Origin of the sequence: Aeromicrobium sp. Root495 (assembly GCF_001426755.1) — a bacterium.
In the GTDB taxonomy this organism is placed as follows: domain Bacteria; phylum Actinomycetota; class Actinomycetes; order Propionibacteriales; family Nocardioidaceae; genus Aeromicrobium.
The window spans coordinates 724,734-837,883 of record NZ_LMFJ01000001.1 but is presented as its reverse complement, the minus strand read 5'-3'; the positions used below and the strand labels follow the sequence as shown (position 1 = coordinate 837,883).

Below are 113,150 nucleotides of genomic sequence, written 5' to 3'. Positions count from 1 at the left end.
CCTGCGCCGCGGCGGCACTCCATGGGCTCGCAGCACGCCATGGGGCGCGGTCCTCATACTCCGGCCGACGTCGACGCGGTGCTCATCGGCCTGGTCGACCGCGTCACCCGGCGCATGCGGGCCGCCGACCGCACGGGCGCCACCGTCACCGTCGGGCTGCGGTTCGCCGACTTCAGCCGGTCCACCACGTCGCACACCCTCCCCCGTCCAACGGCGCACACCAGCACGATCCTGTCCACGGCCCAGGCGCTGCTGCGTCGGCGGGTCGACGACGTCGAGCAGCGCGGCCTCACGCTCGTGTCGGTCTCCGTCGGCGGGCTCGACCGGCAGCCGGCCCAGCTGGCGCTCCCGCTCGAGGCCGACTCCGGGCCCGAGCTCGACGACGCCGTCGACGCGGTGCGGGAGAAGTTCGGCAAGAAGGCGCTCCAGCGCGCCGTCCAGGTCAACCGCCCCGACCACCTCGAGGCCATCCACCTCGGCGAGTAGCCCGCCCGGCTCGGACCAACGATGAGGGGTTGTGGTCGTCCCGGCGGCCGCGAGCCCTCATCCTTCGTCCTGGCCTGACCAACGACGAGGGATCAAGGTCGCCTCAGCGACCACAAACACTCATCCTTCGTGGGGTTGACCAACGACGAGGGATCCGGGTCGCCCCACCGACCTCAAGCCCTCATCGTTCGTCCCCCGCCGACCAACGACGAGGGATCAAGGTCGCCTCAGCGACCACAAACCCTCATCGTTCGTCCCCCACCCGGGCCGGGTGGGCCTTGGCTCAGCGGCCGAGCGCAGCGTTCAGCCGGGTACGGACCGCATCGGGGACGAGGCCGGAGGCGTCGGCGCCGCCCTTCACGATCTCCTTGACCAGGCTCGACGAGACGAACGAGAGCCCCGGGCTGGTGGCCAGGAAGACGGTGTCCACCTTCGTCATGTGGTCGTTCATGTGCGCCATGGGCAGCTCGTAGTCGAAGTCCGACGCCGCGCGCAGACCCTTCACGATGCCGGTGATCCCGTGGTCGGTGCAGTAGTCCACGAGCAGGCCGTGGAACGAGTCGACCTTCACGTTGGGCAGGTGCGACGTGACCTCGGCGATGAGCTCGAGCCGCTCCGGGATGGGGAACAGGCCCTGCTTCTTCTCGTTGACCAGCACGGCCACGACCACCTCGTCGAACAGGCGGGCGGCGCGCTCGACGATGTCGAGGTGACCGTTGGTCATCGGGTCGAAGGAACCGGGACACACGACACGTGTGGGCTCAGCCATGGGCCTGACCGTACCAAAGCGTCGTCTCCCCGTAGGCCTTGTGCCGCAGGGGCTCATAGCCGTCGGGCCACACGAGGTCGGGGGTGCGCGACGACCGCTCCACCACCACCACCGAGCCCAGCCCGAGCAACCTGCGCAGCGACGTGAGCTGCTCGGTGAGCACCGTGCCGGTGACGGCGTACGGCGGGTCGCAGAGGACGAGGTCGAACGGACCGTCGGAAGAGGACTCGAGGTAGCGCTCGACGCTCGAGCGCTGCACCCGCGCCGGGACGCCCAGCTCGCGCACGTTGCGGGTGATCACGGCCGCGGCATTGGCGTCGGACTCCACCAGCACCGCCGACGACGCACCCCGCGACAGCGCCTCCAGCCCCAGTGCTCCGGAGCCGGCGTAGAGGTCGAGGACGGTCAGCTCGCCGAACCCGCCGAGCAGCGAGCGGAGCGAGGCGAACAGCGACTCGCGGACGCGGTCGCTCGTGGGCCGGGTGCCATCGCCCTTGGGCGTCTCGATCCGACGGCCGCCGAGTCCGCCGGCGATGATCCTGGTCATGTGCGCTCCATGTACGTGGCGCTCTCGGTCTCCTCGAGCTCCCGGACCGCCGCGAGGAGGTCGGGGTGAGAGGAGAGCGCCGGGTCCTGGGCCACGACGGCCTGGGCCGCCTCGCGGGCCGCGACGATGACCTCCTCGTGCTTCACCACGGAGAGCAGCCGCAGCCCCGAGCGCGAGCCGGACTGCGACGCACCCAGCACGTCGCCCTCACGCCGCAGCTCGATGTCGAGCCGGGACAGCTCGAACCCGTCGGTGGTGGACGCGACCGCGTCGAGACGCTCACGCGCCGGCGACTCGGCGTCGGCACCGGTGACGAGCAGGCACAGCCCGGCCTCGGACCCTCGCCCGACGCGGCCTCGCAGCTGGTGCAGCTGCGAGACGCCGAAGCGGTCGGCATCGATGACCACCATGACGGTGGCGTTGGGCACGTCGACCCCCACCTCGACGACGGTGGTGGCGACGAGGACGTCGATCTCTCCCGCCGCGAAGGCGCTCATCACCGTGTCCTTCTCGTCCGCCGCCATCCGGCCGTGCAGCATGGCGAGTCGCAGACCGGCGAGCGGACCTCGCTCCAGCTCGGCGTGGACGTCGACGAGCGAGCGCGTGGGCGACTCGGCGTCCTCGGACTTGGCCTCGTCGGCCGTGCCGATGCGCGAGACGACGACGTACGCCTGGCGGCCCTTGCCGACCTCCTCGCGCACGCGCTCCCACCCGCGCTGCATCCATGCGGGGCGCTCCAGCGCAGGGACGACCGTGGTCTGGATGGGCTGACGCCCGGCCGGGAGCTCGCGCAGCGTGGAGGTCTCGAGGTCGCCGAAGACCGTCATCGCGACGGTGCGCGGGATGGGGGTGGCGGTCATGACGAGCGTGTGCGGGCGGACCTCGGCCCGGTCGACGAGCGCAGCGCGCTGCTCCACGCCGAAGCGGTGCTGCTCGTCGATGACGACGAGCCCCAGCTCGGCGAACCCCACAGAGTCCTGGATGAGCGCGTGCGTGCCGATGACGATGCCGGCGGCGCCCGACTGGGCGTCGAGCAACGTCTCCTGACGTGCCTTGGCACCCATGGACCCGGTGAGCAGACGCACGCGCGTGGCGCCCTCGGCCCCTCCGAGCATCCCGCCCGCTGCAAGGTCGCCGAGGAGCATCGTGATGGAGCGGTGGTGCTGGGCTGCGAGCACCTCGGTGGGAGCCAGCAGCGCAGCCTGGGCGCCGGCATCCACGACCTGCAGCATGGCGAGCAGCGCGACGATGGTCTTGCCCGAGCCAACCTCGCCCTGGAGCAGACGGTGCATGGGGACGGTGCCCGACAGCGACGTGGCCAGCTCCTCGGACACCTCCTGCTGCCCCGCGGTGAGCGTGAACGGCAGCCGGTCGAGGAACCGCTCCCGCAGACCGTCTGCGACCGGCGGGCGGGCGACGGCGGAGTGCTGCTCGACGTCGTGCCGACGCTGCGCGAACACCGTCTGCAGGACGAACGCCTCCTCGAAGCGGAAGCGGTCGCGCGCGGACTGCCACGAGCCGGCGTTGAGCGGGCGGTGGATCAGCACGAACGCGTCGCGGGCCCCCATGAGTCCTCGGTCCTTGCGGACCTCCTCGGGCAGCGGGTCCGGGAGGTCGTCGTCGAGGACGTCGAGGACGACCTCGATGCACTTCTCGACCCGCCACGTGGGCACCTTGGCCGACGCCGGATACATGGGGATGATGCCGCGGGCGATGCGGGAGTCGGTGCCGAGCGGGTCGTCGTCCTCGAGCACCTCGTGGTCGGGGTGCGTCAGCTGCAGCGTCCCGCGGAACTCCCCCACCACCCCGGCGAACAGGCCGAGGGTGCCGGGGCTGAGCTTCTTCTCGAGCCACTGCTGCTGGAAGAAGGTGAGCGAGAGCTGGCCGGTGCCGTCGGTGACGATGACCTCGGTGCGGGTCTTGGGGCGCCGCCCCTGGTACCCGAACGTGGCGGTCCGCGCGGAGACCACGCGCGCCATCACGGTGACGTGCTGGCCGGGCTGCAGCTCCTTGAGGTCGGTGAGCTTGCCCAGCTCGGCATAGCGGCGCGGGAAGTGCCGGAGCAGGTCGCCCACGGTCTCGTGGCCGAACGCCTTGGAGAGCGAGGTTGCCGTCTTGTCGCCCACGACGCCGCGCAGACGGGTGTCGAGGTCGACCATCACTCCACCGCGACGAACAACGGGTAGTGCTCCTGCCGGCCCTCGATGACCTCGACGTCGACGTCGACGCGGCTCGCACGCAGCCCCGCGGACAGGGCGTCGGCCAGGCCCTCGGGCGCACCCTCGCCGAGCACGAGGGTCACGAGCTCGCTGGATGAGGTGAGGAGCCGGTCGACGACGTCGGCCGCGACGGCGGTGACGTCGACCCCCACCACGGCGAAGTCGCCGGACACGACGCCCAGCACGTCGCCCGCCTGGCACGGACCGGCCATGGTGATGCCGGGCTCGGTGGCGATGGTGACGGCACCGTGCTGCGCGTGGGCCGCGGTGCTGGACATGGCCACGACGTCCTCGTCGAACTCCCGACCGGCGTCGTGCACGGCGAGGGCCGCGAGGCCCTGCACCTGGGCGTGCGTGGGGATGACCGCGACGCGGACGTCCTCGTGACGCAGCTGACTGGCGGCGGACTGGAACAGGCCGATGTGGCGCTGGGCGTTGGGCAGCACGACGACCTCGTCGGCGCCGGTGTCGCGCAGGGCCGTGACCACCTGGTCGATCGTGAGCGGCCGCGAGCGCGAGAACTCCAGGACGTCGGCCCCAAGGTCGCGGCACACCTCGGCCACACCGGCGCCCGTGGTGGCGGCGATGACGGCGCGGCTGCGCTTGCGCGGCCGACGCTGGCGAGCGATCTGGTCGGCGAAGTGCGTGACCTCGATGCGGTACGGACGGCCGGCGTCGAGTGCCGCCTCGATGGCGGCGCCGACGTCGTCGACATGCACGTGGATCTTCCAGAGCCGGTCGCCGCCCACCACGACGAGCGAGTCGCCGAGGTTGCCCAGCACGCGGCGCAGCGGCGGGACCTTGTCGTCCTCGGCGTCGAGCAGGTACATGACCTCGTAGGCCGGACCGCCCTCGACGAGGTCGTCGCCCTCGAGCACCGGGACGGGGACGTGCGTGGACGTAGCGGTGGGGACGCGACCCGTGAGGGCGGTCTCGGTGGCGTCGAGGAGGACCACGAGGGCCCGCCCGCCGGCGTCCACCACGCCGGCCTCCGCGAGACGCGGCAGCTGCGAAGGCGTGAGGAGCAGAGCAGCACGCGCAGCCTCGGCCGCAGCGGCGAAGGCGCCGCGGGGGTCGCGACCGTCGGCGGCAGCCTTCTCGGCACCCACCGCAGCAGCACGGGCCACGGTGAGGATGGTGCCCTCCACCGGCACGCCCACGGCGGCGTCGGCGGCGTCGGACGCGGCCCGGAACGAGTGCGCCACGGCGGTGGCGTCGATCTCGCCCTCGAGGTCGAGGTCGCGGAAGCACGCGCGGACCAGCTGGGAGCAGATGTTGCCCGCGTTGCCCTTGGCCGAGAGGAGCAGCGCGTGCGTGTAGGCGGTGACGAGCTCGGGCAGTGGGACGTCGGCCGCGAGCGCGTCCACGGCACCGGCTCCGGCCTGGAACGTGTGGTACGCGTTGTTGCCGGTGTCGCCGTCGGGCACGGGGAAGACGTTGAGCGCGTCGATCTCCGCGCGGGCGGCGGACAGCGATGCCGCACAGAGCCGGGTCCACGCGCGGAACGCGACGGCGTTGAGACGCAGGACCATGAGGGGAGGGTATCGGTCGGCACCCCCAGAGGTCGGGAGCGAACCGGTTCTGGGCCTGCGCAGCACCTGATTGGCCTCGCCCCGGGGTCGTCGGCTATTCTTGAGCGGTTGCCTGTGCACCGCCTCGTGCGGCCGGGCGCCTCTTTCATTCGTCAAGCTTGATTTTCAGGAGTGGTCACCGTGGCAGCGGTCTGTGATGTGTGCAGCAAGGGACCCGGCTTCGGTCACAACGTCTCCCACTCGCACCGACGCACCAAGCGTCGTTTCGATCCCAACATCCAGCGTGTGCGCGCCGTCGTGAACGGCACGCCGCAGCGGGTCAACGTCTGCACGTCGTGCCTCAAGGCCGGCAAGGTCTCTCGCTGACCCTGCTCCCCGAGTGGGACAGATGCCCTAGAGTCCCATGGTGTGACTGACACCACGAAGACTCGCGTCCACGCCTTCGGCGACGACGCCCTCAGCGACCTCGACTCCGTCGGGGTCGCTGCTGCTATTGCGGCCGGCGACATCTCCGCGCGCGAGGCCGCCGACGCCGCCATCGCCCGCGCCGAGCGCGTGAACCCCGATCTCAACGCGATCGTGGTCACCGACTACGAGCGCGGACGGGCCCTGGCCGACGGCACCCACACGGGTCGCCTCGCCGGTGTGCCGACGTTCGTGAAGGACAACACCGACGTGGCCGGGCTGGCCACGCTCGAGGGGTCCCTCGCCGTCCCCAACATCCCCAAGGCCGCCGACGCCGAGTTCACGACGCAGCTGCGCTCCACCGGCCTCGTCGTGCTGGGCAAGTCGACGATGCCGGAGTTCGGCTGGAGCGCCAGCACCGAGTTCGCCACGCTCCCGCCCACGCGCAACCCCTGGAACACCGGCTACTCCAGCGGCGCCTCCTCGGGCGGCGCCGCGGCGCTGGTGGCATCGGGCGTCGTCCCCATCGCCCACGCCAACGACGGCGGCGGATCCATCCGCATCCCCGCAGCCGCCTGTGGGCTCGTCGGTCTCAAGCCGACGCGTGGCCGTGTCGCGCTGGCCGCCGAGTCGCACCAGCTGCCCGTCGACGTCATCAGCAACGGCGTGGTCACCCGCTCCGTCCGCGACACCGCCCACTTCCTCGCGGGCGCCGAGGAGCACCGCCCCGCTCCGGGCCTGCCGCCCGTTGGCCTGGTGGAGGGTCCCGGCAAGCGCCGCCTCCGCATCGGCATGGTGCTCGACTCGCTCACCCGCCCCACCGACGACCAGACCCGCGCCGCGGTGCTCGACGTCGCCAAGTCGCTCGAGAAGCTCGGCCACGAGGTGGTGGAGATCGCCATCCCCACCGACGAGCGCTTCGTGACCGCCTTCACCCACTACTGGGCGATGCTTGCGTTCTCGATGCATCGCTTCGGCAAGAAGGTCGTGCACCCCGACTTCGACCCGTCCCTCACCGACCCGCTCACGCAGTACCTCTCGAAGCGGTTCCTGCGGAACATCTGGCGCACCCCCGGCGCGATCCTCACCCTCAAGCGTTCCGAGAAGCTCTACGCCTCGGAGTTCGACAAGAACCGCATCGACGTCGCCCTGTCCCCCACGCTCGCCCACACCACCCCCGAGCTGGGCTACCTCTCCCCCGCTGGCGAGTTCCCCCAGATGTTCGAGCGCCTCGTGAACTACGCGTCATTCACCCCGCTCAACAATGCCGCCGGCTCACCGGCGATCTCGCTGCCGCTGGCCCAGACCACGGACCAGCGCCCGATCGGCGTGCACATCAACGGCCGCAACGGCGCTGAGCGCACCCTCCTGGAGCTTGCCTACGAGCTCGAGGCCGAGCGCCCGTTCGCGCGTATTCAGGACTAGCCCCATCGATCGTCATACGAGAACGTCGAGTCGATTACATCAACACCGCCGTCTAACCTAACGGCCAATCAGCCCGGTAGTTGATGCTGATCGAGGCTCGGTTTCCGATTGCGGGCATCGCGGTCAGGTCCTCGAAACGCAGACCAGCCGCGGCCGCGCGAACTCCGTCAGCGACACGCACCTCAGGATCGAGCGGCAGGGGGGTCAGAATCCAGATCTGCAGGCGCCCAACTGAAACGATTGAGACCGGGCATGTTCGCCCACCTCTCAACTGGTCACCAAACGAAACCCTGCCCGGCGTTCCGAATTCATAAGCGAAATCGGTATCCGACGAGTTGGCAGCTAGACCGAGTACCAAGCCATCAAGGTCGCTGAATCGCCTCTCGTAGACAGCGCGGGCAGCGGACGCTGGCGGCACAACGGCCTCGTCGGAATCTCCGAACTCGCCAGCGCGCCCCTCGATGTGGCACAAGAGCAAGTGCGTCTTCACCGACCAAGCTGCCAGCACATCCAGCTCGCCAGTGCGAAGTTCGGCCGAACCGGCATCGACCCAGTTGGCGACCCTTCCCATGTCATGCTCCAACGCGTTCATCCAACCGTTGTTACATGCGGCACAGACGCACTTCCGCTTCACCCCGTTCACCGTCGTCCAGCGAATTTGCGAGTCGTCTTCATCGAAGCGGGCAAAAGTCGCTGTGCGATCGATACCGAAACTACTGGCCACCGGCCGGCTCAAGAGGTGCTCAGCCGTCAGCAACGGAAATTCCTCACTGTCGGCAAAACAGAACGCACACCTGTTGTGCCTGACGGTCATGGCACCAACATTACGGTCTAACGCTTCACAGACCTCAGACTTGCTCCCTCCTCGATCTCCCGCGCCAGCTCGTCCACCCACCACGAGGGCAGCGCGCCCAGCACGGCTAGGCCGACAACATCTGCTGTGTCGGCGCCGCCAATGACGCTCATGTCCAACGGGGTGGCGGCCGCGGCCTTGCGACCAAACTCCTTCGCCGCCGACCAGCTATATCGGCGCTCAGCGAGGATCGGTTTCCGAGCGACTGGCGGGCGGGAAATGCGTTAGCGCGAACCCGGCCAGCGCGACCAGCACCGGCCACAGGGCAAGGCGTTCGAAGGCTCCTGATGCGGAGTCGCCATCAGAGAGCACGAACGAGACCGCCGCGGCGCTGGTCACGACTCCCAAAGCCACCAGAACCCAAGCCAGACGAGGGCCGTCCTTCCGTGACCGCAGCCCAAGAATGATCAGCGCGACTGGCTGCGCCACGAACAGGGGTGTCGCGGCGATCGCATGCAAGGTGGCGTCCTGGTCGAGGGGCGCGAGGCCAGTGGCGACCGAGCTCAGCCCTGAGATCACGAGCAGCCCCGTGACCCATAGCCCCAGCGACCGCAAGAGCAGCACCGCGCCAGCGACCAGCAACACACCGAAGACGATGAACGAGCCGTTCATCAGCTCGTGCCGCGGCGAGCAGTATGCCGCCGAGCAACCGGTCTCACCGAGTCGGCTGACTGAGTCGGAGAGGAAGCTGTAGCCGCCCTCGGTTCCCGCCGCAACGATGAACTCGGTCGCGATGTACAAAGGTCGCAGGAGCAGGGCCAGCGCTCCCCACTGCGTAGCCCGGAGCCCGGCGCTCTTCACGAAGAGTCGTCGTCGGGCTGAGGGCACCAGCCCACGGTAGACCGTGCGGAACATTCGCAGTGACGTCGGCCGATCAGGACGTCGCCCGATACATACGCGGTGGAATGACGCACCACCCGCGACTGGCTCCTGACTATGTCCGCTCGCGGCCCGCAGCTTCCACCGCATACGGCGGCGGCAACAGATCAGCCGGGTGCGGCTGATCGCCGGGTTGACCCATAGCGGTACGGCGATTTGTCATGCCCCTTGGCCACTGGTCTTCGGAACTTCATAGTCGCCAATGGGCGTCTGGCTATCGCGGTCGGTTAGCCGCCAGTCGAAATGATGATGCGAGTAGTGGACGTCAGCAGGTGCTCTTCGGGGTAGAGCTCCCTCATGTTGCCTCCAGGCGTTTGGATGTGGTGCGCGGCGCCCGGTATTAAGTCCGGGTTGAGAGGGATGCTGGCATTCGGGTTGTGGAAAACGTCCATTCCGTCGACCCAGTCTTCGGGGTAGTCGATCGTCACCGCGGCTGTGAACGGAACCTGGGTGGGTGCGTCACCTGTGAAGTCGAGTCGTCGTCCGATATGGATGAGTTGAGCTGCCCGGGGATCGAATCCGCACTTGATGGCGATGCGGTTGAATTTGGCGAGGGTTCCCTGGCTGTTGAAAATGACCGCTGAGATGTGTTCAGAGTCAGGCAGGGTGAAGAAGCCGGACGGCACGACCTTGGTGCCCCACGCGTGCTCGGTGATGAGTGCGGGCTTTCCGGTGTCGGGGTCGTTGTCGAAGATGCTGATGCCGTAGAGGTAGGCAATGAGGCCACCTTGGCTAAATCTCATTGACATTTCGTCGTGGAAGTCCTGGACGGCGATGATGAGCGGCTTGCCCATTGCATCGGGCTGATCCCAGTAGCGCTTGTTGAGTTTGGTGATGAGTGCTCCGGCGTAGCGGATGGGCAGGTAATGCTCGCCGTACGCCTGAAGATCTTCGACTTTCTCGGGACGGGGGGGTTCGATGACTTCACCGTGCTTGATAGTTGGGTTCAATGTCGTTGCTTCAATGGCGAATTCTCCACCGAGGCCGCGCGCAACGAAGTCAGGGCTCGGCTTGGGCATCGTGACCTCGTAGCCGAGGGAGACAAAAGTGGCCCAAAGATAGAGTTCCCAGATGCGTGCGTCGAACCCAGTTGACTGGAACTGCTCGATAAAGTTGCCGTCGCTGTTCTTGTACCAGCGCATCAAGACAGCGATGAGTTCGCGCGCTGCGTGATGGCCTTCCCCTTCGACGACGTGCACGTAACTCGGGTGAAGTCGCTTGACGGAACCCCTTGGTGCGAAAAAGTTGACGGGCTTTCCGGACTCATCGCCCTGCTCTCGGGGCCCCTACGTCAGCCAAGATTTGTGCGGCGAGTCGGTCAAGCGCCTCGATGGCCTCGGGGATTGCGCCGAAGTAGTCGGACTGAGTTACCCAGCGAAATCGCCCCTCGAGGTCGGCGGCAAAGATGATGCTAGAGAACTCACGGTCGCGGTCGACGATAAGAGCGGCGAATACTTCAGAGGCTCGTGATTCAAACCAAGCGACCTCGCGTGCAAGCAACGCGACTTCGGGTTTGCGTGCGTAGCCGGCGAAGGCATCGAACCGCGCCTTGGAGACCTCACGCAGAACGGGTGCTGCTCCCTCCGACATCGATTCTCGCTCATTCCTCGGACGCAGCCCGGCCGAACGCTCCCGAGCTGTCTAAAGCTCAACATTAGATGGTGACTGCCCGTTCGAGGAGTTCATCGGGTGGTCACCCACCCGGCCCGCGATTCCCGGCGCCCTGCGAAGCAGTGATGACCATGTTCGCTGTGTGGGTGCCAAGAGGTCTGCAATGGTCGGCTGAGGTGTCTGGGTATCGGGTGCGATTAGAGCGAATTGCTTAACGTCCGGCGGAGTCGGCGCGGCGCGAGCGCCCCGGCCCCCTCGGCCCTCTAACGTCAGACGTCCAGGTTGCGCTCGGGAGAGAGTGCCACGTTTGGCACCGTTCAGCGTCGTAGCTCGCACGAGGCGGGCAGTTCACACTCGGAGGCATCGTGCAGCTCTCTTCGGTCCGTCTTCAGCGTTTTCGCGCCTGCCGTGACACCACTGTCGAGTTCGCTTCGGACATCACGGTCCTGGTGGGAGAGAACGCTTCTGGAAAGAGCGCCGTCATCGACGCACTGCGACTCGCGACGTTCCCCGCCTCTGGCCGACAGACCGCTTGGTTCGCCGCTGACCGTGACCTCGACCGGCGTGAGAGCCCGGGCGTTCAGGTCGAGGTAACCGCTCGTTACGGGGAGCTGACCGAAGTTGAAAAGGCTGTGTACCTTGCGGAACTTCTCGACGCTCATGGCGACTTGATCTACACGACGAGCTTCGCGACGAACCCTGAGGTGCCCCGCCGTAGCGTGACCAGCTGGTCAGTTTCCGGAAGCCGTGCCGAGGACCCGGAGCCAGCGTTACGTAGGAGGATCTCGCATGTCTACCTCCCGCCGCTTCGCGACGCTGTCCGCGACCTCGACGGTGGCGACCAGACGCAACTTCACGACGTCCTCAGAATCCTAATTAACTCGGACCACGACGTTGAATCGGACTTTCTGGACGCTGCCAACAATGCGCTTGAGGGTGTCGCCAAGCATCCCCTGGCCGTTAACACGAGCAAGGCCATCCAAGGCTTTTTCACTCAGACCACCCCACCCAATCGCGAGCACCTCATCGGCTTGAATCAGCAAGACTTGGACCTTCGTCGTATCGCTAGACTTTTGCGTATCCAGCTTGCCGAACAAGGCATCGATCTGGGGGACGTCGCCTCAACCGGTCTGGGCTACGCCAACCTTCTCTATATTTCGATGATCGTCCTTCAGTTGGTCAAGGCGAAGGACAGCGACCTCACTCTCCTCCTGGTGGAGGAGCCCGAGGCGCACCTACACCCCCAACTCCAGCTCGTGCTGCTCGACTTCTTACGCACCCAGGCAGCGAGCTCCGGAACCCCTGCAGCTGGTGCGCCTGAAGGCGCCCAGACGAGCGGGAAGGTCCAGGTCATCGTCACGACCCACTCGCCTGTCCTTGCCAGCACTGTGTCTATCGAGAAGATAGTTGTGATTGCCCGAGACGAGGACACCAAGGACTGGTCGACGCGCGCTACAGCCCTCTCGAAGTTGGGGCTCGCTCCGGCCGCGAGACGCAAGATCGACCGGTACCTGAACTCGACCCGTGCAGCGTTGCTGTTCGCACGAGACGTGATTCTGGTCGAAGGCGTTGCTGAGATGTTGGTCCTGCCCGCGCTCGCTACGTTCCACCTGAATGGATCGGACATACCTGAGGACGAGGCGAAGAAGCGCTTGAGGCAGTTTCGGAGCGCAACCATCATCAGCGTCGAAGGGGTTGACTTCGAGCCCTACCTTCAACTTCTGCTGGCTGGGGAGCACCCTCGCGTTGATCGGGTCGTTGTAGTCACCGACCGCGATCACACCGGCGCCGGTGACGTACGCAAGACCACCTACGAAACTAACTTCCCTCGGGCCTACGCCGACGGCCGTCTGCACGTCACCGTCGGTGGCACGACACTGGAAGCAGAACTGTTCCGCGAGACCGGCAACGAGCAGCTCCTCCAGAACGCATTTAAGGTCCTGCACCCGAAGTCGGACCACCACTGGAAGAACGTCCTCGACGCTGTCGACGGGAAGTCGCCTGATGAGCGCGCGGAGGGGTTCGCGGCGGCCATTCGTCGGACGTCCGCTGACGATGGCCCGTACCTCGACATCAGCAAGGGCGACTTCGCCCACCTTGTGGCCGACGCGATCGAGGAGTCCACGGGCAAGGAGGGCAGCACCCTTACTGTGCCCGCGTACCTGCGGGAAGTAGTCGACGCTGCCGCCCACGCCGCTCCGGACCGAACCGCATGACCAGACAACAGTTGAGACCGGAGCTCACGACACAGCAGCAGACGGCACTTGGTGCACAAATCCGCCTGATCGAGGCCGGGCCTGGCGCGGGCAAGACTAAGACAGTTGTAGCTCGCCTTCGTCTGCAAGCCGCGGCCGGAAAGCGAATCGCGCTGTTGTCGTTCACCAACGCTGCCGTGAACGTTGCCCGGTCGCGGTGCCGGGACGTGCCGGGCCTTCTCGAACCGCCGAACTTCATCGGCACGTTCGATGCGTTCTTTCATCGCTATGTCTTGACCCCGTTCATCATGCGGGCAGGCGGGAAGGCGCCCACCTATCTAACTTCCTGGGACGATCTACCGCACTCTCAGCGAATCGTCCGACCCAAGAGCGGCGGGGCCGGGGTTCCACTGTCGCGATTCGAGCGACAGGAGGGCGGCACTTGGACGGTTAACGAGTTGCGTCTTCCTAGAGCCGAGCGGTTCGCCTGGGGAGAGCTCTCCGACTGGGGCAGGAAAGACATCAACGACGTCGGGAGTGCCAGAATCAAGGCTCTTCACGACGCGCACATCTACGACACGAACGAGGCTCGCAGGCGCGCCCTGACGGTACTAATGGTCGAGGACAACAACTGTCTGAAGCGGTTGGTGACGCGTTTCCAGGAGGTGATCGTCGATGAGTTTCAGGACTGTGACGACATCGAGTACAAACTGCTGGCCTGCTTGAAAGATGCTGGCATCCATGTCGTGATGGTCGCTGACCCCGATCAAGCGATCTACGAATTCCGCCAGAGCTCTACGGGACTTTACGAGAAATTTCGCCGAGACTTGGAGCCTGACGAGGTCGCCAGCCTCACGACCTGCTTCAGGTCCACCCCGGCGATCTGCTCGCTTGTGACGAGCCTTCGTTCCGTCGGATCGAGCGCCATCGTGCCCGACACCGACCACAGCGGCGGTCCCGAGGTCATCCATGTCGTGGTCGGAAGCAAGCTAAAAGCAGGCCACGCAGCGCTGGGGATCGCGCGTCAGCATGGAATCACAGGGGCTGAGACTCGAGTCATCGCGCACCGCCGTGCCGACGCTCGAGCCCTGATCCGCGCAGGAAAGCAGGCGCCTGGCGGGGTTAGTCAGATGGAAGACCTGTTGTCCGCGTTGGCGGAGCTGCGCTCCGGTGCTGATAGCCGCGGGCGCCTCGCGGCCACGCGCAGGGTCGAGGCTCTGATCTTAAGCCAGTTCGCTTGGGATGCCGAGGTTGCTGCCGAGCCGAAGGGGTCGTACAAGAGCAAGGGCAACTTGGTTGCGCGCGCCGACCAGCTCGCGGCACTGAAGATCGAGCCTGAGCAACTTCGCGTCGAGGTGGCGAGGCTGTTGCAGGACTCGCTGACCTGGGCCGACGCGAAGAAGTGCAAGGCGAGCGTGCGAGCAATCTATGAAGGCTTTGCTGCGGCGTGTCACATCGATCTTCAGCCTGATGTCGGTCGTCGACTTTTGATCCCCCCAAAAGTTTGGGAGTTCTGGCAGAGCCGTACAGAGGGGATGCTGGTCGGCAGCGAGGTCGAGGGGGTTCGATGGGGTCACGTGCATGGCGTAAAGGGCGAAGAGTTTGATGCTGTGGTCCTTCACATCCCGTCGCGACCCGGCGCGGCGTCGCACGTTCTCGACGACTGGGAGCATCAGGAAAGCAGCGAACAACGGCGTGTTATGTACGTAGGCGCGAGTCGGGCGCGCAAGCTTCTGGTCCTGGTTGTTCCGCCGGGCTTGCGAACGCAGATCGAGAGGATCCTGACGAACTCGAACGTCCCCTACGCCCTCACCGTCGCCAACTGACCAAGACGTTTGGCAGCTCAAGCAGACCCAGCTAGCCGTGTGGACCTCAGGTGAGGAACTTCGGTTAGTCGATGCGGCGGAGCGGTGCTGTCATCGCGGTACTGTCAGGCGCTCGCTGAGGGGAATTGCCGCGCCTCTCAACTCAATCTCTTGGCACCGAGCCAAGACCAATTTCAATTCGAGGACGAGGGTCTGTCGCGGCCGCAATGATCTGGTCAGCCACATCGGACACGATCCGGCCAGATGACAGGATCCCTTCGAAGTCGACGCCGCTGTCGAGCATGAGATCGCGCACCATTCCGAGAAGCCTCGGCGACTCCGGGGGACCAAGGGGGCCTGGTTCGGGGAAGCCCCATTGCGATAGCTGTTGGTTGGCTCGTCGATAGGACGCGTCAGACAACACGCCAAGAGCCTTCGACCGGTAGACGAGTGCTCGCAGGCTGACGCCCCAGTGCCGTTTGAGCTCGTGCAGGTGTGGCCAGTCGATCCGTCGGGGGAGTTGGTCGATGATCTCTTCGCGCGGCATCAGGAACTCCGCAGCGAAACTGTGCGCCTGGTTCTCGACGATCTTCGATCCGGGCTCGGTGTCGGGGTGGAGGATCAGATGTCCGAGTTCGTGGGCCGCGTCGAACCTGCCGCGAGCCTTGTCACCGGTGCGAGGACTTAACAGAACAAGTGGGCGCTGGCCAGCATAGGTGGAGAAGGCATCGACCTTGGGATCGGTTCCTTCAGGAAGTCGCATCGTGATGATGCCGTTAGCCTCGAGGAGCTGGACGACGGATCCGATCGGACCGGCAGGGATGGCCCACGTCAGCTTCAATTCGGCGACGGCCTGTTCTATGTGGTGGGCCTCGATCTGCTCGGGCACGGTGATGTCGGGGAGGTTGGTCGCGGGGAGGTCTACGTGTTGGTCAATAAGGCTGACGAGCTCGAGACCAAGTTCCCCGAACGCGAGTGCCTGCTCCCGCGAGGCGGCGCTGGTCGACCGAAGAGATCGGAAGTGCGCAGACGACGCTGGCAGCAGGTCGATCGGTCGGCCGGCTCCGAAGAACTCCCGCGGTAGTCCGAGGGCCAGGCAGAGGCCGGCGAGCATGGCCTGGGTGGGGCGCCCGCCCTTCTCGTAATGCGCGATTGCCGTTGGGGTCACTCCGACTTGATTCGCCAGTGCGGTCTTGGTCATGCCGCGGAGTCGCCGGGCGACTGTGAGTCGTGTGCCGTCGAAGTCGGTCGACGCTGCTGGAGGGCGGCTCGTGTTGATCACCCTTTGTCCTCGGCGGCCGGGCGCGCCTTGAGGGTGATGGCGGGCTCGACGGTGGGCTGGGTGTCAAAGCCGGCACCTTGGGGCAAGCGGACATTCGGGCGCAGACGGACCCCATCGCTCTTGTCGTGCCAGAGTTCGGCGTGTGCGGCGAACGCACTCGATCCAAGGATCGGTACGGTCAGGTGGGCTCCGGTCCTAGGGCTGTCTTCCTCGCCAGCCCAGACCACAATGAAGTTGCGCACCCTCGTGGGGTCGTATGGGTCGTCAGCCATCGTGAGCTGGTTGAGGTCCTCAGCCTTGATCCCGTTGAGGGCGTAGGTGTTCTCGGCCGCCATATCGAGACGGACCTCGCTCTGGGTGCTCCATTTCGCGAATCGTGCGAAGTCGGGTCGTCGGCCGAGGTTTGGTGGGGTTTTCATGAATACGATGCGGCGGTTGCCGAGGTTCAGTGTGAGCGTGTTGTTGATCAGCTCGACGCGTAGGCCGGGGATATTCCAGTGGTTCTCGACAGACTGGCGCTCGTCGTGCGTGTAACGCCAGAGCGCGATGGTCTTTAGGTTTTCGACGCAGTTCTGCCCGAGCGATCGCGGGGTATCGCCTGCGGTGTCGGGCTCGTGGCGATCGACATTCTGGGACCACACATCACTGACGAGGCCGTGGAGGGACTTGTTAGCTCCGACCAATTCGAGGTCGGTTCGGAACTGCTCGACCGCTGCGAGGGCCGCTTCGCGTGCACTTTCCATGAGGTAAATCAAACCACAAGCGAGCGACAAAATACACGAACTCCCTCCCTGGCGCGTCATTCATGTGCGGAAATGAAATACCCGCAGGGTCATTGTGCGGACCAGCCCTCAGCCGTCGGAGCATCAGCGCGCCGAGCCACCGCAGACTATGTGACTAACTGTGGGCACTGGGCACCTGCGTCAAAGTGGGCGGTATGACCTGCCGAGGGCGCGGAGCCTGGTGCACTCCATGAATGTGACAGCTAACCCGTCGGCGCCTAACTGGCTCAACTTGTTAGCGCCAGTGTTCGTGGCCGGCGGGGCCGGCGTAGGGATCGCCTGCCACCAGGACGCAGGGTGACTCGTCCTCGGAGACGTCACGGACGGTGCCGACCTGGCGCCAGCCGTCGGGTAGCGGGGTCTGGGCGCTGAAGGTGGCAGCGAGGGCGTAGTCCTCGCCGCCTGTCAGGACGAAGTTGAGGGGGTCCGCGCCGAGGGCCTCCGCTACGGTGGCGACGGGGGCGGGGACCTCGAAGGCGTCGGGGTCGAGGTCGAGGACGACGCCGCTGAGGCGGGCCACGTGCGCGAGGTCGGCGAGGAGGCCGTCGCTCACGTCGATCATCGCTGTGGCTCCGGCACCGGCGGCCTGGGGGCCAGCGGCGTAGGGCGGATCGGGGACGCGGTGGGCCTCGACGGCGGCGCGCGGTGAGCGGAAGCCGCGGCTCATGGCTGCGAGGCCCGCCGCCGACATCCCCAGCCGACCCGCCACAGCCACGACATCACCCGGCAGCGCTCCCCCGCGCGTCACGGGGCGGGCCACGTCGCCCAGAACCGTCACAGAGATGACGACCTGGTCGGCAGCGGTCATGTCGCCGCCCACCACGACGGCGCCCACGCGGGCGCACTCCTTCTCGAAGCCGCGGGCCAGCTCGGCCACCCACGACGTCGGCAGGGCGCCGGGAACCGCAAGGCCCACAGTGAGCGCGGTGGCCACGCCGCCCATGGCGTTCATGTCCGAGAGGTTGGCGGCGGCGGCCTTGCGACCGATCTCCTCGGCGGAGGACCAGTCGCGGCGGAAGTGGCGGCCCTCGACGAGCATGTCGGTGGACACGATCACCGAGCCGTGGGGCGTGAGCACCTGCGCCGCGTCGTCGCCGGGGCCGATGAGGACCTGGCGCGGGGAGGGGCGGTCGCGCGCGGCCTCGGCCTTCACCACGTCGATCAGCCCGAACTCGCCCTCGTCACTCACGCTTCGCTCGTCGCCGGTGTCCACGGGCCCATTGTGCCGGTCTCGGGACGGGCCACCGCGTCCGGTAACGTGACGGCGTCATTCCCCCGCAGGCGCTACAACAGAAGGAGCCGCGATGACCGTCCAGGCTTACATCCTCGTCCAGACCGAGGTCGGCAAGGCTGCAGACGTCGCGCGCGCCATCGGCGACCTCTCGGGCGTCCTCTCCTCCGTCGACGTCACCGGCCCCTACGACGTCATCGTCCAGGTGGAAGGACCCAGCGTCGACCAGCTGGGCACCCTCGTGGTCTCCAGCGTCCAGGCCGTGCCGGGCATCACGCGCACCCTGACGTGCCCCGTCGTCAGCCTCTGACGCTGCGCCCCCGCGGCGCTCTCGCCGCACTGCTGCTCATCCTCTGCGCAGCGTGCTCCCAGGTGCACGTCGACGCCTACCCCACCGTCGCCAGCTCCAGCTCCACCGAGCGCTGCGAGGAGCTCCTGCACGACCTCCCCGGCGACCTCGACGGGCTCGACCTCCAGCTCGTGGAGGACACCTTGGCCGGCGCCTGGGGCGACCCGCCCGTCATCCTGCGCTGCGGCGTGGAGCCGGTCGCCGAGAGCCTGCCGTGTCGCACCTTCGCCGGCGAGACGTGGCGCGAGGACACTACCGCCGACGGCCTCCTGCTGACGTCGCTCGAGCGCCCCGCGCGCGTGAGCCTCGAGGTGCCGACGGGCTACTCGGCCAAGCGGCTCGTCGCCGACCTCCAGCCGACGCTCGACAAGCACATCCGCGTCATCGGGGAGCCGGACCCGGCTCCTGGGTGCGCCCGCTGAGGTAGTTCTCCGCCAGCCCGGCGAGCTCCTCCACGACCTGCTCGCGCGTGGCGTCGGGAGGGTCGAGCACCCACTGCACCGAGAGTGCCTCCATGGCGTGCACGACGACCCACGCAGCCATGGCGGTGTCGCGTCCGGGCTCGGCTCCCTGGAGCGTGAGCGCTGCACGGGCCAGCTCACGGACCCGACGCTCCATGGCGCGCCGAGCCTGCACCACCTGACGCCCCGGCAGCTCCTCGTGCACGACGCGCAGCAGCACCGGGTCGGCCTCGATCGCGGCGAGCAGCGCGTCGACCGTCCCCCGGGCCAGCTCGGCCGGTGGCTTGCCCAGCTGGTCGGCCAAGGCAGCGGTCACGCGGTCGGAGACCTCCTGGAGGTAGCGGTCGACGATGACCTCGAGGATCGCCGACTTGTCCGGGAAGTACTGGTACAGCGATCCCGGGCTCACCCCTGCGGCCTCGGCGACGCGGTTGGTGGAGAAGAGGTCGTAGCCGTCGCGGGCCAGGACGGCGCGTCCGGACGCGACGATCCGCTCGACCATCTCGCGGGAGCGGGCCTGCCGGGGAACCTTGCGCACAACGCGAATTGTATACGAGCATTTGCTCGCATCAGACTGGGAGCATGACGCAGACCACAGAGAGCCGCCCGTCCACCGCCCTCCCGTCGCGGTTCCGCGAGGCCGAGGCCCGAGGAGCGCGGCTGGGACGGACGCTCCGCCTGCTGGGTCGCGTCCCGGCCGGCACCGACGAGGAGCTGATGGCCCGCGTCGGCGAGGCGCTGCTGGAGGTCGACGAGCCCGGTGCGGCCCTCGCCGACGCGATGCGAACGCGAGCCGAGGGTCGCGTCACGCACGCCCAGCTGCGCACAGCGCTGCACGACGGCATCGACGCCGTCCCCGATGCGCCCGCGGCGCTGCGGACCTTCATGGACGTCGTGAACGACGTCCCCGACTGGGTCGACTGGGACCGGGTCGATCGCGGCGGGAAGGTCTTCACCCGGCTCGGCCGCACGGCTGCCGACGTGCTGCTGCAGCTCTCCCTCATCGGCGGCTACCGCTTCGGCGGTCCGACCGACCTCCTCGTGGCCACGGGCGGGCTCATGGGCGACCAGACCCGTCGCCGGCTCGCGGAGACCCAGCTCTGGACCATGAGCCTGGCGCCGGCCGGTGCCCTGCGCCCTGGCGGCGAGGGCTGGCGCCTCACCGTCCACGTCCGCGCCATGCACGCCCTCGTGAACGCCTCGTACGAGGCGGACTGGGACACCGAGCGCTGGGGTCGCCCCATCAACATGGCCGACCAGGTGGGCACGCTCGGGCTCTTCGACGGGGCGCTGCTCATCGGCTCGCGCGTCCTGGGCGTGCCGCTGCGCCGCAGCGAGGCCGACGACCTCATGCACCTGTGGCGCTACGTCGGCTGGCTCATGGGCGTCCACCCCGACTTCCTCACTGACGACGAGCGCGAGCGTCACCGCATCAACCTGCACGTGCTGCTCGCAGCCGCCGACGTCTCCCCCGCCGGGCCCGAGCTCGCACGGGCCACGGTCCAGGCCCAGCGCGAGCGGGTGTTCGCCGGCTGGCCGTCAGCTCTGCAGGGTCTGCGCGGACGGTACGAGCGCGAGCGGGTGCTGAGCATGCTGTCGGGATTTCTGGGGCGCCGTGGGATGCGCGACCTCGGCCTGCCGCTCCGTCCGCCGTGGGCTTTCGTGCTGGCGTTCCTCGGGAACACGTGGCGGCACCGCGTGGTCGGGCGCCTGCCCGGAGGACGGGCGCGGCTCGAGGCCCAGGGCGTCCAGGTGCGTCAGCAGATCCTCGACAGCTACTTCATCGAGGAGCGGCCGGCAGTGGCCGCACTCCCCGACTGACCCGCCCCGGGACCCAGCGTCAGCGAAGGCCGTGGGGGCGCGAGAGGGCCTGCTGGAGCAGCAGGTCGACGAGCTGCTCGTACGGCACGCCGCTCTCCTGCCACAGGACGGGGAACATCGACGTGGACGTGAAGCCCGGCATCGTGTTGATCTCGTTGATCACGAGACCGTTGTCGGTTAGGAAGAAGTCGACCCGGGCCAGGCCCTCCGCGCCGATCGCGTCGAACGCCTGGACGGCGTAGGCGCGGAGTTGCTCGGACAGCGTGGGCGAGATGTCGGCGGGCACCACGTTGGCCGCGGTGCCGTCGAGGTACTTCTGCTCGAAGTCGTAGAAGTCGTGCGAGGCGGCGTCGGCCACGACCTCACCGACCTGGCTGGCCTCGACGTGACCGTCGGGGTGCTGGACGACGCCCACCTCCAGCTCGCGCTTGCCTCGCGCAGCGGCCTCCACGACGACCTTGGGGTCGAAGGTGGCCGCCTCGGCGATGGCGGCGTCGAGCTCGTCCTCGCTGGAGACCATGAGGACGCCCGAGGACGAGCCGGCACGGGCGGGCTTCACGAAGACCGGCATGCCCAGCGCCTGAATGCGGGCCAGGGTGCGGCCGCGCTCAGAGTGCCAGCGGCCGGGCAGGATCGTGACGTACGGAAGCTGCGGGAGCCCGCCGGCGGCGAAGAGCGCCTTGGTGAACGGCTTGTCCATCCCGGCCGCGCTGGCGAGCACACCCGCACCGACGTAGCGGACATCGGCTAGCTCCAGGAGCCCCTGGAGCGTGCCGTCCTCGCCCCACGGTCCGTGCAGGAGCGGGAACACGACGTCGACGTCGTACAGGCCCTCCCAGGCGAACGGCTCGGCGTCGGGATCGACCTGCGGCAGGGCGCCCGGCTCGGCCACCGTGAGAGGCAGCTCCTCGCGCACCCAGCGCCCCTGCGCCGAGATCCCCACCGGGACGACCTCGTAACGGTCGGCGTCGATGGCGGCGATGATGTTTCTCGCCGTGAGGCACGAGACCCCGTGCTCACTGGAACGACCGCCGTAGACGACTGCCACGCGGGTGCGTCCCGCCGACGATGTGGTCTGACTCATGGCTTCGCACTCTACGGCCCAGGCACAATGGAGCCATGTCCGGACCCGACCTGTCGCTCTCCACGCTCGCCGTGGGCGCGGGGCGCCCCGCCCGAACCCCGGGCGGACCCCTCAACGCACCCATCACGCTGGCCAGTGCGCTCGTCCCGGGGGGCGACTCCGAGTACGGCCGACACGGCAATCCTGCGTGGGAGGCGTTCGAGACCGCGCTCGGAGCGCTGGAGGGCGGCAAGGCTCTCGCGTTCGCCTCGGGGCAGGCAGCGGCCGCCGCCGTGATCGACCTCGTCCCGCTCCACGGCATCGTCGTGGCGCCGGAGCACGCGTACTCGGGCACCCTCGTCCAGCTCACCGACCGGGCGCGTCGGGGCCTGCTCGAGCTGCGCCTCGTCGACGTGACCGACCTCGACGCCATGGAGACGGCTGCCGAGGGGGCCGCCCTCCTCTGGATGGAGTCGCCCACCAACCCCATGCTCGACGTGGCCGACCTGAAGGCCGTCGCGGGCGTCGCCAGCCGCGCCGACACCGCCCTGGCCGTCGACAACACCTTCGCCACTCCCCTGCGCCAGCGACCTCTCGAGCTCGGCGCCGACTTCGTCGTGCACTCGGCCTCCAAGCTGATCTCCGGCCACAGCGACGTCATCCTCGGCGCGGTCGTCACGCAGGGCGGCCGTGCGCACGAGGTCATCGAGGCGCGTCGCAGCAACCTGGGCGCCATCCCCGGTGCGCTCGAGTGCTGGCTCGCCACCCGCGGGCTCCGCACGTTGCACGTGCGGCTCGACCGGGCCGAGCAGAACGCCCGCACGCTCGCCGAGCGGCTCACGGGCTACTCCGGCGTGAAGCGCGTGCGCTACCCCGGCTTCGGCACCATCATCTCGTTCGAGGTGGCCGCCGGCGCCGAGGCCGCGCAGAAGATCACCGAGATGGGCGACGTCATCACCTACGCCACGAGCCTCGGCGGCGTGGAGTCCACGTGGGAGCGCCGCCGCAGGCACGCGGCCGAGCCCCAGGCCGTCCCCGCCGACCTCGTGCGCCTCTCGGTGGGCATCGAGGACGTCGAGGACATCTGGGCCGACGTCAAGCGCTGCCTCGACGTCCTGTAGCCGTCACTCCGACTTGGCCTCGCGCGAGATGAGCGCCTTCACGAGCTGCTCGGGGTCCATCTCCCCCGCGATGAGCGCCGCGACGTGCTCGGCGATGGGCATGTCGACGCCGTGCATCTTGGCGAGCTCGCTCACCGACTGGCACGACTTGACGCCCTCGGCCACCTGCTTGGTCTGAGCCGTGACCTCCTCGACGGTCATGCCCTGACCGAGCTTCTCGCCGAACGTGCGGTTGCGCGAGAGCGGCGAGGAGCACGTGGCCACGAGGTCGCCCATGCCCGCGAGGCCGGCGAACGTCATGGGGTCGGCGCCGATGGCGATGCCGAGGCGCGCGGTCTCCGCGAGGCCGCGGGTGATGACCGAGGCCTTGGTGTTGTCGCCGAAGCCGAGGCCGACGCACACGCCGACCGCGAGGCCGATGATGTTCTTGGTGGTGCCGCCCAGCTCGCAGCCGATGACGTCGGTGTTGGTGTACGGGCGGAACGACGCCGTGTGGCACAGCTTCTGCAGGTGCAGTGCCACCGCCTCGTCCTCGCACGCCACGACGCTCGCCGCGGGCTCGCGCATCGCGATCTCCTTGGCGAGGTTGGGACCGCTCACCACGGCGATGCGCTCGGGTCCGGCGCCGGTGAGCTCGGCGATGACCTCGCTCATGCGCTTGTGGGTGCCCAGCTCGACGCCCTTCATGAGGCTCACCATGACTGCGTGGTCGGGGATGTGCTTGCCCCAGTCCGTGAGGTTGGCGCGCAGCTGCTGCGACGGGACGGCGAGCACCACGACGTCGGCGTCGGCGAGGGCCTCGGCAGCGTCGGAGGTGGCCTGGATCGTCTCGGGGAGCTCGATGCCGGGCAAGTAGTCGAGGTTGCGGTGCTGGGTGTTGATGCCCTCGCAGAGCTCGGCGCGACGCCCCCAGATGTGGACGTCGTTCCCTGCGTCGGCGAGCACGACTGCGAAGGCCGTGCCCCACGACCCGGCCCCCATGACGGTGGTCTTGGCCATCACAGCTCCTTCGGCTTGTAGTTGGTGCGGTGCTTGAGCGTGTGGACGTCGAGACGCGGCCCCGAGGGCAGCTCTCCCCGGACGTCGGCCAGCATGGCGGTGAGCCGGTCCATCAGACGGTCGGTGGCCTCGTGGAGCACCTTCTCGGTGAGCTCCTGGTCGGCCAGGTCGCTGAGGTCGACGGGATCTCCGACGCGCATGTGCATGGTCTTGCGCGGGAAGACCTTCGGCACCTTGGTGTAGGGCCAGAGGATGGCCTGCGGGCCCCACTGCACGACGGGGACGAGGGGCTTGCCGGTGGCCAGGGCCACGCGCACCGCACCCGTGCGACCCGTCATGGGCCAGCCGTCGGGGTCGCGCGTGATGGTGCCCTCGGGGTAGATGATCACGACGCCACCGTCGAGGACCATCCGCTCGGCGGCGCGGAGCGAGTCGGCCGCGCCCTGGGAGCTGCGGTAGACGGGGATCTGCTCGGCGCCACGCAGGATCTTGCCGATCCCCTTGATGTTGAAGAGCGTGTCCTTGGCCAGGAAGCGTGGGGCGATGCCCTGGTCGACCAGGAAGTGCGAGAACAGGAAGGGGTCGAGGTGCGACACGTGGTTGGGGGCGAGCACGAAGCCGCCCTCGGGGAACTTGTCGACGTCGCGCCAGTCGCGCTTGGTGGTGACCATGAAGATCGGCCGCAGGAACCTGACGATCCAGCGCGTGGTGCGCGGAAGCTGACGTCGATCCATGAGGGCGAGCCTATTCCTTCGGCGGTCCCGGATGCTGCACCTGGGAGGGGTCGAAGCGGTACGTTCGTCCGACCCACCGATCGTCCCGCCTCACGGAGGTCTCCATGGCCCTGCTCCCCGGCAACCCCGCCGCCATCCTCAACCGTGCCGACAAGGTGCTCGTCAACGTCGACGGCGTGCTCGGTCGCGTCGACGGAACGCTCGGCAGCGTCGACACGACCCTCGAGGAGGTCAAGGTGCTCCTCGCCGAGGTGAAGGGCGTCCTGACCGACCTCACCGAGGAGATCGAGCTCGTGAAGCAGCTCCCCGCCATGGCCGAGCAGCTGGCCCAGATCCACGCCGCCGTCACGAAGTAGCCACGCCCCGACCTGCCCGTCCCCCCGATGTGTGACCTTGTTGCGGTTCTGAGGCCTTCAGAACCGCAAGACGGTCACAAATCGGGTGGGGCGGGCGCGGGTGGGACTGTGGCTCAGGCTCCGAGGGTGGCGGGCTTGAACGGGAGGCGCTTGGCCTCGTAGGCCTCGATGTCGTCCTCGTGGCTCATCGTGATGCCCACGTCGTCGAGTCCCTCGAGCAGGCGCCAGCGGGTGTAGTCGTCGATCGTGAACGAGTCCTCGATGGCGTCGACACCCTCGCCGGCCTTCACGGTGCGGGTCTCGAGGTCGAGGCTCACGGACGCGCCGGGGTTCTCCTCGACGTAGTCCCACAGGCGCTGCACGACCTTCTCGTCGACCTGCGCGGCCAGGAGTCCGGCCTTGCCCGAGTTGCCCCGGAAGATGTCGCCGAAGCGGGGGCTGATGACGGCCTTGAAGCCGTAGTTCTGCAGCGCCCACACGGCGTGCTCGCGGGACGAGCCGGTGCCGAAGTCGGGACCGGCGATGAGGACCGTGGCGTTTTTGTACGCGGGCTGGTTGAGCACGAAGCTCTCGTCGTTGCGCCAGGCGGCGAAGAGGCCGTCCTCGAAGCCCGTGCGGGTGACGCGCTTGAGGTAGACCGCAGGGATGATCTGGTCGGTGTCGACGTTGCTGCGACGCAGCGGGGCCGCGACACCCGTATGGCTGACGAACTTCTCCATGGTCAACGCCCTTCATTCAGCGGATGTGCACTCGTCGAGCTGGAGCAGGTCGACGATGGGAAACAGGCTCGGTGAGCAGCGGGCGCCATGATCAGACTCCTGCGGTCTCGACGGCGGCGAGGTCGGTGGGGCCGGCCAGGTGGCCGAGCACGGCGGTGGCGACGGCCACCTCGGGCGAGACGAGGTGCGTGCGACCGCCCTTGCCCTGACGGCCCTCGAAGTTGCGGTTGGAGGTGGACGCGCTGCGCTCGCCCGGCACCAGCTGGTCGGGGTTCATGCCCAGGCACATCGAGCAGCCCGCTCCACGCCACTCGGCGCCGGCCTCCTTGAAGATGACGTCGAGGCCCTCCTCCTGGGCCTGCAGGCGCACGCGCACCGAGCCCGGCACCACGAGCATGCGGGTGTTCTCGGCGACGGTGTGGCCCTTGATGAGCTCGGCAGCGGTGCGCAGGTCGCTGATGCGGCCGTTGGTGCACGAGCCGAGGAAGACGGTGTCGACGCTGACCTCGCGCATGGGCGTGCCGGCGGTGAGGCCCATGTACTTCAGGGCGTTCTCGGCCGCGATGCGCTCCGACTCGTCCTCGAAGTCCTCGGGGTTGGGCACGTTGGCCGAGAGCGGGACGCCCTGGCCGGGGTTGGTGCCCCACGTGACGAACGGCGTGACCTCGGACGCATCGATGCGGATGATCTTGTCGAAGTGCGCGTCGTCGTCGGTGACGAGGCCCTTCCAGTAGGCCACGGCCTCGTCCCACTGATCGCCCTGCGGCGCGTGGGCCCGGCCCTGGATGTACTCGAACGTGGTCTCGTCGGGGGCGATGAGGCCGGCCTTGGCACCCCACTCGATGCTCATGTTGCACACCGTCATGCGCTCCTCCATGGAGAGCGCGCGGATGGCCTCGCCGCGGTACTCGACGATGTAGCCCTGGCCGCCGCCGGTGGTCTCCTGCGTGATGAGCGCGAGGATGAGGTCCTTGGCGCTCGTGCCCTCGGGCAGCACGCCGTCGACCTCGACGGCCATCATCTTGGGCTTGGCCTGCGACAGCGACTGCGTGGCGAGCACGTGCTCGACCTCGCTCGTGCCGATGCCGAACGCGATGGAGCCGAACGCGCCGTGCGTGGAGGTGTGCGAGTCGCCGCACACGATCGTCATGCCGGGCTGCGTGAGGCCCAGCTGCGGGCCGACCACGTGGACGATGCCCTGGTCGATGTCGCCCATGGGGTGCAGCCGGACGCCGAACTCCTCGGCGTTGCGGCGCAGCGTTTCGACCTGCGTGCGCGACACGAGGTCGGCGATGGGCTTGTCGAGGTCGGTCGTGGGGATGTTGTGGTCCTCGGTGGCCAGCGTCAGGTCGGGTCGACGGACGGGGCGGCCGGAGAGGCGCAGCCCGTCGAAGGCCTGCGGGCTCGTGACCTCGTGGATGAGGTGGAGGTCGATGTAGAGGAGGTCGGGCTCGCCGTCGGCCTGGCGGACGACGTGGTCGTCCCAGATCTTCTCTGCCAGTGTCTTGCCCATGTGAACTCCTTCGATCGGCGCCGTGGCCGAGTCCTCGTCGATACGTCCTCGAGGTGCGACCGCTCCGTGACCATCATGCACTTGCGTCTCACGATGCGATACGGCAATATCAAGGTATGGACAACTCTAGCGGAGTCGGGGTCCTGGACAAAGCCGCCCTCGTGCTCGCCGCCCTCGAGCCTGGGCCGGCCACCCTGGCCGGGCTCGTGACCGCCACCGGCCTCGCCCGCCCCACGGCGCACCGCCTGGCCGTGGCCCTCGAGCACCACCGCCTCGTGGCCCGCGACATGCAGGGCCGGTTCATCCTCGGCCCCCGCCTCGGCGAGCTGGCCGCGGCCGCCGGCGAGGACCGTCTGCTCGCCGCCGCCGGACCCGTGCTGGCCCGCCTGCGCGACATCACCGGTGAGTCCGCCCAGCTCTTCCGCCGTCAGGGCGACTTCCGCGTGTGCGTGGCCGCCGCCGACCGTCCCACCGGCCTGCGCGACTCGATCCCCGTCGGCAGCCAGCTCACGATGGCCGCCGGCTCGGCCGCCCAGGTGCTGCTCGCCTGGGAGGACCCCGAGCGCATGAACAAGGGCCTGCTCAAGGCCACCTTCTCCGCCGCCGAGCTCTCCGCCGTCCGCCGTCGTGGCTGGGCGCAGAGCGTGGGCGAGCGCGAGATGGGCGTCGGGTCGGTGTCGGCGCCGGTCCGCTCCCCCTCCGGCAAGGTCGTCGCGGCCGTGTCGGTGTCGGGCCCGCTCGAGCGGCTCACCCGTCAGCCCGGACGCATGCACGCCCCCGCCGTCGCGGCGGCGGCGGAGCGGCTCTCGCAGAGCTTGCGCCGCGCCAGCTGATCCGCCCGGGCGGTGACCTAGCGTCCCGTCCCGGGTGCCCGTCCCCGCGGCGGTGAGCTGGCGTCTGTTCGAAGGCCTCTGTGGCCTCCGAACGGACGCCAAGTCACCGCCCCGGGGCGGGGTCTCTCTGAGGCGGGGTCACTTCAGGGCGTCGAGGAGCTCGGCCTTGGACTTGCGGGAGTAGCCGACGACCTTGCGCTCACGCGCGACCGCGCGCAGGCGCGTGATGGTCCAGGTGGCGTCGGGGGTGGTGGACGCCGTGGGCGATCCCACCGGGATCTTCGGCGTGACGGGGCCGGACGGCGAGGTGGCCGGGGCCGGGATCTTCGCGACGACGGGCGCGGCCTTGACGGGCGCCGGGGCCACGGACTCGACGGGCGTGTCCGGGCCGACCTTGCCGGCGGGCTTGCGCTGCGCGTCCTGGAGCGCCTTCTTCAGCTCGGCGCGCTTGCCCTTGTGCTTCTTGGCCTCGCTCTTCCAGTCCTCGACCTTGGCCTCCAGGCGGGTCACCTTGGCCTCGAGCCGCGCGACGGTGCCCTGGAGCTCCTTGACGCGCTTGTCGGTCTTCTTGGACGCCTTGTCGACCTTCTCGGAGACGGCCTCGACGACCTTGTCGGCCGCCTTCCGGGCTGCCTTCTTGGTCTTCTTGGCCTCGGTCTTCACGTCTACGCTCTTCTTCGCCATGAGGGCATGATGCCCGATGAAGACGAACGACAGGTGACGACCGACCTCAGAACAGTCCCGGCTGCTCCAGCGCGAGCAGGATGCGCTTGCGCTCGAGACCGCCCGCGTACCCCGTGAGCGTGCCGTTGGAGCCGATCACCCGGTGGCACGGGACGACGACCGGGATGGGGTTGGCGCCGTTGGCCGCGCCCACCGCGCGCGAGACCACGGGCTCGTACCCGAGGCGTGCGGCGATCTGCCCGTAGCTGGCCGTCTCGCCGAACGGGATGCGCTGCAGCTCCCCCCACACCTTCTGCTGGAACTCCGTGCCGTCGTTGGCCAGCGGCAGGTCGAACTCGGTGCGCCGCCCGGCGAAGTACTCGTCGAGCTGCCGCTCCACGGTGTCGAGCAGGGGGTCCTCCACCCGGGCGCCGCGAGGCGTGGCGTCGAAGTCGATGGCGGTCAGGAGGCCGGCCGAGACGTGCAGGCGCAGGCCGCCGATGGGCGAGTCGATCCAGCGTGTGCTCATGGCGTGGTCCTCTCGGGGGCGGGTTCGGGGTTGGTGACGGTGCGCCAGAGGTGGAGGCCCGCGTACGAGCGCCATGGCGCCCATGAGGCAGAACGTCGCGCGTCGACGCCGTGGGCCTCGAGCACACGACGCAGGACGAGGTCGGTGGAGAGCAGGACGTCGGGGTCGCCGAGGCCGCGCATCAGGACGTAGTCGGCCGTCCAGGGCCCGATCCCCGGCAGGGCGAGCAGCTGGGCGCGGGTCTCGGCGCGGTCGGCGCCGGCGGACAGGTCGAGCGACCCGTCGGCGACGGCGCCGGCGATTCCACGGACGGCGCGCGCCCGGGCCTTGGGCATGGAGAACGCCTCGTCGTCGGCCGCGGCGACGGCCTCCGGCGAGGGGAACACGTGGGTGAGCCCGTGCTGCTCGGCGAGGGCGCCGCTGACGCGCTCCCCCACCGCCGCGACGAGCCGGCCCGTGACGGTCTGGGCGCCCGCGACGGAGACCTGCTGGCCCACGACGGTGCGGACCGCGGTCTCGAAGGGGTCGACGCTGCCCGGCACGCGCAGACCCGGCTCGCGGAGCACCGAGCCGGCGAGCAGCGGGTCCGCGGCCAGGACGTCGTCGACCGCCATGGGGTCGGCGTCGAGGTCGAGGAGGCGCCGGGCGCGACCGACGGCGGTGGCGACGTCGCGGAGGTCGTCGAGCTCGAGGCGGCACTCCACGTGGGAGTCGAGCAGCGTGAGCGCCATGACGCCATGACCGTGCGGGAGGCGCAGGGTGCGCGCGAACGTGCGGCCGTCGACGGCCTCGATGCCGGGGACGACGTGGTCGGCGAGGAACTGGAGCAAGGGCTCCGAGGCGAACGGCTGCCGCACGGCCAGCCGGATGCTGAGCGGACCTGCAGCGACCGCCTGCTGCGCGCCCGCTCCTCGACGGCGCAGCTCCGACGGGGTGAGGTCGTAGGCCTGACGGACGGAGTCGTTGAACTGACGGACCGAGGCGAACCCGGCCGCGAAGGCGACGTCGGCGAGCGGGAGCGACGTGGTCTCGATGAGGATGCGCGCCGTCTGCGCCCGGGCGCTGCGGGCGATCGCCAGCGGGCCGGCCCCGAGCTCGTCGGTGAGCATCCGTCCCACGTGGCGCGAGCTGTAGCCGAGGTGCTCGGCAAGGCCGTCGACGCCCTGACGCTCGATCACGCCGTCGCGGATGAGCCGCATGGCCCGCCCCACGACGTCGGCCCGGACGTCCCACTCCGGCGAGCCGGGCGTGGTGTCGGGGCGGCAGCGCCGGCACGCCCGGAAGCCGGCGTCCTGGGCCGCGGCCGCCGAGGCGTAGAACTGCACGTTCTCCGTGCGCGGCGTGCGAGCCGGGCACGAAGGACGGCAGTAGATGCCGGTGGTGCGGACCGCGGTGTAGAAGACCCCGTCGAAGCGGGGGTCGCGCGCCTCGACGGCGCGGTACCGCTGGTCGTGGAGATCGGTGCCCATGCCTCCATCATGACGCGTCCCGCCCACCATCTCTGGCGGGAATCGGACACGGACGTGGTGGCCCTAGCGCCGCGAACCGGCCTTCTTGGCCGTCTTGGTCTGGGAGCGGCGGACCGACTTGTTGTTGGCCGCCACCTCGAAGAGGTCGATGGCCTTCACGAGGTCGCTGAACTTGGCGTAGCCGAAGTTGCGGGGCTCGAACGAGGACTGGTTGCGGATGAGGTTGCTGACCGACGAGAGGCTGGCCCAGCCGTCGTCGTCGGAGGCGTCGTCAATGGCGTTGTAGAGACGGTTCATGAGCCGGCTGTCGCGCTTGAGCTGGTCGCCGCTCTGGCGCTTGGACGCCGTGGAGCGGGCCGGCGCCTCGGCGGGGACGGCGGAGTCGTCGTCGGCGGGCTCGTCGGCGGCGTCGTCCTCCAGGGCCTCCACCTCGAAGAACGTGGAGCAGGCGTTGCGGAACGCCTCGGGCGCCTTCTTCTGCCCGAAGCCGATCACCTCGGCGCCCGACTGGCGCAGCCGCATGACGAGCGGCGTGAAGTCGGCGTCGCTGGAGACCACGGCGAACCCGTCGACGTCGCCCGCGTGCAGCAGGTCCATGGCGTCGATGACCATGGCGATGTCGGAGGCGTTCTTGCCCTTGGTGAGGTCGAACTGCTGCACCGGCGCGATGGCGTGCTCCAGGAGCTTGGGCTCCCAGCCCTTCAGCTCGCTCTTCTGCCAGTTGCCGTAGGCCTTGCGGACGTTGGCCTTCCCGAAGGTGGCCACGCGCTGCAGGATGCCCTCGATCTTGGTGGCGGACGAGTTGTCGGCGTCGATGAGCACGGCGATGCGGAGGTCGGGCATGGGACAACCCTAGGGGTGCGACTCGGTGGGAACGACGAAGGCCCGGACCACGAGGTCCGGGCCTTCACTCGGTAGCCCCGACGGGATTCGAACCCGCGCTACCGCCTTGAGAGGGCGACGTGCTAGGCCGCTACACAACGGGGCCAACGGTTCCGAGAACCGAAGAAACCGTACCAAAGACAGTTTCGTACCCCGTACCGGATTCGAACCGGCGATCTCCGCCTTGAGAGGGCGGCGTCATAACCGCTAGACCAACGGGGCGTGCTGACCGGGCTGACGCCCGACCTTCGCTGGGGTACTAGGACTCGAACCTAGAACAACTGAACCAGAATCAGCCGTGTTGCCAATTACACCATACCCCATGGGGGTATCGAATTCCGTTCGCGAGAACGGCTTCCGAACCGAGGTGACACTCTACCGGACGCAGTCCGACGAGCCCAAACCGGGCTCGTCGGACGCGTGTCAGAGGGCGGCGTCGAGGCGGGCGAAGGTGCGGCGGCGACCCAGGAGCTCGATGGACTCGAAGAGCGGCGGTGAGATGCGGCTGCCCGTGACGGCCACGCGGACCGGGCCGAAGGCGAGACGCGGCTTGAGACCCAGCCCGTCGATGAGCGAGGCCCGGAGTGCCCCCTCGATCGTGGGGGTGGACCACTCGGCGGTCTCGGGGATCGCTCCCAGCGCCTCGCGAGCGGCGCGGGCCACCTCGAGCCCCTTGTCGTCGAGCTGCTTGGCGCGGTCGGCCTCGTCGATGACGAAGTCGGCCTCGTCGACGAACAGGAACCGCAGCATGTCGACGGCCTCGTTGAGCAGCGCCATGCGCTCGTGGACGAGCGGCACGGCTGCGGCCAGGAGCGACGTCTCGTCGGCCGTGGGCGGGTCGCTCACGAGCCCGGCGGACTGGAAGGACGGGACGAGGCGCTCCTGCAGCTCGGCTCCGCTCAGCAGACGGATGTGGTCGCCGTTGATGGCGGTGCACTTCTGCAGGTCGAAGCGGGCCGGGTTGGGGTTGACGCGCGAGATCTCGAAGGCCTCGACCATGTCGGCCAGGCTGAACACGTCTCGCTCGACGCCCTCGACTGCGGGCAGCGACCAGCCGAGCAGCGCGAGGTAGTTGAGCAGGCCCTCGGGCAGGAAGCCCTGGTCGCGGTAGCCGAGCAGGTTGGACTCGGGGTCGCGCTTGGAGAGCTTCTTGTTGCCGGCACCCATCACGTACGGGAGGTGGCCGAACTGCGGCGTGGTGCCGTCGCCGACACCGATCTGCGCGAACGCCTCGTACAGCGCGATCTGGCGCGGCGTGGAGCTCAGGAGGTCCTCGCCGCGCAGCACGTGCGTGATGCCCATGAGGGCGTCGTCGGTGGGGTTGGTGAGCGTGTAGAGCGGCTGCCCGTTGGCCCGGACGATGACGAAGTCCTGCACGTTCTCGGAGCCGAACGTGATCTCGCCCCGCACGAGGTCGTCGAAGGTCCAGTCCTTCAGCGGCATCTTGAAGCGGATGACGGGCTGGCGCCCCTCCGCCTCGTACGCCGCCTGCTGCTCGGGCGTGAGGTCCCGGTGGAGTCCGTCGTAGCCGCTGGGGAGTCCGGCGGCGCGGGCCGCGTCGCGGCGCTCCTCCAGCTCCTCGGCGGAGTCGTAGGCCTTGTAGGCCAGGCCGGCGTCGAGCAGCTTCTGCGCGACGTCGGCGTAGATGTCCATGCGCTCGCTCTGGCGGTACGGCCCGTCGGGGCCACCCACCTCGACGCCCTGGTCCCAGTCGAGGCCCAGCCACCGCATGACGTCGACGAGGAGGTCGTACGACTCCTGGTTGTCGCGGCTGGCGTCGGTGTCCTCGATGCGGAACACGAACGTGCCGCCGTGGTGGCGGGCGAACGCCCAGCTGAAGAGCGCCGTGCGGGCCATGCCGACGTGCGGGTTGCCGGTGGGCGACGGGCAGAAGCGAGCGACGACGGGCTTCGTGGGTGCATCAGTCATGGGCGGAGACCACCTGGTTCGTGAGCGTGCCGATGCCCTCGACGGTGATGCTGACCGAGTCTCCGGGGAGCATCGGGCCGACGCCGTCGGGCGTTCCGGTGAGGATGACGTCGCCGGGCAGCAGCGTCATGAAGCTGGAGACGTAGGCGATGACGTCGGCCACGGAGAAGACCATGTCCGACGTGCTGCCGTCCTGGCGCGGGTCACCGTTCAGCTCGGTGGTGACGCGCAGGGCCGCGGGGTCGAGGTTGGTCTCGATCCAGGGGCCGAGGGGGCAGAACGTGTCGAAGCCCTTGGCGCGGGCCCACTGGCCGTCCTTGGCCTGGAGGTCGCGCGCCGTGACGTCGTTGGCGATCGTGTACCCGAAGATGACCTTGGACGCGTCCTCGACCGAGATGTCCTTGCAGATGCGCCCGATGACGACGGCGAGCTCGCCCTCGAAGTGCAGGTTCTCGGTCTGGTCGGGGTAGAAGATCGGCTCGCCCGGCCCGATGACGCTCGTGTTGGGCTTGAGGAAGATGAGGGGCTCGGTGGGCACCTCGCCACCCATCTCGGCGGCGTGCTTCACGTAGTTCTTGCCCACGCACACGACCTTGCTCCGCGGGATCACGGGAGCCAGCAGACGGACGTCGTCGAGGGGGATCTTCTGACCCACCAGCTCGAAGCCCGCGTAGAGCGGGTCGCCCTTCAGGACCGCGATCGTGGGGACGCCGTCCTCCTCGCCGATGACACCGAACTGGGGGTCGTCGTCCCCCGCAAACCTCGCAACACGCATGCTCCGACCCTATCGGCCTGGGCGTATGCGGCTCAGGGCGCCCCGAGCGGCGCAAACCGGGTCCCGAGTGGCGCAGATTGGCACGACACGCCGTCTCAAGAGTGCCAATCTGCGCCACTCGCGGAGGGGGTGGGGGTCAGGGGGCGAGGCGGGCGACCACGGCGCGGAAGCGCTGGGTCATGGGGTCCTCGGGGTCGGGGCCCTGCTCCACGACCACCTCGGTGAGACCGGGGCCGAGGGCGTCGGGACCGGGCCAGGCGTCGGCGTCTCCGACGGTGACGAGCAGGCCGCCGTCGGCCAGGCACGGCGAGAGGTGCGGCACCGCCTCGACGTCGAACGTGACGACGAGCGCGAAGCGCGTGTGCCATGCCTCGGGAAGGTCGGCCGGGGCGACGTCGACGTGGTGGACGTGAGCCTGGTCCTCGCCCGGGCCGAGCACGAGGACCTCGTAGCCCAGCGTGGCCAGGTGGTAGGCCTCGGGACCCAGGTCGTCGAGACCGACGAGCAGGGCGGCCAGGCCCTCCCCCGCGACCCCGGAGGAGGCGGTCCAGTCGGTGAGCATCCGGCGGGGACGGTCTGTGCGCTTCATGACCGCCCCATCATGCACTGCCGAACCTGCGGCTGCGGCGGGCGTACTCCTCGACGGCGGCCCACAGGGCCAGCCGGTCGACGTCGGGCCACGCGATGTCGGAGAAGACCATCTCGGCGTACGCGGACTGCCAGGGCAGGAAGTTGCTGGTGCGGTGCTCGCCCGACGTGCGCCAGAACAGGTCGACGTCGGGGAGGTCGGGCTCGTCGAGGTAGCGCGCGAAGGTGCGCTCGGTGATGCGGTCGGGATCGACCTTGCCGTCGCGGACGTCGCGGGCGAGCGCCGCGGCGGCGTCGGCGATCTCGGCCCGACCGCCGTAGTTGACGCACATCGTGAGCGACAACGTGGAGTTGTTCTTGGTGAGCTGCTCGGCGTACTCGAGCTCGTTGATGACGCTGCGCCACAGCCGCTTGGGCCGCCCGGCCCAGCGCACCCGCACGCCGAGGTCGTGCATCTCGTCGCGCCGACGGTGCACGACGTCGCGGTTGAAGCCCATGAGGAAGCGCACCTCCTCGGGCGAGCGCTTCCAGTTCTCGGTGGAGAAGGCGTAGACGCTCACGGCCTCGATGCCCAGCTCGATGGCGCCCTTCACGACGTCGAGCAGCGCGAACTCGCCGCGCTTGTGGCCCTCGGTGCGCGGGAGTCCTCGCGCCTTGGCCCAGCGTCCGTTGCCGTCCATGACCACGGCCACGTGGCGCGGCACGAGCTCGGGCGGGAGCTGAGGAGCCGTGGCCCCGGACGGGTGCGGCTCGGGCACGCGCGGCTCGCGGGCCCGGAACGTGGCGGGCCGACCTGCGCGGCTCATCGGTCGACGTGACCGAGGGAGCGCAGCCCTCGCTCCAGGTGCCACGAGAGATAGGCGCTGATGATGGCGGTGGCCTCGCGCTGCGAGCGCTCGTCGGCCTGGGCCACGACGGGCCAGTCGCCGGTGAGCAGCGCCGAGAGCAGCGAGACGGTGAACGGCGACGGGACGGCCGAGCCCGGCATGCGGCAGCCGTCGCACAGCATGCCGCCCGACGGCGCGTGGAAGCTGCGGTGCGGGCCGGCCTCGCCGCAGCGCGCACACGCATCGAAGCTGGGTGCGTAGCCGGCGATGGCGAGCGCGCGGAGCTGGTAGGAGTCGAGGAGGGAGCCCGGGGTGCGGCCGCTCGTGGTGAGCGCCCGCAGGGCACCCACGAGGAGCTGGTACTGCTGCACGGCGGGCTCGCCGTCGTCGTGCACGAGCCGCTCGGCGGTCTCGAGCATCACGGTGCCGGCGGTGTACGCCGGATAGCTGGAGCCGAGGTCGCGGGCGAAGGCGTCGAGCGTGACGGCCTGGGTGATGCTGTCGAGCGACTTGCCCTCGGCGAGCTGGAGATCGACGTGCATGAACGGCTCGAGCCGACCACCGAAGCGCGACGACGTCTTGCGCACGCCACGGGCTGCGGCCCGCACGACACCCCGCTCGCGACCCAGCAGCGTGATGATGCGGTCGGCCTCACCCAGCTTGTGGGTGCGCAGCACGATGGCTGAGTCGCGGTAGAGGCTCACCCGTCCATTCTGCCGGTCCGGGTGAACCCCCACCCCTCGACACCCCGGCCGGGGCTCAGCCGTTGCGCTCGGAGGCGTACAGGTCGTACGGGTCGTGGAGCCTCACGCCCATGACGTCCTGCAGCCACGAGGCGTCGCGGACGGCGGCGCGCTGCGTGGCGTCGGCGCTGCCCTCGCTCGTGAGGTTGGACGCGAAGATGCCGGCGGCGGAGCGCGGCAGGAAGTCCTCGTAGACGATGGGGCTCAGGCGGCCGTCCTGCTCGCGGTAGTAGGCGAGGTCGGCGGCGTGCAGCTCCTCGTCGGTGAGCGGGAACGCCTCCGTGCCTTGCCCGTCGTAGAGGGCCCGGCCCTTCGGGGTGAGGGCCACGCCGCGCGCCTCCACCTCGCCGAACCGCACGCGCAGGTGACCTTCGACCACCGAGCCGTCGGCCTCGCGGAACGCCCTGGGCTCGGCGAGCGCGCGGAACGACGTCTGCCGGAGCAGGACGTCGGGTGCTCCGTCCGGCCGGCGCGCCGGGCCCTGGATGCGGTCGATCATCTCGATGCCGCGCTCGCTCATGCGTCGGTAGAGCTCGTCGATGTCGAGCACGCGGGGCGTGAGGTGGTTGATGTGAGTGCTCGCGACACCGCCGATGTCGGCCGCGACGCTGCTGATGGCCTCGAGCCGCTCGTACCAGGCGCGGTCGACGGGCTCCGGGGAGAGCGCGAAGGCGGCCGTGGCCAGCTCGAGGAAGCGCTCCGCGTCGTCGAGGTGGAGCTCGTGCTCGCTGGCCATCGCGTCGGCCAGGTCCAGCAGCTCGTCGGGGAAGAGCGTCCTGGCGCCGAGGAACTCCCGGAGCTCCGCCTCGGTCTCGGCGTCGAAGAACCGCCGGTCGTCGACGACCAGGAGCGACGTGAAGACCCGGAACGGGTTCTCGGCCAGCTCCGCGCGGTCGACCGGCCGGAACGCCGTGGAGATCACCGGGACGGGTGGGGTGGCCTCGCGCAGGTCGTAGAAGCCGACCGGCTCCATGCCGCATGCCCCGAAGACCCGCGCCACCTGGGCGAGCTCATCGGGCGTGCCGACGCGGATGGCCCCGTGCCGCTCGGCCGTGACCCGCCCGATGCTGCCGAGGCGCTCGGCGTCGGCGCCTCTCTCGGCCAGCACCTCGGCGTTGATCTCCTCGCACACCTCGACGAGCGTCCGGTAGGCCGGGACCTCACGGCCGTAGAGCTCGGACAGTGCGCGGGCGAAACGAGCCCTGAGCTCCGTCGGCCCGACCCCGCCGGGCGGTGCTTCCTCCACCGTATGAGCGCTCATACGGTGGCGGATCCACCGCCGAGGCGGACGGAGGCGCTTTCGGTGGAAGATCCACCGCTCGGGGGGCGGGTCACCCGAACTCCACGCCCTGGGCGAGGGGGAGCTCGGTGGAGTAGTTGACCGTGTTGGTGGCCCGGCGCATGTAGCTGCGCCACGCGTCGGACCCGGACTCGCGGCCTCCGCCGGTCTCCTTCTCGCCGCCGAACGCTCCGCCGATCTCGGCACCCGAGGGACCGATGTTCACGTTGGCGATGCCGCAGTCCGAGCCGACGGCCGACACGAAGGTCTCGGCCTCACGGACGTCGAGCGTGAAGATGGAGGAGCTCAGGCCCTGAGCCACGTCGTTGTGGAGCGCCATGGCCTCGTCGAACGTCTCGTACCCCAGCACGTAGAGGATGGGCGCGAACGTCTCGGCCTTCACGATGTCGGTCTGGCCGGGCATCGTGATGACGGCCGGGTGGACGTACTGGCCGCCGATGGCCACCTCGGCCCGCGTGCCGCCCGTCACGACGGTGCCACCGTCGGCCTGTGCCTGCGCGACGGCAGCCTCGAACGCGTCGGCCGCCGCGGCGTCGATGAGCGGCCCCACGAGGGTGCTCGGGTCGAGCGGCGACCCGATGGGCAGCGTCTCGTAGGCCGCCGCGAGACGCTGCACGAGCTCGTCCTTGACGGACTCGTGCACGATGATCCGACGCAGCGACGTGCACCGCTGCCCAGCGGTTCCGACGGCGGAGAACACGATGCCGCGCACGGCCAGGTCGAGGTCGGCCGACGGTGCCACGACGGCGGCGTTGTTGCCGCCCAGCTCGAGCAGCGAGCGACCGAGCCTGGCGGCCACGCGCGGCGCGACCTCCTTGCCCATGCGGGTGGAGCCGGTGGCCGACACGAGCGGCACGCGCGGGTCGTCGACGAGCGCCTCCCCCACCTCGCGTGCCCCGACGACGACCTGCGAGAGACCGGCGGGGGCGCCGACGCGCCGGGCCGCCTCCTCGAGCAGCGCCTGGCAGGCGAGCGCGGTGAGGACCGTCTTCTCCGACGGCTTCCACACCACGGCGTCGCCGCACACGAAGGCGAGCGCCGCGTTCCACGACCACACCGCCACCGGGAAGTTGAAGGCCGAGATGACGGCGACGACACCCAAGGGGTGCCACTGCTCCATCATCCGGTGACCCGGACGCTCCGTGGCGATCGTGAGCCCGTGCAGCTGGCGCGAGAGGCCGACCGCGAGGTCGCAGATGTCGATCATCTCCTGCACCTCGCCGAGACCCTCGGAGACGATCTTCCCGGCCTCGACCGAGACGAGCGCGCCGAGGTCGTCCTTGTGCTTGCGCAGGAGCTCACCGAGCTCTCGCACGAGAGCACCGCGCACGGGTGCCGGCACGCTGCGCCACTGGAGGAAGGCTTCGTGGGCCTCCCCCACGACGGCGGAGACGTCGGCCGCGGAGTGCGAGCGCAGGCGCCCGATCTCCTGGCCGTCGATGGGCGAGCGGCTCACGAGGTCGCCCTCGGGGTCGAAGGGGTCGCCCGCGCCGACCCTCGCCAGGATCTCGCGGGTCTGCTGCTTCACGGTGTCCGTCGTCATGGTTCAGACCTTTCCATGGTCGGCGAAGAGCCGGCCCGAGGTGGTGTCGAAGAGGTCGGCGAGGCGGATGTCCTCCTGGCGCACGAAGCCTGCGCTCGGGAGCACGCCCTGCGCCACGAGCTCCACGACGCTCACCGCCGACGCGGCCGTGGTCCAGCTGATGGCGCGCCACGTGCGGCCGTCGATCTCGAGCGGCTTGTAGCCCCGCACGTAGTTCTCGCGGAACGGCTGGCCGTCCTTCGTGCCCTCCACGGCGGCGTGCAGGTAGACGACGTCGTCGTTGACCGGCGGCTTGGCGTCGACGAGGATCCGGCCGACGTCCTCGCGGCGGTCGCGCAGGTTGAGCTCGTCGAACAGGAAGTGCATCTGGCGGAAGTGCCCGGGATAGCGCAGCGTCTTGTAGTCGAGGCGCTGCACGCGGCCCTCGTACGTGGGGCACATGGTGCCGAGGCCGCCCGACGTGAGCGCGGCCTCCAGCTCGATGCCGCCGATGAAGACCCGCTCCTTCTCCGTCATGGCCGGCACCATCTGGCGGCGACCGGAGCGCAGGACCTCGCAGTCGTTGAGGTACTCGTTGACCACGCCCTCGGCCGACCAGTTGAACGCGTACCCGAGCAGGCCCGTGGGGTTCTGCGGCAGGGCGCCGACCTTGAGCTCGATGGAGCGGATCTGCTCGAAGCCCTCCGCGAGCGAGGCGCCCACGATGCCGATGAGGCCGGGCGCGAGACCGCACTGCGGCACGAAGACCGACTCGGGCCGCGCGGTGGAGAGCTCCACGACGCGGTTGGTGGTGGGCACGTCCTCCGTGAGGTCGAAGTAGTGCACGCCGGTGTCGTACGCGCCCTCGGCCACCGCGATGTTGAGGTGGTACGGCAGGCACGAGAGCACGGCGTCGACGCCCTTGAGCGCGGCGCGCACGGCCTCGCCGTCGCCGACGTCGAGCGACTCCGCGCGGAAGGCGAGGCCCTCGCGCGGGGCGGCGTCGTAGCCCACGACCTCGAAGCCGGCCCGCGCGAGGAGCGTCGCCACGAGCTCGCCCACCTTGCCGAGCCCGAAGACCGCCACTGTCCGGATGCTGCTCATCCGTCCCTCCTACCTGCCCGGCGGATCACGCCGGACGATCGTCGATGTGCCCCGGGTCACAGGGTCAGGTCAACGGTAGCGAGGACCGGCCTTCGGCGGTATACCGTCCAGCCGGTACAGAGGTGACGATTCGGTGACGTCGCCACTGGGTGGTGAGCGTCAGGCGCTGGGAATGGTCTGCGCCACGGCACGGTTGGCCGCGCAGACCACGGCGCGCAGCGACGCGGTGACGATGTTGTGGTGGATGCCCACGCCCCACACCGTCTCCCCCGCGACGTCGCACTCCACGTAGGCCGCCGCGTAGGCGTCGCCGCCGGCCGAGAGCGCGTGCTCGCTGTAGTCGAGCACGCGGATGTCGGACCCGGCCTGGCGCATGCCGTCGACGAACGCCGCGACCGGACCGTTGCCCTCGCCCTTGAAGGAGCGCTCCTGGCCACGGACGACGAGGTCGACGACCTGCTGGTCGTGCCCGTCGGACGACGTGGTGGAGGTGAACGTGACGAGCGAGTACGGCTCCTCGCGCTCCAGGTACTCGGCCTGGAAGGACTCCCAGATCCGGTCGCCCGACACCTCGCCGGCATCGCCCTCGCTCAGCGCCTGGATGACGCGGCTGAACTCGATCTGCAGGCGGCGCGGCAGCTCCAGCTGGTGCTCGCTCTTGAGGATGTACGCGACGCCGCCCTTGCCGGACTGGCTGTTGACGCGGATGACCGCCTCGTACGAGCGGCCGACGTCGTGCGGGTCGATGGGCAGGTACGGGGCCTCCCACGCGATCTCGGAGACCGGGACGCCCTGTTCGGCGGCCCTGCGGTCGAGGTCCTCCAGGCCCTTCTTGATGGCGTCCTGGTGGGAGCCCGAGAAGGCGGTGTAGACGAGGTCGCCCGCGTACGGGTGGCGCGGGTGGACCGGCAGGTTGGTGCAGTACTCGACGGTGCGACGGACCTCGTCGATGTCGGAGAAGTCGACCTGCGGGTCGATGCCCTGGCTGAACAGGTTCATGCCCAGCGTGACGAGGTCGACGTTGCCGGTGCGCTCGCCGTGGCCGAACAGGCAGCCCTCGACGCGGTCGGCGCCGGCCATCATGGCCAGCTCCGTGGCCGCAACGGCGGTGCCGCGGTCGTTGTGGGGGTGCAGGCTGATGGCCACGTTCTCGCGGTGCTCGACGTTGCGGCTGAACCACTCGATCTGGTCGGCGTACGTGTTGGGCGTGGCCATCTCGACCGTGGCGGGCAGGTTGAGGATGATCTCGCGGCCGTCCTCGGGCTGCCAGACGTCCATGACGGCGTTGCAGACCTCGACGCTGAACTCCAGCTCGGCGCCCGTGAAGATCTCGGGGCTGTACTGGTAGCCGAAGTCGGTGCCCTGCATGTTCTGCTCGGCGTGCTTCATGACCAGCTCGGTGCCGCGGGTGGCGATGGCCCGGACCTCGTCGCGCGAGGCGTTGAAGACCACGCGGCGGAACAGCGGCGCCACCGCGTTGTAGAGGTGGATGTTGGCGCGCTTGGCGCCGGTCAGCGACTGGGTGGTGCGCTCGATCAGGTCCTCGCGGGCCTGGGTGAGCACCGAGATGGTGACGTCGTCGGGGATGACGTCGTCCTCGATGAGCGAGCGGATGAAGCCGAACTCCGTCTCGCTGGCCGACGGGAAGCCGACCTCGATCTCCTTGTAGCCCATGCGCACGAGCAGGTCGAACATCCGACGCTTGCGGGCCGGCGTCATGGGGTCGATGAGGGCCTGGTTGCCGTCGCGCAGGTCGGTGGACAGCCAGCGCGGCGCCTGCGTGATCTGGCCGGCGGGCCACGTGCGGTCGGGCAGGTCGATCGGCGCGAACGGCTGGTAGCGGCCGAACGGCATCGGCGACGGCTGCTGCGGTGAGACGCGGTTGTTGTTCATGGTCGGGACTTTCTTCCTCGGTGTCTGGTGCGGTCGGCCATGCACAAGCCCCGCGCCGAGGGGTCCGACCTAGAGGACCTCGACGCGGCGACGAAGGAGAAGGTTCGCGATCCGCATGATGCGACTAGCGTAGCAGTCATGGCTTCCTCCCCCACTGACGAGCACTCCACCTCCGGCGCCTACGTCCACGCGGGCGAGGAGTTCGACCGCGACATGGACTACATCCCCGACCGCATCACCCGCACGGGCGACGCGCCGGTCGACGGACCCAACGAGGCGCCCACGTGGCCAGCCGAGCCCGGTCGGTACCGGCTCGTCGTGGCCCGGGCCTGCCCGTGGGCCAACCGGGCCATCATCGTCCGGAAGCTGCTCGGCCTGGAGGACGTCATCTCCATCGGCTACTGCGGACCCACGCACGACGCCCGCAGCTGGACCTTCGACCTCGACCCCGACGGCGTCGACCCCGTGCTGGGCTACGAGCGCCTGCAGCAGGCCTACTTCGCCCGCTACCCCGACTACCCCAAGGGCATCACGGTGCCCGCCATGGTCGACGTCCCCACGAAGGCCGTCGTCACCAACGACTTCCCGTGGATCACCCACGACCTCTTCTTCGAGTGGCAGGAGCACCACCGCCCCGACGCCCCCGACCTCTGGCCGGCCGACGTCCGCGAGGAGATGGAGGAGGTCATGCACCGGATCTTCACCGAGGTCAACAACGGCGTGTACCGCTGCGGCTTCGCCGGCTCGCAGGAGGCGTACGAGAAGGCCTACGACCGGCTCTGGACCGCCATGGACTGGCTCGAGGAGCGGCTCACGGACCGTCGGTACCTCATGGGCGACGCCATCACCGAGGCCGACGTCCGCCTCTTCACCACGCTCGTGCGCTTCGACGCCGTCTACCACGGCCACTTCAAGTGCAACCGGAACAAGCTGTCCGAGATGCCGGCGCTGTCGGCCTACGCCCGCGACCTGTTCCAGACGCCGGGCTTCGGCGAGACGGTCGACTTCGACCAGATCAAGGCGCACTACTACGTCGTGCACACCGACATCAACCCCACGCAGATCATCCCGAAGGGCCCTGACGCCGACTGGTGGCTCACGCCGCACGACCGCGCGTCCCTCTGACCCCGGACCGGACCGAAGCCCGGGCGGTCAGCGGGTGAGGAGGGAGCGGGGCCAGGTGCGGGTGCGGAACGACGCGGACCCGACCAGGGCATCGACCACGGCGCGGGCGTCGTCGGCGGTGTCGGGCCGCCGCTCGCCCGGTCGGGCGTAGCGCGCGGTCTCGACGGCCGTCACGAGTCGCTCGAGCGCCTCGCCCGCCCCCGGGACCCGTTCGCCCAGCACGGCTGCGTGCTCGCGTGCGGTCCGCGTGACGGGTAGGTGGAGCCCGACGTCGCGTCCGGTGGCCAGCACCTCACGCCACCGGTCCTCGATGCTGCCGGAGGGACGGAGCCGACGTCGGCGCAGGCCCGCCCGCAGCAGGCCGGGACCGGCGAGCAGCACGAGGGCAGCCACGAGCACGCCCACGGCTGCGCGCCACGGGGCCGGTGTGTCCGTGCTGGTGGCGGTGGCCTCGGTCGTCGACTCCTGGGTCTCCTGGGCCGACGGCGTGGGGGTGGGCGTGGGGGTGGGGGTGGCCTCCGGCGTGGCCTCGGGGGTGGTCTCGCCCGGGTCGGTGAAGCCGGTCGGCGCGCCGACGCTCGGCGTGGGCTCGAAGCCCACCCAGCCGACCCCGGCGAAGTAGAGCTGCGGCCAGGCGTGGAGGTCGTCGGTGGTGACCTGGTAGTTGCTCTGGCCACCGTCGCGGGAGACGACCTCGCCGGGCGCGTAGCCCACGACGATGCGCGACGGGATGCCGAGCGAGCGGGCCATCACCGCCATGGCCGAGGAGTAGTGGACGCAGTAGCCCGACTTGGCCTTGAGGAACTTCGCGATGACCTCCATGCCGTTGCCGTCGTAGTCCTCGGCGACCGGCGCCTCCTCGGAGTAGGCGAACGAGCCGTCCTGGAAGTAGTTCTGGAGCGCGAGGGCCTGGGCGTACTCGTCGGGCTCGCTTCCGGCCACGTCCTGGGCGGCCTGCGCGATGCTCCGGGGCAGGTCGTCGGGGAGCTCCACGTAGGGCTCGAGCGACGGGCCGACGTCGGTGCGGATCGCGTGCATCTGCTCGGCCGTCGGCTGCTTGTCGAGGCTCGTGACCGTGTAGGTCTGGTTGCGGGTGTCGGCGGAGCGCGAGGAGTACAGGGCGCCCACGCGCTGGGCGTTCCACTGGCCCTCGAGACCCTCGACGTCGACGGCGGGGTACGGCACCGGCAGCATCGTGGTCTTGAGCTCGTCGATGCGGATGCGCGTGGTCTGGCGCTCGATGTCGTAGTTGCCCGAGCCGTAGTCGCCCTCGTAGCGGTCGGTGGCACGCTGCCGGGCCGGCTTCCAGGTCTTGCCGGTGAAGTCGCGCAGCACGGAGACCGACAGGTAGGGCGGGTCGGCGCTGGTGGTCGTGTACGTGAGGGCGACCTTGTCGGAGTTGCGGCGCAGGTTCTGCCCCAGCTGGAGCATCGGGTTGATGCCCCGGCCGAACACGTCGGGCGGCGGGCTGCCCCACGGCTTGGCGACGGCGGTGATGTCGGGCAGAGCGGGCGGAAGGACGGCCGCGACGATGAGCGCCGCGGCACCCACGATGACGGCCGGGACCGAGGCGTCGGTGCGCCACCGGCGGGGGCCGTCGGGCGAGGCGTGCCGCCAGAGCAGCACGATCCAGGCAGCGGCGGGCAGCAGGAAGGTCCCGAACGACGGCGTCTCCCCCACCACCACGGCGGGGGCCACGAACACGCCCACGAGCAGGATGCCCAACGGCAGGACCGCGCGGCGCAGTGCGAGGAGGACGTCGGCGTTGAGGGCCAGGAGACCGAACGCGGCTGCCAGGACCAGGACGATCGGCGCGCCGGCCCCCACGGGGGCCTTCTCCTCCATGATCACGACACCGGCCCGGTCGAGCAGGGTCCCGATGCCGCGGACCGAAGCCGACGTGGGGACGACACCGGCCAGCGTCTGGGGCACGAAGACCCAGGCCATGAGCGCGATCGCAACCACCGTGGCGACGAGCGGCGCCACCACGGCCGCCCCCGGGACCCGGAGCGCGCGCACGACGGCCGACGTCAGCAGGACCGTGGCCACGACGAGCGACACGGTGGACCACCACGAGGTCCCGTCGATGAGCACGGTGTAGCCACGCGCCAGCGCCACGAGGGCCACCAGCACGAGGAGACGGTCGACGACCACGTCGGAGGGACGCACGCCGGACTCCTCGCGGCGCTTCTCGCGATCAGGGCGCAGCAAGGGCTCGGCTCCCGTCGAGGTCGGACCAGCGCTCGGCCACGTCGTCGCCGCTGCGGTAGCGGACGACCCGCCAACGGGCCGCGGACAGGGCGTCGAGAGCGTCGGAGCGGCTGCCGTGCTCCACGAACGCGAGCACGGTGTGGGCGTGGCGCAGGGCCTCGATCCACCGCTCCGCGTGGGCGAGGTCGAGGACCCCGAGGACCACGAAGACCGTCCGCTCCCCCGGGTCGGCGTCGACGAGCGAGCCCTCGGCGCGCGGCCGGAGCTCGGCGAGGTCGAGGAGCGCGTCGTTCACGGTGGAGCCGTGCTCGTCGAGCGATCGCACGGGTCCACCCGGGACCACGGTGGTGACGGAGTAGCCGATGCGGACCAGGTGCACGCTGACCGAGGCTGCGGCCACGATGCCCCACTCCAACGACGGGGACTCGTCCCACTCGCCGCGCCGGTCCGCGTCGAGGCCCCAGGACCGCGCGTCCGGATCGATGACGACGGCGGCCCGCGGGTTCACCTGCTGCTCCTCCTGGCGCACCATGAGCTCGCCGCGGTGCGCCGTGGCCTTCCAGTGCATCCGCTTCATGGAGTCACCCGGCAGGTAGGACCGCGCAATGATGTCGTCTTCGCCGACCCCCACGTTCTGCGGCGAGGGCTTGGAGGCGCCGTCGTGGTCGGCGCCCCGCGGGGCGAGGGGCCAGAGCTCGACGCGGCGCGGCAGCACCACGACGGGGTGCTGCTCGACCTTGGCCACCCGACGGATGACGACGCCGAAGGGGTCGCGGATCTCCAGGCGCAGCGGACCCAGCACGTGGCGTCCGCGTCGGACCCCGTGCAGGCGGTAGCGGACCTCGACGACCGACCCCGGCGTCCCGGCCGGCGCGAGGACGGGCAGCCGGCCGGAGGCGGCGGCGCGCAGCCCTCGCGGGACCTGGTCGAACCACGTCGCCTCGAGGGTGGGGAACCGCGATGCGTTGGTGATGCGGAGCGAGGCCGTGGCGGTCTCGCCCTGCGTGAGGACCTCGGGGTCGAAGGTCCTGCGCACGCTGAGCTCGGCCTGGCCGGCGAGCGTGAGCACGGCGGCCCCGCCCAGGAGCCCGACGAGCAGGGCTGTGACGAACAGGAGCGCCGGCAAGGAGGCGATGGGCGCCGCGACGAAGCAGACGAGGGCCGTGACGAGGAGCGCCCAGCCGCGGCCCGTCAGGCGCAGGGTCCCGACGGTGCCCCTGAACCCTTGGACGAGCCGGCGGACCAGGGTCATCGGGCCTCGGGGCTGCCGGCCGGCACCGGCGTGGCCGCGACGATCCGGCGGACGGCTGCGTCGGGGCCGTCGGACCCGCGCATGGCCAGGAGCCGGTGCGCCAGCACGGCCGGTGCGAGGGCGTCGACGTCGTCGGGCAGCACGTAGCCGCGTCCATGCACGTAGGCGCGGGCCTTGGCGGCGCGGACGAGGTGGAGCGTGGCCCGCGGGCTGGCGCCGAGGCGCAGCTCGTTGTCCTCGCGGGTGGCGCGGGCGATGGAGACGCAGTACTGCTCCACCGCTTCTGCCACATGGACGGCGCGGGCGCCGGCGATCATGCTGCGCAGGTCGTCGACGGTGGCGACGGGGCGGAGGGCGTCGAGCGGGTTGGCGGCGTCGCGCTGCTGGACGATGGAGAGCTCGGCGGCGGCGTCGGGGTAGCCCATGGAGATGCGGGCCATGAAGCGGTCGCGCTGGGCCTCGGGCAGGGCGTAGGTGCCCTCCATCTCGTACGGGTTCTGCGTGGCCACGACCGTGAACGGCGAGCCGAGGGCATAGGTGCTGCCGTCGACGGTGACCTGACGCTCCTCCATGGCCTCCAGGAGCGCGGACTGCGTCTTGGGCGAGGCGCGGTTGATCTCGTCGCCGATCACGATGTTGGCGAAGACCGCGCCCGGCTTGAACTCGAACGACTGCGTCTGCTGGTTGTACGCCGAGACGCCGGTGATGTCGGACGGGAGGAGGTCGGGCGTGAACTGGATCCGCTTCACGGTGCAGCTGACGGTGCGGGCGAGCGCCTTGGCGAGCACGGTCTTGCCCACTCCGGGAACGTCCTCGATGAGGAGGTGACCTTCCGCGAGGAGCACCACCAGAGCGGTCTCGACGGCCTCGGACTTGCCGTCGACCACCTGCTCGATGCTGTTGACGATGCGTCCGATGTGGTCCTGGCCTGCGTGGTCCATGTGCCGCCCCTCCGCGATGGTCATTCCATCTTGCCTCTCCGAGATGAACGCCGCACGGCAGTTGAAGGTTCCACGACAGGCACCCAGACTGGGCGCGTGCCCAGCCTGCTGATCGTCCACCACGCGCCCACACCCGCCACCCGGCTGCTCGCGGAGTCCCTCGTCGCCGGCGCCGGCGACGAGGCGATCGAGGGCGTCGAGGTGGTGGCGCTCCCGCCCGACGAGGTGTCGGCGCGGCACGTGAACGACGCCGACGGGATCGTCATCCTGAGCCCGGCGAACTTCGGGTACATGGCCGGGCTCGTGAAGGACCTGTTCGACCGGACGTTCCTCGAGATCGGCGGAGCGCTGTCCGACGACGGCTCGGGCGCTGCCGCCCAGGGGCGCAAGCCCTACGGCCTGTGCGTCCACGGTCGGTACGACACCGAGGGCGCGGTGCGCAGCCTGCAGAGCATCGCCCAGGCCCTGCCGTGGAGCCAGGCCGCAGCACCTCTGGAGATCATGGGCGACGTGACCGAGGAGCACCGGGCCGCGGCGTACGAGCTGGGTGCGACGCTCGCCGCCGTCGTCATGCCGTGAGAGGCTCAGGCACCTTCGGACAAGGACTGACCATGAGGCTCCTCGGCACGTCCCTGCTGGTGCTCGTCGCGCTCGCCACCGTCGCAGGCTGCACGTCCGACGCCGACGCCCCGACGAAGCCCGTCGACGAGCTGGCCGCCCACGACGGGAAGCCGTGCCCCAAGGCGTTGCCTACGGCGTCGTCGTCGACCGTGACCGACCGGACCGAGAAGCCGGCCGGCTCCGCGCCGTTGCTGCCCCGTGCCGACGCCGCCTGGGTCTGCACGTACGCCCTGCCGAGGCCCGACGGGGTCTCGGAGCACGTCGGCGGCTGGCCACGGACCGACCCTCCCCGCCGGCTCGACGCGGCGGAGACGGACGGCCTGGCCCGGCAGCTGAACGACCTGAGCCCGGCACCCGAGGACCCGGTCTGCAGCGCGGACCTCGGGCGCCGCGTCATGGTGGTCCTGTCGTGGCGAGGCGACCTGACGGGTGTCGTGATCGACGACTTCGGGTGCCGGACCGTCCGCCTCACCGACGAGCCGTTCACCACCGTCCCGGGGGCCGGGAACCAGGGTGGTGCCGTGCGGGGTGAGCTGGAGGCCACGCCGACGCTGCGCAGCTCGCTGCTCGGAGCGGCCGGGCCGGGCTGATCCTCGTCGCACCTGGTGCCGTGACCACCCGGGTGGGAAAATGGAGTCATGACGTTGCCTGACTTCCTCCCCACCATCTCGGCCGGTGCGCACGACTCCGGGGACGGCGAGGCGTGCGTCATGGAGTACGTCTCGCTCCTGGCCGGCGAGGAGTGGAGCGACCGGCCCGACTGCACGCACCCGGTGCTCGCCCACGAGGCCCGCACGGCCAACGACCTGCTGGCCGACGCCGACCGCGGCCGCCTCGTCCCGCTCGTCGGCCGGCTCTTCGGCACCACCGACGACAGCGACGAGATCCGCACCCGGCTGCGCCTGCGCCAGGCGCGTCAGGTGCTCGTGCTGGTCGAGCCCGGTCTGCGCGTCACCGTGCTCTCGCACGTCGAGCACGCGGAGCGGCTCCTGCGCGACGGAACCGACTCCCCCGTCGACGAGGTGGAAGCCGCGCTGGCCACCGTCCGGGCCCTGCCCACGTCGGGCGGCGAGCTGGACCACGGTCACGAGCAGCACCACCGGCAGTCGGCCCGGGTCATGGCCTTCGCGGCGACGAGCGACCTCGGCCCGGCCGAGGCCTGGGGCCTCGTGGCACTGAGCGCGGCCCACGCGCTGGCGGCGTCGGAGTGCCGGGCCGACTGCGGCGACGGGTACGCGCGGGCCCGCCGGATGGTCAAGGACCTCGCCGGCCTGCTCGACGAGTACGACGCCGTGACCGGCCGCGTGGCCGAGCCGTCGAGCCCCGAGCAGGTCCGCACCCTCGCCGCCGCCCTCTGACCCGCTCGGGTGGACGAACGATGAGGGATCCGGGTCGTGCCAGCGACCACAAGCCCTCATCCTTGGTCGGCCTGCGACGAAGGATGAGGGATCCGGGTCGTCCCCACGACCACAAACCCTCATCGTTCGTCCCACGGCCGGTCGGACACGAACGATGAGGGGTTCGGGTCGTGCCAGCGACCACAAGCCCTCGTCGTTGGTCGGCCCGCGACGAACGATGAGGGGTTCGGGTCGTCCCAGCGACCACTAACCCTCATCGTTCGTCCACGGCGTCGGTGGGCGTCGGGCGGAGGTCAGGAGTGGGTCCAGTCGAGGAGCTGGTCGACGGGCCACGTGTTGATGATCCGGTCGAGGGGGACGCCGAGACGCTGGGCCCGCTCGCAGCCGTGGTCGAGGAAGTCGAGCTGGCCGGGGGCGTGGGCGTCGGAGTCGATGCTGAAGAGGCAGCCCGCCTCCAGCGCCAGGGCGATGAGCTCGTCGGGCGGGTCCTCCCGCTCGGGACGGGCGTTGATCTCGACGGCGACGTCGTGCTCCGCGCACGCTGCGAAGACACGGTCGGCGTCGAAGGTCGACTGGGGTCGCTTCCCTCGCCCGCCCTCCACGAGACGACCCGTGCAGTGGCCCAGCACGTCGGTGGCCGGGTCCTTCACGGCGCCGAGCATCCGGCGGGTCATGGCGGTCTGGTCCATCCGGAGCTTGCTGTGGACGCTGGCCACGACCACGTCGAGCACCTGCAGCAGCCGCGGCGACTGGTCGAGCGAGCCGTCGTCGAGGATGTCGACCTCGATGCCGGTCAGCACCCTCAGCCCGTCCACCTCGAGTCCGGCGATGACGTCGAGCTGCTCGGCGAGCCGGTCGGCGCTGAGCCCGTGCGCCACCGTGAGTCGCGGCGAGTGGTCGGTGACGGCGAGGTACTCGTGCCCCACGCGCTGGGCGGCCGCGACCATGACCTCGAGCGGCGAGCCACCGTCCGACCAGTCCGTGTGGGTGTGGAGGTCGCCCCTCAGCGCAGCACGCACCGCCTCGCCGCCGGTCACGAGCGGCCCGCCCGCGTCGGCCAGCAGCTGCGCCAGGTAGGCGGGCACCGTTCCGCTCAGCGCCTCCCCCACCACCTGGGCGGTCCGCTTCCCGATGCCGGGCGCGTCCTGGAGCGAGCCGGCCGTGTGCAGACGGCGCACCGCGTCCGGGCCCACCTCGGCGAGCGCCTCGGCGGCGGTGCGGAACGCCTCGACCCGGTACGTGGAGGCCCGCCCGCGCTCCAGCAGGAACGCGACCTCCTCGAGCGCCTCGACCGGATCCATGCCCCCATCGTGGCAAAGGGTCATGATGGGTGCATGGTGGCGCGACACGTCCTCGTCAGTGGGAGGGTCCAGGGGGTCTTCTACCGGGCCACGTGCGTCGAGAAGGCGTACCGGCACCAGGTGAGCGGCTGGGTCCGCAACCTCGCCGACGGGCGGGTCGAGGCGTGGTTCGAGGGAGACGACGTCTCCGTCCAGGCGCTCGTCGACTGGTGCGGCGCAGGACCACCGCGCGCCCACGTGGAGTCCGTGGAGGTCGAGGACGTCGTGCCGCAGGGCTTCGGGACGTTCGAGACCCGCTAGCCGGCCCGCGGGGCGGCAGGGAAGGTCAGAAGCCGAGCTTGCGCAGCTGCTTGGGGTCGCGCTGCCAGTCCTTGGCGACCTTGACGTGCAGGTCGAGGTACACCGGCGTGCCGAGGATCTTCTCGATCTGGACGCGGGAGGACTGGCCGATCTCCTTGAGCCGCGAGCCCTTCTTGCCGATGATGATGCCCTTCTGGCTGTCGCGCTCCACGAACACGTTGACGCGGACGTCGATGAGCGGACGGTCGGCCGGACGGTCCTCGCGGGGCACCATCTCGTCGACGACGACGGCGAGCGAGTGCGGCAGCTCGTCGCGCACGCCCTCGAGGGCGGCCTCGCGGATGATCTCGGCCACGAGGATCTCCTCGGGCTCGTCGGTGAGTTGTCCCTCGGGGTACATCGTGGGACCCTCGGGCAGCGTGGCCACGAGGAGGTCGGCCAGGAGGTCGACCTGCTGGTTCTTCACGGCGGAGACCGGCACGATCTCGCGCCACTCCAGGCCCACCTGCTCGCCGGCCACCTGGACCGACATGAGGTACTCGCCCAGCTGGTCGGGCCCGACGAGGTCGGTCTTGGTGACCACGCCCAGGACGGGCTTGCTGCGCAGGGCCGCCAGCTCCTTCATGAGGAACTTGTCTCCCGGACCGACCTTCTGGTCCGCCGGCAGGCACATGGCCACGGTGTCGACCTCGGCCCACGTGGTGCGGACGAGGTCGTTGAGCCGAGCGCCCAGCGTGTTGCGGGGACGGTGCAGGCCGGGGGTGTCGATGAGCACGAGCTGGGCGTCGGGACGGTGCACGAGACCACGGATGGCGTGCCGCGTGGTCTGCGGCTTGGACGACGTGATGGCGACCTTCTCGCCCACGAGCGCGTTGGTGAGCGTGGACTTGCCCGCGTTGGGGCGGCCCACGAAGCAGGCGAAGCCGGAGCGGAAGACGGGCTCGCTCATGAGGTCAGGCTCCCCACGACGGCACCGCTCGCGTCGGTGAGGAAGACGGTGACACCAGGGCCGGCGAGGTCGCGGAACGCGTCGATGGACGGAGCCTCGCCTTCGAGCACGGCACCGAGCACGGCACCGGCCTCCAGGCCCTGGGCACCGGAGGAGACGGCCATGGCGACCGCGAGGTCGAGAGCGGCGATCTCGAGCGAGGCGAGGGAGACCGCAGCGGCGGCGTACGTGCGCCCGTCGAGGTCACGGACCGCGGCACCGACGGGCGCTCCGGTGCGGGCGCGCGTGGCGCGCGCCAGGGTCACGATCTTGGCGTCCTCCGCGGACAGCGTCGTCTCTGGGGTGTCAGCCATGGGACGAGGCTATCGACCCGTCGGCGCCGTCGACGCGGCGCACGTGCACCCGGCCCACCCGGTTGCGCCGTCCCGAGGGATCCTCGGCCTCGAGGCGGAGACCGGCCACCTCGACGGTGCTGCCGGGGATGGGGACCTTGCCGAGGTGCTTGGCGAGGAGCCCGCCCACGGAGTCGACGTCCTCGTCGTCGAGGTCGACGTCGAAGAGCTCGGCGAGATCGTCGACGTCGTAGCGGACCGTCATCCGGTACGAGCCGTCCGAGAGCGCCTCGAGGTCGTCGGGCTCGGTGTCGTACTCGTCGGTGATCTCGCCCACGATCTCCTCGAGGATGTCCTCGATGGTGACCAGCCCGGCCGTCCCGCCGTACTCGTCGACCACGACGGCCACGTGCGTGCGCTGGAGCTGCATCTCGCGGAGCAGGTCGTCGGCCGGCTTCGTGTCGGGCACGAAGAGGCACGGCCGCATGATCGTGTCGACCTTCTCCTTGGTCTCGGCCTCGTGGTTGTCGAAGACGCGCTTGGTGACGTCCTTGAGGTAGGCCATGCCGAGGATGTCGTCGAGGTTGTCGTCGATCACGGGCAGGCGCGAGTAGCCCGAGCGCAGGCACAGCGACATGGTCTTGCGCAGCGTCTTGGTGCGCTCGACGTAGACGAGGTCGGTGCGCGGGACCATGACCTCGCGCACGATTGTGTCGCCCAGCTCGAACACCGACTGGATCATCTTGGACTCGCCGGACTCGATGACCGACGACGCTGCGGCGAGGTCGACGAGCTCACGCACCTCGACCTCGGAGGCGAACGGGCCCTCGCTGAAGCCCCGGCCCGGGGTGAGCGCGTTGCCGACGAGGATCAGGACCCGCTGCACGGGGCCGAGCAGCCACGTGAGGACGAGCACCGGGAGCGCGGACGACAGCGCCACGGACTCGGCGTGCTGGCGTCCGAGCGTGCGGGGACCGACGCCGATGAGCACGTACGAGACCACGACCATGATGGCCACGGCCACGAAGATCTGCAGGAACCACCCCTCCACGCGGTCGGCCACGACGAGCGCGACGAGCACGATGCTCGCCGTCTCGGTGAGCACCCGCATCAGCAGGACGGTGTTGAGGGCGCGCGCCGGGTCCTCGAGGATGCGCAGGAGCCGGGCGGCACCGGCCCGGCCCTCGTCCTCGAGCTCCTCGGCGCGGGCCTTGGAGAACGACGACAGGGCGGCGTCGATGCTGGCGAAGAGCCCCGCCGCGAGGGCGAGCAGGATCGACAGGATGATGGCGGAGGTCATGGGATCGTCTGGCTCGGCTCGGGGATCAGGCGGACTCGGGGTCGAGCCCGGCGGCAGCGCGCTGCCACTCGAGGAGGAGCCGGCCCTGGATGCCGAACATCTCCTGGTGCTCCTCGGGCGTGGCGTGGTCGTAGCCCAGCAGGTGCAGGATGCCGTGCACGAGCAGCAGCTCGACCTCGTCGACCTCGGAGTGGCCCGCCGCCGGCGCCTGCTGCGCCGCGACCTGCGGGCACAGGGCGATGTCGCCGAGGTATCCCTCGGGCTCGTCCTCCGGCTCGGCGTCGCGACGCCCCGGGGTGAGCTCGTCCATGGGGAACGACAGGACGTCCGTGGGGCCCTTCTTGCCCATCCACTGCTCGTTGAGCGTGGCGATGGTGGCGGTGTCGACGAGCCGCACCGTGAGCTCGGTGGCGGGGTGCAGACGCATCCGCCGCATGACGAAGCGGGACAGCCGGGTCAGCGCGACGACGTCGAGCGCGACGTCGCTGCCGGACTCATCGAGGACGTCGACGTTCACGGTCCACCTGGTCCTGCTCGGCACCCTCGTACGCGTCGTAGGCGGCGACGATGCGGCCCACGAGCTTGTGCCGCACGACGTCCTGCGACGTGAGCGTGGAGAAGTGGATGTCCTTGACGTCGGTGAGGATATCGCGCACGACGCGCAGACCGCTCTTGGTGCCAGAGGGCAGGTCCACCTGGCTCACGTCGCCGGTCACCACGATCTTGGAGCCGAAGCCGAGGCGGGTGAGGAACATCTTCATCTGCTCGGGCGTGGTGTTCTGCGCCTCGTCGAGGATGATGAACGCGTCCTGGAGCGTGCGGCCACGCATGTAGGCCAGCGGCGCGATCTCGATGGTCCCGGCCGTCATGAGCTTGGGGATGGTCTCGGGATCGAGCATGTCGTGCAGCGCGTCGTACAGGGGGCGCAGGTACGGGTCGATCTTCTCGCTCAACGTGCCCGGCAGGTAGCCCAGGCGCTCGCCGGCCTCGACGGCCGGGCGCGTGAGGATGATGCGGGTGATCTGCTTGGCCTGCAGCGCCTGCACGGCCTTGGCCATGGCGAGGTACGTCTTGCCGGTGCCGGCCGGGCCGATGCCGAAGGTGATGGTGTGCTTGTCGATGCCGTCGACGTACCGCTTCTGGTTGAGCGTCTTGGGACGGATCGTGCGACCACGGTTGGAGAGGATGTTGAGGCTCAGCACCTCGGCGGGCCGCTCCTGCGTCTCCTCGCGGAGCATGGCGATGGACCGCTCGACGGTCTCGGAGGTGAGGCCCTGGCCGGTGCGCACGATGGCGACGAGCTCGTCGAGCAGACGCTCCACGAGCGCGGCCTCGGCGGCGGGACCGGTGACGGTGACGACGTTCCCACGGGCGTGGACCGTGGCGTCGAACGCGGTCTCCACGAGGCGCAGGAACTCGTCGGCGGGGCCGAACAGCGAGACGGTGTCGATGCTCGTGGGGACGGTGAAGGTGTGCGGGTTCTGAGGCTCAGTCATGTGTGGTTCCAGTCTACCCGCGTCCCGCGACCTCGGGCCAGGCCAGCATCCGGTCGGCGCAGCCTCAGCCGGGGGGCCAGCCGAGCGAACGGCCGGCCAGCACGTGGGCGTGGCAGTGGAAGACGGTCTGGTGGGCGTCGGCGCCGGTGTTGAAGACGAGCCGGTAGGAGCCGCCGGCCTCGTCGGCCACCTCGCGCGCCAACGTCAGCACGCCCGTGGCGGCGGCCGGGTCGGCCTCGACGAGCGAGCCGATGTCGGGCTGATGCACGCGCGGGATGACCAGCACGTGGGTGGGCGCCTGGGGACTGATGTCGCGGAAGGCGATGGCCTGGCCGTTCTCGGCCACGACGTCCGCAGGGATGTCTCCGGCCACGATCGAGCAGAACAAGCAGTCGTCGGTCATGCACCCATCCTGCCCGTTGGGCCGACCTCCTACCGGAAGGCGTCCTTGATGCGGCCGAAGACGTTCTTGTGGCTCGCGTTGAGCGTGCCCTCAGGGTGCTCCTCGTGGCGCAGGGCCGCCAGCTGCTGGAGCAGGGCCCGCTGCTCGTCGTCGACGTGGGTGGGGGTCTCCACGACCACCTGCACGACGAGGTCGCCACGGCCCGGACCACGCAGACGCTGCACGCCCTGGCCCTTCAGCACGACCGTGTCGCCGGACTGCGTGCCGGCCGCGACCTCGACGGGCACGGTGGCCGCGGTCTCGCGGTCGAGCGCGCCCTCGGGCAGGTCGGACTCGAGCGTGGGCAGGTCGAGGTGGGTGCCGAGGGCGGCCGCCGTCATGGGCAGCGTGACCTGGCAGAGGAGCTGGTCGCCCTGACGGCTGTAGACCGGGTGTCGCTCGACGTCGATCTCGACGTAGAGGTCGCCGGCCGGTCCGCCACCGGGGCCGACCTCGCCCTCGCCGGTGAGCTGGATGCGGGTGCCCTGGTCGACGCCCGCGGGGATGGTGACGGTGAGAGAGCGACGCGAGCGGACCCGGCCGTCGCCGCCGCACTCGTCGCACGGGTCGGTGATGACCGTGCCGAAGCCGCGGCACGTGGGGCACGTGCGCGCCGTGCGGATGTCGCCGAGGAGGGAGCGCTGGACGCTCTGCACCTCGCCGTGCCCGTGGCACGTCCCGCACGTGACCGGGGCCGCGTCCTCCCGAGCGCCCGAGCCGTCGCACGTGGTGCACGTGACGGCCGTGTCGACCTTGAGCTCCTGCGTGAGGCCGAACGCGGCCTCCGCGAGGTTGATCGTGAGGCGCAGGAGGGCGTCCTGGCCGCGCTGCACGCGCGAGCGGGGACCGCGCTGGTTGTTGCCGCCGAAGAAGGCGTCCATGATGTCGTCGAAGCTGAAGCCCTGGCCGAAGCCCGCGCCGCCCGACGCGCCGCCCCCCATGGGGTTGCCGCCGCGGTCGTAGACCGAGCGCTTCTGCGGGTCCGACAGCACCTCGTAGGCGAGGGTGACCTCCTTGAAGCGGTCGGCGGCGTCGTCGGCGTCGTTGACGTCGGGGTGCAGCTGGCGGGCGAGCCGGCGGTACGCCTTCTTGAGCTCCTCGGGGCTCACCTCGCGGCTCACGCCGAGCAGGTCGTAGTAGTCCTGTGCCATGGGTGTCTCTGGGTCCTCTAGGTGATGGGAAGTCAGCCGTCGGCGACGATGCGTCCGACGTAGCGCGCCACGGCGCCGACGGCGGCCATGGTGGCGGGGTAGTCCATGCGGGTGGGCCCGAGCGTGCCCAGCGTGGCGAGCGAGTCGAGTCCACCGTACGTGGACGACACGACAGCCGTGCCGGTGAACGACTCGTTGCCCGTCTCGGCGCCGATGCGGACCGTGGGGTCGGTGGTGGCCTCGCCCAGCAGCTTGAGCAGCACCACCTGCTCCTCGAGCGCCTCCAGCACGGGCTTGATGGCGGTGTCGAAGTCGGTGCCGAACCGCGCGAGGTTGGCGGTGCCGCCCACGGCGATGCGCTCGTCGGAGCGCTCGTTGCCGAAGACGTGCGTGAGCGTGGTGACGATCGACGTGACGATGGGCCGGTCGTTGGGCGCGAAGGTCTCGATGAGGTCGGCCAGGCGCAGGGCCGCCTCGGGGAGCCGCTGACCGAGCGTGGCGCCCACGAGCCGCGCTCGCAGGTCCGCCAGGAGCTGGTCGGTGGGCGTCTCCACGAGCTCGACGATGCGTTGCTCGACGCGGCCGCTGCTCGTGATGACCACGAGCAGCACACGCGCCCGCTCGAGCGCCACGACCTCGACGTGTCGGACCGTGGAGCGGGTGAGCGACGGGTACTGCACGATCGCGACCTGGTTGGTGAGCTGGGCGAGCACCTTGACGCTGCGCTGCACGACGTCGTCGACGTCGACGGCACCGGTGAGGAAGGTCTCGATGGCGCGGCGCTCCGCACCCGAGAGGGCCTTCACCTCCGAGAGCCGGTCGACGAAGAGCCGGTAGCCCTTGTCGGTGGGGACCCGTCCGGCGCTCGTGTGGGGCTGGGTGATGTACCCCTCCTCCTCGAGCGCGGCCATGTCGTTGCGGATGGTGGCCGACGAGACGCCGAGCTGGTGGCGCTCGACGAGCGCACGCGAGCCGACCGGCTCGTGCGTGGCGACGTAGTCCTGGACGATGGCACGGAGCACCTCGAGGCGGCGGTCGTCACTCATGGGGCTCTCCTGCCTGTCTGATCGGTCTCGTCGGGTGCATCCTGGGGCGTGTCGCTGGCACTCGCCCCGGGCAAGTGCCAGTCTACCGAGATGGAACCCATCACCGTGACCGACGAGGCGGTCGTCGTCACCGGTGACAGCCAGACCCTCACGTACCGGCCCCGCCGCATCACCGTCTCCGACGGCACCTTCCTCATGCACGAGTCGCGCGGTGGGACGCTCAGCTCGGTGTGGGCCACCGACCTCGGCGGCCGGTTCGTCGAGGTCATCCACCTCGGCGACGGTCCCGTCGGTGGAGAGCTCGTCATGGTGGTGCCCGACGTCGACGTGGTGGCCGTGGGCGACCTCTACACCGATTCCCAGCCCCCGACGCCGCGCCCCTCGTGGCCCGCCGCGGTCGACCTCGCCATCGGGCTCACCACGCCCCGGAGCCGCATCCTCACGAGCTCGGGATCCATCGCCCGCGAGGAGCTGGAGGCCTTCCACCAACGACTGCTGGGCCTCCTCCATGGCTGACCGCTACGGCTCCGACGTCCTGTCCGGCGACTGGCGCAAGCCTCCGCGCGGCCGCTCGGTCGACGTGCCCGTGGAGCCGGGCATGGTGCTGGAGGACGCCACGAGCGGCTACGTCGGCGCGGTCGTGCGCATCGACGCCGACCTCGGCATGTTCATCCTGGAGGACCGCCGCGGCAAGCGTCGCTCCTTCCCGCTCGGCCCGGGCTTCCTGCTCGAGGGCAAGCCCGTCGTGGCGCGGCCGCCGGTGGCCGCCGGGCCCAGCGGCCCTCGACGCACCGCGTCGGGCTCGCTCGCCGTGGAGAACGCCCGCGCCCGCGTGGCCCTGCCGAGCAGGATCCTCGTGGAGGGCAAGCACGACGCCGAGCTCGTGGAGAAGGTCTGGGGCGACGACCTCCGCGTGGAGGGCGTCACCGTCGAGCTGTTGAACGGCGTCGACGACCTCGTGGCCGTCGTCGACGACTTCGACCCTGCGCCCGACCGACGTCTCGGCGTGCTGGTCGACCACCTCGTGGAGGGCAGCAAGGAGTCCCGCCTCGTGGCCCCGCTCCGTGGTCGGGCGAACGTCCTCGTGGTGGGGCACCCCTACGTCGACGTCTGGCAGGCGGTCAAGCCTGAGCGCCTCGGGTTCCAGCAGTGGCCCACGATCCCCCGCGACGTCGAGTGGAAACGCGGCATCTGCGCGGCCTTGGGCTGGCAGCACGGCTCCCAGGCCGACGTCGCCCGGGCGTGGCAGCGCATCCTGTCCACCGTGCGCACCTACGCCGACCTCGAGCCGTCCTTCCTCGGCCGGGTCGAGGAGCTCATCGACTTCGTGACGGCCCCCTGACGCCGACCGGCGGCCGACCCGCTGCACGGGCCGGCACCGTCAGTCGATCGAGACGACCCTCGTGCCCAGCCGCACGACGTCCTCACCGTCGGTCCCGCGTTTGTTGTGCACGTAGACACGCACCACGGTGGAGCCACGTGCCGCCACCGTCTTGATCCGGTGGCTCAGGAAGAAGCCGGTCGTGAAGGTGAAGCGCTCCGCCTCGGGGTCGTCGAGCGCACCGTCGAGGACGACCTCGTACCGGACCGGTCGACCGAAGGCGTCAGGGTCGCTCGCGGCCGTCCACAGATCGAGCCGACCGCCGTCGGCAGCCACGGACGTGACCTTCCCCGACGGCGAGCCGTCGGAGGTCGGGAAGTGGAGGAACCCGGACGGCCAGCCCTTGCCCCGGACGACCCGACGCCAGGAGAAGGCCTGGTTCATGTTGTCCTCGCTGACGAGGATCGAGCCGTCCGCCCGGACCTGCTCGACGTACGCCACGTGACCCTTCTTCCTGGCGGGGTAGACGTCGCTCTCCCACCAGGCGATCGAGCCCACCTGCGGCCGGTCGGTGACCGGGACGCCCGAGGCGCGCGCGGCTGAGCCCCACGTGTGGGCGGCGTTGGTGTGCGGCGGGCGGGCCGTCCGTCGTCCGTTGCTGGTCAGCCGGTACGCGACGTAGTTGGTGCAGTTCCTCCCCGGCGTCATGTTCCAGTGCGCCCGGGGCTGGGCGGCGCGGTACCCCGCGTCCGACCACCCCCGGTCCGTGCACTGGGTGAACCCGGTGCACAGGATCCGGCCACCGGCCTCGGCCGGGCCGAGGCCGGCCAGGACCGACCCGAGCAACGCTGCTCCCACGAGCGCTGTTCGGACGATCACGATCTTCTTCATGGTTCGAGCCATCGCCACGACCCGACGGTCGCGGAACGGCCCATGCACGTTGCGCATGGCTCCCTTGCCGTTCTCCCCCGATGTTTCTCCCACGACCAGGCTAGGACAGCTCGATGTCCGATGTGACGCGTTTCACACGACTAGGGCAGATGCCCAGGACTACTGGTGAGTCACGTGACGTGGCGGACGACGAAGTCGGCCACGAGACGACCGGTCTGCGTCAGGACCATGCGCTCGCCGACGGGCTCGAGGTACCCCGCCGTCACCATGGCGTCGGGGTCGCGGAGCAGATGCGTCTCGATGCCCTCGCGCAGACGCAGCCGCAGCATGACGTCCTCGAGGTGCCGGGTCTCGGGGTCCAGCTCCTCGCCGTCGTGACGCGGGGACTCCCCCTCCGCGAGCCGACGCGCATACGCAGCGGGGTGTTTCACGTTCCACCACCGGGAGCCGGCCACGTGGGAGTGGGCTCCGGGGCCGATCCCGAGCCAGTCGTCCCCGTTCCAGTAGAGCTGGTTGTGGCGGCACTGCGCGGCGGCGTCGCGCGACCAGTTGGAGAGCTCGTACCAGCTCAGCCCGGCCGCCTCGAAGAGATCGTCGGCCAGGAGGTACTTGTCGGCGGTCTCGTCGTCGTCGGGCATCACGACCTCGCCGCGGCGTACCTTGCGCGCGAAGGCCGTGCCGTCCTCCACGATGAGGGCGTAGGCGCTCACGTGGTCGGGCTCGAGGGCGAGCGCCTGCTCCACGCTCGTGCGCCAGTCGGCGACCGACTCCCCCGGGGCCCCGTAGATGAGGTCGACACTCACCTGCTCGAAGCCGGCCTCTCTCGCCCAACGCACGGCATCGGGGACCCGGGCCGGGTCGTGGGTGCGCTCCAGCACCTCCAGCACGTGGGGCACGGCCGACTGCATCCCGAACGAGATCCGGTTGAAGCCGCCGGCGCGCAGCACGGCGAGCGAGTGCGGCGTGACGCTGTCGGGGTTGGCCTCCGTCGTGACCTCGGCCCCGGGCGCGAGCCCCCAGGTCTCGTCGACGGCGCGCAGCATGCGGACCAGGTCGTCGGCCGGGAGTTGGGTGGGCGTCCCCCCACCCACGAACACGGTCTCGACCGGCCGTCCGCCAGGAGCGGCGGCGAGGAGCTGCATCTCCTGGATCGCGGTGTCGGCGTAGGACGCGCGGGTGGCGCCCTCGCCCAGCTCGTCGGCCGTGTAGGTGTTGAAGTCGCAGTACCCGCACCGCACCGAGCAGAACGGGACGTGGAGGTACACGCCGAAGGCGGGTACCGATGGAGCCGTGACGCCGAACGGCCGCTTCCGGGCAGGGAGCGGCCGTTCGGTGAAGTTCACTCAGCCAGCGTAGAAGGAGTCGAGGAGCTCCTTCTGGTTGGCCTCCACGACGGCGCGCTTGACCTTCATGCTGGGCGTGAGCTCACCGGACTCGACCGACAGGTCGTGGTCGAGGATGGCGAACTTCTTGATGGTCTCCCAGCGGTTGACGCGCTGGTTGAGCTCGTCGATCTGGCCCGAGATGATGGCGTGGATCTCGGGCGAGGAGACGACCTCGGCGTACGACTGCCCGGCCTTGCCGTTGGCCGCGGCCCACTCGGCGACGGCGTCGGGGTCGAGCGTGATGAGGGCGGTGCAGAAGTTGCGCTCGTTGCCGTGCACGATGATCTGGCTCGTGAGGGAGCTGATGCCCTTGAAGACGCCCTCGATGTGCGGCGGAGCGACGTACTTGCCGCCGGAGGTCTTGAAGAGCTCCTTCTTGCGACCGGTGATGAACAGGAAGCCGTCCTCGTCGAGCCGGCCCTCGTCGCCGGTGTGGAGCCAGCCGTCCTCGATGGTGGTGGCGCTCTCGGACTCGAGGTTGTGGTAGCCGCTCATGACGTTGGGGCCCTTGATGAGGACCTCGCCGTCCTCCGCGATCCGCACCTCGCTGCCGGGGAAGACCTGTCCGACCGAGCCGAGCTTGAAGTCGTCGGGGTGGTTCACGAACGCACCCGCCGACGTCTCGGTGAGGCCGTAGCCCTCGAGGATCAGGACACCGGCTCCGTGGAACCACTCGGCGATGTCGGAGCTGAGGGCTGCGGCACCGGAGATGAAGAACCGGACCCGGCCGCCGAAGCGGTCGCGGACCTTGGAGAAGACGAGCTTGTCGGCGACGGCGTGCTTGGCCTTGAGCACCGGCGAGATGCTCTTGCCGCTGCGGATGGCGCGGGAGTGCTCGAGGCCGACCTGCTCGGCCCACTTGAAGATCTTGAGCTTGACGCCGCCCTCCTCCTCCGTCATCCCGACGATGCGGCCGTAGGCCTTCTCGAAGATGCGGGGGGCCGCGCCCATGAAGGTGGGCTTCACGATGGCGAGGTTGTCGACGATCTTGGGGACGCGACCGTCGATGGCGGTGGGGAAGCCGATGGCCAGCTGGCTCGAGAGGAGCACCTTGCCGAACGAGTGCGCCATGGGCAGCCAGAGGAACTGCAGGTCGTCGACCGTGAGGATCTGCTGCGAGGCGATGACCGCGCCCTCGTACGACCAGCTGTCGTGCGTGAGCCGCACGCCCTTGGGACGGCCGGTGGTGCCGGACGTGTAGATCAGCGTGGCGAGGTCCTCGGGCTTGATGTTGGCCACGCGGTCCTCGACGGCCGAGCCGTTGAGGGTGAGGTGCTCGGTGCCCAGCTGGTCGAGGTCCTCGAGGGAGATGATCCAGTCACCGTCGGTGAGGGCGGACTCGAAGGTGATGACCTTGATGACGTCGGGGAGCTCGGACTTCTTCTCGAGGAGCTTCTTGACCTGCTCGTCGTCCTCGGCGAAGACCACGCGGCTGCCGGAGTCGGACAGGATGTATGCCTCGTCCTCGATGCCGGTGGTGGGGTACACCGTGGTGGTGGCGGCCGCGGCGGCGTTGATGGCCAGGTCGGCGGCGATCCACTCGTAGCGGGTGCCGGAGACGATGGCGACGCGCTGCTCGGGCTCGATGCCCAGCGCGATGAGGCCCGCGGCGAGGCGCGTGACCTGCTCGCCGGCCTGCGCCCAGGTGAGCGACTGCCAGACCTCGTTCTCGTCGGGGAAGCGGAACGCCTCCCGGTTGGGGGTGTTCGTCACGCGGTCGAAGAACAGGTGCGCGATGCTCCTGCCACGGTTGTTGACGATCTCGAGCTGCTCGGGGGTGGCGGTCCTCGACATGGGGTTCCTCAGACATTCGGGGAGTATGTGGTGCCGATCACCCTAACGCACGAGGGGTCCGTGCTAGCACCCCCTGACCTGCGGCTACTCGACCCGCGACTCGCCCGTCGAGAGGGCGGCGATGAAGGCCTCCTGGGGCACCTCGACGCGTCCCACCATCTTCATGCGCTTCTTGCCCTCCTTCTGCTTCTCGAGCAGCTTGCGCTTGCGGCTGATGTCGCCGCCGTAGCACTTGGCGAGGACGTCCTTGCGCATGGCGCGGATGTTCTCGCGGGCGATGACGCGGGCGCCGATGGCGGCCTGGATGGGCACCTCGAACTGCTGGCGCGGGATGAGCTCCTTGAGCTTGCCGGCCAGCGAGACGCCGTACCCGTAGGCGTTGTCGCGGTGGACGATCGCGCTGAACGCGTCGACGATCTCGCCCTGCAGCAGGATGTCGACCTTGACCAGGTCCGCCGCCTGCTCGCCCGAGAGGTCGTAGTTGAGCGACGCGTAGCCCTTGGTGCGGCTCTTGAGGGAGTCGAAGAAGTCGAACATGATCTCGCCCATGGGCAGCGTGTACCGGATCTCCACGCGGTCCTCGGAGAGGTAGTCCATGCCCTGCAGCTGGCCGCGGCGCGCCTGGCACAGCTCCATGATGGTGCCGATGTAGTCGCTCGGCGCCAGGATGGTGGCGTCGACGATGGGCTCGAAGACCTTGGCGATCTTGCCGCTGTTGGGGTACTCGCTGGGGTTGGTCACGACGTGCTCGCTGCCGTCCTCCAGCTCGATGCGGTAGACGACGTTGGGCGCCGTGGCGATGAGGTCGAGGTTGAACTCGCGCTCGAGCCGCTCACGGATGATCTCCAGGTGCAGGAGGCCGAGGAAGCCGATGCGGAACCCGAAGCCCAGGGCTCCCGACGACTCCGGCTCGTAGACCAGCGCGGCGTCGTTGAGCTGGAGCTTCTCGAGCGCCTCGCGCAACGTGGCGAAGTCGTCGCCGTCGATGGGGTACAGGCCCGAGAACACCATGGGGTTGGGGTGCGCGTAGCCACCGAGCGGCTCGCTGGCGGGCTTCACGTTGGAGGTGACGGTGTCGCCCACGCGGGACTGCCGCACCTCCTTCACGCCCGTGATGAGGTAGCCCACCTCGCCGACGCCCAGATGGTCTGCCTTGACGGGCTCGGGCGAGATGACGCCCACCTCGAGCATCTCGTGCGCCGTGCCGGTGGACATCATCTTGATCTTGTCGCGGTGGCTGAGCTTGCCGTCGAACACGCGCACGTAGGTGATGACGCCGCGGTAGGTGTCGTAGACCGAGTCGAAGATGAGCGCGCGCGGCGGGGCGTCGGGGTCGCCCTGGGGCGGCGGGACCTCGTCGACGATGAGGTTGAGGAGCTCCTGGACGCCCTGGCCCGTCTTGGCCGAGACGCGCAGGACGTCGTCCGGGTCGCCCCCGAGGATGCCGGCGATCTCCTCGGCGTACTTCTCCGGCTGGGCGCCGGGCAGGTCGATCTTGTTGAGCACCGGGATGATGTGGAGGTCGGCCTCCATGGCCAGGTACAGGTTGGCCAGCGTCTGGGCCTCGATGCCCTGGGCGGCGTCGACCAGGAGGATGGCGCCCTCGCAGGCCTCGAGCGACCGGCTCACCTCGTACGTGAAGTCGACGTGACCCGGGGTGTCGATCATGTTGAGGACGTAGTGCGTGCCCGCGTCGTCGCCGTCGCTCTTGGTGAACGGCATCCGCACGGCCTGGCTCTTGATGGTGATGCCACGCTCGCGCTCGATGTCCATGCGGTCGAGGTACTGCGCCCGGGCGGCGCGGTCGTCGACGACGCCGGTGAGCTGGAGCATGCGGTCGGCGAGCGTGGACTTGCCGTGGTCGATGTGCGCGATGATGCAGAAGTTGCGCAGGACCGAAGGGTCGGTGGCCCCTACCTGGGGAACAGTCGTGGGGCGGGTGCTCATGGTCCGGACATCATCCCACCCGCCCGGCCGTGCCGACGAACCCGCCTGCCCCGGCTACCAGGCGTAGGCGATGACGACGTTCACCAGGATCAGGCCGGCCACCACGTGGGCGAGCGGGTTGGGCGCGGGGCGCCGCCGGGTGGAGTGAGCCAGACCGACGGCCAGGAAGGCGACGAGGAGCTTCACGGCGGCCTTGGCGTTGTTCGGGTCGCTCACGTCGTCGCTGCCCGACGCGATCCCGACCAGGACGATGCCCAGCAGGAAGGCCGCGGTCAGGCCGTGGGCCAGCAGCCCGTTGACCCGCGCCGCGGGGAGCGTGATGGCGTAGCCGACGAGGGCCAGCACCCAGCACGCGATGTGGACCCAGACCAGGACGTCGTAGAGCGACTGCATGGCGGCAGTCTAGATCTCGCCCGATTTGGGTTCGCCCGCTCCCCACTGGTAACGTGGGCGGTCGCGTGCATGCACGCCCTATTGCTTTGCATTCTTCCTGAGCCGTACGAGAGAACAGGTCACCCCGTGGCGAACATCAAGTCGCAGATCAAGCGCAACCTTCAGAACGAGGCTGCGCGCGAGCGCAACAAGTCGGTGCGTTCCGCGCTCAAGACGGCTGTCCGTCGCTTCAACGAGGCCATCGACGCCGGCAACACCGACGATGCCAAGAAGCTCGCCGGTGAGGCCACCAAGAAGCTCGACAAGGCTGCCTCCAAGGGCGTCATCCACAAGAACCAGGCCGCGAACCGCAAGTCGGCCATTGCCAAGAAGGCCGCCTCGCTCTGAGTCGACGCCCTTCAGCGCACACGAGCCCCTGACCTTCGGGTCGGGGGCTTCGTCGTTCCCGGGGACGACGCGCTGCGCGCGGGAGGTCAGCGACCCCGCGCTGCGCCGACCTGGAGGACGAGCCGCTCGACGGCGAAGGCGCCGTCGGCCTCGCCGCTCTTGACCTCGAGGTCGGCCCTGGCCACGGCACCCAGGGCCTTGGCGAGCCCGCGCGGGGTCCACGAGCGCAGCTGGCCCCGCAGGATGCGCAGCTTGAACGGCGGCACACCCACGTGCTTGGCGAGCTCGGCCTCCGACAGCCCCTGCCGGGCGTCGGAGAGCCGGGCCAGCGAACGCAGGCCCGTGGCGACCGCGGCGATGACGACGACTGGAGGCGCGGCCCTGGCGGCCTCGGCCCACCGCACGTGCTCGAGGGCGAGGTCGATGCGACCGTCGATGGCGGCGTCGGCGATCTCGTAGCCGCGGACGTCGGCGCGGCCGCCGAAGTACTTGCGGACGATGTCGACGTCGATGCGCTGGCCCTTCTCGACGCTGGAGGAGAGCTGGTCGGCGGCGCCGGCGAGCGCCCGCAGGTCCTGGCCGACCGCGGTGACGAGCAGCATGGCGGCCGGCTCGTCGATCGTGGCGCCGAGGTCGCGCAGCTCTCCGGCGACCCAGCGGGCGTAGTCGCGCTCGTACTTGGGCGACTCGTGCTTGACCTCGTGCACCGCGCCCTGGGCGCGGAGCTTGTCGAGGACGCCCTTGCCCCTCTGCCCTCCCCCGTGGACCAGGACCACGGCGACGTCGGGCGAGGGGTCCGCGGCGTAGGCCAGCAGCTCCTGCGCGGCGACGTCGGGCAGGTCCTGCAGCTCGGTGATGACCAGTCCGGACGCACTGCTGAACAGCGACGGGCTGGTGAGTCCGGCGATCTCACCGGGACCGAGTCCGGCGGCGGTGACGGTGGTGACGTCGCACTCGGCCTGCTCGGCCGTGATGGCGGACGAGGCCCGGGCCCGGGTCCGGTCGGACAGGAACTCAGCGTTGCCCGTGACGAGCAGGATCTTGCCGAACGCGGTGGCCACGGAGCCAGCCTAGTGCCGCGCGACGACATCTCCCCCACCCGTCGCGCCCTAGGATCGAGCCATGCGAGGCGATCGGAGCAGCGACCATGGCTGAGCCGGACGATCGCGTCGAGCATCGCTCGGGCCAGTCCATCCCGCCGACCGACTTCGAGGCGATGGCGCGCGAACGGGATGCCGCTCACTGCCACGTGTGTGGCGCGTTCGCGACCCACCTGGCGGAGGCCACCGGCGACCCGTCGGACTGGGTCGACGCTGTCTTCTACTGCGCCCAGGACCTCCAGCTCGCCGAGCGCGGCGACGTCCACCGGCTGGCCGTCCGCCTCATGAAGAACGACTCAGAGGAGAGCGAGGCCCGTTCCATCGCAGAGCTGATGGTCAGACGTCATGGCCGCGTGTTCCCGCGCGACCCGGTCGTCGGGGAGTACGGCCGCCGCGGGCGGAACCTACCCGCTCCCCCGGCCGTCGTCTGGGCCGACCTGGTCTCGCCCCGCACCGAGGGGCCCCGCCCGTGGCTCCGCCTCCTCGACGACGAGGTGCCGCCTCAGGTCCTCGAGTCCAGCAGTCCTGGTCGGGTCGTCTGGTCGAGCCTGTGGCCGAGCCGCCCCACCGACTGGATCGACATGACGCTCGAACCTGAGGACGGAGGGACCCACCTCATGTTCGTGGTCCTGACCGACGCTCCACCGCCCGACGCCAGCAAGCGCGGCCACGTCCTCAAGCGGATCAACCAGCTGCTCTTCGCCGACCTCCGGTTCACCTACGGCCAGTGACCGACCTGGTCAGCCGACGAGCGCTCCTCGTGACCGTCCCTCCGCCGCAGATCGTCGGACGACCCGGCTGAGGCCCGCGCCGAGGTAGAGGGCCGAGGCCAGGCCCGTCGCCAGGGGTGGGGCGGCCCAGAGGGCCTCTCGGCGCGCTGCCGTGACACAGGCCTTCTCCCAGGCCTCGGTGTCGTACCGGCGTCCGTCGTCGTCGCTGACAGGGATGGTGTGGCCGGACCCCAGCATCACGAGTCCCACCGCCCCGCACTCGTTCTCGTCACGCGGCCCGAGCGAGGCGTAGGCGCTGTCGGTGAGCACCAGGAAGCCGAGGACGAGCGAAGCCAGCATGACGAGCACGGCCAGGAACACCTTCAGGACTGCTGGCACGTCACTTCCTCTCCTCCAGCGCTGAGACAGCCAGCATGCCTGATCCCTGGCCCGCGCGAGCCGTCTCACTCTCGTCGGCGGCGGACGACGTCGGGTGGGGGTGGGCTGGGGTAGGTGTGGCCGGTGGGCGTGGTCCAGGTGGCGCCGTCGTGGCTGACGGCCCAGCCGGGGATGCTCTTCATGGTGTGGGTCGTGACGCAGAGGCCCTCGGCGTTCTCGGCGGTGGTGGGTCCCCCGTGCTGGAACTCGCGGACGTGGTCGATCTCGGCGATGGCCGCGTCGCAGGAGGGTCCCTGGCAGCGCTTGTCGCGGTAGCGGACGTGACGGGCCAGGGCACCGGTGAAGAGCCGACGCCTCGGGTCGGTGTGCAGGAGCCGGCCGTCGACGGGGTCGGTGACCAGGCGGCGGTAGAAGACCCGATCGGCCTCGTCGATGAGCTGGTCGAGGACGACCGGGGCGACCGGTCCGTGGCCGACGAGCTCGGCCGGAGTGTCGCCGGCGCCGAGGAGGTGCTCGGCGCTGATCACGACAGCGAGCTCGAGGGTCCGCATGGTCTCGAGCTCCGGGTTCGGTCCGGCGACGGCCGAGGCGTGGAGGGTCTGGAACATGACCTGGCCGCGGGAGCGTTGGTCACCCGGGTCGTTCTTGGCGCGGCGGGCCGATGCCAGGAGTGGGTCGGCGATCTGGTGGATCAGCTCGGCGGGACCGTGCGCGATGAGAGTGGCGACGCCATCGGCCTCGTCGGCGACGAAGACGTACTGGTCCTCGCGGGCGGCCAGGGCCTTGCGGTCGGCCTCGTCGGGGTCGATCTCGAGGGTCAGGGACCGGGTGAGCTCGGCGGCGGCACGTGGGGTCAGGCCTGGGAGGTGCGGCTCGAGCTCGGCCTCGAACAGCGCCATGGAGGCGTGGTCGAGCGAGGGCAGGTTCTTGACGATGGCGCGGACGGTGACGCCCGAGACCAGCCCATCGACCCAGGCGGCCTGGACGGCCGGGAGGCGGCTCAGGGTGATGGCGGTCTCGAGCTGGGTGATGCCCGCGCTGGGCGACATCCCCCGGGCCAGCGCGGTCTCGCCGGCCGCGGACAGGAACGCGTGACGGCCCTCCATGAGCGGCTCACGCTCGGCCAGCAGCATCCCCGCGTGCTGGGCCTGGATGGCCTCGGCGGCTCGGATGACCTGCTCGCAGGCGCTGATCGTGTCGATGAGGTGGGCGCCGGGCAGCTCGTCGGGGTCGGGCTCGACCACGACGATCGACCGGACCACGTCGGCGAACGAATACGCTGCCGTTCCAATGCCTTCTGCCAGTTCTGCTGCCATGTCCCTGAACCTAGGGGCACCCTCAGACAGCCCGGAAAGCACCGGAGAGGTGCTGCCTGGTCCCTACTGCGCGGCGAGGGCGATGAGCTCGGCGCGGAACTGCGCGTAGGTGGCGTGCAGCTCGGGGCCGGGCCAGTCAGAGGGCTGCAGCTCGGGCGGCAGCAGAGGATCGGTCACGAGGTGACGGACGATGGCTGCTGCCACGGCGATGCGCTCGGCGAGGTCGTCGGAGGCCTCGAGGGCCGTCGACAGGTCGCGGGCGGTGCCGGCCCAGGAGTCGAGGTCGAAGAGCGAGGCCGAGAGGCCACCGGCGCTCAGGCCGTCGGGCGTGGCGGTGAAGACCTCCAGGCTCGACGACAGGTCCGGCCCCGGCTGCCAGCCGAGGTTGGCCGGGCGCGCCCAGACCCCCTCGCGCAGCTCACCGAAGCGGTCCGCGAGCATGCGCTGACGGACGTCGGCCCGTCGAGCCGCGTCGGCACCCACCGCCGTCACCACGGCCATGTGCCACGTCCCGTCCCACGCGACGGGCCGCAGCTCGAGAGCGCGGTCCTGTCGCCTCTGACGGGCCAGGAGCCGCTCGCTGAGGCGGTAGACCGAGTCCTCGCGCTCCAGGTCTCCGGTCGCGACCATCCGGGTCAGCGCGACGCGGACGGCCTGCTCGCTCACTCCCACGCCGCGTCCCCAGCGCACGATCGAGCTGCCCGCGGCCTCCGGCGGGTGGGCACCGAGCAGGACGCTCAGGATGGCCGACCGCGCCGTGAGCGGCCGGACGCCGAGGCGTGTGGCGGTCGGCTCCGTCACGACGGCCGCGGCTTGGCGTCGCCGAAGGGCTCGTCGCGCTCGCGGACGGCCTCCCGGAACCCCACGGTGGCGGCGCGCTGCTGGAACGCGTACCCCTCACGCGTGTGCCGCGAGACCCCGTCGAAGACGGTGCTGACCATGCCGGAGTTCAGCACGCCCTGGGACAGCAGCGCGCTGTTGAGCGCGAGCTTGACCATCATGAGCTGGTTGACCGGCACGTTCGAGATGCGCTCCACGAGGTCCTCGGTGGCGGCGTCGAGCTGGTCAGCCGGGACGGACTCGACCGCGAGGCCCCACTCGGCGGCCTGCCGGCCGGTGAGGGAATCGCCCGTGAGGAGCAGCCGCTTGGCCCTGGCGTCGCCGATGCGGTGCGCCCACATCCCTGCTGCGGGAACGCCCCAGACGCGGGTGGGCGGGTAGCCGATGCGGGCGTCGTCGGCACAGATGACCTGGTCGGCGAAGAGCGCGATGTCGCTGCCGCCGGCCACGGCGAAGCCATGGATCTTCACGACGGTGGGCTTGTCGGCGTGCAGCAGGGAGGCGAATCCCCGGTTGAAGCGGCTCATCATGGCGTAGTCGGCCATGGGGTCCCACGTGCCGGCCGGGTCGTGGTTGCGCGCCTGCACGACCGGGTCGACGACCGTCCCCTCGGCGGTCTCGCCGTCGGGCGACGCGCCGTTCTCGGCATAGATGGACAGGTCGTAGCCGCCGCAGAAGCCCTTGCCGCGTCCGCTCAGCAGGATCACGTGGACGCGCGGGTCCAGGTCGGCCCGCTCGACGGCGTGCGCCAGGTCGAGCGGAGTGTCGTTGGTGATGGCGTTGCCCTGGGCCGGGCGGTTGAACGTGAGCCGCGCGACGCGGCCCGTGACCTCGTACGTGAGGGTGGGATAGGTGGCGTGGTCGACGGGGGTGGGCCGTCCGGCGTAGAGCGAGTCGTCGCCCTCGGTCTGGGCCTCGCGCCAGGCCGCGGGCCGTTCGCCCGCGCTCACGAGCCGACCTTGGGCGTGGCGCGCTCGATGATCGCGGCGGTGTCGACGCCTTGGGGCAGGGTGCCGAAGACGCTGCCCCAGTCGCCGCCGAGACGGCTGCGCGTGAAGGCGTCGGCCACGGCCGGGTGCCCATGACGCACGAGGAGCGAGCCCTGCAGCGCGAGGGCCATGTCGCCCACGACGGACCGGGCCCGGTGCTGCAGCGAGTCGACGTCGGTGAAGGAGTCCTTGAGGCGCAGCACTGCGGCGTCGAGGTGGGCGTCGGCGCCGGCGGCCTGGTCGAGCTCGTCGAACAGCGCCTGGACGGTCTGCGGCTGTCGTGCCATCGCACGCAGCGCGTCGAGGGCAGCCACGTTGCCCGACCCCTCCCACACCGACATGAGCGGTGCCTCGCGGTACAGACGTGGCATCCGGGAGTCCTCCACGTAGCCGTTGCCGCCGAGGCACTCCAGCGCCTCGGCCGCATGCACCGGTCCGCGCTTGCAGACGTAGTACTTGCTGACCGCGAGGCTGATGCGTCGCAGGTCGGAGGCCTGCTCGTCGCCGGCCACCGCGCGGTCGGTCAGCGCAGCCAGCCACAGCGCGACGGTGGTGGACGCCTCCGCCTCGACGGCGAGGTCGGCCAGGACGTTGCGCATGAGGGGCTGGTCGGCGAGCGCCGCGCCGAACGCCGAGCGGTGCGCAGCGTGGTGGGCGGCCTGCTGGACGCCGACGCGCATCCCGGTGGCCGAGCCGAGGGTGCAGTCGAGCCGCGTCATGTTGACCATCTCGATGATGGTCGGCACACCGCGACCCTCCTCCCCCACGAGCCAGCCCGTCGCGTTGTCGTACTCGACCTCGCTGCTCGCGTTGGAGTGGTTGCCGAGCTTGTCCTTGAGGCGCTGGACGGCCATGGCGTTGCGCGTGCCGTCGGGCAGGACCCGCGGCAGGAAGAAGCAGGAGAGGCCACCCGGGGCCTGCGCCAGGACCAGCAGCAGGTCGGACATGGGCGCCGACGTGAACCACTTGTGGCCGGTGATGCGGTACGAGCCGTCGGCCTGCGGGACGGCCTCGGTGCGGTTGGCGCGGACGTCGGAGCCGCCCTGCTTCTCCGTCATGGACATGCCGGCGATGAGGCCGCGCTTGGCGAGCGGCGCCTGCAGCGACGGGTCGTACTCGAGCGTGGAGAGCAGCGGCTCGTAGTCCGCCGCGAGGTCGGCGTTGGCCCGCAGCGCGGGGACGACGGCGTACGTCATGGAGATGGGGCAGCCGTGGCCGGCGTCGGTGATCCCCCAGACCGACGACCGCGCTGCGCGGGTCAGGTGCGGGTTGGGCCGCGGGTCGCTCCAGACCGCCCCGTGCAGGCCCAGGGAGACGGCCGTCGTCATGAGCTGGTGGTAGCTCGGGTCGTACTTCACCTCGTCGATGCGGTTCCCGTAGCGGTCGTGGGTGTGGAGGACCGGCGGGTGCGCCTCGGCCAGGTCGCCCAGCTCGAGCGACGCCGCGCTCCCGGCCAGACGGCCCACCTCGTGCAGCTCCTCGACGGCGTGGTCGGCTCCCTCGCGGTGCAGTGCCTCCAGGATCACCGGGTAGTCGGCCGCGTCGAAGTCGACGAGCGGCGGGACCTGGTTGGTCACGACGTGGGTGGCAGACATGGTTCCTCCTCGCGCGGCCCGGGCGGCCTCGCGAGAAGCATTACACAATTTCGACGGTTGTTCCAGAACTGTAATCAGTCCCCGGACCAGAACGCCCCCACTACTTGCGGGTCACGACGCGGAGTCGGCCGTCCCGCTCGACGACTGCGACGTCGCCGTGCAGGTCGGTGCGCCAGGCAGAGATGCTGAGTCGCTGGAGGAGGTCCAGCGCCGCGGCTGCGGGGTGGCCGTAGTCGTTGCCCTCCCCCGAGCTGATCGTGGCCAGCCGGGGGTTCACGGCCCGGAAGAAGCGCTCCGACTGCCGGCCGCTGCCGTGGTGAGGCATCTTGAGGACGTCGGCACCGAGGTCGGCGCCGGACCTGACGATGGCGTCCTGGGCGTCGGGCTCGACGTCGCCCGTGAGCAGGAGCCGCACGCCGTGCGTGGTGACCCGCAGCACGAGGCTCGCGTCGTTGACCCCCGAGCCCTCGCTGCTCGAGGTGTCCTCCTCCGTGGTGAGGTCCCCGCCAGGCCAGAGCACCTCGATCCCGACGTCGCCCACGGAGAACCGTTCACCGGTGGCGAGACGTCGGGCCGCAGGTCGCAGCGAAGGGCCACCGGTGGGTCCGACCCGCACGGCCCCGACCCGACGTCCGCCGAGACCGGCCCAGCCGTCGACGTGGTCGGCGTGGGCATGGGTCAGCACGAGCAGCGGCACGGACCGGACGCGCAGGTCGCGCAGGCACCGGCCCAGGGCGGCGGGGTCGGGTCCGACGTCGACCACGATCGCGGCGTCATCGGTGACCCGTACGACCGTGGCGTCGCCCTGCCCGACGTCGCAGGACACCATGACCCAGCCGTCGGCCGGCCACCCCGGCTGCGGTGGGCGGACCATCACGAGCCCGAGCCCGATCGCCAGGCCGGCAGCCACCCAGGGTCGGGCGAGCCCGCGCCAGAGCACCCAGGCCACCAGGGGGACCGCCACCAGCAACGTCCACCACGGACCGGGCCACACGACCGAGGCGCCGGCGAGCTCCGCCGCGCGATGACCCACGAGCAGCACCCAGGCCGCGCCCCAGCCCGCCACCAGACCCACGACCTCGGACACCGGCGGCGCGACGAGGTGGAGCAGGCCGCCCACGAGGCCGAGGACCGTGGTGGGTGCGACCGCCGGGGCCGCGAGAAGGTTGGCCGCCACCGCCACGAGCGACACCTCCCCCGACAAGGCGGCGACGGCAGGCGTGCAGGCGAGCTGGGCGGCGCACGGCACCGCCACGGCCACGGCGGCCCAGCGCGGCATCCAGCGAGAGAGCCGGTCGGTGAACGGCGGGCCGAGCACCAGGATGCCGGCGGTGGCACAGACGGACAGCACGAATCCGGCGGTCCTCGACAGCCAGGGATCGGCGACGAGCAGGCCGATCACCGCGACGGCCAGCACGCGCAGACCACCTCGAGAACCGAGACCCAGCGCCGCGAGCCCCACGACGCCCATGGCGGCCGCTCGCACGACGCTCGGGTCGGGTCGCGCGAGCAGCACGAAGCCCAGGACGGCCACCAGCCCGACGCCGAGCCGGAGCCGAGGGCCTGCCCTCGTCCGGCTGAGCAGCATCATCACGACGCCGACCACGATGGTCAGGTTCGTCCCCGACACCGCCAGGAGGTGGGTGAGGCCGGACTGACGGAAGTCGTCCTGGACCTGCTCGCTCACGGCGGCGTCGTCGCCGTCGACGAGCGCCGGGACGAGTGCCCGCGGCTCCTCGGACGACCGGGCCATGGACTCCCGCACCCCGACCCGCACCCGGTTGGCGGCCCGCCACCACCACGCGGCGGACCGTGCCGAGGACCGACGCACGACCCGCAGGCTCGCAACGGTGTCGGTGTCGTCGGCCGGACCGAGCCTGCCTCTCGCGACGAGTCGCTCGCCCACCTCCAGGTCGTCGGCCGGGCCCTGGAGGAACGCGACCACGGTGTCCCGACCCGCCGTGGTGCGCCCTCCCAGCGTGGCCCGCAGCACCCGCAGCTCGACGACGCTCGACGTGACCCCGAACCGCTCGTACCGGCGCGGGTCGCGTGCCACCTGCGCCTCCACCGTGACCAGGGCCCGCGTCCTGGCCGCGTCGGCCAGGGGCGAGGCCTCGACGTCGGCGAGCCGCCAGGCGCAGGAGGCGGCGACCAGCGCTGCGAGTAGCGCGACGAGGCCCACGGCGCGCCACCGGGGCGCGAGCAGCGTGGCGGCGAGCACCCCGACCACGGCCACGCCGACCGAGAGCCCACTCGGCCCTCCGACGAGACCGGCGGCCAGGGCCCAGACCGCGACCGCCGGAAGGACGAGTCGCAGGTCCCGCACGTCAGACGGTGACGAGGTCGCGCAGGTCGGCCAGGGTCTTGTCACCGATGCCCGGCACGTCGAGGAGGTCGTCGACCGCCGCGAACCTCCCGTGCTCGGTGCGCCAGTCGAGGATGTGCTGCGCGGTGACCGGGCCGACGCCGGGCAGGGCGTCGAGCTGCTCGAGGGTGGCGGTGTTGAGGTTCACGGCCGCACCCGGCGGGACGGGAGCGGGACCGCCGCCGGGCCCGGTCGCAGCCGACGGGACCGCCGACCCCACCAGGACCTGCTCGCCGTCGACGAGGAGCCGCGCCAGGTTGAGCGACGTGGTGTCCACGCCGCGCTTCAGCCCACCGGCCTTGGCGATGGCCTCGTGCACGCGCGAGCCCGCCGGCAGCGTGACGATGCCCGGACGTCTCACCTCTCCGGCCACGTCGACGACCACCTCCGAGGGCGTGGCCGCCGAGGACGGCTTCGCCGACGAGGCGGCGGCCGGTCCGTCGCGGGCGCCGGCGAGGGTGACGGGCGTGCCGACGTCGGCGGACCGCGGCCGCTCGGCGAGGAGCCACCAGGTGAGGACGATGCCGACGGCCACGGCAGCGGCCGCGGCGATGCGCACGTGGGTGGCGCTGAGCACCGGACGGGAGCGCAGGGCCGAGGCCGACACGTGGCGGGGCGGACGGACGGAGACGCCCTCGTCGGGGTCGTCGTCGTCCTCGTAGTCGTCGATCACCGGCGGCGGTGTCTCCCCGCCCGAGAACGAGAGCGCCAGCTGCTCGAGCCGGCGCCGGGCGACCTCGGCCCGGGTCTCGGGGGTCATCTCGGGCAGGTGTCGGCGTTTCACCGTCCCGACGCTAGGCAGCGCAGGCAGGTGCCACCAGGGGCCGGAGCCCGGCCTGTGGACGGACCGCCGTCCGGCACCGGGCTGTGGACGACCCGTCGACCGGCCTCCGGGACGAGACGGCGAGGGTCAGCGGGGAGTGACGGTGACGGCCACGGTGCCGGGGCCGACGTGGGCCCCGATGACCGGGCCGAGCTCGTCGACCGCCACCGCGTCGAGGCCGAGCGCCGTGGCCAGCCGGGCCGCCACGCCCTCGGCCACGGTGGGGCTCGCGAGGTGCTGGAGACCGATGTCGAAGCCGTCGGGACAGGCCTGGGCGGCCTCGACGGCCAGCGCCTCGAGCCGCGACAGCGCCTTGGACGTGGTGCGCACCCGCTCGAGCGGCACGACCGAGCCGTCCTTGATGGTGAGCAGCGGCTTCACCGACAGCGCCGACCCGATGAGCGCAGCGGCCGCGCCGACCCGGCCACCGCGGCGCAGGTACTCGAGGGTGTCGACGTAGAAGAAGCCCTGCGAGGACTCCCCCGCCGTGCGGGCCGCCTCGGCGGCCTCCTCGACGCTCCCGCCCTCGGCGGCCACGCGCGCGGCCCGACCGGCCGCGAAGCCCGTGGCGAGCCCGACCTGCCGGGTGTCGACCACCGTGACGGGGACGGAGGACTGCTTGGCCGCGAGCTGGGCCGACTCCACCGTGCCCGACATGCTGGCGCTGAGGTGCACCGAGACGATGGCCTCCGCGCCGCCGGCCGCGAGGCGCTCGTACGCCGCGAGGAACTCCTCGGGCGAGGGCCGCGACGTGTTGACGGGGACGAAGTCGGCGAGAGCCTGGGCGATCTGCTCCGACGGGACGGTGCCGTCGAAGTGCACGTCGGCCCCGATGATGACCTGGAGCGGGACGACCACGATGCCCTCCCGCGCCGCGTCCGCGGGATCGAGCGAGCCCGTGGAGTCGGTCACGACGGCGATCTTCATGCCGCGAACCCTACCGGCCCGCGCGGGACCCGGATGACGTGCGTCACACGACGATGTTCACGAGCTTGGGCGCCCGGACGATGACCTTGCGCACCTCGCGGCCGTCGATGGACTTCTGCACGTTCTCCTCCGCGAGAGCAGCAGCGGTGAGCTCGTCGTCGGTGGCGGTGGGCGAGACCTCGAGCTTGGCCCGGACCTTGCCCTGCACCTGCACGACGCACGTGACCGTGTCGGCCACGAGGTACTGCGGGTCGGCGACCGGGAAGGGCTCGAACGTGAGCGTCCCGGTGTGCCCGAGCCGCGTCCACAGCTCCTCCGCGAGGTGCGGCGCCAAGGGCGCAAGCATGAGCGCGAGCGGCTCCAGCACGGCACGCGACCGGTCGTCGACCTTGGTGAGGTGGTTGGTGAGCTCGATGAGCTTGGCCACCGCGGTGTTGAACCGCAGCCCCTCCATGTCGGCCGCGACACCCTCGATGGTGCGGTGCAGGACCCGCAGGCTCTCCTCGGTGGGCGGCTCGTCGGACACGACCGTCTCGCCGGAGTCCTCGTCGACGGCGAGGCGCCAGACCCGCTGGAGGAAGCGCTGCGAGCCGACGACGGCTCGCGTCTCCCACGGCCGCGACACGTCGAGCGGGCCCATGCTCATCTCGTAGACCCGCAGGGTGTCGGCGCCGTACGCCTCGTACATGTCGTCGGGGGTGACGGAGTTCTTGAGGCTCTTGCCCATCTTCCCGTACTCACGCCGGACGGGCCGGCCCTCGTACGTGAAGGTGCCGTCGGCCTCCTCGACGACGTCCTCGGCCGGCACGTACACGCCGCGGGCGTCGGTGAACGCGTAGGCCTGGATGTAGCCCTGGTTGAAGAGCCGCTGGAACGGCTCCTCGCTGCTCACGTGACCCAGGTCGAACAGCACCTTGTGCCAGAAGCGGGCGTAGAGCAGGTGCAGCACGGCGTGCTCGACGCCGCCGACGTACAGGTCGACGCCGCCGGTGGACCCCGGCGTGCGCGGGCCCAGCCAGTAGGCCTCGTTGGCGGGGTCGGTGACCACGTCGGCGTTGTGGGGGTCGGTGTAGCGCAGCTCGTACCAGCTGGAGCCGGCCCAGTTGGGCATCGTGTTGGTCTCGCGGCGGTACTGCCGAGGGCCGTCGCCGAGGTCGAGCGTGACGTTGACCCAGTCCTCGACCCGGCCCAGCGGCGGCTCGGGATCGGACTGCGCGTCGTCGGGCTCGAAGGTGCGCGGCGAGTAGTCGGGAACCTCGGGCAGCTCGACGGGCAGCATGGAGTCGGGCAGGCCGATGGCGTTCCCGGACTCGTCGAAGACGATGGGGAACGGCTCGCCCCAGTAGCGCTGACGGCTGAAGAGCCAGTCGCGCAGCCGGTACGTGGTGGTGCCGGACCCGGCACCCTGCTTCTCGAGCCACGCGATGATCGTGGCCTTGGCGTCCTCGACGGAGAGGCCGTCGAGGCTCACCTCGTCGTTGGAGGAGTTGACCAGGGTGCCGCCGTCGAGGACCTGCACGGTGGGCAGGCCCTGGGCCTCGGCGAACTCGGCGTCGCGGGCGTCGCCGTCGGGGACGGCCATGATGGCGCCCGTGCCGTAGCCCATGAGGACGTAGTCGGCCACCAGCACCGGGACCTGCTCGCCGTTGACCGGGTTGGTGGCCGTGCTGCCCGTGCGGACGCCTGTCTTCTCCTTGTTCTCCTGGCGCTCGACGTCGGTCTTGGCGGCGGCCTCGCGGCGGTACGCGGCGACGGCGTCGGCCTGCTCGGGCGTGGTGAGCGCGTCGACGAGGGGGTGCTCGGGCGAGAGCACCATGAAGGTGGCGCCGAACAGCGTGTCGGGACGCGTGGTGAAGACGCGGATGGGACCGGCGGGCGAGGCGAACTCCACCTCGGCGCCGTGCGAGCGACCGATCCAGTTGCGCTGCATGATCTTGACCGGCTCGGGCCAGTCGACGCGGTCGAGGTCGTCGACGAGGCGGTCGGCGTAGGCGGTGATGCGCATCTGCCACTGGCGCAGGTTGCGCTTGAAGACCGGGAAGTTGCCGCGCTCGCTGCGGTTGTCGGCGGTGACCTCCTCGTTGGCCAGCACCGTGCCGAGGCCGGGGCACCAGTTGACGGGCGACTCGCTCACGTAGGCGAGGCGGTACGTGTCGATGACGGCGGGGTCCGAGGTGCCCAGCTTCTCGACGAGCTCGCTGATGGGGCGCGCGCGGCCGGCCTCGGGGTCGTACCAGGAGTTGAAGATCTGCAGGAAGATCCACTGCGTCCACCGCACGAAGTCGGGGTCGATGGTGGCGAACGAGCGGCGTGGGTCATGGGCCAGGCCCAGGCGACGCAGCTGCCGCCTCATGTTCGCGATGTTGGCGAGGGTGTTGTCGCGCGGGTGCTCACCGGTGGAGATGGCATGGATCTCCGCCGGCAGCCCGTAGGCGTCGTAGCCCAGGGCGTGCAGGACGTTCTTGCCCCGCATGCGCTGATGGCGACCGACGACGTCGGTGGCGATGTACCCGAGCGGGTGACCGACGTGCAGACCCGAGCCCGAGGGGTACGGGAACATGTCCATGATGAAGTACTTGTCGTCGGGCAGCGCCCGACCGTCCGACGGCGCGAGGTCGCCGGTGGGGTTGGGCGCCTCGAAGGTGCCCTCGGCCTCCCAGCGGTCCTGCCAGCGCGACTCGATGTCGGCGGCGAGTGCGGCGGTGTAGCGGAAGGGTGCTGAGGGCTCGGAACTCACCCGTCGATCCTACCGAGCGGGCCGGACCGGTCGGGTCGGCAGGACGGGTCGGAGGGCCCGCTACGCTCGGGCGATGCTCAGACAGCGCCTGGCTCGGTTCATCGCCCGACGGAAGGGCTTCCGCATGGTGGGGTCCGTCCCGGACTCCGGCATCCTCGTCGGAGCCCCGCACACGTCCAACTGGGACTTCGTCACGATGCTGCTCGTGATGTGGCACGACGGGGCCCATCCACGTGTCCTCGTGAAGCGCGAGCTCTTCAAGGGACCCCTGGGCTGGCTGCTCCGGGCCCTGGGCGGCGTGCCGCTCGACCGCAAGAACCCGGCCGCCGTGGTGAACGGCCTCCTGGAGGAGGCCGGCTCAGGCGAGCCGTTCCGCCTCATCCTCGCCGCGGAGGGCACCCGCTCCCAGGGCGAGTACTGGAAGTCCGGCTTCTACCGCATCGCCCAGCAGACCGGGCTGCCCGTCGTGCTGGCCTTCTACGACCCGCCCACCAAGACGATGGGCTTCGGGACGTCGTTCCACCCCACGGGCGACGTCAGCGCCGACATGGACCTGGTGCGGGCCTTCTACGCCGACAAGCTCGGCATCCGCCCCGAGAACGCCACGGTGCCGCGCCTGCGCGAGGAGGACGCGCCCCGCTGAGTCAGCTCTCCTGCTCGGGGTCGGACGGGACCACGACCGGGCGCAGCCGGGCCCACGTGATGAACCCGATGCCGACCACGAGCATCCCGAGGCCGGCCCAGAGGTTGATGTTGAGGCCGTCGCCGCGGGCGAGCTCCTCGTCGCTCGCGTTGAAGAGCCCCAGCAGCGTCAGGATGATGCCGTAGACGCCGATCAGGCCTCCGATGAGGTTGCGGATGTCGAAGGCGCCCGCGGTGTGCTGCGAGGTGCCCTGGGGGGTGTTGTCCGAGATGTTCTCTGCCATGGCCGGCTCCTAGCGGAAGATGAGGTTGAGGGCGATCACGAGCACGAGCCCGATGGCCGCGAGGCGGGTGGGTGACTGGTACCAGGACAGGACGCCCTCGCCTGCGTCGACGAGCGACTCCTTGGGCGTGAGCGAGTAGACGAGCCCGCGCAGCTCGGACTCCTCGCGCGGTCTCGTGAACTGGGTGACCACGACGCTCACCACGATGTCGACCACGAACGCCGCACCCGCGGCGGCGAAGCTGGCGCCCTGGCCGCTCAGGTTGACCCAGCCCTGGCTCAGGCTGCCCAGGACGTCCTGGCCGGCGACGGCCACCACGACGGCCGCGAGGGTGCCGGCCACGAGCCCCGTCCAGCCGGCGGTGGCGCTCATGCGCTTCCAGAACATGCCGAGGATGAACGTGGCGAACAGCGGAGCGTTGAAGAACCCGAACAGCGTCTGCAGGTAGTCCATCAGGTTGTCGTAGTTCGAGGCGATGGCCGCGGTGCCGATGGCGATCACGGTCGCGGCGACCGTGGCGATGCGGCCCGTGGCCAGGTAGTACGAGTCCTCGCGGTCCTTGACCACGTACTGCTGCCAGAGGTCGTAGCTGAAGACGGTGTTGAAGGCCGAGATGTTGGCGGCCATGCCGGCCATGAACGAGGCGAGCAGGCCGGCGATGGCCACACCGAGCATGCCGTTGGGCAGCAGGTCGCGCATGAGCAGGAGGATCGCGTCGTTGTAGGTGGCTCCGCCGGTGTCGCCACTGCCCGACTTCAGGTTGGCCAGCTCCGGCACCACGATCGCAGCGATGATGCCGGGGATGATCACGATGAACGGGATGAACATCTTGGGGAACGCGCCGATGATGGGCGCGCGGCGGGCCGCCGAGACCGACGACGACGCCATGGCGCGCTGCACCTCGACGAAGTTGGTCGTCCAGTAGCCGAACGAGAGCACAAAGCCGAGGCCGAAGACCAGGCCGATCACCGAGAGGACCGGGTTGTCGATGCCCGTGAGGTCGGTGCCCGGCCACGAGGACAGCTGCTCCTGGCCGGGCTGGATCCGGTCCTGGATGCCCTGCCAGCCGCCGACCTTGTGGAGCGCGATGATCGTGAGCGGCAGCAGCGCGGCCACGATGACGAAGAACTGCAGGACCTCGTTGTAGATGGCCGCCGAGAGTCCGCCGAGAGCGGTGTAGCTGAGCACGATGGCGGCGGCGACGACGAGAGAGACCCAGAGCGGCCAGCCGAGCAGGCGGTTCACGATCGTCGCGAGCAGGTACAGGTTGATGCCGGCGATGAGCAGCTGGGCGATGGCGAAGCTCAGCGCGTTCACGAGGTGCGCGCCGGTGCCGAACCGCTTGCGCATGAACTCCGGGACGCTGCGCACGCCGGAGCCGTAGTAGAACGGCATCATCACGACGCCGAGGAACAGCATCGCCGGGACGGCACCGATCCAGAAGTAGTGGACGGTGGCCATGCCGAACTGGGCGCCGTTGGCACTCATGCCCATGATCTCGACCGCACCGAGGTTGGCCGAGATGAAGGCCAGACCGGTCACCCACGCCGGGAGCGAACGCCCCGACAGGAAGAAGTCGATGCTGCTCGAGACCTGGCGTCGGGCGATGATGCCGATGCCGAGCACCACGATGAAGTACAGCGCGATGATCGAGTAGTCGAAGAAGTCTGCGTTCAGACGGAACGGGCCGTCGGCCGCTGCGAGCACGGTTCTTTCTCCTTGCTGTCGCCCCCCGTGGCCGACCTCTCGGCACGTTACTCCTGGGGCTCGCGGGTCGCGAGGCGGGCGTCAGCTGAGGGCGCAGTAGGCCTCCACCTTGGAGGTGGGGCCCGAGACGATGAGCTCGTCACCGTCGGTCACGAAGGTGTCGGCCTGGGCGTAGGTGAAGTCCTGGCCGCGCGACTTCACGCCGACGATCGTGACGCCGTACTTCTGGCGCACCGCGGAGTCCGTGAGCGTGCGGTCGGCCGTGCACACCGGAGCCTTGGTGCGCGCGATGGCGAACCCGTCGTCGAACTCGATGAAGTCGGTCATGGTGCCGGTCACCAGGTGGGCGACGCGCTTGCCCATCTGCGACTCCGGTCGCACGACGTGCGTGGCCCCGACGCGCTCCAGGATGGCGGCGTGCTTGCCGCTGATGGCCTTCGCCCAGACCTCCTTGACGCCCAGGTCGAGCAGGCCCAGCACGGTGAGAACGCTGGCCTCGAGGTCGGTACCGATGCCCACGACGGCCACGTCGAACTGCTCGGCCCCGATCTGGCGCAGCGCCTCGGTGTCGGTGGTGTCGGCGGCCACGACGTGCGTGAAGTCGCTCGCGTACCGCTGGACGATCTCGGGTCGCTCGTCGACCGCCAGGACCTCGTGGCCCAGGTGCACGAGGGACCGGGCCACGGACGTGCCGAAGCGCCCCAGGCCGAGCACGATGACGGGGGCGTTGGGTGCGGTGTCGCTCTGCTTAGCCAATGATCGGTTGCTCCTCGGGAAGCCGGAACCGCCGGACTCGGTCGCGCAGCACGAAGGCGGACGCCGCTGCAATGGTGCCCACTCGGCCGATGAACATCAAGACCGCCAGCACGATCTTCGCGTCGGCGGGGAGCTGAGTGGTGAGGCCGGTGCTCAGTCCGACGGTGCCGAAGGCCGACGTGGTCTCGAACAGCACCTCGTCGAACTCGAACGACGTCATGGACATGATGACGAGCGTGCAGCTGGCCACGAGCATGACCGCGAGCAGCGCGATGCTGACGGCCTGCCGCACCGTCGCGGCGCTGATCGCGCGGCGCCCGATCGTCACCTGCGGGTCGCCCCGCAGCTCGGCGAGGATCACGTAGGCGAGCAGCAGGAACGTCGTGATCTTGATGCCGCCGGCGGTGCTGGCGCTGCCGCCGCCGATGAACATCATGACGACGCCGATGTTGAGCGTCTCGGGCTTCACCGAGCCCCAGTCGAAGCTGTTGAGGCCGCCCGAGCGCGGCATGATGCCGCCCTCGACACCGGTCACGAGCTTGTCGTGCCAGTCGAGACCACCGAGGGTGCTGGGGTTGCTCCACTCGTAGGCCAGGAACGCCACGGTCCCGACCACGAGCAGCATGACCGAGCCCCACACGGTGAGGCGCGTGTGGATGGTCCAGGTGCGCGGCGTGCGCCACTCCTGCCACAGCTCTGCGAGGACGGGGAAGCCCATGGCGCCGATGAACACAGCGGCCGAGATGGGCAGGACCACGAGGCTGTCGCCTGCGTACCGCGTGATGCTGTCGGGGTTGAGCGAGAAGCCGGCGTTGTTGAACGCCATGACGGAGTCGAAGACCCCGTGCCACGCCGCCGTGCCCCAGTCGTCGAAGTACGTCTGGCGGTACCTCAGGGTGAGCACGACGGCGATGATGGTCTGGAAGAACAACATCGTGATGGCCACGCGACGCAGCAGCGGCCGCACCTCGCCGAGGCTCACGACGTGCATGTCGGCCTGGGCCAGCAGCCGGGTCCGCACGCCCAGGCGCCCGCCCACGAAGAGACCGAGGATCGTGGCCAGGGCGATGATGCCGAGGCCGCCCACCTCGACGAGCGCCAGGATGATGACCTGGCCCGGCACGGTCCAGTACGTGCTGGTGTCCACCGAGGCGAGACCCGTCACCGTGACCGCCGACGTGGCCGTGAAGAGGGCGTCGACGAAGTTGGCCGACCCCTGCCGGGTGTGCGCGAACGGCAGCATCAGCAGGATGGCCCCGAGCACGATGAGCGCGAGGAACGTCAGGGGCAGCAACCGCACGGGGTGCGCGACGGAGGCCGGCAGACGGAGGCGGGGCACGGACCGAGCGTAGACCGACCGTGGGCCCGGGCGCCGGTGATACCTTCGCGTCGTGTCTCGGCTCTCTGCGATCCTGGCCCGTCTGGGCAGCACGGGCGGGCTCCCGGCGCTCCTGAGCTGCGTCGGGGCTTTGTTCCTCGCCGGCGTGCTGGCGGTCAGCGGACTCGCCTGGCCCGCCGTCGTGCTCCTGCTCCTCTCCGTCCCCGGAGAGCTCGTCCTGGAGCGACGCGCCCGGGCCCTGGGCGAGCTGCTCGACCAGGCCGCTCTCGGCCTGCCGATGCGCTTCGTGCTGCGCGTCGTCGTGGCGCTGCTCGCGGCCGAGCACGTCGACTCCACCGCAGCCCTGCGGGTCTTCGTCGTCGTCGCCGTCCTGGAGTCCGCCGTCCTGAGCCTGCGCGCCCTGCACACCGAGTACCGCCGCGTGGGTCCTCTGCGCCCCATGAACACCCGCAACATCCCCGGCAGCCCGACGATGCACGTCAGCCCGCCGCAGCGAGGCATCGCGATCGTCGGCAGCCAGCTGCTCACGCTCGCGCCCGCCCTCCTCGGCCTGGCGTGGGGCTTCGTGCTGCTGCTGGGGCTCGCCGGCGTGGCCTACCTCGCGGCCCTCACGGTCCCCGACGCCCTGGCCTCCTGGCGCATGCGTCAGGCCAAGCGCGCCACAGGCTTCACTCCCCCGCTGCGCCAGGTGCAGGACTTCATCGACGAGTACCGGCCGGAGGTCGTCCTCCACCTCAGCGGCCCCCTGGGGGCGGCCTACCAGATCAACACCTGGCTCGAGTCGCTCGAGCACCTCGACCGACGCGTGCTGGTCGTGCTGCGCGACCACGCGCTCTTCACGACGATGCGCCGCACCTCGCTCCCCGTCCTCGAGCTGTCCGCGCCCGGCGAGCTGCTCATGCTCGACTTCGCGTCCGTCCGCGTGGCGCTCTACCCGACCAACACCGGCAACAACATCCACCTGCTGCGCCTGCCGCACGTCATGAGCGCCTTCATCGGGCACGGCGACTCCGACAAGAGCGCGTCGGCCAACCCGTTCTCCCGGGTCTACGACGAGCTGTGGGTCGCCGGGGAGGCCGGCGCCGACCGCTACCGGGTCTCGGGCCTGGGCATCCACGAGAGCCAGTTCCGCTTCGTGGGGCGGCCGCAGGTCCACGCCATCCGGCCCGAGCCGCGCCTCGGCGACGAGCCCGTCCCCACCGTCCTCTACGCGCCCACGTGGGAGGGTGTGAACACGCTCCAGGAGTACTCCTCCGTCTCGTCGGTCGGCGAGCGTGTCGTGAAGGCCCTGCTGGCGTCCCCGACGCCCGTGCGGGTCGTCTACAAGCCCCACCCGTTCACGGGCCAGCGCGATGCCAAGTACCGCAACGCGAGCGCGCGCATCGCGGCCCTCGTCACCGAGGCGGCCGCCTCCACCGGCCTCGACCACCGCGTCGTGCGCGGCGGGGCCATCGAGGACTGGATGAACACGTCCACGGCGCTCGTCACCGACATCTCCAGCGTCGTCTCCGACTACCTCGCGGGCGAGAAGCCGCTCGCGGTCTTCAACCACACGGGCCTGGCCGACGACGCCCTGGACGAGGCTGCTTTCCGCGCCGCCTACCCCTCCGCGGGCGCCGCCACCGTCATCGCTCGCGACGGCAGCGGGATCGAGGAGCTCGTGGGCGTCGTCACCGGGCAGCTCCCCGACGAGCGGGCCGCCGACCGCGCCACCCTCGCCACCTACCTCCTCGGTCCGCCGGAGCGCCGCACCCTCGACGCCTTCGCCGCGGCCATCGAGGCCTTCATCAGCCGCGCCGAGTCCGAACGGGCCCAGTACGTGGGGCTCAGGACGGCCCACGAGGTCGACGACGCGGCGCTGGGCTCCGACGAGGTGCTCGACCGATAAGGTGTCGGGGTGACCGAGACCCCTGAGGACAGCGCTGCGCAGGGCGCCGCGACACCCGGAGCCCCGCCGTCGAAGGTCGCCATCACGATCGTCACGTACAACCGGCCCACCTTCCTGGACGAGCTCCTGGAGAGCATCTCGCGCATGTCCACGCCCCCGTGGCGGGTCGTCGTGGTCGACAACGCCAGCACCGACCACACCCAGGAGGTCGTGGCCCGCTGGGCGGAGCGGCTTCCGGCCGACGTCCTGGTGAACGCGCTCCAGGAGACCAACACCGGTGGCGCCGGAGGCTTCAGCGTCGGCACCCAGGTGGCCCTCGACCTCGGCGCCGACTGGATCTGGCTCATGGACGACGACGTCGAGGTCCTGCCCGACGCCCTCGAGAAGCTCGCCCCCTGGATGGAGCGGTTCAAGGTCATCCACGGACGCCGCTACGACTTCGACGGCTCGCCCTTCTACTGGCAGGCCCGGTTCAACGAGTGGCTCGGCGTCCCCCTGCCCTACTCGGTCAAGGACTTCGACCGCGGTGGCTACGCCGTCACCAACTCCGGCACCTTCGAGGGGATGCTCGTGCACTCCTCGGTCCCGCACCTCATCGGCCTGCCCGACCCTCGCTTCTTCATCTCGTGGGACGACGCCACGTACGCGTGGCTCGCGTCACGCTTCACCGAGGTCGTCTACGTCGACGAGTTCGTCCTCCAGCGCAAGCGCGAGCAGAAGCAGGTGAACCTCGGCGTCCGCCACCTCAACGACGGCAGCCCGCTCTTCCGCTTCCACGTCATCCGCAACCGCGCGCACGTCGGCAAGTACTTCGCCGAGCACGGGCAGCTGAGCCGGGTGGGGTTCGGCCTCGGCACGGCCCTCACGCTGGCCAAGGAGGTCTTCCGGCTCGTCGTGGTCCAGCACACGCTCAGGGGCGTGGGCGACCTCGCCCGTGGCTTCCGGGCCAATCGCGCCATCTGGCGCGACAGCAGCTGGCGACCCATGCCCCCGGTCCCGGCCGCGGGCCACCAGGAGGCCACCGATGGACGCTGATCTCCTGGTCGTCGGCTCGGGGTTCTTCGGGCTCACCGTCGCCGAGCGCTGCGCCACGGAGCTGGGCCTGCGCGTGCAGGTCATCGACCGGCGCCACCACGTCGGCGGCAACGCCTACTCCGAGGACGAGCCCACCACCGGCATCGAGGTGCACCGCTACGGCGCCCACCTCTTCCACACCTCCAACGAGCGGGTCTGGGAGTACGCCAACCGGTTCACGACGTTCACCCCGTACCAGCACCGCGTCTACACGACGTACCGCGACGAGGTCTTCTCGATGCCCATCAACCTGGGCACCATCAACCAGTACACGCGCTCGGCGATGGGGCCCGACGCCGCGCGGGCCTGGGTCGCCGAGCAGGCCGCGCAGGTCACCGGCGAGCCGCGCAACCTGGAGGAGAAGGCCATCAGCCTCATCGGGCGCCCGCTCTACGAGGCGTTCATCCGGGCCTACACCGCCAAGCAGTGGCAGACCGACCCCACCGAGCTCGGCGCCGACATCATCAGCCGTCTCCCGGTCCGCTACACCTACGACAACCGCTACTTCAACGACACCCACGAGGGCCTGCCCACCGACGGCTACACCGCGTGGCTCGAGCGCCTGGCCGACCACCCCAACATCTCCGTGCGGCTCGACACCGACTTCTTCGACGACTCCCAGCCGTGGAGCAAGGCGTCCTGCGTGGGCCAGCTCCCGGTGGTCTACACCGGACCGGTCGACCGGTACTTCGACTACGAGCACGGCGACCTCTCCTGGCGCACCCTCGACTTCGAGCAGGAGGTGCTGCCCGTCGGCGACTTCCAGGGGACCTCGGTCATGAACTACGCCGACCTCGACGTCCCCTACACGCGGATCCACGAGTTCCGGCACTTCCACCCCGAGCGCGACTACCCCGACGACGCCACGGTGATCATGCGCGAGTTCTCGAGGTTCGCCGAGCACTCCGCCGACGGCACCGGCGACGAGCCGTACTACCCCGTCAACACCCCGCAGGACCGCGAGCGGCTCCTCGCCTACCGCGAGCTCATGAAGAGCGAGCCCCAGGTCCTCTTCGGTGGTCGGCTCGGCACGTACCAGTACCTCGACATGCACATGGCCATCGGCTCGGCCCTCTCCATGGTCGACAACAAGCTCACGCCCCACGTCAAGACCGGAGCCCGCCTCGATGGCAGCTGACGGGGCGCGCTCGGGCCTGGCCGTCCGGCTGCGGCTGTGGCTCATCGGTCGCATCCGCCGTTCGCGCCTCCTCCCGGTGGGCATGCCCGACAAGCGTGCCGACGTGGAGCGCCTGGAGCAGCGCCTCGACGCCGAGGTGCTCGTCTTCTTCCCCACCGGGCTCGACACGCTCTACCAGCTGCGGCCCTGGCTCCCGGCCCTGCGCGCCCTGCACGCGGCCCGCGGCGTCGCCCTCGTCTTCCGCGACTCCCGGACCGCGCGCGCCGTGCGCGAGGAGTCCGGCCTGGACTGCATCACCCTGGCCACGTACGGCCAGCTCGACACCGTGCTGGCCCGCAGCGAGGTCCGGCTCGCGCTCTACGTCAACCACGACCCCATCAACTTCGAGTGCCTGCGGTTCACGTCGCTCGTGCACGTCTACCTGGGCCACGGCGACAGCGACAAGGGCGTCTCCGTCTCCAACCAGGTGAAGGCCTACGACTGGTGCTTCCTGGCCGGGCGGGCGGCGCTCGAGCGCACCGCGGCCAACGTCATGCTCTACGACGCGTCGGCCCGCAGCATCCTCATCGGGCAGCCGCAGCTCGACGCGGCGCCCAGCACCTCGCCCGACCCGGACCCGCAGGGTCGTCCCACCGTGCTCTACGCCCCCACGTGGGAGGCGTCGCAGCCTTCGGTCTCCTACGGGTCCGTGGCCGAGATGGGGGTGGAGATCGTCCGGTCGCTGCGGGAGCGGTACCGCGTGATCTACCGTCCGCACCCCCTCAACGGGGTCATCCGCGCCGACTACGGTGCGGCCGACGCCGCCGTCCGGGCGCTGGCGCACCGCGTCGACACCGACGTGACCCTGGAGCAGTCGTTCGCCGACGCCGACCTCCTCGTCACCGACATCTCCGCCGTGCCACTCAACTGGCTCCCCACGCGCAAGCCCCTCGTCGTCACCGTGTCCGTGGCCCGGCCCCCGCGCAGCCGCCTGCTGGAGCTCGTCACCCGCCTCGGCGCCGACGACGACGTGCTGGCGGTCGTCGAGGCCGAGCTCGAGCACGACGCCTCGCGGGAGGCCCGCGACGCACTCACCACGTACTACCTGACCGACGTCACGCCAGGAGCCGCCACCCGCCGGTTCGTCGAGGCGTGCGAGGAGGTCATGGCCCGGCGCGACGGTGCCTGGGCCGAGCGCCGCGCCGCAGGCGCCACCGGCCCGTGAGCGTGCTGCGCCGCTGGGGACCGGTCACGGTGGCCCTGCTCCTCCTCGTCGTCGTGCGCCTGGCCTACCTCGTCGACCCGGCCGGGCGCGACGAGGCGGGCTACCTCGTCGTGGCGCAGGGCTGGCACAGCGGCGGCACCTCCTTGTACGGCGACCACTGGGTCGACCGCCCTCCCCTGCTGATCTGGATCGTCGAGGCCGCCGGGAGCGTGACCGGGCTGCGCCTCGTCGGTCTGCTCGCCTCCCTCGTCGTCGTGGCCGGGGTCGCGGCGGCGGCCCGTCTGGCCGCAGGTCGGACGGCGGCCGTCTGGGCGGCCTGCACGGCGGCCCTCCTGGGCACCGCGCACTGGTTCGGCATGTCCCGCACCAACGGCGAGCTGCTCGCCTCCGCCTTCGTCGCCGCCGGGCTCCCGCTGACGCTCCTCGCTCTGAGGAGCGAGCGCGCCCGGACCGTCGCGGCGTGGGCGGCGGGAGCGGGCGCCCTGGCCGCGGGCGCCGTGCTCGTGAAGCAGACCATCCTCGACGGTCTCGTCTTCGCGGTCGCGCTCGTCGTCGTGACGGCCTGGCAGTCGCCGACCCTGCGTCGGCGCTGCGTCACGGTCCTTGCCGCCGGCTCCGCGGGCTTCCTCGCGGCCCTCGCGCTCGCGCTCGCTCTCGCCGCCGCGCGTGGCACCTCGCCCGGTGACCTCTTCGACGCCCTCGTCGTCTTCCGGTTCCAGGCCGGCGAGGTGATCCGGGAGTCGGCCACCTCGGCCACGCCGGAGCGGCTCGGCATCCTGGCCGCGATCTGGCTCGTGAGCGGGCTCGGTGTCGTGAGCGTGGCCACGCTGGCCCGGCTCCGTCGCGACCGCAACCCCGTCCTGGTCGCCACCGCGGCCGTGCTGGTCGTCGTGACCGTCGAGGTCGTCCTCGGGGGCAGCTACTGGGCGCACTACCTGGTGCAGCTGGTCCCGGCCACGTCGCTCGCCGTCGGCCTCCTCGTCGTGCGCCTTCCTCGCCGTCCTGTGGTGGTCGTCGCGGCCGCGGTGGCGCTGGCCACCCTCGCCAACACGGTCTTCGGCCTCGCCACCCGGGCCGAGGAGGAGCACCGCTCCTTCGTCGTCGGGACCTGGCTGCGCGACTCGGCCACGCCTGGCGACTCCGGCGTGGTGGCCTTCGGCCAGCCCAACGTGCTCGAGCGAGCGGGGCTCGCGGCGCCCTACCCGTACCTGTGGAGCCTCATCGTCCGCACCCGCGACCCGGAGCTGCGGGAGCTGACGGCCGTCATGGAGGGACCCGACCGACCCACCTGGGTCGTCGACTGGTCCGGCCCCCGACCGTGGGGGCTCGACGCAGCCGCCTTCAGGGCCGTGCTGGAGCGCGACTACCGTGTGGTGGCCACCGTGTGCGAGCGCCGCGTGTGGCTCGAACGCTCCACCACCCGCACCCTCGAGAGCATCCCGGACTGCCGATGACGACCTCCACGACCTGGACCTGGCGCGCGCCCGCGCTCATGGTCTACGCCGTGGCGCTCGGGTTCTGGATCGTCCTGGTGGGCATCCCCACCGACCCGTACCAGATGTTCGTGTGGCTCTGGCTCGTCACGATCGCGTGGGACGTCCAGGCGCCGTGGCGCGACCACCTGCGCTTCGTGCGCGACTGGTGGCTCGTGTTCCTGGGGCTGGTCATCTACCTCTACAGCCGCGGCCTCTCCGACGAGCTCATCGGCCTCCCCGTTCACTACACGATGCCCATCCGTGTCGACGAGTGGATCGGCGGCGGGGTCCTGCCCACCGAGCGGCTCCAGGACGCGTGGTGCGCGGCCCCGTGCACGGGCTCCACGCCGCCCCGGTGGTACGACACGGTCTTCACGACGGTCTACTTCTCGCACTTCGTCACCGGCCTGACGATCGCCGTCGTCCTCTGGCTGCGCGACCGTGCCGCCTGGCTCCCGTGGATGCGGCGCTACCTGGTGATCAACTACGCCGCCCTCGTGATCTACCTGCTCTACCCCATGGCACCGCCGTGGCTCGCGTCGAAGGACGGCTACATCGCCGACCACGTCCCCCGCCTCACGGGGCGCGGCTGGGACGCCATCGGGCTCGGCGGGTTCCACGTCGAGCTCGCGAGCGTCGGCAACCCCGTCGCGGCCATGCCGTCGCTGCACGGCGGCCTGGCCATGCTCGTGGCGCTGTATGCCGTCACGCACCTGCGGAGCCCGTGGCGCTGGCTCGTGCTGGCCTATCCCGTCCTCATGTCCACCGCCCTCGTGTACTACGGCGAGCACTACGTCATCGACCTCCTCGCGGGCTGGCTCCTCGCCGCGGTGGTCATGCTCGGCTGCACCCTCTACGAACGCCGCCACGCACCCCACCCCGCCTGACCCCACATCCGCGAGTGGCGCAGATTGGCACTTCTGGGACGGCGTGTCGTGCCAATCTGCGCCACTCGAGTGCCGGTTTGCGCCACTCGCTCGCGGGGGTACCCATCAGCCGCGGAACTCTCAGCGGTACCGGGCCGTTGACCGACCAAGGAGAGTGATGCCCCGTGAAGTGTCCGACCGACGACACCCTGCTCGTGATGAGTGAACGGTCCGGGATCGAGATCGACTACTGCCCGCAGTGCCGGGGAGTGTGGCTCGACCGCGGAGAGCTCGACAAGATCATCGACCGGGCCGCCGCCGAGTCCGCGCCCGCCGCGCCCGCCCCCGTGCCGCAGCAGCACGCCCAGCCGCAGGCGCCGCAGTACGCCGAGCCCCGATACACCGAGCCGCGCTACGACAGCCGGCCGCAGCAGGGGTACCAGCAGCCGTACCGCAAGAAGAAGAAGGAGCACTGGCTCAGCGAGCTCTTCGACTGAGCCCCTTCCCGCGAGTGGCGCAGAGTGGGTCCCGAGTGGCGCGAATTGGTGCGACACGCCGTCCCAAAAGCACCGATCTGCGCCACTCGCGGATTCAGGGGGCGGGGACGCGCGTGGGCTCGGGCTCCACGGTGCGCTCGCGCGGGGACGGTCGTCCTGACAGCGCGGTGATGAGCCGCCACCGGCCACGGTTGAGCGTGAGGGCGGCGTGCAGGAACCGTCGCTCGGCCCAGGCGAACCAGCCGGTGCGCCCGGTCCGGAACGCGAACTCGCGGTACCAGACCTCGCGCATGCTGTTCATCCAGCTGCGCGGGAGCTCGCGGTAGGGAGGCAGGCCCTCGAAGGCGCGCACCGCGAGCAGTCCCTGCACGGCGTCGGCCCACGTGTCGTCAGCGGTGTGGTGGAAGTAGTTGTCGTGCACCCACTGCGGGTCGGGCGTCCGGAACCGACCGGCCACGAGCTCCTCGGCGCCGGCCAGCACACCACTGCCCTCGAGCACGACGTTGATCTGCGCGGCGCCCACGCCGAAGTCGTCGATCGCGAGCACCGGCACCCCGGCGGCCACGGCCTCGAGCAGTGCCGTGGAGCTCACCGTGACGAACCCGCTGGCCTTCTCGAGGTGGCGCCGCATGGGGCCGTCCTCGACGAGGAGGTTCTCCGGTGCCCGCCCCTCCTCGCGCAACGTCGAGACGAGCTCCTCGTAGCCCACCTGCTCGTGGTGGGTCTGGGTCTCGCCCGCGCGCGCCCGGACCTTGACCACGACGTCGACGTCGGGGTGCTGCCGAGCGGTCTCGGCGAGCTTCTCCACGAGCCACTGCCGGTCGCGACGCGACGACGGCACGAGGGCCTGCGCCGCGAAGACGATGCGACGCCGTCCCCGCGGCTCGGGGCGGACCGCTCGCGCCGCGGCGAGGTAGGGCAGGGTCCCCAGCTCGAAGCGGATGGGGATGCCGACCCGGCGACTCACGCGCTGGGACTCGGCCAGCTCGTGGTGGCTGTGCGTCACGAAGACGTCGACGGAGCGCCGGAAGCCCAGGCCGTAGGGCAGCACCGGGATGGACACCCCGGCGATCCCGCTCACGAGGACGGGCCGTTGCGGCGTGTTGGCCACGAGCGAGAGCGTGGCCTGGACGGTGTAGCCCCGCGCCGCCGCGATCACGACGTCGGGTCGCCAGCCGTCGAGCAGCCGGCGCAGGTCGCCGAGGCCCACGACCGGCACGTCGGCCCCCACGAACCGTGTGCCGGCCACGGCGTCGGCCAGCTGACGTGGACTGGGCACGGCGTTGCCGGCCGCCACGACGATGCGCACGGACCAGGAGGCGGGCAGCTGCTCGGCGAGGGCCGCCCCGTACTTGACGTAGGAGTCCGAGTCGGCCACCACCAGCACGCGGGACGGCCCCGGCGCAGGCCGAGGCCCCGCCGAGGAGACGTCCTCGGCGGGGCCCGGCCCGTGCGGGGTCACCGACTCATGCACCGATCGGGTCGCTGTGCCGACGCAGGCGCGCCATGGGCTTGAGCTCGCCCGGCATGACGCGCTTGACGCCGTCGCCGAGGGCCTTCTCGAGCACCCGGATGTCGCGCACGAGGCTCATGAAGCCGTGCGGCTCCAGGCTGGCGGCCTGGTCCGAGCCCCACATCGTGCGGTCGAGCGTGATGTGGCGCTCCACGGTGACCGCGCCCAGGGCGACGGCCGCCAGCGAGATCTGCAGACCGCGCTCGTGGCCCGAGTAGCCGATGGGCACGCCGTAGCGCTCGGCCAGCACGGGGATCGTGCGCAGGTTGGCCTCCTCCGGCGGGAGCGGGTACGTCGAGGTGGCGTGCATGATGACGAGCTGCTCGGTGCCGAGGATCTCGACGGCCTTGTCCACCTGGTCCAGCGTGCTCATGCCGGTGGACAGGATGATCGGCTTGCCCGTGCGGGCCAGCTCGCGCAGGAGCTCGAGGTCGGTGACCGACGCCGAGGCGACCTTGTGCGTGGAGACGCCCATGTCCTCGAGGAACTGCACCGACGGCACGTCCCACGGGGAGGCGAACCAGTCGATGCCCTTCGTCGCGGCGTACGCGGCGATCTCGGTGTACTGCTCCTTCTCGAACTCCACGCGGTACCGGTAGTCGAGGTAGGTCATCTCGCCCCACGGCGTCTCGCGCAGCGTGTGCTTCATGTCCTCGGGCGTCGAGATGTGCGGCGTGCGCTTCTGGAACTTCACCGCCTGCGCGCCCGCGAGGGCCGCGACGTCGATGAGGCTCTTGGCCGTCTCGACGCTGCCGTTGTGGTTGATGCCGATCTCACCGATGACGTACGTCGGACGGTGGCGGCCGACGATCTCCTCGCCGATCTGAACCCATTCAGCCATGGTGCGGTCCTTCCTGGGACGCGGAGAGCACGCGATCTGCGAGCTCCCGTACCGCTCCGTCGCCACCGGGGCGGCGGAGCACGTGTCGGGCCACCACGCGGGCGGCCGGGTGGGCGTCGGCCGGGACGACCGGCCAGCCCACGCTCATGAGGCACTCGACGTCGTTCACGTCGTTGCCGAGGTACGCGATGTCGTGCAGCCCGACGCCGATCTCCTGCGCCCAGGCCCGCAGCGCGGTGATCTTGTCGTCGCAGCCGGTGATGGCCTGCACGCCGAGCTTGTCGGCACGGGCCGAGACCACGGGGTTCGTCTCCGTGGACAGCACGAGGACGGGTCGGCCGGCGCGCTTGAGCTGGGCCACGCCCATGCCGTCGGAGCGGCTCACGACCACCGACTCGACGCCGTGCTGGTCGAGCCGCACGCTGTCGTCGGTGTGGACGCCGTCGAAGTCGGTCACGACGGCGCGCGCCGGGATGGGCGATGCGGCCGGGTCGGAGGCCTCCGCCTCACGGCGCAGCAGGAGCTCCTCGGCCAGGCGCAGGTCGTGCTCGGTGTCGATCTCCAGGGCGTCGCGGACGTCGACCTCGACCATGCGGATCCGCCCGAAGAAGCGGTGGCCGTGCTCGAGGAAGCCGGAGGTGCGCATGACGTAGAACGCGCCGGTCTCGCAGAACTCGGCGTCGCGGTCCTGGCGTCGCAGGCGTCGCCCGACCTCGTGGTTCACGCCGACCGGCCCGTTCGGCCCGAGGCGCCAGAGGTGGTCGTGCGTGCGGGTGACGCTGAACGCCACGTCGCACTCGTCGTCCTGGACGAGGGCGACGGCGCGCTGCAGGTCCGCCGGATCGATGAACGGGCTCGTGGCCTGGACGAACACCACGACGTCGGGGACGGCCCCGCGCGACGCGAGCTGGCCCAGTGCGTGCTGCAGGGCCGACTCCGAGGAGGCGGTGTCGCCGGCCAGGCGCTCGGGGCGGTCGACGACCCAGGCCCCGGCCGAACGGGCGGCGTACGCGATCTCGGCGTCGTCGGTGGACACCACCACCTCGTCGATGCCCGCCACGCCGCGCACGCTGCGGACGGCGCGGGTCACGAGCGGCTCGCCCCCCAGGGGACGCAGGTTCTTGCGCGGCACGCCCTTGGACCCGCCGCGCGCCGGGATGATGGCGCACACGTCCATGGCCGGCAGGGGCGCGACGGGCGCCTCCTGCAGGTCCGTCTCGGTGGTCAGCAGCTCGGTGGTCATGGCGCCGAACGTAGGCACGGGTTCCGACCGCGAGGTGAACGCCGACGTTCGCGTCGGAGAACGTCACGCGGCTTCCCGGCGTGACCTGCGGCGATGTGGAAGGGGTCGGGATGACCGCTAGCCGGACCCCGGCGACGCCGGGGGAAAGCCTGGGCCAACAGTCGGTGAAGCCACGCCTCGTGGCTCGGGCGCGGCGCCCGGTCACGGTTAGCGTGCAGGGCGTGGACACCAGCACCGGAGACCCAGTGACCCGACCCGCCCGCGCGCCGCGCGCCCTGCTCGTGGCCGCGTTCGACTCACAGCTGAAGTGGGCCGCCCACCTCGGGTCCGAGCTCCGGGAGCGTGGGTTCGAGTGCCGCTACGTCGCCCCGCGTGAACGGGTGGCGCTGTCGAAGGACCAGGTCCGGGCGGCCGGCGCCGACCAGGTCGACCTCGTCTGGAAGGACGAGATCCTCGACCTGGCCCTGGACGTCGACGTCGTCGTCCTGGCCCTCGCCGGCCCGCAGGTCCGCCACTTCACCCTCGACCTGACGGAGCGCATGGCGGCCGAGCCACGCCAGGAGCCCGCGCCCGTGGTCGTGGCCGGGTGGGTGGGGGTCATCATCGAGAAGATCACTGCCGGCTACCTCGACCGCAGCGGCGCCGACGTCGTGGCGGTGAACGCCCGCCACGAGCTCGACCACTTCCGCGAGGTGGCCCGCCGGCTGGAGATCGACCCCGGCAACCTGCTGCTGTCCGGGCTACCCATCCTCTCCACCAGCCCGCGGCCGCAGCCCTCCGCGCCCGTGCGGACCGTGCTGTTCGCCGACCAGCCCACCGTCCCCGACACCGCCGCGGACCGGCTGTACGTGTACCGCCGCCTCGCCGCCTACGCCCGCCGGCACCCCGACCGACGCGTCCTGCTCAAGCCCCGCCACCGCCAGGGCGAGGACACCTTCCACCGCATGCACCACCACCCCGAGGAGCTGCTCTCCGGCGACGCCCTCCCGTCCAACTTCACCGTCGACTACCGCCCGGTCCCCCAGCTCCTCGGCGAGACCGACCTGCTCGTCACGATGTCGTCGACGGCGTGCCTCGAGGCGGTCGACCACGGGGTCCGGGTCGCCCTCGTCCTCGACCTCGGGGTCCACGAGCGCTACGGCAACCACGTCTTCCTCGACTCGGGCCTGCTCCGGACCTTCGACCAGCTGGAGGTCGACGACATCGGCACACCCTCCGCGGCGTGGGTGGACTCCTGGTTCGGCGGGCGTTCCGTGACGCCGGCCCAGGCCGTGGTGGACCGCGTCGAGAAGCTGCTCGCCACCGGTGAGCGACCCTCGCTCGCCGCCATGACGTCGCCCTACCAGCAGGGCGCGCTCGAGCTGCACCGCGCGCGGCTCAGCGGCGAGGTGCCCGAGCCGCCCGGTCCCTGGGCGCGCCGTCGGCGGCGCCACGGCCTCGTCAAGGGCACCGCGCTGCAGCTCGGGATCTGGCTCGTCCCGCCCGCCGCGCTCAAGCCGCTCAAGAAGTGGCGCAACCAGCGCCGCATCAAGAAGCTCTAGGGCTGGCCCGACCGGCAGACGGTCGCGAAGCGTCGGGCGTGAGGGTGCCTAGCTTCCCCCGCCGATGGCGGCGGGGCCGTCCTCGCGACGGATGTCGATGATGTGGCCCGTCTGCTGGGACAGCATGACGTCGAGCGAGCGACGGGCCACGACCGACGACTCCAGCAGCGTGCCCGCGGGCTCGTCGCCGAACGCCTTGGTGCGCATGGGCGTGCCGGTTCGCTCGGGGTTGACGCAGTTGACCCGCACCTCGCCCGACCACTCGTCGGCGAGGGCCTGCGTCAGGTTGACCACGGCGGCCTTGGCCGAGGAGTACAGCGAGTAGCCCTTGCGTCCCCGCGTGTACGACGACGACGTGAACAGCAGGAGCGAGCCCTGCGACTCCGCGAGATGGGGGTAGAACTCCTGCGCGATGAAGATGGGCGCGAGGTAGTTCACCTCCGTGGCGGCGTAGATGGTCTCCTCGGTCACGTCGGCGAGGTCACCGAGCGGCAGGATGCCCGCTGTGTTCACGACGAAGTCGATCGAGTCGCTCTTGGCCAGCACCGCGGCAGCGGCCGCGGCGACGTCCTCGCGGCGGTCCACGTGCGTGTTGGTGGAGGAGCGCGAGAACGTGAAGACCGTGGCGCCGAAGCTCTTGGCGAGGTCGGCGATGTCGCCGCCGATGCCGTAGGAGCCGCCGAAGACCACCATGGTCTTGCCGGCCAGCGCCGAGCGGTACTGCTCGTCGTCGAGCTGGTCGGGGGCGTCGGCCGAGGCCAGCTGGAAGAGCTTGTCGGCGATGTAGACGTCGATGGGCTCGGTGACCTTCATGTTGCGCTCGTGACCGGCCACAACGGCGATCGGCACGTCGGGCAGGTAGCGCAGCACGACGGTGCAGTCGTCGGTGGCGGTGAAGCCGGGGTCCTTCCAGGCCAGCTCGTAGGCGCGGCGGATGACGGAGGACCGGAAGGCCTGCGGCGTCTGGCCACGGCGCAGGAGGTGGCGGGGCAGGACGTCGGCGATGGCCTCGGTCTCCTCGTCGACCTGCACGACGGTGTCTGCCGAGGGGATGGCCGTGTCGACGGCCTCGTACTGGCTGAGCGCCGCCACGACGTCGTCGATGATGGTCTGCGAGACGAGCGGGCGCACGGCGTCGTGGAAGAGCACGTTGCACTCCTCCTCGCCGAGGGCCTCGAGCGCACGGCTCGTGGTCTCGTTGCGCGTGGCGCCGCCCTCGAGGATCTGGGTGACCTTGCTGTAGCCGCCGCCGTCGACCACGGCGCGCACGGGGTCCAGGTGGCCGGGCGTCATGAGGATGACGATCTCGTCGATCTGGTTCGAGGCCTGGAACGCGGCGATCGTGTGCTCGATGATGGTCTTGCCGGCAATCTTGATGAGCTGCTTGGGGATGGAGAGTCCCACCCGGGTGCCGGTTCCACCAGCGAGGATCACGGCCACGTTGCGCAGTTGAGTCACCCGTCGAGGGTACCGGTACGGCTTTGGTTCCCGGGGCACCCGGACCGTCCGGCAGTGTTCATCCGCCGTACGGCTGCGCGTCCCCCGTCCCACGTCCCTCCTGCCTAGCGTCAGGGAGGTGAGTCGCTCTGTCCGCTTCCTCGCCGTCACCGACTCGGACTCGTACGTCAAGTGGGCCGGCTCCCTGGCCGGTCGGCTGCCCTCCGGGTGGTCTGCACGGCTCGTGGTCCTGGAGGCCCAGGGCGCGCCCAGCGAGCGCCAGGTCACCGAGGCACTGACACGCACGCCGTTCTCCGTGGACGACGTGGAGCGGGTCGATGCGCGCTCGCTCCGTCGCCTGGTGGCGGAGTGGGCCCCCGACGTCCTCCTGCTCGCCACCCGGGCCCACGCCGTGCCCCACGTCGTCCGCTGGCTCGAGGGCCGACCGGACCGGCCGGTCGTCGTCACCGGCGTGGCCGGCATCGCTCTGCCGGTCCAGTGGTACGACGTGAACCTGCGCCGCGGCGCCGACCTCTTCGTCACGCACAGCCACCGCGAGGTCGAGGAGATCTCGGCGGTCGCGCGCCGCCACGAGGTCCGGCACCGCACCACCCTCGCGACCCTGCCGTTCCTCGCCCACGTCCGCGCGAGTGCTGCGACGGACGGCCGCCCGGCGCACGGGACCTCGGTGGTCTTCGCGCCGCAGTCACTGGTCCCGGCGGCCACCGAGGACCGGCGTCGGCTGCTCCAACGGCTCGCCGATGCGGCGCGCGCCCGCCCCGACCGCCGCGTCGTCGTGAAGCTCCGGGCCCAGGCCGGCGAGAGCGAGGCGCACCGCGGCGGCGCGAGCTACGTGGACCTCGCGCACGACCTCGACCTGCCCAGCAACCTGGTCTTCGCCGACGGTCCCATGGCCGAGCACCTCGAGGACGCCGCCGCGCTCGTCACCGTGAGCTCCTCCGCCGTGCTGGAGGCCATGGCCGCCGACGTCCCCGCGGTGATCCTCACCGACTTCGGGATCGACGACGCCCACATGAACTCCCTCTTCGTCGGGAGCCGGCTGCTGGGCACCACCGACGACGTCGTGGCCGGACGCTTCCACCGCGCAGACACCCGGTGGGCGGCGGACAACTACTTCCACGACGACGGCGACGACACGTGGGTCCAGGACGTGGAGGACCTGCTCGCCCGACGTGCGGCCGGGCTCCCCGAGCCCGCCCGGCTCCCCCGCACCCTCGGGAACCGCCTGCGCAGCCTGTACTACCGGCACGACGCGCTCCAGCCGTGGCGCGGCACACCCCTCGCACCCCTCGAGCGGCTCATGCTGTGGCTCGCCCACGTCGCGAACCGCAAGGTCCTCCACCTGCGTTGACGCCCGCTCGCTGAGCGGACCCGGTCAGGTGGACTGCTGGGACTTCCAGGTGCGGAAGGACTCCTCGGTGTCGCCGAGGCGCCAGTACGCCGAGACCGACAGGCCGTCGCGCGGCACGCCCTGCTCGTCCTTCACGTACGGGCGGACCGTGCGCAGCAGCGTGGACTCGCCGTGGACGAACGCGTGCACGACGCCGTCGGGCCAGTCCCAGGCCCGTACCGCGTCGTCGAGCAGGCTCGTGCTGCCGGGCTCGGCGTCACCCCGGTGCAGCCACAGGACCTCGACGTCGCCTGCCGTGGCGACGGGCTGCTCCTCGGAGCCTTCGGCCACCTCGACGAACGCCGTGGCGGCCGCACCGGAGGGCAGCGACTCGATGGCCGCCAGGATGGCCGGCAGTGCTGCCTCGTCGCCCACCAGGAGGTGATGGTCGGCGGCCGGGTCCGGGCTGTACGCCCCACCGGGGCCGCGCAGGTGGATGGTGTCCCCGGGCTGGGCCTGGGCCGCCCAAGGCCCTGCCACGCCGGCGTCGCCGTGCACCACGAAGTCGATCCAGACCTCGCGCGCCTCGAGGTCGATGCGCCTGATCGTGTAGGTCCGCAGGATGGGCCACGCCTCGGGAGGCATGGTCTCGCGCACCTCGTCGAGGTCGAGGGGGTCGGGGTACTCGAACCCCGAGGCCAGGAACACGAGCTTCACGTACGAGTCGGTGTGGCGGTTCCAGCCGGCCACGAGCTGGTCGAACCCGGCGGCCTCGGGGCCGTCGCCCAGGACGAGCCTGCGCATGTGGGGCGTGACGTCGGACGCACGCAGGACGGTCAGACGGGCAGGACGCTGCTTCGACACGTCGGTAGCCTAGCCACGTGACCCAGAATGACGCCGCTCCCGCCATCGACATCCGCCAGCTCGACCCGCAGGTCCGGGCCCAGGACGACCTCTTCCGGCACGTCAACGGGCCGTGGCTCAGCACCGCCGCGATCGCGCCCGACCGCGCCACCGCCGGGGCGTTCGTGCACCTCGTCGACGAGTCCGAGCTGGCCGTCCGCGAGATCGTGGAGCAGGCCCGCGACGGTGCCATCGAGGGCGACGACGCCCGCCGCATCGGCGACCTCTACCGCAGCTTCATGGACACCGAGCGCGTCGAGGCCCTCGGTGCCACGCCGCTCGAGCCCGAGCTCGCGGCCGTCGACGCGGTCACCGACGTCGCGAGCCTCGTGAGGACGCTGGGCAGCCTCGAGCGCTCCGGCGTGGGAAGCCTCCTCGGTCTCTACATCGCGCCCGACCGCGGCCATCCCGACCGCTACGTCACGCACGTCGTGCAGAGCGGCATCGGCCTGCCCGACGAGTCGTACTACACGGGCGACGACTTCGCGCCCGTCCGGGCGGCCTACGTCGACCACGTCGAGACCGTCCTGGGTCTCGCCGGGCTCGACGACGCCCGCAGCCGGGCCGAGCGGGTCCTCGACCTCGAGACCCGCATCGCCGAGCACCACTGGGACCGCGTGGCGTGCCGCGACGCGCAGAAGACCTACAACCTGGTGGACCGCGCCGGCCTGCAGGCCCTGCTGCCGGCGCTCGACCTCGACGTCTGGTCGGCTGCGGCCGGGATCCCCGACGCCGTCCTGGCCGAGGCCGTCGTGGCCCAGCCGTCGTTCGTCGAGGGCCTCCAGGGTCTCCTCGTCGACGCCGAGATCGAGGCCTGGAAGGACTGGCTCCGCTGGCAGGTCGTCCACGCCGCCGCCGCCTACCTCTCCACCCCGTTCGTGGAGGCCAACTTCGCCTTCTACGGCAAGACCCTGAGCGGCACCGACGAGCTCCGGCCCCGCTGGAAGCGCGGGGTCGGGTTCGTGGAGGGTGCCGTCGGTGAGGCTGTCGGCCGCCTCTACGTGGAGCGCCACTACCCGCCGGCGTCCAAGGCGCGCATGGAGACGCTCATCGACGCCCTGATCGAGGCCTACCGCCGCAGCATCGCCGAGCTGCCCTGGATGAGTGAGGCCACCAAGGCGGAGGCCCACGCCAAGCTCGAGGCCTTCACCCCCAAGATCGGTCACCCCGACGCCTTCAAGGACTACTCCGCGCTCGAGACCGACCCCACCGACCTGCTGGGCAACGCACGACGTGCTCTCGCGGTGGCCATGGACCGTGAGCTGGCCAAGATCGGCAGCCCCATCGACCGCGACGAGTGGTACATGACGCCCCAGACGGTCAACGCCTACTACAACCCCACGATGAACGAGATCGTCTTCCCGGCGGCCATCCTGCAGCCGCCCTTCTTCCACGCCGAGGCCGACGACGCCGTCAACTTCGGGGCCATCGGCGCCGTGATCGGCCACGAGATCGGCCACGGCTTCGACGACCAGGGGTCGCACTACGACGGCACCGGCGCCCTGCGCAACTGGTGGACCGACGACGACCGCGCTGCGTTCGACGCCCTCGCCCAGGACCTCGTCGGCCAGTACGACGCCCTCTCGCCCGAGGGCGCCGACGGCCAGACCGTCAACGGCTCCCTCACGATCGGCGAGAACATCGGCGACCTCGGTGGTCTGGGCATCGCGTTCCGGGCCTTCCGCATCGCCACCGAGGGCACGGAGCAGCCCACGATCGACGGGCTCACCCCCGACCAGCGGTTCTTCATGTCGTGGGCGCAGGCCTGGCAGTCCAAGGTGCGTCCTGCCGAGACGGTCCGCCGCCTCACCGTCGACCCGCACTCCCCCGCCGAGTTCCGCTGCAACCAGGTCGTCCGCAACATCGATGCCTTCTACGAGGCCTTCGGCGTCACCGAGGACGACGCCCTGTGGCTCGACCCGGCGCAGCGCGTCACCATCTGGGCGTCATGACCGACGCCCTGCGGGAGGGGGTGTTCCCGCAAGCACGCACGGTTCGGACGCTCGTGGGCCTGCAGGTCGTCGGCGGCATCGGCAACGGCGCCGGGCTGAGCGTGGGGGCCCTGCTCGTGAAGGACGTCTCGGGCTCCACGGGGTGGGCCGGGACCGCGACCGTCATGCTGACGCTCGGCGCGGCCCTCGTCACCATCCCGCTCGCGTCGTTCGCCGTGCGGGCGGGCCGTCGTCCGGCCCTGGCCACCGGGTGGTTGCTGGGTGCCGCCGGAGCCGCGGTCGTGGTCCTGGGCGCCGAGCTCGAGTCGCTCCCCGTCGTCCTGCTCGGGCTGCTGCTCTTCGGTGCCAGCACGGCCGCCAACCTCCAGTCGAGGTTCGCGGCCGTCGACCGCGCCGAGCCGTCGCGCACCGGCCGTGACCTCGCCCTCGTCACCTGGGCCACCACGGTCGGCGCCGTGGCCGGGCCCAACCTCACCGGACCGGCCGCCCATCTCGCCCGCGCCGTGCACGTGCCCGACCTCGCCGGCCCCGTCCTCGTCTCCGCTGCGGCCTTCGCCCTCGCCGGTCTCGGCAACCTGCTGTTCCTGCGTCCCGACCCGCTCGTGCGCTCCGACGCCGTCGACACCGACCACGTCCGCCCCGGGCTTCGCGACGCGTGGTCCCACGTCCACGGACCGGTCCGCACCGCCGTGGTGACCATCGCGGCGTCCCACGCCGTGATGGTGGGCGTCATGTCCCTCACGCCCGTGCACATGCAGGACCACGGAGCGGGCCTCGAGCTCATCGGCCTGACCATCAGCCTGCACATCGCCGGGATGTACGCCCTGTCCCCCGTGTTCGGCTGGCTCGCCGACACGTGGGGACCGCACCGCACGATCCTCGTCGGGCAGTGCCTGCTGCTGCTGGCCGTGCTCGTGGCCGGGACGTCAGGTCACTCGGAGGTCCAGATCACCGCGGGGCTCGTGCTTCTCGGGCTCGGCTGGTCCGCCTCCGTCATCGCGGGCGGCGCGCTGGTCTCCACGTCGCTCGACCGTGAGGTGCGGCCTCGCGTCCAGGGAGTCACGGACCTCACCATGAACCTCGCCGGTGCCGGCGGTGGACTGCTGGCCGGGCTCGTCATGTCGTGGAACGGCTTCGGCACGCTCAACGCGAGCGCAGCGATCCTCACGGTCCCGGTCCTGGTGCTCGTGCTGTCCGGGCGCCGGGCCGCAACAGGGATCAGCGCCGGAAGATCGTGACCCGGACGAAGTCCGTCACGGCGAACCAGGCGTCAGCCACCCGGTCGACGACGGGGTACCAGCGGTCGAGGAACCAGTCGGTGACCGGGAACATCCGGTCAGCGACGCGCTCGCCCCGATCCTCCCACCAGTCGTCGTCGATGAAGACGACGGTGACGGCCACGAACGCCAAAGCCGACCAGGGCGCTGCGAGCACCACGGCGAAGAGCAGGTTCACGACGATGGCGGACCACGCTGCCAGCTGACGGGTGAACCGGCTCAGCAGCAGCGGGGCGAAGAACAGCTGCACGACGAGGACCAACCAGGTCACGAGTGCCAGCACGACCGAGCTGGACGTGAGGACGTCGGACAGACCGGGGAACGGACGGTTCTCGGGAAGCCTCAGCGTCGTGTACAGAGCGGTCCCACGCTGCCAGCCGCTGTCGGCCACCTTGTCGAGGCCCGCCGCCAGGTAGACGAGGACCGTCTGGATGGACAGCCCGACCAGCCCCACGTTGTGCAGGCCGGTGCGGAGCCAGTCCGGCACGGCGGCCTCGCGGTCGGGCCGCGGCCTGGACGCGTCGACGGCCCACACCTCCGACGTCCGCATGAGCAGCAGCCAGAGCAGGCCGAGCCGGACGATGTTGTCGGCCGCGCCCTCCAGGACTGGGTTCTGCGCCGTGATGGCGATGAAGCCCACCACGGTGACGCCGTTGGCCGCCTTGGCGTGCCAGCCGATCATGAAGGCGAACGCCGCCAGCATCACGACGACGTAGACGAGCGAGAGCAGGTCGCCGCTCACGCCGTCGAGGATGGCGACCTCGGGGAAGCGGCTCAGGCTGCGGGCGGGGTCGGCCCACACCGAGGCGTCGCCGGCCCAGGTCTGGCGGGTCGAGAAGTTGGTGACCAGCAGCCCCAGGATCGAGAGACCGAGCAGGATGCGGGTCATCGCGACGGCGTGGAGAGCCCGCCGTTCGGTCACGAGCCAGCGCTCCGCGCCGTGCACGAGCCCTCGGACGGTGTCGCTCACGCGATGCCAGAGTTTCACGAGACGCTCCCGTTGGTGTAGGCGGCGAAGGACTTGCGTGCGTCCTCGGACCCTCGGTACAGACGGCGCCAGCCGGTGGAGAACCACTGGAAGTCGAGATCGGTCACCCGGGCACCCTTGCCTGCCGAGCGCTCGGGGGCCGTGCGCCGGCCGGACCGGATCTGGATGGCCTCGATGGGCCGGTCGTAGACGGACTGCGCGTACAGCGAGGTGTAGCGCAACGTCATCGTCTCGACGACGCCATAGGTGCGCAGGGCCTTGGAGTCGATGTCGACGGCCTGGAGCACGGCGGTCACGAGGTCGGGGCTCCGTTCCACGAAGTCGGCCTCCACCTGGTCGCGTCCTGACTTGCCGATGTTGAACATCACCTGGTTGAGGTTGGTGGCGAGCCGCCGGGCGGCGTCATGCATCCGAGCCGGGTTCACGTCGCGCCGCAGCGCCCGGTTCTCGACCCGGGTGATGTCGAACCACGGGGTGGTGACCGGCTTCTTCTCACCGGTGTCGAGCTGGACCCGGATCTGCAGCGCCTCGTCGACCTGCTGCTCGTTGGGCTCCAGCCGATCCCACGACTGCTCGAAGTACGGGTCGACGTAGGACGAGAGAAGACCTGAGCCGGCTGCGGAACGCACCGGGCCGGACGGCAGGAGGAACAGCCCGATCACGACGGAGTGGACCACCGCGAGGACGGCGAGGAGAAGCACGAAACCTGCTCTCCAACCGCCTGGCTGCACCGGCTCTCCCTCCGCTGACATGCTCCCCATCCTAGGGTCGGACCACGGTGTTCCCGGTCAGGACAGACCACTGCCCGGCGACCATCTGGTGGTCACCGGGCAGCGGACTCAGTGCGTGGTTCAGATGCGACGACGCTCGTTGACGAGCACCGCTCCACCGAAGGCGACGAGGGCCAGGCCCAGCAGCCAGAACGGCAGGAGGTTGGCGCTCGCACCCGTGTTGGGCAGCGAGGTGGTCACGTCGGCGTCAGCAGCGCTGTCGGCGTCGGCCGCAGCGTCGGCGTCGGCGTCGGCGTCGGCGTCGGCCACCGCGTCGGCGTCGGCGTCAGCATCGACGTCCACATCGGCATCGACGTCCACGTCGGCATCGACGTCGACGTCGGCCTGCGTGTCGTTGTCGTCAGCCGTGACGGCCAGGGCGTTCGGGCCGCAGCTCGAGCGGGCCAGGTCGGCCGTGGCGGTTCCGCTCAGCACGTCGAGGCTGAGGGCGGTGACCTCGATGGACTGGCCGTCGTCGCCGACGACCTGCTTGTTGACCGTGCCGGTGACGACGGGCTTCAGGGCCTCACCCAGCGGGTTCAGCAGCGCGGCCTCGACCTGGTCGAGGATCGGGTTGAGGAGCTGGTCCTTGATCGTGGGGACGATCGCGGCCAGCGGGCCGAGGACGCCGTTGAGGCTCGTGTTCAGCGAGTCCTCGAGGCCGTCGAGCACGCCGTTGACCAGGTCCTGGACCGAGGGGCCGACGAGGGCCGAGTTCGGGGCCTTGGCGCCGAGGTTGAACGGCAGGACGACGTCGTTGCCGCCCGGGAGGGTGACGACGATGTCGATGCCGGCGATGTCCGAGGAGCCGGTGGCGTCCTCGCCCGCGACGGCGGAGCACTGGCTGTTGACGGCCTTGATGTCGAGGCTGACGTCAAGGACGCCCGTGAGCTGGCTGAGGATCGGCGTGAGCACGGCCGACTGGACGGCCGACAGGATCGGCGTCAGCGCGGCGTCGAAGAGGGCGCCGGTGATCGGGTCGAGGCCGTCGATGATGCCGTCGAGGATCGTGCCGGTGTTGACGGCGTCGGGCGCGATGTCCGCACCGATGGTGCCGAGGTCGATCGTCGTGAGCGACGGGGTGTCGATCGGGGCGACGCTGGAGTTGGCGGTGGACGTGCCCTTGTCGCCGTCGAGGTCGGTCGAGGCGTTCTGCGAGAAGGCGCTCACGCCCTGCGTGCTGAGGCCGTCACCACAGAGGCCCTCGCCCTCAGCGGGTGCGCCCTCTCCGGTGGACTCCGCAGCGCACTCCTGGGTGTCGACGATGCCGGTGAGGCCCGTGGCCGTCACCGCGCTCGCGTTGGACTGGGCGACCACGGCGTCGGCGCCGTTGGCGGAGAACGACACTGCGGCCGTCACCAGCAACGTGGCGAGGCCCACGGCCAGGGTGTTCCTACCGAACTTCTTCACAAGAAAACTCCAAGATCATGTATGGCGCGAGTGAACCCGAGTCACTTCACTCACGGTCGCGTACACGCGTCACCCACCACGGACGGAGGTGGGAGCGATCCACATCTTAATCAGATCTCAGGCGCCCTGGCGAACTACTCCCACACTTGGTCGTGTGAGCAAGCCCACTCCTGCGTCACGTCGCGGCGTGCTCGACCTCGCGCTCAGCGCTGCGATGCAGGCGTTTCCGGGCCTCGGACCCGAGCCTGCGCCACGTCTGGTCGCTGATGAGCATCATGTCGACGGCGATCATGACGAGCGAGAAGTACATGATCCCCATCAGGATCCCGATGCCCAGGTGCATCCCCGTGACCAGGACGAGGGCGAGGGCCCGGGTGGGCCGGTACAGCAGCGCCACCGGGAAGAGGAGCTGGATGTAGATGGCCGACCAGGTGGCCAGGTGCATGATCGGCGCCGAGCTCGTGAGCGGGTGGATCAGGTCGACCCAGGGCGAGTAGGCCTGGGTCTGCAACGGGTAGTAGGTGGCCGTGCCGTCGCGCCACAGCGGGCTCTGCACCTTCCAGAACGCGGAGCCCACGTAGACGGTGATGACCTGCTGCACGATCAGGACCACGGCCACGTTGTGCAGCGCGACGGTGAGCCAGGACGGGAACCAGGCGCGCACCTCACCCCGACGGGCGCGCAGCAGGGCGTCGATGGAGACGTGCCGGCTCATGTCGGTGAAGCAGGCGTAGAGCAGCACCATGCGAAGGATCGCGTCGCCGCCCGAGCCGACGAAGGGGTTGGAGACGTAGAGGGACATCCACAGCAGCAGGGTGATCGCGGCCGCGCCGCGGGTCCACAGGCCCACCATCAGCATGAGCGAGAAGACGATCGTGGCGACGTAGAGCAGGTCGAAGAGCGTCCCACGCGACTCGAGGAAGACCCCGAAGAGACCCGGCCAGCCCTTGGTCTCGCGGATGGGCTCGGTCCACCGCGCGCCGTCGCCCCACGTGTAGGACCGGTCGGACCAGTTGAGCATGAGCTGGGTGGAGACGATGAAGCCCAGGACGATCCGGGTCACGGCGAGTCCCCGGGTGGCGTGGGGACGGTCGGTGAGCCAGCCGCCGGCGAGGTCGAGCCCGCGGCGGATCATCGGTCGCTCCGGTGTCGACGGTCGAAGTCGGCGACGGCCTTCCGCTCGGCGTCGCCGCCGGGCAGCGGGGCTCGCCAGCCGTTGATCCTCTGGTCGGCGAGGGGGCGGGCGGCCTCGCGCTCGGCCTTGGTCCCGCCGCGGGCCGCGTAGGGCGCGACCCCCTGGCTCCTCAACGCGTAGCGCACCGCCACGATCTCGGACCGCGGGTGGCGACTCATCATGACGTCGGTGGCGAGCCGAGTGGCAGCACGGTCGTAGACCAGGTAGAGGCGCGCCACGCTCCGAGCGGCCGCGTTGCCCTGGCCGAGGTCCGCCGCCAGCGTCCTCCACGACGGGACGGCAGCCGGGTCCCCGACGTCGGCGACCTTCCGCTGGACGGTGGCGAGCGCGCCGTACCGGGTCCCGAGGGACGAGTAGGCCTTGTTGGTGACGTAGCCGGCGCGGTTGCCGATGAGACGGTGGTGGACGAGGTCGAGCTCGACGTCGGTCCAGTCGACCCACGAGGTGGTGACGACTCCGTCGTCCTGGCGGATGGCGGCCTGGAAGCGGATGGTCCGGTCCGACGACACCGGGTTCGGCGCGAACAGCCGCCAGTTCTGGGTGAAGTAGGGGTTCAGGTAGCCCAGCACGGGGCGGACGGCGTCGGAGTACCGGTTGGGCGGGAGCGCAGCCGCTGAGACCGCCACGACGTGGAAACCGGCCACGAGCACGAGGAGTGCGACGACGACACCTCTCGCCGAGAGGCGTCGACGCGTCGCAGCCTGCTCTGGAACCTCGTTCTCTTCCGGCACGGAGTCACCGTAGCCCCCGGTCCCGCCGACCGGGGCGCCGTCACGCCGAGGAGTCCTGCACGGACCTGCCGCGCCCCCGCAGCCGGTCGACCAGGGGGTCGGTCAGGTCGAACCACAGATAGCTCAGACCCTCTCCCCGGGCCGAGAGCCAGCGCGCGAGGGCGAGGTACGTGGCCGTGGACACGAAGATCGCATCGAAGGCGATCATCTCGAGCGCGAACCACGGAAGCGCCATGACCACGGCGATGGACAGGTGGAACCCGATGATCACCAGGTACACGGCGCGGAAGAAGATCTTGGGCGCGGCGAGACCGTGGCGACGCGTGACGAGGTGGAGGAACAGCGCCACGGGGAAGATGAGCTGCGCGAACACCGTGAGGTAGGTGGCGATGTTGACCACGATGCCGGAGTAGACGAGCAGGTCGGTCAGGGCCGGGAAGGGCCGGTACTCCTGGAGCTGCAGCGGGTAGTAGATGCCGGTGCCGTGCTGCCACAGCGGCCCCTGGGTCTTGAACATGCCGGCCGAGAAGTAGATGAGCACGAGCTGGAAGCCGAGCATCAGGTAGCCGAGGTTGTGCACGGAGTTGGCCAGCCAGCGGGGGACGACCGGCTGGGATCGCCACAGGTTCGTGGCCCGGGCGCGAAGCCGGTCACCCGTGGACTCGAGGTCCGTCAGCGGGATCGCCGTCAGGCGAGCGCGCCGGCGGGCGTCGAGCGACCACACCTCGGTGACGTTCATGAGCATGAGCAGCATCAGGCCCACGCGCAGGATGTTGTCGCCCTGGTCGCCCAGGACCGGGATGCGCTCGATGATGGCCACGTTGCCCACGAGCATCAAGGGGCCCGTGATCTTGGCACGCCAGCCCAGCGTCCAACCGACGGCGAGCAGGATGACGAGGCAGTAGAAGCACAGGAACGCTGTGCTGCCGAGCGGCGCCGTGAGCTGCGGCGGCCAGTACAGCGCCACGTCCTGCATGGGCTTGTTCCAGACCGAGGCCGGACCGAAGAGCAGGTTGCGCTGCCGGAAGTTCGTGATGAGGATGCCGAGCACCGCCCCGCCGGAGAGCGCCCGGGCGACGGCTGCGCCGTGCAGACCGTGCTGGTCGGTGACGAGCCACCGCTCGGCGGCACCCATGATGCGCTCCAGGCCGGCCAGGAGGCTCCCCGCCAGGCCCAGGGGGTGTCCGTTCGAACGCGTGCTCATCAGTCGTCCGCCTTCTTCGTGTCGTCGCTCTTCGTGTCGGTGGACGACGTCGCCTTGCGCAGCTGTCCGTCCGGGGCTCGCTCGACGTAGGCCTCGAAGGCCTCCTGCGCGTCGTCGGAGGCACCGATGACCTTGCGCCAGCCGAAGGCGTAGTAGGTGAAGGGGACGTCGAGGAACTTCTCGTCGTGACGCACGTTGAAGTTGGGGACCGAGCGGTGCCCCACGGCGTACTGCACCATCGTGACGTCGCGGCCCCACCTCGCCCGGGCATACATCGAGAGGAAGCGCGTGAGCATCTCCTGGTGCGTGCCGAAGGCGGTGATGTTGGCTGCGCCGGCCGGACCGGAGCGGTTGAGCTTCTGCAGCCGCCCGATGAGCACGTCGGGACCCGAGGTCACGTAGCCGCCGCGGACGAGCAGCTTCTGCTGCGTCGAGAACTTGGCCATGGCCGCGTTGATGTTCCCGCCCAGACGACGGGTCGCCGTGTGGATGCGCGAGGGGTTCACGAGGTACTTGATGCGCGCGTCCTCGTCGGCCGTCACGTCGAACCAGGGGCTGACCTTGCCGCGGTCGAGCTTCTTGATGTCGCCCACGTAGGCGCGGACCACCACGTTCTCCCCGCCACGGCGCGGCGTGGGGGCGAACACCGACCACGACTGCTCGAAGTAGGGCGTGACGTAGTCGGCGAGCCGTTGGGCGCCGACGGCTTGACGCGTCGGGTTGTCCGGCATGACCCAGACCATGATGAGAAGTGAGTGGATGAGGGCGATCGAGGCCAGCAGGAAGACGAAGGCACGCCGGCTGGGGCGTGGGGGCTTCGTCAGGTGCCGGCTCGCGCCTGCCTCAGGTTCAGTGTTCATCGGTTCCTCCCGGGACCGGGCACCCACGGGCCGGGGAAGCACGTCCCCCGGCCCGTGTGGCGGCGACCCGTCCGTCGCCGCCGCGGTTGCCTCAAGCCCTGCGACGTCGGCGCTCGGAGGAGGCGATCAGCGCGCCACCGGCGGCGATCAGGCCCCCGGCCGCGTACAGCAGTCCAATGTTCTCGCCACCGGTGTCGGGCAGCTGCCCGTCGCCGGAGACGATGCAGTCATCGGTCGCCGTCCTGAGCTGCTGAGCGCTCAGGACGCCGGCGATTCCTGTGGTCGACGCACCCGTGATCCCGGTGGTGAGGACGCCGTCGAGCGCCCCTTCCGTGGCCACGGCGTCGAGGTCCGTGTCTCCCAGGATCGCGTTGGTGGACGCCACCGCGTCGACGTCGAGGCTCAGGACGAGCCCGCCGTCGGTGTCGGTGCTGGTCACTGCGTCGAGGTCGGTGTCGGTGAGGACCGAGTTGTCGTTGGCGATCGCCTCGATGTCGACGCCGATGGCCGCCAGGAGGCTGCCGTCGGTGCTGGTGCTGGTGACCGCGTCGAGGTCGGTGCTGGTGAGCGCCGTGTTGACGGCGGCCACGGCGTCGAGGTCGAGGTTGGCCGTCAGGAGCGAGCCGTCGCTGTTGACGCCCGACGTGGAGGTGACCGCGTTGAGGTCGGTGTCCGTGAGCGCCGAGTTGGTGGAGGCGACCGCGTCGACGTCGGTGTTGCCCAGCACGAGCGTGCCGTCGGTGGTGGTGGAGGTGACCGCGTTGAGGTCGGTGTCCGTCAGCGCCGAGTTGGTGGAGGCCACGGCGTCGACGTCGAGGTTGGCCGCGAGCAGCGTTCCGTCCTCGTTGGTGGAGGTGACCGCATTCAGATCGGTGTCGGTGAGCGCGGTGTTCTCGCTCGCGACAGCATCGACGTCGGTCGCCGTCAGCAACGTGCCGTCCGTCGTGGTCGCGGTGACCGCGTCGAGGTCGGTGTCGGTGAGCGCCGAGTTCTGGCTGGCCACGGCATCGATGTCGGTGCCGGTCAGCAGGGTGCCGTCGGCCGTCTGCGAGGTGACGGCGTCGAGGTCGGTGTCCGTCAGCGCCGAGTTCTGGCTGGCCACCGCG

General features: G+C 70.5%; 106 protein-coding genes and 3 tRNA genes (1 of these 109 only partly in view). 32 read left to right on the top strand and 77 right to left on the bottom strand.

Going from position 1 to position 113,150, the window contains the following annotated elements; translation table 11 throughout:
• A protein-coding gene (gene dinB / locus ASD11_RS04285; RefSeq protein WP_056288351.1) for a DNA polymerase IV crosses the window boundary here: on the top strand, positions 1-486 show its end. 732 nt of this gene lie to the left of the window's left edge; only the last 486 of its 1,218 coding nucleotides appear in the window; its start codon lies beyond the left edge, outside the window; it ends in the stop codon at positions 484-486.
• A gap of 283 nt (positions 487-769) precedes the next feature.
• Here dinB and coaD read toward each other — a convergent pair whose 3' ends face one another.
• Genes coaD through ASD11_RS04265 form a run of 4 tightly spaced genes read right to left on the bottom strand, consistent with a single transcriptional unit; the run spans position 770 to position 5,553 of the window.
• A complete protein-coding gene (gene coaD / locus ASD11_RS04280) occupies positions 770-1,255 on the bottom strand; it encodes a pantetheine-phosphate adenylyltransferase (RefSeq protein ID WP_056283753.1) in 486 nt (161 codons plus the stop codon).
• Positions 1,248-1,802, bottom strand: coding sequence for a 16S rRNA (guanine(966)-N(2))-methyltransferase RsmD (rsmD, locus tag ASD11_RS04275; RefSeq protein ID WP_056283750.1), 555 nt, complete (start codon positions 1,800-1,802; stop codon positions 1,248-1,250). The genes coaD and rsmD overlap by 8 nt, the downstream gene beginning before the upstream one ends.
• Positions 1,799-3,961 (bottom strand): ATP-dependent DNA helicase RecG, encoded by a 2,163-nt coding sequence (gene recG, locus ASD11_RS04270; RefSeq protein WP_056283746.1) that lies wholly within the window; start codon positions 3,959-3,961, stop codon positions 1,799-1,801. Before recG ends, rsmD begins: the two co-directional genes overlap by 4 nt.
• The gene (locus ASD11_RS04265; protein WP_056283743.1) at positions 3,961-5,553 is read right to left on the bottom strand and encodes a DAK2 domain-containing protein; all 1,593 of its coding nucleotides are present in this window, start codon (positions 5,551-5,553) and stop codon (positions 3,961-3,963) included. Before ASD11_RS04265 ends, recG begins: the two co-directional genes overlap by 1 nt.
• 180 nt (positions 5,554-5,733) lie before the next feature.
• Between ASD11_RS04265 and rpmB the strand changes: the two genes are divergently transcribed.
• Together rpmB and ASD11_RS04255 are read left to right on the top strand one after the other, a co-directional pair.
• A complete protein-coding gene (rpmB, locus tag ASD11_RS04260) occupies positions 5,734-5,919 on the top strand; it encodes a 50S ribosomal protein L28 (RefSeq protein ID WP_040320687.1) in 186 nt (61 codons plus the stop codon).
• A 42-nt stretch (positions 5,920-5,961) separates the two neighbouring features.
• Positions 5,962-7,383: an amidase gene (locus ASD11_RS04255; protein ID WP_056283740.1), complete on the top strand. Its 1,422-nt coding sequence runs from the start codon at positions 5,962-5,964 to the stop codon at positions 7,381-7,383.
• A 52-nt stretch (positions 7,384-7,435) separates the two neighbouring features.
• Here the strand turns inward: ASD11_RS04255 and ASD11_RS18010 are convergent, their stop codons facing one another.
• The 4 genes from ASD11_RS18010 to ASD11_RS18005 all read right to left on the bottom strand — a co-directional run bounded on the left by ASD11_RS18010 (position 7,436) and on the right by ASD11_RS18005 (position 10,705).
• Positions 7,436-8,197 carry a hypothetical protein gene (locus tag ASD11_RS18010; RefSeq protein ID WP_156464578.1) on the bottom strand — a complete coding sequence of 254 codons (762 nt, stop codon included), beginning with the start codon at positions 8,195-8,197 and terminating at the stop codon, positions 7,436-7,438.
• A gap of 219 nt (positions 8,198-8,416) precedes the next feature.
• On the bottom strand, positions 8,417-9,037 hold the full coding sequence (locus tag ASD11_RS04250) for a DUF998 domain-containing protein (RefSeq protein ID WP_056283735.1): 621 nt from the start codon (positions 9,035-9,037) through the stop codon (positions 8,417-8,419).
• 305 nt (positions 9,038-9,342) lie between these two features.
• A complete protein-coding gene (locus ASD11_RS04245; RefSeq protein ID WP_056283732.1) occupies positions 9,343-10,314 on the bottom strand; it encodes a hypothetical protein in 972 nt (323 codons plus the stop codon).
• Positions 10,315-10,378: 64 nt separating this feature from the next.
• The gene (locus ASD11_RS18005; protein ID WP_156464577.1) at positions 10,379-10,705 is read right to left on the bottom strand and encodes a hypothetical protein; all 327 of its coding nucleotides are present in this window, start codon (positions 10,703-10,705) and stop codon (positions 10,379-10,381) included.
• Positions 10,706-11,091: 386 nt separating this feature from the next.
• Between ASD11_RS18005 and ASD11_RS04240 the strand changes: the two genes are divergently transcribed.
• Positions 11,092-12,942 carry an ATP-dependent nuclease gene (locus tag ASD11_RS04240; RefSeq protein ID WP_056283727.1) on the top strand — a complete coding sequence of 617 codons (1,851 nt, stop codon included), beginning with the start codon at positions 11,092-11,094 and terminating at the stop codon, positions 12,940-12,942.
• The gene (locus ASD11_RS04235) at positions 12,939-14,747 is read left to right on the top strand and encodes a UvrD-helicase domain-containing protein (protein WP_082554159.1); all 1,809 of its coding nucleotides are present in this window, start codon (positions 12,939-12,941) and stop codon (positions 14,745-14,747) included. The genes ASD11_RS04240 and ASD11_RS04235 overlap by 4 nt, the downstream gene beginning before the upstream one ends.
• Before the next feature lie 142 nt (positions 14,748-14,889).
• Here the strand turns inward: ASD11_RS04235 and ASD11_RS04230 are convergent, their stop codons facing one another.
• The 3 genes from ASD11_RS04230 to ASD11_RS04220 all read right to left on the bottom strand — a co-directional run bounded on the left by ASD11_RS04230 (position 14,890) and on the right by ASD11_RS04220 (position 17,979).
• The gene (locus tag ASD11_RS04230) at positions 14,890-16,008 is read right to left on the bottom strand and encodes an XRE family transcriptional regulator (RefSeq protein ID WP_056283723.1); all 1,119 of its coding nucleotides are present in this window, start codon (positions 16,006-16,008) and stop codon (positions 14,890-14,892) included.
• Entirely contained in the window at positions 16,005-16,751 is a 747-nt protein-coding gene (locus ASD11_RS04225; RefSeq protein WP_056283721.1) for a hypothetical protein, read from the bottom strand. Before ASD11_RS04225 ends, ASD11_RS04230 begins: the two co-directional genes overlap by 4 nt.
• A 274-nt stretch (positions 16,752-17,025) precedes the next feature.
• Entirely contained in the window at positions 17,026-17,979 is a 954-nt protein-coding gene (locus ASD11_RS04220) for a thiamine-phosphate kinase (protein ID WP_082554389.1), read from the bottom strand.
• Positions 17,980-18,094: 115 nt separating this feature from the next.
• On the opposite strand from ASD11_RS04220, the gene ASD11_RS04215 reads away from it, so the two are divergent.
• Positions 18,095-18,331 carry an Lrp/AsnC family transcriptional regulator gene (locus tag ASD11_RS04215; RefSeq protein ID WP_056283716.1) on the top strand — a complete coding sequence of 79 codons (237 nt, stop codon included), beginning with the start codon at positions 18,095-18,097 and terminating at the stop codon, positions 18,329-18,331.
• The gene (locus ASD11_RS04210) at positions 18,310-18,792 is read left to right on the top strand and encodes a DUF3515 family protein (RefSeq protein ID WP_056283713.1); all 483 of its coding nucleotides are present in this window, start codon (positions 18,310-18,312) and stop codon (positions 18,790-18,792) included. The genes ASD11_RS04215 and ASD11_RS04210 overlap by 22 nt, the downstream gene beginning before the upstream one ends.
• Here ASD11_RS04210 and ASD11_RS04205 read toward each other — a convergent pair.
• On the bottom strand, positions 18,752-19,369 hold the full coding sequence (locus ASD11_RS04205) for a TetR/AcrR family transcriptional regulator (protein WP_200940080.1): 618 nt from the start codon (positions 19,367-19,369) through the stop codon (positions 18,752-18,754). The genes ASD11_RS04210 and ASD11_RS04205 overlap by 41 nt on opposite strands.
• A gap of 44 nt (positions 19,370-19,413) precedes the next feature.
• Between ASD11_RS04205 and ASD11_RS04200 the strand changes: the two genes are divergently transcribed.
• Positions 19,414-20,652, top strand: a complete 1,239-nt coding sequence (locus ASD11_RS04200) for an oxygenase MpaB family protein (protein ID WP_056283707.1) — start codon at positions 19,414-19,416, stop codon at positions 20,650-20,652.
• A 19-nt stretch (positions 20,653-20,671) separates the two neighbouring features.
• Here ASD11_RS04200 and ASD11_RS04195 read toward each other — a convergent pair whose 3' ends face one another.
• Positions 20,672-21,736 (bottom strand): D-alanine--D-alanine ligase family protein, encoded by a 1,065-nt coding sequence (locus ASD11_RS04195; RefSeq protein ID WP_056283704.1) that lies wholly within the window; start codon positions 21,734-21,736, stop codon positions 20,672-20,674.
• A gap of 35 nt (positions 21,737-21,771) precedes the next feature.
• Between ASD11_RS04195 and ASD11_RS04190 the strand changes: the two genes are divergently transcribed.
• Positions 21,772-22,836 carry a trans-sulfuration enzyme family protein gene (locus ASD11_RS04190; protein WP_056283701.1) on the top strand — a complete coding sequence of 355 codons (1,065 nt, stop codon included), beginning with the start codon at positions 21,772-21,774 and terminating at the stop codon, positions 22,834-22,836.
• A 3-nt stretch (positions 22,837-22,839) separates the two neighbouring features.
• On the opposite strand, the gene ASD11_RS04185 is transcribed toward ASD11_RS04190, so the two are convergent.
• Both ASD11_RS04185 and ASD11_RS04180 read right to left on the bottom strand, forming a co-directional pair.
• Complete coding sequence (locus ASD11_RS04185) at positions 22,840-23,835, bottom strand: NAD(P)H-dependent glycerol-3-phosphate dehydrogenase (protein WP_056283698.1); 996 nt, start codon at positions 23,833-23,835, stop codon at positions 22,840-22,842.
• Positions 23,835-24,569 (bottom strand): lysophospholipid acyltransferase family protein, encoded by a 735-nt coding sequence (locus tag ASD11_RS04180; RefSeq protein WP_056283694.1) that lies wholly within the window; start codon positions 24,567-24,569, stop codon positions 23,835-23,837. The genes ASD11_RS04185 and ASD11_RS04180 overlap by 1 nt, the downstream gene beginning before the upstream one ends.
• Positions 24,570-24,673: 104 nt before the next feature.
• On the opposite strand from ASD11_RS04180, the gene ASD11_RS04175 reads away from it, so the two are divergent.
• Positions 24,674-24,925: a hypothetical protein gene (locus ASD11_RS04175; protein WP_056283691.1), complete on the top strand. Its 252-nt coding sequence runs from the start codon at positions 24,674-24,676 to the stop codon at positions 24,923-24,925.
• Positions 24,926-25,038: 113 nt separating this feature from the next.
• Here the strand turns inward: ASD11_RS04175 and leuD are convergent, their stop codons facing one another.
• Together leuD and leuC are read right to left on the bottom strand one after the other, a co-directional pair.
• Complete coding sequence (gene leuD, locus ASD11_RS04170) at positions 25,039-25,644, bottom strand: 3-isopropylmalate dehydratase small subunit (RefSeq protein ID WP_056283688.1); 606 nt, start codon at positions 25,642-25,644, stop codon at positions 25,039-25,041.
• A gap of 91 nt (positions 25,645-25,735) precedes the next feature.
• Positions 25,736-27,157, bottom strand: coding sequence for a 3-isopropylmalate dehydratase large subunit (gene leuC / locus ASD11_RS04165; RefSeq protein ID WP_056283685.1), 1,422 nt, complete (start codon positions 27,155-27,157; stop codon positions 25,736-25,738).
• Between the two features lie 116 nt (positions 27,158-27,273).
• Between leuC and ASD11_RS04160 the strand changes: the two genes are divergently transcribed.
• A complete protein-coding gene (locus tag ASD11_RS04160) occupies positions 27,274-27,990 on the top strand; it encodes an IclR family transcriptional regulator (protein WP_056283682.1) in 717 nt (238 codons plus the stop codon).
• 138 nt (positions 27,991-28,128) lie between these two features.
• Here ASD11_RS04160 and ASD11_RS04155 read toward each other — a convergent pair whose 3' ends face one another.
• From ASD11_RS04155 to leuA, 16 genes are all read right to left on the bottom strand, one after another.
• Positions 28,129-28,674 (bottom strand): hypothetical protein, encoded by a 546-nt coding sequence (locus ASD11_RS04155; RefSeq protein WP_056283679.1) that lies wholly within the window; start codon positions 28,672-28,674, stop codon positions 28,129-28,131.
• 46 nt (positions 28,675-28,720) lie between these two features.
• Complete coding sequence (locus tag ASD11_RS04150) at positions 28,721-29,182, bottom strand: methylated-DNA--[protein]-cysteine S-methyltransferase (protein WP_056283676.1); 462 nt, start codon at positions 29,180-29,182, stop codon at positions 28,721-28,723.
• A complete protein-coding gene (locus tag ASD11_RS04145) occupies positions 29,179-30,651 on the bottom strand; it encodes a DNA-3-methyladenine glycosylase 2 (RefSeq protein ID WP_056283673.1) in 1,473 nt (490 codons plus the stop codon). The genes ASD11_RS04150 and ASD11_RS04145 overlap by 4 nt, the downstream gene beginning before the upstream one ends.
• A gap of 63 nt (positions 30,652-30,714) precedes the next feature.
• Positions 30,715-31,494, bottom strand: coding sequence for an NYN domain-containing protein (locus tag ASD11_RS04140; RefSeq protein WP_056283670.1), 780 nt, complete (start codon positions 31,492-31,494; stop codon positions 30,715-30,717).
• Positions 31,495-31,566: 72 nt separating this feature from the next.
• A tRNA-Glu gene (locus ASD11_RS04135) sits at positions 31,567-31,639 on the bottom strand.
• 43 nt (positions 31,640-31,682) lie between these two features.
• Positions 31,683-31,755, bottom strand: a tRNA-Glu gene (locus ASD11_RS04130).
• 29 nt (positions 31,756-31,784) lie between these two features.
• A tRNA-Gln gene (locus ASD11_RS04125) sits at positions 31,785-31,856 on the bottom strand.
• A gap of 100 nt (positions 31,857-31,956) precedes the next feature.
• Positions 31,957-33,462 (bottom strand): glutamate--tRNA ligase, encoded by a 1,506-nt coding sequence (gene gltX, locus ASD11_RS04120; protein ID WP_056283667.1) that lies wholly within the window; start codon positions 33,460-33,462, stop codon positions 31,957-31,959.
• Positions 33,455-34,237, bottom strand: a complete 783-nt coding sequence (locus tag ASD11_RS04115; RefSeq protein ID WP_056283663.1) for a fumarylacetoacetate hydrolase family protein — start codon at positions 34,235-34,237, stop codon at positions 33,455-33,457. The genes gltX and ASD11_RS04115 overlap by 8 nt, the downstream gene beginning before the upstream one ends.
• A 136-nt stretch (positions 34,238-34,373) precedes the next feature.
• Positions 34,374-34,826, bottom strand: coding sequence for a hypothetical protein (locus ASD11_RS04110; RefSeq protein WP_056283661.1), 453 nt, complete (start codon positions 34,824-34,826; stop codon positions 34,374-34,376).
• Between the two features lie 10 nt (positions 34,827-34,836).
• On the bottom strand, positions 34,837-35,631 hold the full coding sequence (locus ASD11_RS04105; RefSeq protein WP_056283657.1) for an isoprenyl transferase: 795 nt from the start codon (positions 35,629-35,631) through the stop codon (positions 34,837-34,839).
• Positions 35,628-36,356 carry a DNA repair protein RecO gene (gene recO / locus ASD11_RS04100; protein ID WP_056283653.1) on the bottom strand — a complete coding sequence of 243 codons (729 nt, stop codon included), beginning with the start codon at positions 36,354-36,356 and terminating at the stop codon, positions 35,628-35,630. Before recO ends, ASD11_RS04105 begins: the two co-directional genes overlap by 4 nt.
• A 55-nt stretch (positions 36,357-36,411) precedes the next feature.
• Positions 36,412-37,656: a 2-oxoadipate dioxygenase/decarboxylase gene (hglS, locus tag ASD11_RS04095; protein WP_056283649.1), complete on the bottom strand. Its 1,245-nt coding sequence runs from the start codon at positions 37,654-37,656 to the stop codon at positions 36,412-36,414.
• Positions 37,657-37,726: 70 nt separating this feature from the next.
• Positions 37,727-39,238: an L-piperidine-6-carboxylate dehydrogenase gene (gene amaB, locus ASD11_RS04090; RefSeq protein WP_056283644.1), complete on the bottom strand. Its 1,512-nt coding sequence runs from the start codon at positions 39,236-39,238 to the stop codon at positions 37,727-37,729.
• A gap of 3 nt (positions 39,239-39,241) precedes the next feature.
• Complete coding sequence (locus ASD11_RS04085) at positions 39,242-40,321, bottom strand: saccharopine dehydrogenase C-terminal domain-containing protein (protein WP_056283641.1); 1,080 nt, start codon at positions 40,319-40,321, stop codon at positions 39,242-39,244.
• 159 nt (positions 40,322-40,480) lie between these two features.
• Entirely contained in the window at positions 40,481-42,214 is a 1,734-nt protein-coding gene (gene leuA, locus ASD11_RS04080) for a 2-isopropylmalate synthase (protein WP_056283638.1), read from the bottom strand.
• A 138-nt stretch (positions 42,215-42,352) separates the two neighbouring features.
• Between leuA and ASD11_RS04075 the strand changes: the two genes are divergently transcribed.
• Complete coding sequence (locus ASD11_RS04075) at positions 42,353-43,339, top strand: glutathione S-transferase family protein (protein ID WP_056283635.1); 987 nt, start codon at positions 42,353-42,355, stop codon at positions 43,337-43,339.
• Positions 43,340-43,366: 27 nt separating this feature from the next.
• Here ASD11_RS04075 and ASD11_RS04070 read toward each other — a convergent pair whose 3' ends face one another.
• From ASD11_RS04070 to ASD11_RS04060, 3 genes are read right to left on the bottom strand one after another with little or no spacing between them, the layout of a single operon-like run.
• Positions 43,367-45,508 carry a transglutaminase TgpA family protein gene (locus ASD11_RS04070; protein WP_156464576.1) on the bottom strand — a complete coding sequence of 714 codons (2,142 nt, stop codon included), beginning with the start codon at positions 45,506-45,508 and terminating at the stop codon, positions 43,367-43,369.
• A gap of 28 nt (positions 45,509-45,536) precedes the next feature.
• Positions 45,537-46,802 (bottom strand): DUF58 domain-containing protein, encoded by a 1,266-nt coding sequence (locus tag ASD11_RS04065; protein ID WP_056283629.1) that lies wholly within the window; start codon positions 46,800-46,802, stop codon positions 45,537-45,539.
• Positions 46,799-47,743 (bottom strand): AAA family ATPase, encoded by a 945-nt coding sequence (locus ASD11_RS04060; protein WP_056288348.1) that lies wholly within the window; start codon positions 47,741-47,743, stop codon positions 46,799-46,801. Before ASD11_RS04060 ends, ASD11_RS04065 begins: the two co-directional genes overlap by 4 nt.
• 96 nt (positions 47,744-47,839) lie before the next feature.
• Here ASD11_RS04060 and ASD11_RS04055 point away from each other — a divergent pair, with 96 nt between their 5' ends.
• Genes ASD11_RS04055 through ASD11_RS04045 form a run of 3 tightly spaced genes read left to right on the top strand, consistent with a single transcriptional unit; the run spans position 47,840 to position 49,722 of the window.
• A complete protein-coding gene (locus tag ASD11_RS04055) occupies positions 47,840-48,322 on the top strand; it encodes a flavodoxin family protein (protein ID WP_056283626.1) in 483 nt (160 codons plus the stop codon).
• A gap of 32 nt (positions 48,323-48,354) precedes the next feature.
• Positions 48,355-48,954 (top strand): hypothetical protein, encoded by a 600-nt coding sequence (locus tag ASD11_RS04050; RefSeq protein ID WP_056283622.1) that lies wholly within the window; start codon positions 48,355-48,357, stop codon positions 48,952-48,954.
• Positions 48,955-49,002: 48 nt separating this feature from the next.
• On the top strand, positions 49,003-49,722 hold the full coding sequence (locus ASD11_RS04045) for a hypothetical protein (RefSeq protein ID WP_056283618.1): 720 nt from the start codon (positions 49,003-49,005) through the stop codon (positions 49,720-49,722).
• A 293-nt stretch (positions 49,723-50,015) separates the two neighbouring features.
• Here ASD11_RS04045 and ASD11_RS04040 read toward each other — a convergent pair whose 3' ends face one another.
• The gene (locus ASD11_RS04040; protein WP_056283614.1) at positions 50,016-51,023 is read right to left on the bottom strand and encodes a PHP domain-containing protein; all 1,008 of its coding nucleotides are present in this window, start codon (positions 51,021-51,023) and stop codon (positions 50,016-50,018) included.
• Between the two features lie 33 nt (positions 51,024-51,056).
• On the opposite strand from ASD11_RS04040, the gene ASD11_RS04035 reads away from it, so the two are divergent.
• Positions 51,057-51,323: an acylphosphatase gene (locus tag ASD11_RS04035; protein WP_056283610.1), complete on the top strand. Its 267-nt coding sequence runs from the start codon at positions 51,057-51,059 to the stop codon at positions 51,321-51,323.
• A gap of 25 nt (positions 51,324-51,348) precedes the next feature.
• Here ASD11_RS04035 and era read toward each other — a convergent pair whose 3' ends face one another.
• From era to hrcA, 8 genes are all read right to left on the bottom strand, one after another.
• Positions 51,349-52,272 (bottom strand): GTPase Era, encoded by a 924-nt coding sequence (gene era, locus ASD11_RS04030; RefSeq protein ID WP_056283606.1) that lies wholly within the window; start codon positions 52,270-52,272, stop codon positions 51,349-51,351.
• Positions 52,269-52,625, bottom strand: a complete 357-nt coding sequence (locus ASD11_RS04025; RefSeq protein ID WP_056283602.1) for a hypothetical protein — start codon at positions 52,623-52,625, stop codon at positions 52,269-52,271. The genes era and ASD11_RS04025 overlap by 4 nt, the downstream gene beginning before the upstream one ends.
• A complete protein-coding gene (locus ASD11_RS04020) occupies positions 52,618-53,904 on the bottom strand; it encodes a hemolysin family protein (protein ID WP_056283598.1) in 1,287 nt (428 codons plus the stop codon). Before ASD11_RS04020 ends, ASD11_RS04025 begins: the two co-directional genes overlap by 8 nt.
• A 25-nt stretch (positions 53,905-53,929) precedes the next feature.
• Entirely contained in the window at positions 53,930-54,421 is a 492-nt protein-coding gene (gene ybeY / locus ASD11_RS04015) for an rRNA maturation RNase YbeY (protein WP_056283595.1), read from the bottom strand.
• Positions 54,399-55,400 carry a PhoH family protein gene (locus ASD11_RS04010; protein ID WP_056283594.1) on the bottom strand — a complete coding sequence of 334 codons (1,002 nt, stop codon included), beginning with the start codon at positions 55,398-55,400 and terminating at the stop codon, positions 54,399-54,401. The genes ybeY and ASD11_RS04010 overlap by 23 nt, the downstream gene beginning before the upstream one ends.
• Positions 55,401-55,464: 64 nt before the next feature.
• Positions 55,465-55,803 (bottom strand): HIT domain-containing protein, encoded by a 339-nt coding sequence (locus tag ASD11_RS04005; protein ID WP_056283591.1) that lies wholly within the window; start codon positions 55,801-55,803, stop codon positions 55,465-55,467.
• Positions 55,804-55,832: 29 nt separating this feature from the next.
• Entirely contained in the window at positions 55,833-56,993 is a 1,161-nt protein-coding gene (gene dnaJ, locus ASD11_RS04000; RefSeq protein ID WP_056283589.1) for a molecular chaperone DnaJ, read from the bottom strand.
• A gap of 32 nt (positions 56,994-57,025) precedes the next feature.
• Positions 57,026-58,039, bottom strand: coding sequence for a heat-inducible transcriptional repressor HrcA (hrcA, locus tag ASD11_RS03995; RefSeq protein ID WP_056283586.1), 1,014 nt, complete (start codon positions 58,037-58,039; stop codon positions 57,026-57,028).
• Between the two features lie 90 nt (positions 58,040-58,129).
• Here hrcA and ASD11_RS03990 point away from each other — a divergent pair, with 90 nt between their 5' ends.
• Positions 58,130-58,555 (top strand): hypothetical protein, encoded by a 426-nt coding sequence (locus tag ASD11_RS03990; protein WP_156464575.1) that lies wholly within the window; start codon positions 58,130-58,132, stop codon positions 58,553-58,555.
• A complete protein-coding gene (locus ASD11_RS03985; RefSeq protein WP_056283579.1) occupies positions 58,548-59,381 on the top strand; it encodes a DUF3097 domain-containing protein in 834 nt (277 codons plus the stop codon). Before ASD11_RS03990 ends, ASD11_RS03985 begins: the two co-directional genes overlap by 8 nt.
• A 39-nt stretch (positions 59,382-59,420) precedes the next feature.
• On the opposite strand, the gene ASD11_RS03980 is transcribed toward ASD11_RS03985, so the two are convergent.
• The 5 genes from ASD11_RS03980 to ASD11_RS03960 form a co-directional block, all read right to left on the bottom strand.
• Positions 59,421-60,251 (bottom strand): CHAP domain-containing protein, encoded by an 831-nt coding sequence (locus ASD11_RS03980; protein WP_162246457.1) that lies wholly within the window; start codon positions 60,249-60,251, stop codon positions 59,421-59,423.
• 170 nt (positions 60,252-60,421) lie between these two features.
• Positions 60,422-61,594 (bottom strand): radical SAM family heme chaperone HemW, encoded by a 1,173-nt coding sequence (hemW, locus tag ASD11_RS03975; RefSeq protein WP_056283573.1) that lies wholly within the window; start codon positions 61,592-61,594, stop codon positions 60,422-60,424.
• Entirely contained in the window at positions 61,595-63,430 is a 1,836-nt protein-coding gene (locus tag ASD11_RS03970) for an AMP-dependent synthetase/ligase (RefSeq protein WP_056283571.1), read from the bottom strand.
• A gap of 84 nt (positions 63,431-63,514) precedes the next feature.
• Positions 63,515-65,377 (bottom strand): translation elongation factor 4, encoded by a 1,863-nt coding sequence (gene lepA, locus ASD11_RS03965; RefSeq protein WP_056283569.1) that lies wholly within the window; start codon positions 65,375-65,377, stop codon positions 63,515-63,517.
• 54 nt (positions 65,378-65,431) lie between these two features.
• The gene (locus tag ASD11_RS03960) at positions 65,432-65,770 is read right to left on the bottom strand and encodes a hypothetical protein (protein ID WP_056283566.1); all 339 of its coding nucleotides are present in this window, start codon (positions 65,768-65,770) and stop codon (positions 65,432-65,434) included.
• A 126-nt stretch (positions 65,771-65,896) separates the two neighbouring features.
• Between ASD11_RS03960 and rpsT the strand changes: the two genes are divergently transcribed.
• Positions 65,897-66,157, top strand: a complete 261-nt coding sequence (rpsT, locus tag ASD11_RS03955) for a 30S ribosomal protein S20 (protein WP_056283563.1) — start codon at positions 65,897-65,899, stop codon at positions 66,155-66,157.
• A gap of 86 nt (positions 66,158-66,243) precedes the next feature.
• Here rpsT and holA read toward each other — a convergent pair whose 3' ends face one another.
• The gene (gene holA, locus ASD11_RS03950; protein ID WP_056283559.1) at positions 66,244-67,218 is read right to left on the bottom strand and encodes a DNA polymerase III subunit delta; all 975 of its coding nucleotides are present in this window, start codon (positions 67,216-67,218) and stop codon (positions 66,244-66,246) included.
• An 86-nt stretch (positions 67,219-67,304) separates the two neighbouring features.
• Between holA and ASD11_RS18475 the strand changes: the two genes are divergently transcribed.
• Positions 67,305-67,988: a hypothetical protein gene (locus tag ASD11_RS18475; protein ID WP_200940078.1), complete on the top strand. Its 684-nt coding sequence runs from the start codon at positions 67,305-67,307 to the stop codon at positions 67,986-67,988.
• A gap of 9 nt (positions 67,989-67,997) precedes the next feature.
• Here ASD11_RS18475 and ASD11_RS03940 read toward each other — a convergent pair whose 3' ends face one another.
• The 9 genes from ASD11_RS03940 to leuS form a co-directional block, all read right to left on the bottom strand.
• Complete coding sequence (locus ASD11_RS03940) at positions 67,998-68,366, bottom strand: hypothetical protein (RefSeq protein ID WP_156464573.1); 369 nt, start codon at positions 68,364-68,366, stop codon at positions 67,998-68,000.
• Positions 68,367-68,431: 65 nt separating this feature from the next.
• Positions 68,432-69,682 carry an HNH endonuclease gene (locus ASD11_RS03935; protein WP_156464572.1) on the bottom strand — a complete coding sequence of 417 codons (1,251 nt, stop codon included), beginning with the start codon at positions 69,680-69,682 and terminating at the stop codon, positions 68,432-68,434.
• Between the two features lie 63 nt (positions 69,683-69,745).
• A complete protein-coding gene (locus ASD11_RS03930) occupies positions 69,746-70,483 on the bottom strand; it encodes a PaaX family transcriptional regulator C-terminal domain-containing protein (protein ID WP_056283552.1) in 738 nt (245 codons plus the stop codon).
• Positions 70,480-71,472 (bottom strand): crotonase/enoyl-CoA hydratase family protein, encoded by a 993-nt coding sequence (locus tag ASD11_RS03925; RefSeq protein ID WP_056283545.1) that lies wholly within the window; start codon positions 71,470-71,472, stop codon positions 70,480-70,482. The genes ASD11_RS03930 and ASD11_RS03925 overlap by 4 nt, the downstream gene beginning before the upstream one ends.
• Complete coding sequence (locus ASD11_RS03920; RefSeq protein ID WP_056283542.1) at positions 71,469-73,106, bottom strand: acyl-CoA dehydrogenase family protein; 1,638 nt, start codon at positions 73,104-73,106, stop codon at positions 71,469-71,471. The genes ASD11_RS03925 and ASD11_RS03920 overlap by 4 nt, the downstream gene beginning before the upstream one ends.
• A 100-nt stretch (positions 73,107-73,206) precedes the next feature.
• Entirely contained in the window at positions 73,207-75,432 is a 2,226-nt protein-coding gene (locus ASD11_RS03915; protein ID WP_056283539.1) for a ComEC/Rec2 family competence protein, read from the bottom strand.
• Position 75,433: 1 nt separating this feature from the next.
• On the bottom strand, positions 75,434-76,255 hold the full coding sequence (locus tag ASD11_RS17695; RefSeq protein WP_235503234.1) for a ComEA family DNA-binding protein: 822 nt from the start codon (positions 76,253-76,255) through the stop codon (positions 75,434-75,436).
• Positions 76,256-76,381: 126 nt separating this feature from the next.
• Positions 76,382-77,221 carry a DegV family protein gene (locus ASD11_RS03905; RefSeq protein WP_056283536.1) on the bottom strand — a complete coding sequence of 280 codons (840 nt, stop codon included), beginning with the start codon at positions 77,219-77,221 and terminating at the stop codon, positions 76,382-76,384.
• Between the two features lie 43 nt (positions 77,222-77,264).
• A complete protein-coding gene (gene leuS / locus ASD11_RS03900; RefSeq protein WP_056283533.1) occupies positions 77,265-79,958 on the bottom strand; it encodes a leucine--tRNA ligase in 2,694 nt (897 codons plus the stop codon).
• A gap of 73 nt (positions 79,959-80,031) precedes the next feature.
• Between leuS and ASD11_RS03895 the strand changes: the two genes are divergently transcribed.
• Positions 80,032-80,601, top strand: a complete 570-nt coding sequence (locus ASD11_RS03895; RefSeq protein WP_056283530.1) for a 1-acyl-sn-glycerol-3-phosphate acyltransferase — start codon at positions 80,032-80,034, stop codon at positions 80,599-80,601.
• Position 80,602: 1 nt separating this feature from the next.
• Here the strand turns inward: ASD11_RS03895 and ASD11_RS03890 are convergent, their stop codons facing one another.
• The 4 genes from ASD11_RS03890 to ASD11_RS03875 all read right to left on the bottom strand — a co-directional run bounded on the left by ASD11_RS03890 (position 80,603) and on the right by ASD11_RS03875 (position 84,686).
• Positions 80,603-80,884 (bottom strand): hypothetical protein, encoded by a 282-nt coding sequence (locus tag ASD11_RS03890; RefSeq protein ID WP_056283527.1) that lies wholly within the window; start codon positions 80,882-80,884, stop codon positions 80,603-80,605.
• Between the two features lie 9 nt (positions 80,885-80,893).
• Positions 80,894-82,591 carry a sodium:solute symporter family protein gene (locus ASD11_RS03885; RefSeq protein WP_056283524.1) on the bottom strand — a complete coding sequence of 566 codons (1,698 nt, stop codon included), beginning with the start codon at positions 82,589-82,591 and terminating at the stop codon, positions 80,894-80,896.
• An 81-nt stretch (positions 82,592-82,672) separates the two neighbouring features.
• A complete protein-coding gene (locus tag ASD11_RS03880) occupies positions 82,673-83,347 on the bottom strand; it encodes a potassium channel family protein (protein ID WP_056283521.1) in 675 nt (224 codons plus the stop codon).
• The gene (locus ASD11_RS03875; RefSeq protein WP_082554154.1) at positions 83,340-84,686 is read right to left on the bottom strand and encodes a TrkH family potassium uptake protein; all 1,347 of its coding nucleotides are present in this window, start codon (positions 84,684-84,686) and stop codon (positions 83,340-83,342) included. Before ASD11_RS03875 ends, ASD11_RS03880 begins: the two co-directional genes overlap by 8 nt.
• Positions 84,687-84,738: 52 nt before the next feature.
• Between ASD11_RS03875 and ASD11_RS03870 the strand changes: the two genes are divergently transcribed.
• The 7 genes from ASD11_RS03870 to ASD11_RS03840 all read left to right on the top strand — a co-directional run bounded on the left by ASD11_RS03870 (position 84,739) and on the right by ASD11_RS03840 (position 92,828).
• Positions 84,739-86,574 (top strand): CDP-glycerol glycerophosphotransferase family protein, encoded by a 1,836-nt coding sequence (locus tag ASD11_RS03870; RefSeq protein WP_156464571.1) that lies wholly within the window; start codon positions 84,739-84,741, stop codon positions 86,572-86,574.
• 9 nt (positions 86,575-86,583) lie between these two features.
• Complete coding sequence (locus ASD11_RS03865) at positions 86,584-87,609, top strand: glycosyltransferase (protein ID WP_056283514.1); 1,026 nt, start codon at positions 86,584-86,586, stop codon at positions 87,607-87,609.
• The gene (gene glf / locus ASD11_RS03860) at positions 87,599-88,786 is read left to right on the top strand and encodes a UDP-galactopyranose mutase (RefSeq protein WP_056283511.1); all 1,188 of its coding nucleotides are present in this window, start codon (positions 87,599-87,601) and stop codon (positions 88,784-88,786) included. The genes ASD11_RS03865 and glf overlap by 11 nt, the downstream gene beginning before the upstream one ends.
• On the top strand, positions 88,776-89,990 hold the full coding sequence (locus ASD11_RS03855; protein ID WP_056283507.1) for a CDP-glycerol glycerophosphotransferase family protein: 1,215 nt from the start codon (positions 88,776-88,778) through the stop codon (positions 89,988-89,990). Before glf ends, ASD11_RS03855 begins: the two co-directional genes overlap by 11 nt.
• Complete coding sequence (locus ASD11_RS03850) at positions 89,987-91,444, top strand: hypothetical protein (RefSeq protein ID WP_056283505.1); 1,458 nt, start codon at positions 89,987-89,989, stop codon at positions 91,442-91,444. The genes ASD11_RS03855 and ASD11_RS03850 overlap by 4 nt, the downstream gene beginning before the upstream one ends.
• Entirely contained in the window at positions 91,441-92,352 is a 912-nt protein-coding gene (locus ASD11_RS03845) for a phosphatase PAP2 family protein (RefSeq protein ID WP_056283502.1), read from the top strand. Before ASD11_RS03850 ends, ASD11_RS03845 begins: the two co-directional genes overlap by 4 nt.
• A 164-nt stretch (positions 92,353-92,516) precedes the next feature.
• Positions 92,517-92,828, top strand: coding sequence for a TFIIB-type zinc ribbon-containing protein (locus ASD11_RS03840; protein WP_056283500.1), 312 nt, complete (start codon positions 92,517-92,519; stop codon positions 92,826-92,828).
• Positions 92,829-92,922: 94 nt separating this feature from the next.
• On the opposite strand, the gene ASD11_RS03835 is transcribed toward ASD11_RS03840, so the two are convergent.
• From ASD11_RS03835 to ASD11_RS03825, 3 genes are read right to left on the bottom strand one after another with little or no spacing between them, the layout of a single operon-like run.
• The gene (locus tag ASD11_RS03835) at positions 92,923-94,290 is read right to left on the bottom strand and encodes a glycosyltransferase (protein ID WP_156464570.1); all 1,368 of its coding nucleotides are present in this window, start codon (positions 94,288-94,290) and stop codon (positions 92,923-92,925) included.
• Between the two features lie 4 nt (positions 94,291-94,294).
• The gene (locus tag ASD11_RS03830) at positions 94,295-95,182 is read right to left on the bottom strand and encodes an N-acetylneuraminate synthase family protein (RefSeq protein ID WP_056283495.1); all 888 of its coding nucleotides are present in this window, start codon (positions 95,180-95,182) and stop codon (positions 94,295-94,297) included.
• A complete protein-coding gene (locus tag ASD11_RS03825) occupies positions 95,175-96,425 on the bottom strand; it encodes an acylneuraminate cytidylyltransferase (protein WP_200940076.1) in 1,251 nt (416 codons plus the stop codon). Before ASD11_RS03825 ends, ASD11_RS03830 begins: the two co-directional genes overlap by 8 nt.
• A 221-nt stretch (positions 96,426-96,646) precedes the next feature.
• On the opposite strand from ASD11_RS03825, the gene ASD11_RS03820 reads away from it, so the two are divergent.
• Positions 96,647-97,966, top strand: coding sequence for a DUF6716 putative glycosyltransferase (locus tag ASD11_RS03820; RefSeq protein WP_200940075.1), 1,320 nt, complete (start codon positions 96,647-96,649; stop codon positions 97,964-97,966).
• Positions 97,967-98,014: 48 nt separating this feature from the next.
• On the opposite strand, the gene ASD11_RS03815 is transcribed toward ASD11_RS03820, so the two are convergent.
• Positions 98,015-99,424 carry a bifunctional cytidylyltransferase/SDR family oxidoreductase gene (locus ASD11_RS03815; RefSeq protein WP_200940073.1) on the bottom strand — a complete coding sequence of 470 codons (1,410 nt, stop codon included), beginning with the start codon at positions 99,422-99,424 and terminating at the stop codon, positions 98,015-98,017.
• Between the two features lie 118 nt (positions 99,425-99,542).
• Here ASD11_RS03815 and ASD11_RS03810 point away from each other — a divergent pair, with 118 nt between their 5' ends.
• Complete coding sequence (locus tag ASD11_RS03810) at positions 99,543-100,775, top strand: DUF6716 putative glycosyltransferase (RefSeq protein ID WP_056283488.1); 1,233 nt, start codon at positions 99,543-99,545, stop codon at positions 100,773-100,775.
• A 24-nt stretch (positions 100,776-100,799) separates the two neighbouring features.
• Here the strand turns inward: ASD11_RS03810 and ASD11_RS03805 are convergent, their stop codons facing one another.
• A complete protein-coding gene (locus ASD11_RS03805; protein WP_056283485.1) occupies positions 100,800-101,618 on the bottom strand; it encodes a siderophore-interacting protein in 819 nt (272 codons plus the stop codon).
• 17 nt (positions 101,619-101,635) lie between these two features.
• On the opposite strand from ASD11_RS03805, the gene ASD11_RS03800 reads away from it, so the two are divergent.
• Positions 101,636-103,609, top strand: a complete 1,974-nt coding sequence (locus ASD11_RS03800; protein ID WP_056283481.1) for a M13 family metallopeptidase — start codon at positions 101,636-101,638, stop codon at positions 103,607-103,609.
• A complete protein-coding gene (locus ASD11_RS03795) occupies positions 103,606-104,847 on the top strand; it encodes an MFS transporter (protein ID WP_056288333.1) in 1,242 nt (413 codons plus the stop codon). The genes ASD11_RS03800 and ASD11_RS03795 overlap by 4 nt, the downstream gene beginning before the upstream one ends.
• On the opposite strand, the gene ASD11_RS03790 is transcribed toward ASD11_RS03795, so the two are convergent.
• The 8 genes from ASD11_RS03790 to ASD11_RS03755 form a co-directional block, all read right to left on the bottom strand.
• On the bottom strand, positions 104,828-105,856 hold the full coding sequence (locus ASD11_RS03790; protein ID WP_056283478.1) for an HTTM domain-containing protein: 1,029 nt from the start codon (positions 105,854-105,856) through the stop codon (positions 104,828-104,830). The genes ASD11_RS03795 and ASD11_RS03790 overlap by 20 nt on opposite strands.
• A gap of 14 nt (positions 105,857-105,870) precedes the next feature.
• Complete coding sequence (locus tag ASD11_RS03785) at positions 105,871-106,575, bottom strand: DUF5819 family protein (RefSeq protein ID WP_056283475.1); 705 nt, start codon at positions 106,573-106,575, stop codon at positions 105,871-105,873.
• 150 nt (positions 106,576-106,725) lie between these two features.
• Positions 106,726-108,054 carry a hypothetical protein gene (locus ASD11_RS03780; RefSeq protein WP_056283473.1) on the bottom strand — a complete coding sequence of 443 codons (1,329 nt, stop codon included), beginning with the start codon at positions 108,052-108,054 and terminating at the stop codon, positions 106,726-106,728.
• A gap of 175 nt (positions 108,055-108,229) precedes the next feature.
• A complete protein-coding gene (locus tag ASD11_RS03775) occupies positions 108,230-109,189 on the bottom strand; it encodes an HTTM domain-containing protein (protein ID WP_056283470.1) in 960 nt (319 codons plus the stop codon).
• Positions 109,186-109,980, bottom strand: coding sequence for a DUF5819 family protein (locus ASD11_RS03770; protein ID WP_156464567.1), 795 nt, complete (start codon positions 109,978-109,980; stop codon positions 109,186-109,188). The genes ASD11_RS03775 and ASD11_RS03770 overlap by 4 nt, the downstream gene beginning before the upstream one ends.
• 40 nt (positions 109,981-110,020) lie before the next feature.
• Positions 110,021-111,184 carry a hypothetical protein gene (locus ASD11_RS03765; RefSeq protein WP_056283464.1) on the bottom strand — a complete coding sequence of 388 codons (1,164 nt, stop codon included), beginning with the start codon at positions 111,182-111,184 and terminating at the stop codon, positions 110,021-110,023.
• Positions 111,184-112,044 (bottom strand): DUF5819 family protein, encoded by an 861-nt coding sequence (locus ASD11_RS03760; protein WP_056283462.1) that lies wholly within the window; start codon positions 112,042-112,044, stop codon positions 111,184-111,186. The genes ASD11_RS03765 and ASD11_RS03760 overlap by 1 nt, the downstream gene beginning before the upstream one ends.
• A gap of 91 nt (positions 112,045-112,135) precedes the next feature.
• A partial coding sequence (locus tag ASD11_RS03755; RefSeq protein ID WP_162246456.1) for an LPXTG cell wall anchor domain-containing protein occupies positions 112,136-113,150 on the bottom strand: 1,015 nt, incomplete at its 5' end.

What these genes read in the sequence shown, in the direction of transcription:
- coaD (WP_056283753.1), bottom strand. Translation starts at nt 1,255, where the DNA reads ATGGCTGAGCCCACACGTGTCGTGTGTCCCGGTTCCTTCGACCCGATG.
- rsmD (WP_056283750.1), bottom strand. Translation starts at nt 1,802, where the DNA reads ATGACCAGGATCATCGCCGGCGGACTCGGCGGCCGTCGGATCGAGACG.
- recG (WP_056283746.1), bottom strand. Translation starts at nt 3,961, where the DNA reads ATGGTCGACCTCGACACCCGTCTGCGCGGCGTCGTGGGCGACAAGACG.
- ASD11_RS04265 (WP_056283743.1), bottom strand. Translation starts at nt 5,553, where the DNA reads ATGGTCCTGCGTCTCAACGCCGTCGCGTTCCGCGCGTGGACCCGGCTC.
- ASD11_RS18010 (WP_156464578.1), bottom strand. Translation starts at nt 8,197, where the DNA reads ATGACCGTCAGGCACAACAGGTGTGCGTTCTGTTTTGCCGACAGTGAG.
- ASD11_RS18005 (WP_156464577.1), bottom strand. Translation starts at nt 10,705, where the DNA reads ATGTCGGAGGGAGCAGCACCCGTTCTGCGTGAGGTCTCCAAGGCGCGG.
- ASD11_RS04235 (WP_082554159.1), top strand. Translation starts at nt 12,939, where the DNA reads ATGACCAGACAACAGTTGAGACCGGAGCTCACGACACAGCAGCAGACG.
- ASD11_RS04225 (WP_056283721.1), bottom strand. Translation starts at nt 16,751, where the DNA reads ATGGAAAGTGCACGCGAAGCGGCCCTCGCAGCGGTCGAGCAGTTCCGA.
- ASD11_RS04215 (WP_056283716.1), top strand. Translation starts at nt 18,095, where the DNA reads ATGACCGTCCAGGCTTACATCCTCGTCCAGACCGAGGTCGGCAAGGCT.
- ASD11_RS04200 (WP_056283707.1), top strand. Translation starts at nt 19,414, where the DNA reads ATGACGCAGACCACAGAGAGCCGCCCGTCCACCGCCCTCCCGTCGCGG.
- ASD11_RS04195 (WP_056283704.1), bottom strand. Translation starts at nt 21,736, where the DNA reads ATGAGTCAGACCACATCGTCGGCGGGACGCACCCGCGTGGCAGTCGTC.
- ASD11_RS04190 (WP_056283701.1), top strand. Translation starts at nt 21,772, where the DNA reads ATGTCCGGACCCGACCTGTCGCTCTCCACGCTCGCCGTGGGCGCGGGG.
- ASD11_RS04185 (WP_056283698.1), bottom strand. Translation starts at nt 23,835, where the DNA reads ATGGCCAAGACCACCGTCATGGGGGCCGGGTCGTGGGGCACGGCCTTC.
- ASD11_RS04180 (WP_056283694.1), bottom strand. Translation starts at nt 24,569, where the DNA reads ATGGATCGACGTCAGCTTCCGCGCACCACGCGCTGGATCGTCAGGTTC.
- ASD11_RS04175 (WP_056283691.1), top strand. Translation starts at nt 24,674, where the DNA reads ATGGCCCTGCTCCCCGGCAACCCCGCCGCCATCCTCAACCGTGCCGAC.
- leuD (WP_056283688.1), bottom strand. Translation starts at nt 25,644, where the DNA reads ATGGAGAAGTTCGTCAGCCATACGGGTGTCGCGGCCCCGCTGCGTCGC.
- leuC (WP_056283685.1), bottom strand. Translation starts at nt 27,157, where the DNA reads ATGGGCAAGACACTGGCAGAGAAGATCTGGGACGACCACGTCGTCCGC.
- ASD11_RS04160 (WP_056283682.1), top strand. Translation starts at nt 27,274, where the DNA reads ATGGACAACTCTAGCGGAGTCGGGGTCCTGGACAAAGCCGCCCTCGTG.
- ASD11_RS04155 (WP_056283679.1), bottom strand. Translation starts at nt 28,674, where the DNA reads ATGGCGAAGAAGAGCGTAGACGTGAAGACCGAGGCCAAGAAGACCAAG.
- ASD11_RS04150 (WP_056283676.1), bottom strand. Translation starts at nt 29,182, where the DNA reads ATGAGCACACGCTGGATCGACTCGCCCATCGGCGGCCTGCGCCTGCAC.
- ASD11_RS04145 (WP_056283673.1), bottom strand. Translation starts at nt 30,651, where the DNA reads ATGGGCACCGATCTCCACGACCAGCGGTACCGCGCCGTCGAGGCGCGC.
- ASD11_RS04140 (WP_056283670.1), bottom strand. Translation starts at nt 31,494, where the DNA reads ATGCCCGACCTCCGCATCGCCGTGCTCATCGACGCCGACAACTCGTCC.
- gltX (WP_056283667.1), bottom strand. Translation starts at nt 33,462, where the DNA reads ATGACTGATGCACCCACGAAGCCCGTCGTCGCTCGCTTCTGCCCGTCG.
- ASD11_RS04115 (WP_056283663.1), bottom strand. Translation starts at nt 34,237, where the DNA reads ATGCGTGTTGCGAGGTTTGCGGGGGACGACGACCCCCAGTTCGGTGTC.
- ASD11_RS04110 (WP_056283661.1), bottom strand. Translation starts at nt 34,826, where the DNA reads ATGAAGCGCACAGACCGTCCCCGCCGGATGCTCACCGACTGGACCGCC.
- ASD11_RS04105 (WP_056283657.1), bottom strand. Translation starts at nt 35,631, where the DNA reads ATGAGCCGCGCAGGTCGGCCCGCCACGTTCCGGGCCCGCGAGCCGCGC.
- hglS (WP_056283649.1), bottom strand. Translation starts at nt 37,656, where the DNA reads ATGAGCGCTCATACGGTGGAGGAAGCACCGCCCGGCGGGGTCGGGCCG.
- amaB (WP_056283644.1), bottom strand. Translation starts at nt 39,238, where the DNA reads ATGACGACGGACACCGTGAAGCAGCAGACCCGCGAGATCCTGGCGAGG.
- ASD11_RS04085 (WP_056283641.1), bottom strand. Translation starts at nt 40,321, where the DNA reads ATGAGCAGCATCCGGACAGTGGCGGTCTTCGGGCTCGGCAAGGTGGGC.
- leuA (WP_056283638.1), bottom strand. Translation starts at nt 42,214, where the DNA reads ATGAACAACAACCGCGTCTCACCGCAGCAGCCGTCGCCGATGCCGTTC.
- ASD11_RS04075 (WP_056283635.1), top strand. Translation starts at nt 42,353, where the DNA reads ATGGCTTCCTCCCCCACTGACGAGCACTCCACCTCCGGCGCCTACGTC.
- ASD11_RS04065 (WP_056283629.1), bottom strand. Translation starts at nt 46,802, where the DNA reads ATGACCCTGGTCCGCCGGCTCGTCCAAGGGTTCAGGGGCACCGTCGGG.
- ASD11_RS04060 (WP_056288348.1), bottom strand. Translation starts at nt 47,743, where the DNA reads ATGGACCACGCAGGCCAGGACCACATCGGACGCATCGTCAACAGCATC.
- ASD11_RS04050 (WP_056283622.1), top strand. Translation starts at nt 48,355, where the DNA reads ATGAGGCTCCTCGGCACGTCCCTGCTGGTGCTCGTCGCGCTCGCCACC.
- ASD11_RS04045 (WP_056283618.1), top strand. Translation starts at nt 49,003, where the DNA reads ATGACGTTGCCTGACTTCCTCCCCACCATCTCGGCCGGTGCGCACGAC.
- ASD11_RS04040 (WP_056283614.1), bottom strand. Translation starts at nt 51,023, where the DNA reads ATGGATCCGGTCGAGGCGCTCGAGGAGGTCGCGTTCCTGCTGGAGCGC.
- ASD11_RS04035 (WP_056283610.1), top strand. Translation starts at nt 51,057, where the DNA reads ATGGTGGCGCGACACGTCCTCGTCAGTGGGAGGGTCCAGGGGGTCTTC.
- era (WP_056283606.1), bottom strand. Translation starts at nt 52,272, where the DNA reads ATGAGCGAGCCCGTCTTCCGCTCCGGCTTCGCCTGCTTCGTGGGCCGC.
- ASD11_RS04025 (WP_056283602.1), bottom strand. Translation starts at nt 52,625, where the DNA reads ATGGCTGACACCCCAGAGACGACGCTGTCCGCGGAGGACGCCAAGATC.
- ASD11_RS04020 (WP_056283598.1), bottom strand. Translation starts at nt 53,904, where the DNA reads ATGACCTCCGCCATCATCCTGTCGATCCTGCTCGCCCTCGCGGCGGGG.
- ASD11_RS04010 (WP_056283594.1), bottom strand. Translation starts at nt 55,400, where the DNA reads ATGACTGAGCCTCAGAACCCGCACACCTTCACCGTCCCCACGAGCATC.
- ASD11_RS04005 (WP_056283591.1), bottom strand. Translation starts at nt 55,803, where the DNA reads ATGACCGACGACTGCTTGTTCTGCTCGATCGTGGCCGGAGACATCCCT.
- dnaJ (WP_056283589.1), bottom strand. Translation starts at nt 56,993, where the DNA reads ATGGCACAGGACTACTACGACCTGCTCGGCGTGAGCCGCGAGGTGAGC.
- hrcA (WP_056283586.1), bottom strand. Translation starts at nt 58,039, where the DNA reads ATGAGTGACGACCGCCGCCTCGAGGTGCTCCGTGCCATCGTCCAGGAC.
- ASD11_RS03990 (WP_156464575.1), top strand. Translation starts at nt 58,130, where the DNA reads ATGGAACCCATCACCGTGACCGACGAGGCGGTCGTCGTCACCGGTGAC.
- ASD11_RS03985 (WP_056283579.1), top strand. Translation starts at nt 58,548, where the DNA reads ATGGCTGACCGCTACGGCTCCGACGTCCTGTCCGGCGACTGGCGCAAG.
- ASD11_RS03980 (WP_162246457.1), bottom strand. Translation starts at nt 60,251, where the DNA reads ATGAAGAAGATCGTGATCGTCCGAACAGCGCTCGTGGGAGCAGCGTTG.
- ASD11_RS03970 (WP_056283571.1), bottom strand. Translation starts at nt 63,430, where the DNA reads ATGTCGAGGACCGCCACCCCCGAGCAGCTCGAGATCGTCAACAACCGT.
- lepA (WP_056283569.1), bottom strand. Translation starts at nt 65,377, where the DNA reads ATGAGCACCCGCCCCACGACTGTTCCCCAGGTAGGGGCCACCGACCCT.
- ASD11_RS03960 (WP_056283566.1), bottom strand. Translation starts at nt 65,770, where the DNA reads ATGCAGTCGCTCTACGACGTCCTGGTCTGGGTCCACATCGCGTGCTGG.
- ASD11_RS18475 (WP_200940078.1), top strand. Translation starts at nt 67,305, where the DNA reads ATGGCTGAGCCGGACGATCGCGTCGAGCATCGCTCGGGCCAGTCCATC.
- ASD11_RS03935 (WP_156464572.1), bottom strand. Translation starts at nt 69,682, where the DNA reads ATGGCAGCAGAACTGGCAGAAGGCATTGGAACGGCAGCGTATTCGTTC.
- ASD11_RS03920 (WP_056283542.1), bottom strand. Translation starts at nt 73,106, where the DNA reads ATGTCTGCCACCCACGTCGTGACCAACCAGGTCCCGCCGCTCGTCGAC.
- ASD11_RS03905 (WP_056283536.1), bottom strand. Translation starts at nt 77,221, where the DNA reads ATGAAGATCGCCGTCGTGACCGACTCCACGGGCTCGCTCGATCCCGCG.
- ASD11_RS03895 (WP_056283530.1), top strand. Translation starts at nt 80,032, where the DNA reads ATGCTCAGACAGCGCCTGGCTCGGTTCATCGCCCGACGGAAGGGCTTC.
- ASD11_RS03890 (WP_056283527.1), bottom strand. Translation starts at nt 80,884, where the DNA reads ATGGCAGAGAACATCTCGGACAACACCCCCCAGGGCACCTCGCAGCAC.
- glf (WP_056283511.1), top strand. Translation starts at nt 87,599, where the DNA reads ATGGACGCTGATCTCCTGGTCGTCGGCTCGGGGTTCTTCGGGCTCACC.
- ASD11_RS03855 (WP_056283507.1), top strand. Translation starts at nt 88,776, where the DNA reads ATGGCAGCTGACGGGGCGCGCTCGGGCCTGGCCGTCCGGCTGCGGCTG.
- ASD11_RS03845 (WP_056283502.1), top strand. Translation starts at nt 91,441, where the DNA reads ATGACGACCTCCACGACCTGGACCTGGCGCGCGCCCGCGCTCATGGTC.
- ASD11_RS03830 (WP_056283495.1), bottom strand. Translation starts at nt 95,182, where the DNA reads ATGGCTGAATGGGTTCAGATCGGCGAGGAGATCGTCGGCCGCCACCGT.
- ASD11_RS03825 (WP_200940076.1), bottom strand. Translation starts at nt 96,425, where the DNA reads ATGACCACCGAGCTGCTGACCACCGAGACGGACCTGCAGGAGGCGCCC.
- ASD11_RS03795 (WP_056288333.1), top strand. Translation starts at nt 103,606, where the DNA reads ATGACCGACGCCCTGCGGGAGGGGGTGTTCCCGCAAGCACGCACGGTT.
- ASD11_RS03775 (WP_056283470.1), bottom strand. Translation starts at nt 109,189, where the DNA reads ATGATCCGCCGCGGGCTCGACCTCGCCGGCGGCTGGCTCACCGACCGT.
- ASD11_RS03765 (WP_056283464.1), bottom strand. Translation starts at nt 111,184, where the DNA reads ATGAGCACGCGTTCGAACGGACACCCCCTGGGCCTGGCGGGGAGCCTC.
- ASD11_RS03760 (WP_056283462.1), bottom strand. Translation starts at nt 112,044, where the DNA reads ATGAACACTGAACCTGAGGCAGGCGCGAGCCGGCACCTGACGAAGCCC.